We start from the raw sequence: 115343 nt of genomic DNA on the forward strand, positions 1-115343 counted from the left end.
ATGCACGCTAACTTACTCTCCATTTTTGGAAACAATACCTAATTTACCAGGGTTTGAGCCTTAACTGAACCGTATTGCCCTATAGGTTTGTAGTGAAAACTAAAGTCATCGCTACAAACCAATTTTTTAGCGATCGTTATATAAAACAGTTAGCCTCGCCGGCAATCTGCAAAATCTGCCTTAGCAGTTGTTCTACAATCAACCATTGTTAACCCAAAGATCCATCAAATCGGCGACGGTTTGCCTAGTCAATTATTGATTGGCTGTACGAGGCGGATATCAATAAAACTTAAGTCAAACTCAAACAAGTTTAACCATTCCAAATCATTCAAAGCATCAGCATTGATTATTAAATTATAAGCTCTACAAATTCTAGCAAAAAAAGGCAAAAAAAAATTAACTAGATCTTAACTTAGTGCTATGCTTTGGTATGATCTACAAGGAGTTCAACCAAAGACGTATAGCTAAATAGCAATCTACCAGTAGGTGATCGATGCAACCCGGTCTAACGAATCAGTTAAACAATGCTTTTACCCTTTTTCTCAGCTTGTTAGTAGAAGCAATACCTTTTCTGCTGCTCGGAGTTTTATTTTCAGGTTTGCTGCTGGGGTTTGTAGACGAACGCAAACTCGTATCGCGCATCCCGCGAAACCCGCTGCTGGCGGCTTTGATGGGCAGTTTGATCGGCTTTTTGTTTCCCGTGTGCGAGTGCGGTAACGTGCCCGTAGCCCGCAGGTTACTGATGCAGGGAGTGCCCGCACCAGCCGCGATCGGCTTTTTGCTTGCGGCCCCCACCATCAACCCCGTAGTAATTTGGGCTACTTGGACGGCATTTCGCGATCAGCCAGAAATTGTAGTTTTGCGGGTGGTATTTTCTCTGTCTATAGCCACAATTATCGGCTGGGTGTTCAGCGCCCAAAAAGACTTGCGGCCTCTGCTGCAAGCCTCTGTAGCCCGCGCGATTCCCCTGCCAAAACCAGAGTTTTCCGAAAAAGAACTCGTCCAAGCTAACACTCCGCTGCTGTTGCAGTCGGGAACATTTATGCTCGGTCAGCCGGGGGGGGTGGTGCCGATCGAATCTTTGCTACAAGACGACTGGAAGCCATTAAAAACAGGCAAAACAGAAAAAACATCGAAACGTTCCTCAATGTTTCACCGCGTTTCTAAAGAGCGTCTGCGCCTGCTTTTAGATACTATGGTACAGGAGTTGCGCGAATTGGGAGGAGTGTTGGTAATCGGAAGTGCGATCGCAGCCATCATTCAAGTTGGCGCCCCCCGCGAACTAATTCTCAACCTCGGCCAAGGCCCCGTTTCCTCGATTATAGCCATGCTGCTATTAGCAGCAGTCGTATCGATTTGTTCTACAGTAGATGCCTTTTTTGCCCTGTCTTTTGCCTCCACATTTACCAGCGGTTCGCTGTTAGCATTTCTCGTTTTCGGCCCGATGATTGACCTCAAAGGTATCGGTTTAATGCTGTCAATTTTTAAAGGTAGAGCCGTAGTTTACTTAATTGTATTGGCAGCTCAGTTAACCTTTTTAATGACCCTCGCTGTTAACTTGCATTTAGGTTAATAAGTTAGCTAAAACCGACAACTAATACCATTTTTGATTTGCGCTTTTCTTCACTTACCTTGCTCCTCGACACGGAAGTCACGAATATACAGATAGGTGTTTTTTCTTTGCCATCTTCCCTATTCCTTCTTCCTTCCCAATCACTCTTAAAAAATGAATTTAAAAAAAATTAGCCCCTTGCTCGACGCCCTAGCTATCTTAGGCTGGGGAATATTGCTCCTCAAATATTGGATCACCGGCCAATTAAGCATTCTCATTCACCCCAATTACTTTGGCTTGACTCTAGCAGGAGGAATCGCCTTATTGGTTATTGGCGGTTTAAAAACTTGGGAACTCTTAAAACTCGATCGCACCACAAAGCAATCGCGGACATCAACAGCAAATAACTCTCTCAGAATCACAGAAGTTGAACACGTTACTTTGTTTCCCCCCAGTATCGGCAGCACCTTAATGTTGGGCGTCGCATTAATAGGTTTACTAACAACGCCACGCACATTTACCAGCCAGACAGCATTAGAACGAGGCCTCACCGAATCCCTGCCCATCACCAGACTGCAACCCCAAGAATTTCGCAATACTACAAAACCCGAACAGCGATCGCTCGTCGAATGGGTGCGGCTGTTAAATTTCAACCCCGAACCGGATACATACAGAGGTCAAAAAGTCAAAGTTCAAGGATTTGTAATTCACCCCCCCAACATAGCAGAACAATATATGTGGATCGGGCGTTTTATCATTACTTGCTGCGCGGCAGACGCCTATCCGATAGGGTTACCAGTAAAATTACCTATCGGTCAAAGCCGCGCCACCTTTGCGCCAGACATTTGGCTAGAAATAGAAGGAGAAACGCTCGTAGAAGAACTGCAAGGCAAGCGCAAATTAATCATTCAAGCATCCTCCCTCAAACCAATTCCCCAGCCCAAAAACCCGTATGATTATTGATGTGGAGTAAGTATGAGATTAAATTGTACTTTTATTGCAAGATGGACACTCCAGGCCCTTCCTCCGTATACAAATTAAGATACTGTACAGTCAGCTATAAAAGTGGCAACACCATCCTCTAGGAGTTGCCAAAAACAAATTCAGCAACTACACTCGTCATTAAGTAAATAAATTCTGAGTATATGTCATCAGGAAAAAAATTAGCTATCAAAGGTGCAGCCTGGACGATCGTCAGCTATGGAAGCAGTCAAATTATCCGATTTGGCAGCAACTTAATTTTGACGCGCCTGCTTTTGCCAGAACTATTTGGTCTGGTAGGTCTAGCCTACGTTTTCATCATAGGGATCAACTTATTTTCAGACATAGGTCTAGGCCCAAGCATCATCCAGAATAAGCGCGGGGAAGATCCTCTATTTCTCAACACCGCGTGGACAATGCAAGTCATTCGCAGCTTTTTCGTTTGGATTTGTTTGATTATAATTACCCAGCCTGTTGCGAGTTTTTATGGAGAGCCCCGTCTCCTGTGGTTGATTCCACTAATAGGTATAAATTCTTTAATAGGAGGCTTTAAATCCACTGCCACAGCCAGCCTAGAACGCCAAATGGCAGTGAAGGAAGTAGTAATTTTTGAGTTGGGTCAACAGATTGTTTCTACAACAGTGATGATTGTCTGGGCCTGGTTCGATCCCAGCATCTGGGCGATCGTTGCAGGCGGCTTTACTGGAGCTTTAATAGAGGTAGTATGGAGCCATTTTTTGATTCCCGGCAAGTCAAACCGCTTTGCTTGGGATAAAGAAGCAGCTAAAGAAATATTTTCTTATGGCAAATGGATATTTTTGTCTACGGCTTTGTTTTTCTTGTGTTCTCAAGCCGATAGACTCATCCTTGGGAAAATCTTTACTTTAACAATGTTGGGTATTTATGGCATAGCTTTTACTCTCGGCGATATGCCGCGCCAAATAATTATCGCCATTAGCAGCAGGGTGATTTTTCCCTCGATTTCTATGCTGGCAGAGTTACCCCGGGAGGAGTTGCGTGCGAAGATACTTAAGAACCGCAAGCTAATTCTAATACCATTAGCCGTAGGTTTAGCAATTTTTGTGAGCTTCGGAGATCAGTTAATTTTAATACTTTATCCGAAAGAGTATGTGGCGGCATCTTGGATGATGCCAATCTTGGCTTTAGGTATCTGGCACACCACCCTGCACAATATGATGGGTTCTTGTCTGCTAGCCGTAGGAAAGTCTCAGTACCAAGCTATGGGCAATCTGCTGACTTTTGTGAATCTATGTATAAGTATACCGTTGGCATACCACTTAAAAGGTAATTTAGGTGCCGTGATTGCTATAGCTCTCGGCGACCTTCCTACCTATGCAGTAATTAGCTACGGTTTGTGGAAAGAAGGACTAACTTGTTTTTTGCAGGATATTCAATTAACAGGGCTGTTTGTAGGGGTGCTGCTCATTATAATTTGGGGTAGAGTGGCTTTTGGTTTGGAGCTGCCGATAGATAAAATATCACCGATGGATTTAATCCCAATTAATCAACTGTTTCAGTAAACAAAAAGGAGTATCCGCTCAATAATCCGGGGTAAATCGCTCAACGATTCACCTCAAATGACGCAAAATCGTTTTTGAGTGGGTAGTCCGCCCCGAATTAGTGAGCGGATACAAAAAGGACATTGTATGTTATGCTATCATAAAATATAATCAGCAAAGTAGGGCTATTTATTTTTTTACAAATAGGGCTATTGCGAGAAATATCTCGCGTTGCCACGAGGCATACTAAAATGATATTTTACCATAAAAGAAGTGGCATCATAAATTTATTCAAAGAAAACGAACAGCCGGAAAAAACGCCAAAAAGTTTGCTGGGCTGTAGCAGACATTACATCAGTTAAATAATCTAAAGATACAGAAAAATCCAGAGCAGAAATAGAGAGACTCAGGTACACAATCAAGGTAAACGCATCTTAACTGGAACCCAAAATATGCTACAGTTAAATCGGACTAATTTTCTATGTAGTTTGTGGTAGCTTATTGGTGCTATCAATGGCAAGAGGTTTTAGTAAAACTGTAACTTCGCAACAAAAACAAATAGATTCATTGCCTGAGCGTGAATATTGTAACTGCCAGTTTTTTAGAAAATTTTGTCACCTTGAACGACTTAAGAATAGAAAGAAGTAAAGAAGATTTGCTCAAATATATTATCGCGATTACGATTCTAGCTATCATCAGCGGTGCAGACGGATGGGTGACAATAGAAGCCTATGGTAACGCCAAAGATGAATGGTTAAAAAGCTTTCTAGAATTACCGAATGGTATACCATCTCATGACAGGTTTAGTCGAGTATTTTCTCGAATTGAACCGCCAATACTCCGGACAGTTTTTATATGGCCCAAGGGCTTATGCTCGGTTGACTTTGAGCCACTGTGGATAATTAAATCAATGTCAGCTCCACCCCTGACTTACATTTAATTCGACTTTTTTATGCTCCTGGCCCCGCGTAAGCTTGTAGTCTCGTTCCAAAAACTGTCCGGAGTATTGAAAAATCTAAAATCTAAAACAGTCCTGGACGCAACTGGCACAATGGTAGTGCGATCGACGGTCGTCAATACCTCTGTCGATCGAGCAATTTTAAGCCATTACGCACTGTACAAGCTAAAATTTAAAATCTAAAATCAGTATACTTCGTTGCAGCCCTTTCGCCTGGTAAAAAAAAACGGGTTTCTGGGGGCCGGGAGTGCATCTAGGACTGTAAAATTTAAGAGGGAAAATTTGGTAGTTAATTTTCAGCAGAAATAGGAGAGAAAGATTTGTGAGTATTTTTAACAAAAAAATTAATCCTTCACCCTTCGCTATTCTGCCATTCAAACAGCCGATCGACCGCACGGCCATCTTCCTCATGCTAGTGCTGAGCGTCTTAATCGGACTGCTGCTGCTGAGCGGCGATCGCACAGCACCCAGAGTGCGAGAATTTACCTGGGAAAATAAACAAATCGGCGCCGAAGATACCGGCTTTATCCTCACCTTCTTTCGGCCGATGAACCAGTCCACCGTCGAGGAAAACTTAAAGCTAGAACCCCCCCTCCCCGGTAAATTTAGTTGGGCTGGAAGACGCATGGCTTACACCCTCAAAGATCCAGCACCCTACGGCGTTACCTACACAGTCAAACTCGCCGGAGCAACCGACAAGTATTTCGGAGAAAACAACCAAAAAAAAGGAACGCCAATGCAACCGTTTAGCAGTTCCTTTCGCAGCCGCGATCGAGCTTTTGCTTACATCGGTGTCCAAGGCGAAACAGAAAGCAGATTAATGCTAGTCAATCTCACCAGCAGCGACTCGAAACCGATACCGCTGACTCCCAAAGATTTAGTCGTTACCGATTTTAAACCGTATCCTGACAGCGATCGCATTTTATTCTCCGCCACAGATCGATCAATCGCCCGTACTCGCGGCACTCTAAATCAAGAACTATTCACAGTCACCACCGGCCTCAACCCCCAATCGGGCTCAGGAACTCAACAAAAATACCCAGCCGGTAGAATCGACAAAATCTTAGACTCCAAAGATTACCAAAACCTCAAATTCGACCTCTCAGCCGACGGAAAAATCATAGTTGTCCAGCGCGTCAACCGCAGCAATCCCGGCGATTTCAGTCCTTGGATTGTGGAAGAAAAAGTGCCGCCCCGACCGTTGGAAAATGAACAAGGCGGAGATTTTATGATTCGCCCCGATAGCAAATCGATGGTAATATCTCAAAAACAAGGATTAGCGATCGTCCCCCTCAAACCGGAAGCAGACCCAGTAGAATTTTTGCCAAAATACGAACAAGTATTGGGTATGGCCCGCGACAACTCTGCCGCCGCCTATGTTAAATACAACAGCGACTTTACTCGATCGCTTTTCATCTTAGATAACCAAGGTGTAGAACAAGAAATATTGCGTATTCCCGGCAGCATTATGGCCGTTTATTTCGACCCCCGCAAAAACCAAGACAACCAAGTTCAGCGTCTTTACTGTTTGTTAGCCCAACGCCTCAAAACAGAAAGCTACAAAGAACAGCCTTTCATCGCCACCATCGACCTCAAAAAAGAGGGTACTCGTTTGGTAGGAACCATCAAACCGCTGCTGATTTTGCCCAACCAATTAGATACCCAAATCAGTTTATCTCCCGACGGGCTGGCATTAATTTTCGACCAATCAGTCACAGCAGCAACTCCCTCAGTAGCAGACAGTCCCCGCAACGATAGTGGACAGTCGATCGCCACCAGTCGCCTCTGGCTGCTACCCTTAGTAGAAATATCGGCAGACGGTTCTCCCGCAAAACTACAGCCAGAAGAACTTCCCTTTGCCGGCTATCACCCCCGGTGGCTCCCCTAAATCGATTTTAGATTTTAGATTTTAGATTGACCGATATTGGTAAATATCAATAGGTTAAGGTGCGCCCCTAAACACTAAGCGTTGAAATATGCGCGGTGCACAGCCTACTTTTACTAAATTGATTTGAAATTTGAAATTTGAGATTTTTGATTTGAAATTGAGTTGATACTAAGCCATACTGGTAAATATTACAAACTTTTGAAACGAACTCAGCAGCCTGCAATTTCACATCTCAAACCTCAAACCTAAAATCTAAAATTCTCATGACTCCCGAAGAAATTAGCAATACCCTTAAAGACTTATTTGGTGACAGTGTTGAGATGCCTGCTGCCACTTCTTGGCAAGTAGAAACGCCCAATTTTCGCCTGTTAGTCCTCCTTTCTGAAGACGGGAGTTGGCTGCGGATTTTGCTGCCGATCGCCGATGCCCAGGAAGCTCAACCATTTCTTGATAAACTGCTAGAAGCTAACTTTGACACCACACTCGAAACTCGCTACGCCTTACATCAAAACGTTTTGTGGGGAGTATTTCAGCACAGTTGTGCCACACTCGCGGCCGCAGATTTCTCGGCCGCCGTCGCCCGAGTGCTGGCTTTGCAAGAGCGAGGTTTGTCCGACTTTTTCGGCGGTTTAATAGAAAGCCGCATCCGTCAAATCATCAAAGCTGCGAAGGCGCAGGGACAGTCTGTGGAAACTACCCTTCAGACTTTAGACCGTTTCTACGCAGAGGGATTGATGGGTGAAATGGAACTAGGGCGAGAGTCTCGCGAAAACACTCTCGCGGCTTGGCGGTATCAGCTAGAACGCCTTTGGCCGGAGGTGGAACCCTAAGACGATTGGAGATTGCAGATTGCAAAAAACTTATGACTATCTAGGTTCGGAAGTTGCCTAAAGTTGCATTTCTTTTGACTGGTATAGGGACTGCGGCTGACGGTTAGGATGTTCTTAATTCCACAAACCCTTGCGGAACATTGCTTCTTCCTTCTCTCCTAGATAACTAAAGCCTTCCATCCGTTACATTCGGTTACATCCGAAGAAAGCGAATCGGTTGCCGAACTTTCTTTGGCCTGGGCCCTAGTCTTGACAATTGGAGGCTGCAAGCCCCTTGGACGATGGCTAATCCGAACCCTCGAACCCTCGAAGGAGGCCCGTATATTCACTTATAACCTACTCGCGGTTCTCCAATTCCCTTCTATCACTAGAACAATGGTATAATTTATCACAATAATGCGTTATAAATATTAAACATTTTACGAAAACACGCGATCGCAGGTATATCATGGTAAAAAGTTTACAGCAGAGTTCAGTAAGTTCCACAAAAGCTTCGATCGTTTAATATTGACTTAGAAACAAAATCTTTAGCAGACAATGCTACTGCGATCGGGTTTTCCCATCGGGTGCTGTTGTAATTTCACAAATTAGCAACTACCCGCTACAAATTACCCGTTACGAATTAATAGCAACTTAAGTTGTTCATGAATACAATTTTTAACAGGGGTTTCATCTATGTTTGCTGTGCGTGAGATTAGCTCGGAGTTATCAGTGTTGCATATAGCTGAAATTTGTACTTGGAACATCTCCTTAGAATCAACTCTCCTAGACCTGCCACTCTACAACTGCCAAATTGAATTAACTCAACAGGCAAAAGAAGTAGCCCAGGCTTTTGAACAAAATTCCATGCTTCCCGGCGTCATTTTGACAGAGGGGGGTAATTTTGTTGGCATAATATCCAGGCGTCTATTTTTTGAAAAAGTTAACCGCCGCTACGGATTAGAAATGTTTTTCAAGCGACCCATAGAGGTATTGTACAAGTTTTCCAAGCCAGAACCGCTGGTACTTCCCGGCAGTAAATTAATAGTAGAAGCCGCCCAGGAATCGCTTTACAGGTCAGGAGAATTAATTTACGAACCCGTAGTAGTGGAAATAGCCCCTCAGACCTACAAGCTGTTAGACGTACACCAATTAATGGTCGCTCAATCAAGAATCCACCAATTAACAAATAAGTTACTCCACAAACAAACCCAAGCCAAACTCATCCAAACAGAAAAAATGGCGAGTTTGGGGAGGATTGTAGCAGAAGTAGCCCACGAAATCAGAAATCCGCTGAACTGTATTTGGGGAAATTTAACTTTTCTGCTGTCCTATTTTGAACACTTGCTCCAGCTAATGTCGCTTTATGAAGAAGAATATTCGGCACCGTGTGCCCGAATTGATGCCCTTAAAAAAGAAATTGAATTTGATTTTTTACAAGAAGATTTGCCGATCACCTTAGAAGGGATGGAGTTGGGAGCCTCGCAATTGCTAAAAATAGTTAACGGGCTGCACCACTTCTCTCACATGGACGAGACAAAACCAGCCGAGACAGACATTCACGAATGCATGGAGATGACGCTGTTAATTTTGAAAAACCGCTTTAAAAACAGCATAGAAGTGGTTAAAAATTACGGCGAACTGCCGCTAGTTAGTGGCTACTCCGGTCAGTTGAGTCAGGTGTTTTTGAATTTGTTAGTTAATGCTCTAGACGCCCTGACAGAGTACGCAGCCGATCGAGAAATACACACCCCGTGCGGGGACAACTGGCAGCCCCAAATCGAAATTACCACTAAAGTTATAGAAACCGAACACGGCAAGAGGGCCGCAATTTGCATTGCTGATAACGGGCCCGGCATTGCCCCAGAAAATCACAAGCAGATATTTGAAACCTTTTTTACCACTAAACCAGCAGGCAAAGGCACCGGTATGGGGCTGGCTATCTGCAATCAAATCGTCACAGAAAAGCACGGCGGCCAACTGAGAATGCGATCGCAACCAGGTAAGAACACTGAATTTGAAATTCTCCTGCCTATAGTTGGCACAACATGATTAACTCAAGAATATTCTCGGTAGTTCGCTCCTGCGGTGAAATGATAGGGTAGCTTAGTAGTAGGTTCTCATTTCACTTTCCCAGCGTTTCGGCAACTAAAAGTTCCAGTGGCAAATAAATTCAGTTCCAAACTCCTTGGCCCTTCACTCTCCGAAGGCAGCCATCAAGACCTTTCCCTAGAGTCTACCCTCTGGGATTTGCCCCTGTATGACTTTCAGGTTAAATCGAGCTGCTTGGCCGTGGCTGTTGCCGAAATGTTTGAACAGCATCCCCTAGTGCCGGGAGTCGTCTTGATGGAAGCAGGAGAGTTTGCGGGCATGATATCCCGCAGGCAACTGCTGGAATATTTGCTCAAACCCCAAGGCCCCGAGCTATTTTTGCACCTGCCGCTAAAAGTTCTCTACAGTTACGCTCGCGTCGAAATATTATTAGTCCCAGAGAGTACAACCATTTTGGCAGCAGCCCCACAAGCTCTGCGTCGATCGCCCGAATTGCAGGCAGAACCGATCGTCGTCCAAATAGACTCCCAATCTTACCGACTCTTAGACCCTAACGCACTAAACATCGCGTACTGGCAAATTCGTGGCATCGAAACTCAAGTCCGCTACGAAAGAGCCCAAACTCAAATGATTCAAAGCGAAAAAATGGCTAGTTTAGGGCGTTTAGTCAACGGAGTAGCCCACGAAATTTTAGATCCGGTAGGCTTTATCTGGGGGAATTTAACCTACGTCACCGACTACAGCAAAAACTTGATGGAGTTGCTCTCAGCTTACGACGCATACTGTACTGACCCCCCACCGGAAATAGCACGGCTCAAGGAAGAGATAGACTATGACTTTTTGCAAAACGATTTCCTCCGAACTGTTGCCAGCATTAAAGCCGGAGCCGAACGGTTGAGCAAGTTGGCAAGCAGTTTGCAAAACTTCTGCCACATCGACGATATTTATCCCAAACCCACCGACTTGCACGCCAACATAGACAGCATACTTTTGCTGCTCAAAAGTCGTTTGACTAGGGAAATCCAAGTAGTAAAAAACTACGGCTACCTGCCACCAGTGCCATGCTATGCAGGACAGCTAAACCAAGTATTTATGAATATCTTGACCAATTCTATTCATACGTTAATTAACGAAGCAGTCGGTCAAGAATTGGCCAAAGAGTTTAAAGGTGGAGGACTCAAAGACTTCGATCGCCAGCCTAAAATTGAAATCACCACTCAAGTCTGCTGTCCCGAACCTGCGCCGGATTTAGACAAACTTCATGTTCGCTGGGTGTCGATTTGCATATCAGATAACGGGCCAGGAATGTCACCTAGCAAGTACAAAAAAATCATTGAATCATTCTCTACGGAAAAACGCGCCCTCAAAGAAACCAGTTTAGCAGTTAGCTATCAAATTGTGACGGGCAAACACGGCGGTGCGTTCAGAATGCGATCGGAGTTAGGCAGAGGCACTGAATTTGAAATTTTGTTACCCTTAGCTTAAAGAAGGAAGAGGGAAGTTCGGCAACGGATTCTGTAACAGATGTAACGGATGTAACGGATGTAACGGATCTCAGGAAGAAGGAAGAGGGAAGAAGTTACAGTGTATTCCTGATTTATGAAGTATAGGACACGGCAATGCCGTCTCCCTACCCATTATCTGTACTGCACTCAACAGTCAACAGTCAACAGTCAACCATTCTCTAATTGACTGCCGCACATTTTACAAAATCTAGCATTAGCATCGTGTACAGACCAACCGCAACCTTTACAAACAGCTTCTCCGTGATTAGCACTTTTAACTAAGTGTTTAATCAAATCCCCCAATTGCCAAGGAATTAGAGCAATTCCCGTCAAAATCATCAAAATAGTCAGAAAACGACCCGATTCCGAAATCGGAGTAACATCGCCAAATCCCACGGTGGTCATGGTGACAACCGAGAAATAAACAGCATCCAAAAAAGTTCCAAAACTTTCGGGATTAGCCGGATGTTCGACTTGATAAATTAAACCAGAATAAACAAAAATTATTGCCAGCAAAGTAAACAAAATCCGAGCAAAAATCACCCCATCTTCGCTGCTGATGCGGAAAATAGAAATTTTTAATTCCAGAAAGCGGATGAGTCGGAGAATTCTAAACCAGCGGAAAATTCGGATAAAACTAACGTTGACAAATCCCAGTAAAAATGGTAATATTGCCAGCAAATCAATAATTGAAAAAAAACTAAAAATAAATTTAACTCGATTTTCGGCACACCATAGTCGCAATAAATACTCAAACACAAAAACAACTAAAAGCGCTGTATCGAGAGTTTGCAAATTAATTCTAACAGTTTCCGAAATCGGGTAAGTTTCGGCGATGAAGCTGGTCGAAGATAAGAGAATTAGTCCGGTAAGAGTTAAATTGACGGTTCTGCCAATTGGGGTTTCGATGTCTTCGAGATAAAATCCAATTTGCGATCGGGTTAACATAGATGAGATAATTAATACCATTTATGAGGTAAGGGAATTATCGCATATGAGTATCGAATTAACTAAGGGTGAAAGGTTCAATCTTTCTAAAGAAACTCCTAATTTCAGTAAAATTGCGATCGCCCTGGGGTGGCAAGTCAGCCAGACAGCCCAAAACTGCGACATTGACGCATCAGTTTTTATGTTAGCGGCGGACGGTCGCATTCCCAAGGAAAAGTATTTTGTATTTTACAACAATCTGACCTCGCCGGACGGTTCGGTGCGACATTCGGGAGACAGCAGGAATGGACAAATTGAGGGAGATGATGAGACGGTTTATCTGGATTTGAGTAAAATCAATTCGGCGATTCAGGAAATTGTGTTTGTGGTGACTATTCACGACGGACAGGAAAAAAATCAAAGTTTTAGTCAAGTTGAAAATGCTTTTATCCGGCTTTACAATTCAGAGACTCTTAGCGAATTGGTTCGGTACAATTTAAATCAGATATTTTCGCAAGAAACGGCTTTAGAATTTGGACGGTTGTATAAGAAGAATGGCGAATGGAGGTTTCAGCCGGTAGGACAGGGATATAATGCCGGGTTGCAAAGTTTTGTAGATAAGTATTATGTTGAAAATGCGGTTGAGAAGGGCGCGAATGCTGGTGAGAAGGTTGATGATGCTGAGGTTTTGAGGCGGTTTAGCGATCGGGTGGATCGGTTATTGCGCGAAGAGGCGATCGAGGAGACACCGATTCCAGTATCTAGCGAAGCGGTAGAACAGCCGGCTGCTACTCCTGTGAATGCCGATACTGTGGAATCGGAGGAAGAGGCAAAAATTGATGATTCTGCACTAGAAAATCTGGAACCAGCTATCAGTGCTGAGGAATTTTTGAAACGGTATAATCAGAGAGAACGAGATTTTACTGGAGTTAATCTAGCAGGAGTAAATCTGAGCAGAAGAGTCCTGAGTCAGGTCAACTTGAGTAGGGCTAATCTAAGCGGTGCAGAACTTTCTGAAACAAACTTATACGCTTCTAACCTGAGTGAGGCAAATTTATGTGATGCAAACCTTCACCAAGCCAATCTCAGCTCAGCAAACTTAGGTAAAACACAATTACTCAATGCAAATTTAAGTGAAGTAAATCTGTCTAATTCAAACCTAAGTGAAGCTAATCTGAGTGGGGTAAATCTCAGTAAAGTTCATTTGTTATTAGGGACAAACTTCAGCAGAACCAACCTCAGTAAAGCAAACTTAACAGGGTTGAATTTAAAGGAATCAAAATTGATGAATGCTGATTTGAGTAATGCAAACCTAAATGATACTAACCTATTAATGGCCAACCTTGAAGGGGCAAACCTTGAAGGAGCAAAACTTCAGCAAGCCCTTTACAACACACAGACTGTCTTCCCCCGAGGCTTTGACCCTGTTAAAGCAGGTGCTTGCTTAATTGCTCCTAATGTTTCACTGAAAGAAGCAAACCTAGCTCGTCGTAACTTGAGTTATGTCAACCTGAGTGAAGCTAACTTGAGTGGTGCAAATCTAACTAAGGCAAATTTGCAGGGTGCAAAACTCCTGCAAGCTAATTTGAATAAAACCAACTTAAGCGAAGCAAATCTGAATAGTGCCAACTTAACGGCGGCAAACCTGATAGGAGCAAACCTGATGCAGGCAAATTTAGGATCTGCTAACCTAACTGCCGCAGACTTGAGTGGAGCGAATTTGAAAAATACAGAAACAAGTGGGGCAAATTTTAGTGGTGCTAATCTGAGCAAAGTTAATCTGGTTAGTGGAACTCTTCAATGTAATGTCAGCGGAGCAATATTAACTGAAGGAAATCTCTGTGGGGCTAACCTTCGTTATGGTAATTTTACTGAAGCCAACTTAACTTCGGCAGACTTGCGCGGGGCAGATTTGGATAATACAAACCTAGAAAAAGCCAACCTAAAGGGAGCGAACCTAAGTGGGGTGGTAAATCTGGAAAAGGCCAAACTCGCAGGTGCAATTATGCCAGATGGCACAATTCACGAATGAATTCGATCGCAAATATTAAACAGCAAGATGGACAATGTATTTGTGTCACTTTAACCGAAAGTCCGCCAGGGAATGAATTCCCTGGCTAATAGCACAAGTCCTCTGAAGAGGACTAAAGAGGACTAATAAGTTCTTCAGTCCTCTTCAGAGGACTTAAGCTATGAGGCAGGGGTTTAAACCCCTGCCGGACTGAGGGAAATAGCGTTAAATTGACACCAATGGTGTGCATCGCCCTCCATAAAAATAAAGTATGATGAGGATTAAAGATCAAATACATAGATTTTCGATGAATGAATCCGACACAGAAATCATAGAATCTACCATTAGATGGATGACGGAGTTTGTCGAGCTACCGCATCCAGTTTTCAGCGATTTACCGATTTGTCCCTTCAGTAAAAAAGCACGCTTGGCTAATCAAATTTTATTCAAAATCGAGCGGTTTTCTGCGCTGACTGAGTTCGATCGCGATTCTGCCATAATGAAATCCATTTATGAATTTTACAATTCGGAATTTGAAATCATGGTAGTAATTAATCCCGAAAAAACAGCAATTAGTGCGCCAGAAACTAAAGAATTGATAGACAAACTCAATAATCAGATTTCAGAATTGGGCTTGCTGGCTTTTCACATCCATCCCGAAGAAGATTTTAATATTGACGGGCTTCATACTAGGAGGATGCCGTATCCGGGCTTCACCGTTCAAGTAAATTCTAAGCTGAAGCCAGCTTCCGATGCTTTAGAGAAAACTGAATATTACAAAAATTGGACTGCCGAACAACTAAAATATTTCGGGATTCCGAGAAATTGACGATCGCCCGCCCTCCCCGCGCATCTCTGTGCCATTACAATAAACTCAGCAAAAAATCTTTACACATAAGAACTCATGCAGCTTAAGTCAACAACCCGCCATATTCGCATATACACCGCCATCCTCGAAGATAACGAACTCGTACCCAGCAACGACCTTTTGACCCTCGACATTGACCCAGATAACGAACTTAACTGGAACGACGAGTCAGTCAAACAGGTATATGCCAAATTCGACCAACTCGTAGACGCATACGAGGGCGAAGACTTGACCGAGTACAACCTCCGCCGTATCGGTTCGGAGTTGGAACACTTGGTACGATCGCTCTTACAAAAAGGCCAAATCAGCTATAACCTCAACAGCCGCGCTGTCAACTACAGCATGGGCTTGCCTCAAGTTGATGCCAAAATTCACCTGTAAGGGCGATCGGGCGATCGGCATTTATGTCAACTTAAGATTGAAACCCATAATAAATGTCGCTTGTAGCTGAGTTTCGATCCCTCCTACTTCTCTTAATCAGGGGAGTACGGGGGGAAAAGGGGGTTCTGTTTTGTCTCTCGCTTTGGGGATTTAGACTTGGATACAGAGGAAAGGTGGAGATGGGGAGAATTGGGAAAATCTGCTTTTATTCTTCTTCCTGCTTGTTTCTGACTCCTGACTCCTGACTCCCGGCTTCTTCCTTCTTCCGACTGCGATCGGACTTCTCCCCCGCCTCCCCAGCATCAACCGGAGAATTTGGAACGCGATCGCGTTCCAAAAACTGTTTAACTGCAAGTTGGCGGTTGGTCATAAACTGACCCCAAGCGCCGGGAAACAGCCCATCCAAGGTTTCCACCAGCGCCCAAACCTCAAGATTCATCACTTTGTAATAAAAACTGTGAGAATGTTGAATGCTAGTGAGTATTTCGTCTATTTCAACAGCAGGCGGCAGCTTCGGATCGGGCAAATTCTTGGGAAAGGCGCTGGGCTCATGTGGGGGCATGGTTAAATACTCAACAGCTTGCAGAGGCCGGTCAGTCGATTTTAGATTTTAGATTTTAGATGGACTCCACAGATGAATCTGGGGGCTTGAACTAATATCTAATTTTTTTTGCTCTCCACGACTCCTGTCGGGGGCTTGCGTCCCTCAGTAGATGTGAGATGTGAGATTGTCGATTTTATACTTTAGATGGACTCCACAGATGAATCTGCGGGCTGGAACTAATATCTAATTTTTTTTGCTGTCCACGATTCGTGTCGGGGGCTGGCATCCGTCAGTCGATTTTAGATTTTAGATTTTAGATTGACTCGACAGATGAATCTGCGGGCTTGTATCCGTCTTTGGGTAGGGTTAAATTTAACTTCTGTTGCGAAACTAGGGTGCGAGGCACAGATGACCCTTCGCGAGAAAACCGACAATTGATATTTATTTATACCTGTCGGCTCAGGTGATTTCTACCTAGCAGCATCATACCATTATAGTTAGTCTAAAATTTCAATTCCCTTGAGTGCTGCGATTTCTTCGGAAATGGCCACTATCAGGAATATGCTGAAAACAGCGTGATTTCAAGCCGAGGACTTGGGCCTCGCGCGATCGTCTAACTCTGAAAGCTCCTAGCAAAATTCATCGGCGGGTTAACAAAATGGTAGACTATTTGTGTCAGTACAAGACATTAAAACCTACCCCTGGACTGGGGGAAAGTCACGCCTAAAACATTGTCAGGAGATATCACTACGCACACAACAGTGGAAACGTGGTGAGCCCGGGAACCTGAAAAATCAGGATATTAGGACTGCGAAGTCTTAAGAATCTCCGTCTGTTGAGAAAGCGGGGGTGTCAAATAATCGCCACGTATCAACCCGTCGAGGTTCAATCGCTAAAATAGTTCAGATCAGCACGCTTGCCCAAAGGCGTCAGGAACCCTTATGCAAAACTCTGTGGCAAAACACTACTTATGGGCTTTAGGTGAAGGGATCAAAGGGTGTAAGCCAGGCGATCTGATCGCTGGTCGCTACTTGGTCAAGCGCGATCGACTTCTTGTCGATACTCAACCCGAGCACTTGCCGGAACTGCCCGATGAGATTCCGAGTGTTGTCACTCCTTATCTGAGACTGTTTGCCTATCAGTTGCACGTACCTCAAGTATACGGCCTAGTATCGTCCAAGATGAGCAAGCTATCGGGAGATATCTGGCTGCTGGAAAACGGGCCTATTTTGAAGGTGACGGAATCTTTAATGCCGGAATTGGTAGACTCCTGGAAAGGAGCTGCAGCGATGCGCCAGCTCAATTGGCTGTGGCAAATGGCCCAGTTGTGGCAGCCGTGTATCGCTCAGGGCGTGGCTTCGACGCTGCTGACTCCCGAACTGCTACGGGTGGAAGGGCAATTGGTGCGGTTTCTGGAATTGCAGCCCGATCGCAAACCGCCTCATTTGTCGCAGTTGGGCAAATTGTGGCAGCAGTGGCTCGAAGATGCTCACCCAACTATTGCCAATTTTTTGAGGCAACTTTGCCAGCAAATGGTTGCCGGCCAAGTGCGCCACGGCGAACAACTGATGGGCCAGTTGGATAAAGCTTTGGCAAAATGTGGCAAATTGTACGATCGTCACGTTGAAATTGCCACGGGCACGGATGTAGGCAGATCCCGCGCTCACAACGAAGATGCTTGCTATCCGCCCAGCGGTACGCTGTTCGCAGGAAAGCCGGGTGCGGAAGCTTGCGCGATCGTCTGCGACGGTATCGGTGGACAAGACGGCGGCGAAGTCGCTTCGGAAGAAGCAATTGGTGTGCTGCGCGACAAGTTGCAGCAAATGCCCCTACATCAAGCTAATTGGGACCCGTTGAGCCTGACTTCCAAGCTGGAACGGGCGGCTTGTGCTGCTAACGACAAGATAGCCAGTCGCAACGACAGCGAACACCGCCAAGGCCGGCAGCGGATGGGAACTACCCTAGTTATGGGTTTAGCCCACATTCACGAACTCTACGTCGCCCACGTCGGAGACAGTCGGGCTTACTGGATTACCCGCACCGGCTGCTATCAAGTTACTCTCGATGATAATGTGGCTTGCCGCGAGGTGCGTTTGGGCTACTCTCTCTACCGGGATGCTTTGGAACAAGTAGCCGCCGGAGCTCTGATTCAAGCTTTGGGCATTACTTCGTCCAACACTTTGCACCCGACTGTGCAGCGTTTTCCGGTGGATGAAGACTGCGTTTTGCTGCTGTGTTCCGACGGTTTGAGTGATAAAGACCGGGTTGAGGAATGTTGGGAAGCGGAGATTTTGCCAATTCTCGACGGTAGCATTAATTTGGGTAAGGCGCGCGATCGACTGATTGATATTGCTAATACTAGAAACGGTCACGATAACGTCACTGTTGCTTTAATTCACTGTCAAGCACATTTGAGGGAAGAAGGCAATACTTTTACAGAACTGTCTGTCGCACCTTTAGATACGCCGATCGAACTAATTTCCGACAGCGAGGATTTGCCAACGGATTTGAATGGGCCGACAAGCCATGGCGATGGGAATTCTGAAGGAAAAACGCAGTTGTTACAGCCGGAAAAAAGCAAAAGTTTATTTTCGCTGCTGCTGAAAATTTTATTTTTATTAGGATTAGGGGGTGTATTTGCTTATTTTTTCATCCCTCCGGTGGGTCGCGCGATCGATACTGCCGGGGAGTCGATTTTCGGGAAACGGGGTTTAATTAATGCTGGAAGGACGCCGGAGAAAACAGTTGAATCTGTAGCTTCTCCTGTCCAATCTTTAGAAACAGGATCGTTTATAGAGATTAAAAGTTCTGCGGCTGGGGAAGTGGGAAAAGAGGGCGATCGCTTGGATTTGCGAGGCGCAATCGGTGAGTTGACTGTCAAAGGAACAGTCCCAGCCGGCAGCGTTTTGCAGGTGACAAACAAACAGCTTACGCCTCAAGGCAATTGGCTAGAATTGAAAGTTTGTTCGCTTCCTGAAATAGTGCGATCGAACTCTCTGAAACCCGAGTCAAATAAAGATTTTTCTACAGTTTCAAAACCGACACTGAATCCATCTCCCGCTGTGGCAACTCCCTCCCCTTCCCCGGCAGTTAAGCCAACAGTTGAAGTAGAAAGCGCCAAGCTGCAACCGGGGGAAATCGGATGGATTCAAGAACAAGCTGCTGTTTCTAAAGTAGTCTCTAACCTAGCTTTTAACCCTACTAAAAAGGGGAAATGCGTTGATGCTGACTCAAATCCCAATGCTAATTAAACTGTTAATGCTAGATTTTGCCGAGGGGATTTGAGTAAGTTTGAGAAAAAGGAAGATACATCTTGCTAAAGATAGAGGAATTTAAGGCAGACAGAGACTTCAATTGAAATCGGAGTCCAGCGAGCCGAAGATTTATCAACTTCTTGATGCGAGATCGAACTATGACGAAAATCACAGACTATTTCCAAGGAGTTTATGCCGTAAATCTGCCTGAGAGGAAAGATCGACGCCAGCTCATAGTCCAGGAATTAGAAGAAGCAGGAATGCCCCTCATGCCTCATAAGGTTGAGATATTTCCCGCAATCCGCCCCGACGAAGCTGGAGGTTTCCCCAGCATTGGGGCGAGGGGATGCTTTTCCAGTCATGTAGCTATCCTCAAGCATGCAAAACAGCAGGGGTTGAGCAATATCCTGATTGTAGAAGACGACCTAGAAATTTCACCAAAGTTAAGAGCACACCAAGCTGTTATCGTCGAACAACTGTGTCAGCAAGATTGGGATTTCGTCTACTTCGGACACGTCGAAGAGGTTGAAAAAAAGTCTCCTGTCGCCCTCGTGCCCTTTTCTGAGGGCGTAATGACCACTCATTTTTACGCTGTAAATGGCAGGATTTTCGATCGCCTCCTGCGGTTTCTGGAAGAACTGCAACAGCGACCTCCGGGACATCCCGACGGCGGCCCGATGCACCTCGACGGAGCTTATTCTACTTTCCGAGCTCAAAATCCTGATGTTGTCACCTTGATTGCTTCTCCAAACCTGGGGTGGCAAAGGAGTTCTCGTAGCGACATCTCTCCTAATGCCTGGTTTGACCGTGTACCTGGGGTCTGGCAATTGGCAGGCGCAGCAAGAACAACCAAAACATGGCTGAAGCGTAGCCTTTCTACTTAATTGAGTTCGAGTTTAAAATAGTTTACTCAGCTCGAATCTGTGAGCACAATTGTCCGGAAAATAATTAATACCAAATCCGGGTTTATTACTCCTTTGATGAAGGAGGGGGTTGAAACCTTTTAACCTCAAACTATACAAATAAAGTATGCCGCAGTTTACGCGACACGACCTAGGCTCGGACAGAGTAAGAGATCCAGGAAATATTTATGCCGGATTTGGTATCAGCATACAGCACTTCCTGGTGTTATGAGGTACAATAAGAATAGATTAAAAAAATACACCAATGAAAGCATATTCAGTAGATTTGCGAAAAAAAATAGTAGCAGCCCATCAAGAGCAGAAGCTGTCGATCCGAAAAACAGCAGAAATATTTGCCGTAAGTAAAAGCTTAGTTCAAAAGCTTGTCAAGCAACAAAAAATCGAGGGAAATTTACAGCCGAAACCTAGGGGTAAACCGAGATACAGTTATTTGAATAATGCGTCAACAGAATTAAGAGAAATAGTGGCAGCCCATCCCGATGCAACCTTAGTAGAGTTGTGTGAGTTATTTGCCCATAAGACGGGAAATTGGGTGGGTAGAACCGCCATGTGTAGAGCGTTACAGAAGTTGGGATTAAATCGAAAAAAAAAACAGTCAGGAGTAGCCAAGCAGGGACAGAAAGAGTCATGAAGCTAAGGCTAGAGTATTGGGAAAAAGTCAAGAATCTCGAAGTAAAAAATCTAGTATTTTTAGATGAAACTGGAGTATTGCTAGGTTTAAGCCGAACTCATGCACGTTCCCCACTAGGAACTAGAGCCTATGCGGTTAAACCTTTTTACCGAGGCAAAAAAGTCACAGTAATTGGTGCAATTAGTCTCAAGCGAGTAGTGGCACTCATGACAATGGATAACTCGATGGATGGCAAAGCATTTGAGGTATTTATTGAAAAATGTTTAGCGCCACAATTGTGGTCGGGAGCAGTAGTAGTGATGGATAATTTACCCGCGCATAAACTAGCTTCAATTGAGCCTATGATTAAAGCTGTGGGTGCTTCTATCTTGTGTTTGTCCCCATACTCTCCTGATTTTAATCCAATTGAATTATGGTGGTCACAGCTCAAATCTTTATTGCGACAGTTTTCACCAACCACCACTAAAATGGTTGACACCATAATTGCTGTAGCTCTTGATTTAATGAATCCGAAACATCTCAAAAACTGGTTTACTAATTGCTGCTACTGTACCTCATAACACCCGGAATTGCTGTATTTGATATGATGCTTGATTGCTAACCTAATTTCTTAGATACCTCTGCAAGTTTAGTCACCATTTGTGAGACGGCTTTGTCAACTGCCGCGCTCAAAAGTGACTCTTCATTGCTGCTGCCAGAATTGCCGCTGACACCTCTGACAGAAATATTAGAATCGCTTTGATCGGCTTCTCCTACTGCTTTGGCAGTGGCAAGAATATCTCCCGAAGCTGTACCGATTAACCGCACATCTATTTGAACGGTAGCTTTGGTTTTTTGTGAACCAGCGCCGATTCCCATGAAACTGCCGCCGCCGGATTGTTTGTCGATATTAAACTTGGTAATGGTGCCGATGAGCACGGCGTCAACTCCTAATTGTTTGCCAATTTCGGCTGCTGTGCCGGCATCCATCGCACCGCTGCGGTTTTGCTGTTTGAGCACTTGTTCGAGTTTGCTGCGATCGACTACTGTATAAGTGCCGTTGTTGACGAGTTCGTTGATTAGCAGTTCGCTGATGCCTTTGGCGGCGCCGACTCCCCGGTAGGAAGTGTAATAGCTGTTGGTGGTGCCGTAGTCGAAGTCCATGACGACGAGGCGCTTTTTGGCGGTAGCTTGGGCGAGTTGGGTTGCGGGCTCGGTGGTGGCTGGCGTGGCGATCGCATTGACTGAAACGCCTGCTAGCATTAGGGTAACGAGGGAAATGCTGGTTAAGCGAGATATGGTGGTTGTTTTCATAAAGCTTACCTCACAGTTGTTTTGTGCCGACTCTAGGATACTTTACGGAACAGCCCGATGTCAGGGCTGGGGGTGAGGATGTTGAAATTGGCGGTTTTTAGTGTTTTTTGACTTTGCAACAGGCTTAATTTTTGTTAATTAACTGCAGAGGACGCAGAGAACTCAGAGAAACAGAGGAAGAGTTTAATCAAGCTTTCAATGCTTTATAGGGATTTAAGGGTTTTCCTGCCAAAAAATCTAATATCTCTGTACTCTAACGTGGGCACAAACCGCACAGCCATCCAAAATTCCAGTTACGCCCCAGATTCCATAAAACCCATCAACCAATTAGCCATCGTCGCCCTGCGAGTCTGTCTCGGCCCAAATTCCCCAATTTTATAGCCTTTAAAGCCCAATTTTTCCTTCAGCAACTGCTTGTTTTCTGGAGGGGTCGATCGAGTCAATTTCACTGTCGCGGGCCTAGAATCGATAAAATCGGGCGGTTCCGGGTACTCTTGCCGCCACTCGGCTGCAACACCTGCACTGTTCCACTTGCCAGTCTCGGCATCGCAGCGGTAGCCGAGATAGTGCCAAACTAATCGGTTGACAGCAGCATCGTCTATCTCTTCGTTGAGGATAGCCCAAATAATTTCGTTATTCAGCGGTGGTAATTCAGACATGAGCGCGATCGAATCGGAAATAAAAAAAGTTTAACTCAGATTAAATAATATTATCAGAAACGGGCAAGATGCCCGTTCCACAAAAAATCATAGGAATTTGTTTGTGGGGTGGACACGCCAGCCCGCCCAAAATGCCACACCCCAAAAAATTAATTATTCAAAATTCCGTCTTTCTCGGCCATAGACAGCATTAAGTCAATCACGCGACTAGAATAACCCCACTCGTTGTCGTACCAGGAAACCACTTTGAAAAACTTAGAATTCAGTTCAATTCCCGCACCTGCATCGAAAATGCTCGATCGCGCGTCGCCCTGAAAATCTGTCGAAACCACTGCATCCTCAGTATATCCAAGAATGTTTTTGAGTTCGCCCTCTGAAGCTTTTTTCATTGCCTCGCAAATTTCTTTATAGCTAGTTTCCTTCGCCGTTTTGAAAGTAAGGTCAACTACAGACACGTCGGGAGTTGGCACGCGCAAAGCCATTCCCGTCAATTTTCCTTTCAATTCTGGCAAAACCAAAGTAACAGCTTTTGCTGCACCGGTCGAAGATGGAATAATATTTTGAGCCGCACCGCGTCCTCCCCGCCAATCTTTTTGGCTGGGGCCGTCTACAGTTGGTTGAGTAGCTGTCATTGCATGAACTGTAGTCATTAAACCTTCTTCCAAACCGAAGTTATCGTTGATAACTTTGGCAATTGGTGCTAAACAATTTGTCGTACAGCTAGCATTAGAAACAACCGTATCTTTTGTCGGGTCAAATTTGTGGTGGTTGACGCCGACTAGAAAAGTTGGAACTTTTTCCGGGTCTTTTGTCGGTGCTGAAAGTATTACTCGTTTTGCTCCCGCCGTCAAGTGTTTTGATGCGCCTTCAAAATCTGTAAACAATCCGGTAGATTCTACAACATAATCTGCGCCGGATTTACCCCAGGGCAATTCGGCAGGATTTCTAATCGCTGTACAGGGGATAAAATTTCCGTCAACGACAATCCCGTCTGGTTTGCTTTCAACTTCGCCGTCGTAAATGCCGTGGGTGGAGTCGTATTTGAAAAGATAAGCCAGGTTTTCTGGCGAAACTAAGTCGTTAATGCCGACAAATTGGATGTTGGGGTTTTTGATGCCGGCACGCATGACTAGCCGTCCGATGCGACCAAATCCGTTGATGCCAACTTTTAATGCAGCCATGTTTAAACTCCTCTTGAAAATCTCGCTAGTCGATCGGGCGATCGCCTGTTGTGGCTTAGAATTTACCACGCTAACGGATTTTGGCAACTGATTCTTTTCTATCTCTTAAGAATTCTGAATTCTGCCCCGGCTGGGAAGGGCAATTAATCCTGAAATGACCGCTGACTAATGGCTAATGGCTGCTTTTTGTCAAATTGTAAAAGTGCTATAATAGACAGAAATTATTTTCAAAATTGCCTTTTTAAAATCAGGCTAAAGTAATAATAAAAAACTTATCCACAAGCCGAAACGGATTGGCCTTATCACCAGTGGCGATTGTCGGAACCAAAGCCTAGGATTAAAGTCGCAGATACGCGCAAGGACACGGCATTGCCGTGTCCCTAAACATATGGTGTAGAATCTATGTCTAGCTCAATTTTTCCGCATTGGTATAATCACCAATAACTAATGACTACCCGACGCACCTAGTAATTAGCAATTCCACCGCATCTGAAATAAAACACGACCCACCAAATTTATTGAGCACGGGTCTAATGTTTTCTGCAACTGCTGAAACTTGAGCTGGGGAACAAAAAGCAAGCACATAAATGTTATCCAGCGCCGTCATTGATGAATCACGGGAAACGTGATCCCTAGTGCTTTTTCCAGCGACATCACGAATCACCGAATAACCGGGTACGCCTGCTTTATCTAAACCGTCTAAAATCTTGCCGAGTTCTACTGAGTGGGCTATGATTTCTACTCTTTTGACTGACTCCATCATCTCACCTCCAAAACATATTGATTCCGTATAGATACAGGGGAATGCCTACAATGATATTAAATGGAAATGTCACTGCTAAGGCAGTTGAAATGTAAAGACTTGGATTCGCTTCGGGAACAGTTAGGCGCATGGCTGCTGGTACTGCTATATAAGAAGCACTCGCGCACAATACGGCAAACAGCAAAGTGTCTCCCTGCGGCATTCCGATTAATTTGGCTATTACCAAAGCAATTACTGCATTGACTATCGGAATTAGGATTGCAAAGCCGATCAGAAAAATTCCTGCTTCTTGCAAATCTTTAATTCTGCTAGCGGCAACCAGCCCCATGTCTAGCAAGAAAAAAGTCAGAACTCCGTAAAACAAGTCTTGAGTAAACGGACTCATAACTTCCCAACCATGTTCTCCTGTCAGTACGCCCATAATTAGGCTGCCAATCAGCAGAAAAACTGAACTGTTTAGGAATGCTTCTTGCAACACTTCGGGCCAAACTATTTCGCGTTTTCCTTCTTCCCCGCCAAATATACTGACTAGAATCAGACCAACTATAATTGCTGGGGATTCCATTAATGCTAGCGCGGCTACCATATAACCGTCAAAGTCGATCCCCTGTGCTGTGAGGAAGGAGGTTGCGGTGATAAATGTGACGGCGCTGATGGAACCGTAGGTGGCTGCGATCGCCGCGGCATTGTAAGAGTCGAGTTTGATCCTCAGTATGAAAAAAGTATAAATTGGTACTAGCATTGACATCAGCATCGCTGCCAAAATTGTCAGGGCGATTTGCTGGTCAATTCCGCTTTTGGACAGTTCGACGCCACCTTTAAATCCGATCGCAAACAGCAGGTACAGCGAAAACAGTTTGGGGATGGGCGCTGGAATTTCTAAATCAGATTTGAGAAAAATTGCCAGCATTCCCATGAAAAAAGCTAATATTGGGGGATTTAAGATATTTGACGATACTAAACTCAAATCCACGATCGGTCACTCCCTTTTCTTGCGTTTTTAATATTACTTCCCCAGTAATTGTTGCACGAGAATGGATCAATAGACCGATCGAAGTTTTGACACCGAAGCTTGATTACGCTAAATACCCCCCAATACGGCAAAGGTACACAGTACGCACCGTACAACGAGTAAGGTGTGCACTGTGCACCTGCAGGCTAATTATTGTTGTTTAACTAAGCAACTGCCAAATAAGACTCTAGGGCTTCGGAACCACCGATCAACTTGCCGTCGATAAATACTTGCGGCACAGTTGTAGCCCCAGTCATAGCCCGGAGCGATTTGGTTGTGATCTCCCGGCCCAAGACAATTTCTTCATAATCCAAGCCCTTTTGACTCAGCATTCCCTTAGCCTTAGCGCAGAAGGGACAGCCCATTTTTGTAAACAGTGAAACTAGCTTCGGCTTGGTTGCTGCGGAGTTGATGTAGTTGAGCATCGTCTCGGCATCGGACACTTTGAAAGGGTCGCCCGGTTCCTCTGGCTCAATAAACATTTTTTCAACCACGCCATCTTTTACCAGCATCGAATAACGCCAAGACCGCTTCCCAAAGCCTAAATCTGTTTTGTCTACCAGCATTCCCATGCCTTGGGTAAATTCGCCGTTACCGTCGGGAATTAACGTCAGATTGTCTGATTCTTGGTTTTTTGCCCATTCGTTCATCACAAAGGTGTCGTTGACGGAAATACAAACGATATCATCTACGCCATTTTCTTTGAAAACTTTGGCCAATTCGTTGTAACCGGGGAGGTGCGTTGACGAACAAGTGGGAGTAAAAGCTCCCGGCAGCGAGAAGACTACTACGGTTTTACCTGCAAATATATCATCCGTGGTGACATCCACCCACTCGGTGTCTTTGCGAGTGCGAAAGGTGACTTTGGGTACTCTTTGACCTTCTTGGTTCGTCAGCATGATTTTAAATTTTTGGGTACTTGGGTTCAATTCCTTTGCTTATTATAGCGTACTCATAACGAGTATGAGTTGTCAAGGGGAGGCGAGTTTTTTTCTCGGACTTGGGCGCGCGCGAGCTCAGCTCATTGTCTTTGCGACGATAGTTTGAATCATAGTCCGAATCAATCTCGCGGCGCGCGCGAGCTCAGTTCATTGTCTTTGCGACAGCTAGCAGATTTAAAACTTGCTGTTTAAGTAGGTCGGCAATTCTGTCTCCATTCCTTTGCTGCTGCTAACGGGTGAGGATTTTTTACACATTCTGTCAACATATCGATATTAATTCTCGGTAGCAATTCGCTTTGTGTGATTAATTCATAACCGCAGTTGGACACGAATTCAACCGGAATTTCTTCTTGCAAATGGTAGATAGAAAATCGGTCATTTCGCCAGAACCAAACCTCTCGCACATTCAACCTTCTATACAGTTCTAGTTTATTGATGCTGCCACTGGTAACAATCACTTCAATTACCAAATCTGGAAATTCTTTATCTGTGCCAATACAGTAAGCTTCATCCGGTTCCGTACCGCCACTTTTTTCCTCTTGTCGCAGAGTTGTAGACCCAAAAGGAAAATATTCGATTTCAGCTTCTACAAAGTAAATTTCTAGCAGATTTCCAATGCCAGTTTTGCGACTTTCATGGCGGCGAGAAGGCGACATAATTTCCAAAACTCCATCTAAATAAGTCACTCGATATCCCGCCGCATCTCCTATTCGATTTAGCAGTGTTTCGTATTGTTCCCAGTTGGCGCTATCGGTAATATAGCGATCTTCAGGATCTTGGCGTTGGAGTGCTTGTTCCTTAAGTAGCGTATCTAGCTCGCTCGTCAGCATCGGTATTACCTCCTTACAAGTTGTTCTAATCTTAGCTCAACTTTATTCCCAATCAAACTGCCTTCCCAAATAGTCCTCTAATTCCTGATTGTAAGGTCGGAAATAACCGCTCAACCTGTCGCGAACCGATTCATTTACCCGCTGATAAGAACCAGGATTAGCATTTTGGTACTCAGACAATTGATATTCCGGCAAATCTAAAAATTCTAAAACCTGCTGGACTATAGCCGCCGCACCTGCATAAAAATCTTCACTTTTCAAAATTAACAACTGTTCTCTAGGAAAGAAAGCCAGCCAGTTTTTAATAAATTCTATGTACCTACCGCGAGCTAAATAATTCCCCGGTTCCTCGCCGATGATGTATTCTGGATTTTGACTCAACCGTTCAATTTCATCGCTAATTACTCGATCGAGCGATCGCGCTTCCCAGTTTAAGTCAGTCAAGCGGTAAAATTGAGAAATCGCCCGATCGACCGGATTTCGCAAAAGTACAATCAGTTTCGCCTCGGGAAACAGGCTGTAGAGCCGTTCCGGTGCTTCCCGAGAGTCAAAATAGCTCGGACTTGCTTCGCCCGTCAAAAATTGCTCTCCTGGAGGAATTGGCGGAAAATGAGCCAAATACCAATCAATCCCTCTATCAAAGTGCCACGAGAAAAAATCCATCTCCTTTTTAATCGGAGTCAAAATTTGCGGGTGTTGGGCTAAATAAGTATAAAGAGATGTTGTGCCGCACCGCTGAGAACCAATAATTATAAAGTTAGGAAATTGGACGGGTTTTAAGTTCCAATTTTGTAGAACTGGCATCTTGCCTGTATCTGCTTGTAAAACAGGCATCTTGCCTGTTCTATAACTTATAATAGATGCAAAACTTTGTTTAAAACTGACAGTTCGATAAAAATCAATCGCCTCGGCAATTTTACCTTGCCTCGTCAAAGCTTCTCCCAAATTCAGATAAGACCAAAAAGCCTCCGGTTTAGCTGCAACAACTTCGCGGTACAAGTTCTCAACTTCATCCAGCTTGTTTTGCCTAACAAAAACTTCCCACAAATTGTAATAAAACCACCAAGGAAGATCTGGATTTATTTCTATTGCTTGAAAAAATGCCGCCGCCGCTTCCTCCCAATATTTTTGGTGGCTCAGAACAGCACCTAAATTGTAATAAGACCAGCAATCATCTGGTTTTTGGGCGACAGTTGCGCGAGATGAGGCTAATGCGCGATCCTCTTCGAGGGCTGCGCTAACGCACTTTTCTTGCTGCTGCAACAACTCCTCTAATTTCCCTGAGTTGCCTTCATGACTCGGCATTTTTGTCAATAGCAAGTTGTAAAGAATTATTGCGCTTTTTGGGCGATCGTACTTGGCTAAATTCTCTCCTAACTGCAAATAAAACCCCCAATTTTCTGGTGTAATTTGCAATTGATATTGTTCTAACACCAACTTTAAATCAGACTCTGTTTGTCCGAGAGCATATCCCAACTTCTCGTAAATTCCAGGCAAATCTCCGTCAATTTTAATAGCTTTTAAATACGTAGCGATAGCTTCATTCCACTGTTTTAGTTTAGTTAAAGCGTCACCTAAATTGCAAAAAGACCAAGCAAAATCCGAATTGAGTGCAATCTCGCAGCGGTAAGCAAAAGCAGCCTCTTCCCATCGCCGAAGTTTCAGCAAAGCATCGCCCAGATTGTGATAAGACCAAGAAAAATCGGGATTTAACTCAACAGCTTTTTTGTAAGCAGCGACAGCTTCCTCCCATTGTTCAAGTTTCAGCAAAACATCGCCCAAACTGTGATAAGACCACGAAAACATGGGATTTAATTCAATAGCTTGTTTGTAAGCAGCAACAGCCTCATCAAATCGACCGCTTTCTTGCAGAGAGTTCGCCAAATTGTGGTAGTCATGATCCATGCAAAACTCCTGCCATAGCAAGTAATTTTTCCAGCGAGTTCAAATCCAACTGCATATCTTTATGTAAAGGTTTGGTCGGAGTTCCATCATCAACCAAATCACCAATTAAATAGTAATGTTCCAAATCACACAAATTGCTAATCATCCAATAACAATGCGGAACGTAAAGGGGAGAAAAAATCTCAATTACCTTAGTTCCCGGACTGCAAAAAACTAGATTTGTTAACCCCCCTCCGTGGGGTGCGACAACTACTTTAGCAGCAGCCAAACACGATGCTTGTTCCGCTATCGACATCGTTTCCAGCTTGACACTGCGGAACCCAAATTTTTCTAAGTATTTAATTACCTCTTCATCGTTGACGATTCGCCGATAGGAAGCTTGTTGGCGGCTGATATAAATCCGCTCCGAATAGTCGGTGCTTAGTGGCTGTTGTTCCTTTAAAAAGGTCTTTCTGAGATATTCACACTTCCATTTGGAAACCGCGCCCGATCCGTCATAAGATATTGATGGAACTATTAATTTATCTGCGGTAATATGTAAATTGCAGCGACTTTCTAAAAGTTTATCTTGAGGAATTCCTAAAGTATCTAAAGTTTCTGCTTGATAGAAAGAATCTGAGGCATTGACAACAAACTTATCTATAGTTTCTATCAATCCGCTCCGCTGCAAAAGGTCAAACCGCGTAATCACATCAAACATCCAATGAAAATAAGCTGCTCCACCCCAGCGAGCAGATAAAAAAGCTACATTTCCATCGACGTGTTCAGCGGGAGGCAATTTGTCGGAAGTGATTACCAATTCAGCACAACCCATTGAAATATCAGCAACCAGTTTATTGTCTGAAGTAATCACGGCGGTAGTCACAACATCGGCCCAAGCTCGTCCGTTTGGCAATACGGCAACAAAAGCTTTTCTTGAATGAGTTTGATGTTCCCAGAATCTACGGCTGCTATCGATTGTTTTGGAATCAGATAAATTGATTTGACTCGCAGGATGGATGTCAATGCAGGTGAGGTTAGGATTGGATTCTGCTGCAACGGTCAAATCTTCTGTAAATCCACAGTATTTTTTGAGAATACTTAAGGGTAAATTTTGATTACTGCATTTTGCCCGATCGCTCTCATCGCCTTCTCCTTGTTGTTCCAGAGCATAACCTATATTATCGTAAGCTTCAAACAAATCGGGTTGAATTTGCAGGGCTTGAACTAAATTAGTGATTGCAGGTTCCCACTGCTGTTTGGCCATTAAACTCAAACCCAATCCTTCGTAACACCAACAGGATTTTGGATCGAGATTGATGCCTTTTTCATAAATGGCGATCGCCCTTTCCAATTCCCCTTGATTCCGCAGTGCATCACCCAACTTTTTGTACAGCCAACTATGCTCAGGTTCTAGCTCAATAGCACGATCAAAAGCCACTGCTGCTTCGGACCAATTTTCTTGTGATTCCAGAACTTCCCCCAAACTATTGTACAGCCAACAATCATTGGGGTTTAATTCAATAGCTTTGCGGTAAGCCCCCGCCGCTTCTTCCCAATTTTCCAGTGCAACCAAAGCCCTACCTAATCTCTCGTAGGACCAACAGAAATCGGGATTGAGTTCAACTAACTTGTGGTAAACAACAGCAGCTTCCTCACACTCAGAAAGCTCCATCAGCACATCGCCTAAATTGTTGTAAGTCCAACAAAAATCTGGATTTAACTCAATAGCTTTGCGGTAAGCAGAAGCCGCTTCCTCGTGTTGCTCAATCGCCTGCAAAGTTTCCCCCAAAAAGTGGTAAGCCCAACTAAAATGAGGGTTGAGTGCGATCGCCTGTTGGTAAGCTGCCCTAGCTTCGTCAAACAGTTTTTTACCTTGCAGAGTTTTACCCAACTTTTGGTGAGTTAAGTAGTTACCCGACTTAATTTTAATAGCTGTTTGATAGCGGGCCCTCGCCTCATCCAAATAACCGGAACTCGCCGCAATATCCCCCAACTTTTCCCAACCCAGAGACAACAAAGTTTGCTCTTCGCCCAAAATTTGATTACCCATCTTTTTGACAATCAGTTGATAGCCTTTATGTACAACTTCTAACTGACTTCCAAACATCTCCAAAAAAACATCTATCCCAATTTTAGTATCTTGCTCCGGGCTGTCGGGAAACGTAAACTCGTAATCATCAAAAATCATCAATCCCCCAACTTTCACCAACCTCCAAGATAAAATCGCATCTTGCAGAGCACTGGTAGGTTTGTGACAGCCGTCAATGTAAGCAACATCGTAATATTCCGAAGTCAAATTCACTAACAAATCTTGAGAGTAACCTTCTAATTCAATTACCCGATCTGCTGCTCCCGTTTTAACAATATTGCCCTTAAAATGTTGTTGAAAATACAAATCAATACAAGTAATCTTTGCCGTCGGATGAGTTAAAATATTATCCAGCAGCCAGCAAGCAGACATTCCCTGAAAGCTGCCGATTTCCACCACTTGAAAATCCGCAATTCCCGTAAATTCCTGTAAATGCCGTTGCCAAATAGGAATATTGTGGGTAAACCAATCTTGGGTAAATTGATAATCTTTCGCCGCACACTCAGGCCAACCCCTCAATTCGCTCGCTTTTTGGTGGCAAATAATTGCTTCTTCTAATTCCCCTAATTGCGGTAAAATATTTCCTAAATCGTTGTAAGGCTTAGAATTAGCCGGATCTATTTCTATTTGGTGGCGGTAAGTGGCAATTTGTGCGTATAACTCCTGTTGTTTTGCCCGAACATCATTTAGTTGGGCGACAACTTCCGCAGCATTGGGTTCAATTTGCAGGGCCATGCTATAAAATACGATCGCACCTTCCAACTGCTTCTGTTTTGCTAAACTATTGCCTAAATTTATATAAAATTCCGCTCCATCTAACTCAATTCCCAGCAATTTGTGGTAATTTTTCCCGCTTGCAAGTACCTCAATAGATTGACAATAAGTTGCGATTGTGCTGTCTAAACCCGATTCGCTCCGCTTCCGCAAAACATATCCCAACCGCTGATTAATTCCCGTCAAATTCGGCTCCATCTGAACCGCGTGCAGGAAAGCAGCCACAGCTTCATCCCAGGATTGTTCGCAGGTGAAGGCTATTCCCAAATTGACATAAAACCAAGGAATATTTGGATTTATTTCAATAGCTTTGCGGTAGCAACTAATAGCTTCGGGCCACAGTTGTTTTTGAGCCAAAGCGTCCCCTAAGCAATTGTATGCCCAGTAAGAATTATCATTGATTTCCAGAGTCTGACGGTAACATTTAATGGCTGCATCAAAATCCTGTTTTTGCGCGAAAACATTACCTAAACCCACGTAAGCACGAGCGTATTTGGGATTGAGTTCGAGGCTTTTGTTGTAACAGGCGATCGCCCGATCGAATTCTCCTCGCTCCGCCCAAGTTTTACCCAAACTGTGGTAAGATTCAAACGAATTTGGATTGATGGCAAGGGCTTGTCGGTAATTGGCGATCGCCTCATCCCACCGCTTCTGGCCAACCAGCATTTCTCCTAGATTGTGATAAGCGATTGCCAGCTTCGGGTTTAACTTAATTGCCCGCGAATAACACTCAATAGCACGATCGAACTTTCCCAATTCAACCAAACTATTTCCCAGAGTGACGTTTTCCTCAGCAGTTGCCCAATTCGGCTCGATATTAAAAGCTTGATACCAACAGTCTGCCGCCTCTTCTCGCTTCTCTAACTGCGTCCAAATTCTCGCCAACTGCCGATAAACAGCAGCAAAATTCGGCGCTAGCGAAATTGCTTTTTCACAATTTACGATCGCCTTTTCCCACTGTTTCCCCTGAGAATACAAAATACCGAGATTAGCATAAACTTCCGGCAAATTTGGATTGCGATCGATTGCCGATTCATACCACTGCTTAGCTTGCTCGATTTCCCCTCGCACCTGCATCACCTTTCCCAGCGTCTGGCAAGCTGTCGCCAAATTCGGTTCAATTTTCAACGCTGACTCGCAAGCAGCAACTGCCTCATTCAACTTTCCTTCGGCTAAATAAACTTCTGCTTGCCGACTCAAATCAACCGCTGCCTTTTCCATCTTCTCAATCGAGGGCATAATTAAACTTGCTCCAGACACCAACTAACCCAAACCCACCACTTCAACCATCCTTTTCAGCGAACTCAAGTTCACTAAAATATCCTCAGTCAGCGAATTCTGATACATCAACTGTCTAATAGGATAGCATTCAAAAGCCTCCCCCGCTAAAAAGTAATGTTTCAACTGCAAATATTGACTGATTCCCCAGTAATAATGGCTGATATAGTGAGGCGACACTAACTCAATTACTTTAGTTCCCTGGCGACTAAAAATCGTATTTGTCAAGCCGCTGCCGTGGGCTGCCACTATCACCTCAGCGTGGTAAAAATGAGCAATTTGCTCTGCCAAAGACATCGACTCAGGTAAAATAGAAACAAAGCCAAATTTCTCCAAAACCTCAACCACATCTTCCTCGTTCAAAACTCGTCGATATCTTGCTTTGCTGCGGCTGATATAAATGCGTTTTGGATAGCTCGAACTAGGTATAATTCCCTTGAGAAACTCGCGCCTCAAAAAATCCATCGCCCACCCAGAAGGCCAGCCCAAATATCCCGGAAAAGACGGCACAATTAACTCTGTTGCTTGTATGTGAGGCAAGCAATCGCTCTCCAATACTTTTTCTTCGGGAATGCCCAGAATTCTCAGACTTTCCCGCTGAAATTGGTGCTGACAACTATTCACCAAAAACCAATCAATTTCCGCCAAATCCCTACCGCTGTGCCGCAGCAATTCTATCCTCGGCAAAACGTCAACCATCCAGTGAAAATAGACATTTCCCGACAAACCAGAAAGCACCGCCACTCTGCCGTCAATTTGCTTGAGAGGCGGGAATAATTCTAAATTAAAAACGCTGTGTTTTCTAATATCATGCTTTTCGCATCCAGGTAAAAACCCCGGATAATCTCTCGACACATCACCCAACAAATAATTGTCAGGAGTAATTACAGCGATCGCCTTGCAAATCAGCCAATAATTTTCCTGCGGAACACTCCAAACTCGACCGTTGGGAATTGCCGCCACAAAAGTCTTGGGCGACTCCACAGGTATCGGTTGCGAGTTGGACAAACGGCAAACTCCCCAACCCAAATGCACCGGATCGAACCACTTAGAAAGTCGCTGCAAACACAGCCCGCAAGTTAACCCGGTACACTCGGAATTTGCCAATTTGGAATTGGCGAGCGCAAATTGGGAATTCGGAATATTTTCTGCACTTGCTTCTGGTGCCGATTTCCAAAATATTTCCACATAATTGTCAACATTTAACTTAGCATTAACCAGCCAATCCCAACTCGATAAATAAATACCGTGAGGAGGTTTTAGAGAATTGTGAGCAGGCGAAATAAAACTCTCTTTTTTCCACTGTTTCTGCTCCCCATATCCGTGCAATTGCAGCTCTAAAACCTTTTGATAATAATCGATCGCCCGTTCCCAGCGCCCCTGTTTTTCGAGCAGTTTTGCCAACTCAAAATAAACCTGCGGTAAAGTCGGTTGAATCTTCAAAGCCATGTGGTAAACTGCAATTGCTGCACTAAACCGCTGTTGCTGGGCTAAGGAATTTCCCACCCGCCAGTAAAGCTCTGCATTTTTGGGCTGAATTTGCAAAGCTTTTTGATAATAAACGGCTGCCGATTCGTTTCCGCCGTACTCTGTTAAAGCATTTCCCAAATGCAAGTAAATTTCGGCTAAATTATCGCAAATTTCAGCAATTGGTAATTGGGAATTGGGCATTGGTAATTGGGCATTGGGCATTGGGCATTGGGCATTGGGAATAGTTTCTTTTTCTTCCTTCTTCCCTCTTCTTTCTTCCTTCTTCCTTCCAGTTAGTGCTGTGAGAAATCGATCGCACGCAGCGATCGCCCTTGACAATTCATCATCTTCTACCGCCGCCACTCGGCGCCTGTCTCCTAAGCTGCAGTAAGCCTCAACAAAATCAGGCTTCAGAGCTATTGCCCTCTCAAAATAAGGCATGGCTTCAGCAATTTTGCCCAAAACCATCAAAGAAAACCCGGCGTCTGTATAGCCCGAAATATAGTCGGAATTTATCTCGATCGCGCGATCGAAACAAGCAAGAGCCGCCGAATGTTCCCCCTGTAATTGCCACGCTTTCCCTAGATTGTAGTGAGCCAAAACCATGTCCGGCTCCAACTCAATAGCTGTGAGGTAAGATGCGATCGCCCTTTCCGGACTTTTGTCCAGCAAGGCTTGACCCAAATTATTGTGCAGCGTCGCCCAATCCGGCTTAATCTCCATCGCCCGCTGGTAAACCTCGATCGCCTCAGCAGCTCGATCGTCCTTAAGCAAAATCACACCCAGATTGCTGTAAGCTTCCACGTAATCCGGCTTCAGAGCGATAGCCTGTCGGTAGGTATCCATTGCCGCTTCGAGCTGACTATTTTCATCTAAAACCACAGCCAGATTGTATAAAGCATCGAGATAATCCGGTTTTTGGGCGATCGCATTTCGGTAACAGTTGATCGCCCCCAACAAATTACCCTGCTTGTGAAGAACATTTCCCAAGTTATAATGAACTTCCCCCCAATCTGGTTTCAAATCCAGAGCTTGTCGGTAGTGAAAAACCGCTTCATCCAGCCACGCATAGTCGCTATAAAGTTGACCCAAATAAGCATGAGCCAGAAAAAACTGTGGCGAAATCTCCAAAGCTTGCACAAAAGCGTCTCTTGCGGCCGTCGGATCGCCTTGAGCTTCGAGAATTTCGCCTAAAGTCGTGTAAGCCGAGGGCGAAAACGGTTGAAGTTCGATCGCCTTTTTGCAAAACTCGATCGCCTCAGTTAACTTCCCCCGGTTCAAATAAATTTGGGCTTGCCGGATATATTCTTCAGTGCTCATTGCTAGCCAGCAGTTGCGGTTTCTTTACCGCTTCAGTAAAACCTAGAAATTCTAATTTAAAAACTTTGTATTTATATTTTGCCCCATCGGGCGATCGATTAATTTTATCAATAACTGTCGATCGATTTTTTTTACGGCCCCTGCTGTAGTTCCTGCATTGAATATTTCAACCTCACCCCGCTTGTAGCAGAGTGAGGTTGAAATCCTTTAAAACTACCGGCTTTGTGAGAACAGCCCCGAATCTTATCCGGTGCCGCCCCACAACAGCCAGTTGTTTTAGAACAACTCGAAGTTGTTCGAGGTAATTGTCAGGCCAGGCTGCAACTGAGCCACAGTTAGAACTCCGCTGGTGCCGTTGAAGAACAACTTACCGCTTGTTGGGTCGTAGACCAACTTGTTGCTCGTGGCTGTTCCTGGAGTAGCTTCGTTGAAATTAGAAACGACGACAAACTCGCTTGCCTCGAAGCTGCTACCCAAACCAGAGAACACACCACCCTGCTTCAAGCGGATCTTATCTTCGCCTGGGGTAAAGTCAGTGATCGTGTCTACGGGATAATCGCCACCGCTGGAGAAGAAGTAGAACGTATCGCTGCCAGCACCGCCGGTCAGGACATCAGCGCCTCTGTCGCCAGAGATAAAGTCATTGCCCGATCCGCCATTGACAGTATCGTTTTCTTTACCGCCGAACAGGCTGTCGTTGCCGTCGTCGCCGCTGACAATATCGTTGCCTCGGCCACCAAAGACTGTATCGTTGCCACCGCCACCGAGTACGGTGTCGTTGCCGTTGTCGCCAGAAACCAAGTCATTGCCATCACCGCCGTCTACGAGGTCATCCCCTTTACCAGCAAAGATCCGGTCGTCGCCGCTGCCACCAGCTACAACATCGGCGCCGCTGCCTGAAAAGATATTATCGTTGCCGCCGCCGCCGCCGATACTGTCATTTCCGCCTCCGGAAATAATCAGGTCGTCGCCACCGCCACCGGCGACCACATCTGCGCCCGCAAAAGTCAGGATGATATCGCTGCCTTCGCTGCCGTTCAACCTGTTGGCGCCGGCGATGCCGATAACTGTTGAGCCAGTGCCACCACTACCACCTGGTAGTGAACTTGCTGGCTGTGTTGGATTAGTTACCTGTGTCATTTACACTCCTCCTAAAAGATCAATCATTTTTCTACAATACACTTTTCCCTCCAAAGGGATTCAATAAATGAAACCGGACATCGGTTGAGACCCTAATTGACCCGGCTGCTATAAGCTGTCATGTAATTTAATTTGTCAGCAGCGAGCCTCGGAGCGCGAGTTGAATCCTGTATTCGTTGAGCAGCAAATCTCGGTTGTTTCCTGCTTTTGACTCTCGACTCCACCACTGCCTCCTCTAACACGAAAATATTCCACTTAAACGTTTGCGAGTTTACCATAATGACCGTCGATATGGCTAGTCATTATTAAAACAATACCCGGAAGATACACAGAGACCATTTTTAATCGGAGTATGCTCTCAAGATTGAGAAGTTGCACCGGGTCCTTGGCACTGTCGATCGCCGGAGAGTTCGATCGCCCGCAATGGGGCTGGAACTGAGCGGCGATTTCTTTTAAGTACACTGTAGTTGACCAGACTTTTGATTTTCGCCAATAGTTCCCCAGAAATCAAAATTTTTTAACTGGCTTTGAAAGCAAGCCCGCGCACGCTGGAGGCCGTATTTAATCAAAAGTGCGTCCCAACCCAGTCCCCGACGGACTTTTGAGCCTCATCACCTTGATGTTTCCAGCCCAATCCCTCACGCTCAACGCAGGATTAGGGCTAAAAAACCCAGTTTTTCAACCCTAATCCGTCATTTCAACCATGAGCCGCATCCATCCGGACAACAGACAATGCAGCGATCGTCTTTTGGTGAAGTTGGAATGAACGGTGAGCTGGTAGATTTGTGACGGTACTGTCACTAGATTTTAGATTTTAGATTTAGTCCACAGATGAATCGCAGTTATCGGTTGGCGCAATTGTAGTGATGGATAATTTACCTATTCATAATGCTGAAGCCGTCATTTTTTTGATGGTATCTATCCTCGGCTCCCAAGTAAAGTTATTACCTCCATACTCGCCGGATTTATCTCCCATCGAGTTGTAGTGGGCAAAAATCAAAGCGATTTTCCGTTCTGAAGCATATCCACCTTCAAATCTTCTTGATGAAGCGATTACTAAAGCTATTAATGCTCTTACTGATGAAAATGCTTGACGATCCTTTCATCACTCTGGTCTCTTTTGAGAACCAATTAATATAGTTAATTTTTGTGGTACATTCGATGGCTAATACCTGTGATTGAAAATATTAAGTTTTTAGCAAAGAGTTTTTTACTAATTGTGGTTAAATTCGAGCTGAGCATTAACGAGCAGCAAAATTCCAGAAATTTGGTTCGGCATTCATTCAGAGAAAATCTCTACAATTTATTCCTAGCGGTGTGCTTCTAGTTGCGCTGGTGAGGCGTTGGAATTACTATGGCTGTCGTACTTGTAGATGTGAGCGTCACTCTCGAAAATATAATTGATGGAAGTAGCTGCATAGTAGGTCAGCGCTAGCAGCGACAATAGATTAAGAACTCTATAAATTGGTTTCTCAGATACTTCGTTCATTTTGACTCCTACTTTCTATGCAAATAACGAATTTGGATACCGTGACGGCACTTTTTTTTAGAAGTTCCCAAACATCTCGTACCTCTAAAAACTTAGCTGGCTCCCGTTATACACTCCTGATGCCCGATCGCCAAAAATAAGTCGTACTTGAGATTTGAAAGAGTTTTTGTTGCCTATTTCATATTGCAGTCTCTGCCTTGAATTGTCTATCTAACTGCGGTAAGAGTTAGGCATTTTGGACGCAAACGAACTCTACAATTTCCTGTTTAGAACTACTAAGATTTGAATAAAGGGAGCTCGAAAAGCTTAAATGGCAAAGAGCCTAGCTGTTTTTCCACGCCTGGCCAGGATTTTCCCACTTTCGATGAATTGTACGCAGCGGCCAGAAGTAATGAAAATTCTTAAGTTGGTCAGCGGCAGGCGAAAATATGTCTGAAGTTATATTTTTGCAAACAACAGGCCATGTTACATTACATATTAATTTTGAGCTTGGTTGAGGTGGCAGATAATTTTTGACTAAAAAAATATTGTGGTCGCTGTCCGACAATTTCGGTCTGACAGTTTTGCCTGAACAATTTTGACTGAGCCGCACCATTAATTCACAAGGTCACCGAAGAAAATTAGGTATCACTCGATTGGATACTTCTGCGTGAGACGTTCGGCGAGCCCTGAGTAAATCTCGCTCAGTTGAACGATTTGAGATTTGAGATTTATTCAACAGAGGAATCGGAGAGCTTGAAGAAAAGCCGAAAATTAAGGGCTGCTGCCGACTGCTGTAGGAAACTTGTATCCGTTTTTGGGCGGGATCAAAAAGCAGAAGGCAGAATTTGATAGCGGTAAAAAAATACTGTTTTAGGATTCAGAATTTTTATTGGATTCTACCTTCTAGCTGCATTTTTTTTACAATTAAAAAAGATAAATTACTCGCTGCCAGGAGCGATGGACGCAGAATAATTTAGGACGAGATAAGGGACTTTGTTGAAGCTAGTTACTTCCACAATTTATTAGAATTCTTGCTCGCATTGAGCTGTTTTTACCACAGACTTTTTGCTGGTAATTTGCAAAAGGGATAGGGGCAGAACAACAGGCCAAAACAGAGGCCCCATTATTAAGGCTATCCAAGATATCACGTCTTTTTTAGATGTGGCTGTATCATTCCAAAAACTTTTGAACCAAACAAGAAAAACGATTAAGGCAATCGAAAAGTAGCTAATCATTATCATTTTTTTACCGGCCTGTCTATAGATGGGATAGAAGTATTTATAATTATTATATCTCAGGGTGTGGCTCGCCGATCGCAACTTTATGCCCTGAGCTGCAAGCTGCAAGTGTCTAAAACCCAAAGTTTCACAGCTATCCAAGTCCAGAGCCTGCGATGTAGAGCGGACTTACTCCCGCTGCGCGGCGGTATTGGGTTCTTAAAGCCTTGCGTTCAGAGCTTTTCGAGGTTTTGTCAAACCTTGAGGATACCACCCAAATTATAGCTTATGCGATCGAGATCTGTGGTTTTATGTGATTTAAATCACTTATAGTGGCCGACTTTGGTCACAAATCGAGCCGAGAACGATCACACAGCTTAGCCGACTGCAATCACCCTACTCTTTTCTCAAATGCTCGATATTATAATAGTCGAGTTCAACGAGATTTCATGCAAGCTCTGACTTTAAAATCTGATCGGGCGATCGCTGAACTGTTCTATCAAGTCACCCATTCAGGCAATCTGACTCGCACTCAAAGCCACGGATTGCGGGAACTCTGCCAAAGCGCTCTCAGCGAAGACGCCAGAGATGCAGTCAACCGCCTGCTGCACGCCATCCGCCGCGGATGGGTCAGGATTTCCGATTAGTCTCCTCACACAAGAAGTTGAGATTAGTATTTCTCCTTTCTCTCCTGTCAAGCTTTGCCAACAATAAGATTTTCGTGAGTAGGTCGCTCCATTAACCCTCTCCCAAAAAAATTGTACTGCGATCAAAAAGCTCGACCCGGTTTCTTGAAGAAGCCGGGATTTTTGATTTGAAGCAGCCAGTCGATTTGAGATTTGAGATTTGAGATTTGAGATTGACTTCACAGATGAATGTGGGAGCTTGAACTAGAGCTTAAAATTGGGGGCGGATGGCCCCTCCTGTCGGAAACTTGTATCGGTTTTTGGGCGGGTTATTAAGTATATCCACGGAACAAAGACCACACCAAGAAACTAGGTAAATCTAGGTAAAAGCGGGTTTATAAACACCGTCAAAGTTTTACGTTGAATTAAGCCAAGCGATTTAGCTAGCAGTCATTAGTAATCTATTAATAGATAAATATTAACAAATTTGTCACAGTCTCTTGACAAAAAGTAGAGATTTCGGAGTTGCCAAAAGCGAGGAATCGGGACAGAGTTGGTGTTTCAAGTAGCAGGGCTATCGAGGACATATCCAATTCCCTAGTCCGGCTGACACAAATCACTCATCAAGAGCCAATGGATCACATTTACTCCCGTAGTTGAATCACATAAAAATTGGGAAAATCAGTCAATACTGTCAAGAGTCAGTAAAAAAAAAACACACATGATGACCACCCAAACGCTTTTACCTCAATTTACTATTGCAGAGCTAGTCTTTCAGGTATATCACTCCGGTCTGCTGACTCCCACTCACCGACAACAGCTCAAGACAGCCCTGTTAAATGACTGTCTTACCGAAGAAGATCAAACAGCCATCAACCGCTTGCTCCACGCCGTTCGCCGTGGCTGGCTGAAAGTTGTAGATTAAAGTCGGTTCTAAATTTTTTGCCACTACTCTTTAAATGCACTGTCACTTAAAGGCAGAATTAAATCCCCTTAAAAAAATCAGGCATTAGCCTAAATGTAGGGTGCGCCACAGGCACCCTGCGGTTTTAACTTCTATTTTCTCAGCTTATTTAGTCAGAGATTGTGCCGTCAGGCATCATGGCCTCTCTCAGATTCGCTTCATCCAAATTTGTCCCGCGCAAAGAAGCTTGATGCAAGTTTGCTCCCCGGAGATTTGCTCCCTTAAGGGAAACTCCGCTCAAATCTGCTTTATGGAGATTTGCACAGCTCAAGTTAGCTCCGCTCAAATCGGCTCCCTTCAAATCAGCTTTTTCCAGATTTGCTTCCGTCAAATTAGCCCAACTCAAATTTGCTTGAGTTAGGTTAGCACGGCTGAGGTCAGCTTGTGTTAAGTTCGCATCCGTTAAATTTGCTTTGCTCAGGTTGATTCCGCAAAGCTTTACTTGTGTCAAGTTTGCACCTTGCAAGTTAGCGTTAACTGCATAAACTTGAATCAAAATTGCCCCCTGAAGGTTTGCATCTCTCATGTCTGCACCCCTGAGACTCGCCCCCGTTAAATCGGCCCCGCTGAAGACGACACTCCGCAAGATGGCTCCGCTCAAGTTCGCTCCCACCGCCTCGCATTCGCCAAAATTAGCGGACATGAGGTTGCCTTGGGAGAGGTTGGCTTGGCTGATATCTGCTTGATACAGATTGGCTCTGTAGAGGGTGAGACCGATCGAATTTGCACCTTTTAAATTAGCGTGACTCAGGTCAATATCGCGCAAATTTGTCCTTGACATATGGGCACCGCTCAGGTCTACTTTGTGAAAAACCCGTTCTCCGCCTGCATACCGTCTGAGAAGTTCATCTGCATCCATGTCATTTTCCCCAAAATAATTAATAATACCTTTGATATTTCAATAATATTAGGAATGAGTGACCTTTACGTTTCTTGGCCTGAGTACCATCGGAAAATTGAGGATTTGGCTGTAAAACTTGAGGAATCTCACTGGAAATTCGATCGAATTGTCTGTCTGGCCAGGGGAGGGCTGCGGGTTGGAGATACTCTGTCACGGATTTTCGACAAACCTCTGGCGATTTTAGCGGCCTCGTCCTATGGTGGGGCAGAGGGAAATGTCCGGGGTGCGATCGAGTTTGCCCGCGATTTGACAATGGTGGGCGATAATTTGGGCAGCCGCATTCTCCTGATTGACGATTTGGTGGATTCGGGAATTAGTTTAGAGCAAGGTATCGCTTGGCTCAAGAGTCGCTACGGCGAGGATATTCAGGAAATTCGGACTGCTGTGCTTTGGTACAAAGCTTGTTCTGTGGCAAAGCCGGATTATTATGTAGATTATTTGGCTGACAATCCTTGGATTCACCAACCGTTTGAAATGTACGAAAAAATGAGTGCGGCTGATTTGGTGGCGAAAGTTGGGAGTTAGTCAATAAAAGACTAAAATCAGGTCAATTTTTTATACAATTTTGCCGATATCTTGCACTTTTTGGCATAGTCCGCCATGGGTTAAAAACCCCTGTCTCATAGCTAAAGTCCTCTGAAAGAGGACTGGATATTTATCAAGGTTGGGCAGTCGGTTTCAACCGACTTTAGCTATGAGACGGGGAATTAATTCCTCGGCGGGCTTGTGGCTAAGTGCAAGTCTGCTGATACAATTAGCGAATCGAAAGAATACGATCGCCCAATTCCATACTATCTGCCAAAACTTCCTGCCGCGCCCACCTATCCGCGGCCAAAATATCGTCTAAACCAGGACTTTCACAGTTATCGGTTTGATGTTTGTCGCACGCCTTCTCAATCAGCTTCGGAATATCTAAAAACTGAATCTTCTCCTGCAAAAATAGCGCTACTGCCTGTTCGTTTGCCGCATTCAGCACCGCCGGCATCGAACCGCCCGCACGTCCAGCCGCATAAGCCAACTGCATACAAGGATACTTTTCGTGGTCTGGTTCTCGGAAAGTCAAATCCCCAGCTTTTACCAAATCCAGCCGTTCCCAATCTGTATGAATTCGCTCCGGCCAAGACAAAGCGTAAAGCAGCGGCAAGCGCATATCCGGCCATCCCAATTGCGCCAAAACTGAGGTATCTTGCAGCTCAATTAACGAGTGAATTATGCTCTGGGGATGAATGACAATATCAATGTCGTCATAATCCATTCCGAATAAGTAATGAGCCTCAATGACTTCTAATCCTTTATTCATCAAAGTAGCAGAATCGATCGTGATTTTCTGCCCCATAGACCAATTCGGATGTTTCAAGGCATCGGCTACTGTTACTGCGGCTAATTTGTCGATCGGCAAATCTCGAAAAGAACCGCCCGAAGCAGTGAGAATAATTCGCCGCAACCCGCCAACCATAACACCTTGCAGGCATTGAAAAATTGCTGAATGTTCCGAGTCAGCAGGCAATATTTTAACACCGTATTTTTCGATTAAGGGGTTGACAACGGGGCCCCCTGCGATTAATGTTTCTTTATTTGCTAAGGCGATATCTTTGCCTGCTTTGATAGCCGCAATTGTTGGCAGCAAACCGGCACAGCCAACTATGCCCGTGACGACGGCTTGAGCGTCACCGTATTGGGCAACTTCGACAACGCCTGACTCGCCAGCAAGTAAAATAGGTTGAGGGTCGAGATCTGCGATCGCCTCCTTCAATTCCAGTAATTTATCTTCGTCGCAAATCGCGACAATTTCCGGTCGAAATTCGCGAATTTGCTGGGCCAGCAACGTTACATTTCGTCCCGCGGTTAACCCGACAATCCGAAATTGATCGGGGTATTGAGCTACAATATCCAGAGTCTGAGTGCCGATGGAGCCTGTGGAACCGAGAAGAGTTATTGCTTTCACAATTTTTTAATGTTTTGTGGATTATTCTAATATTACGATTGCGGGGATAAAAATTAGTGGTTAACTATTGCGTGGAAAGCACATTCGATGGAATCATATTTTGAGTGACCACCTAGTGCCAGATTTCATGCAGAATAGGGAAAATTTTGCTGATGACCGTGAGGACATCAGTGTCTCGATCGCCGAAAATATAGAGGAAGGTCGATCGCAGCTACCGTCGAGTTTGGTTTGGGCGATCGCTACTGCTGCGACAATTTTCTTTTTGTGTAGCAGTTTACGGCACGCTTTATTCCAATCAACTGCTTTCGATTTGGGAATTTTTGACCAAGCAATTTACTTGATCAGCCAAAACCAAACGCCTTTTTCTTCTTTAATGAGGATGCATATTTTGGGCGATCACGCAGCGGTAATCTATTATCCGCTAGCTTGGCTGTACAAAATTTACCCGGATGTGCATTGGCTGCTGTTGGTACAAGCAGTTGCATTATCCCTGGGGGCTTGGCCTACGTGGAGTTTAGCGCGTTTGGCAGGTTTAAATCAAGAACAATCGCGTGCGATCGCATTGATTTATTTGCTCTATCCGGTGGTATTTAACATCAATTTATTTGATTTTCACCCGGAAGTAATCGCTTTACCCGCACTTTTGGCAGCAATTTTGGCAGCGCGTTTAAATAAAATTGTGTGGTTTTGTACCGCTATTGTGTTAGTTCTCAGTTGCAAGGCGGTTTTGTCCCTAACCGTTGTTGCTATGGGTTTCTGGCTGTTTTTTTGCGAAAAAAAGCAACGGTACGGGGCGATCGCACTTTTGCTAGGTGCAGCTTGGTTTTTGATAGCTTCCCAGAAAATCATCCCCTTCTTTAGCGGTAGCGAAGTCGCTGGAGTCGCGCGCTACAGCTATTTAGGCAAATCCGTAGTAGAAATTATCATCAATCTCATATTAAAACCACAGTTAGTATTAGGAAAAATCTTTTCATTCGATACATTCAAATATTTATTTCTCCTCACCTTACCTGTGATTTGGCTGCTATTGCCATTTTCCGGCAAACTACGCCTAAAATATTTAACCGCCCTAATTCCTGCCATCCCTACCCTGCTGATAAATATCCTCTCTGACTTGTCATTTCAACGCAGCTTAGCCTATCAGTATTCAGTCCCTGTAATTCCATTTTTATTTTTAGCAGTAATCGCGAAGGAAGAAACAAGGAACAGGGAAGAAATAAAAGGCAACCAGGAAGAGGATAAAGCAAATAAGCAACATTTTTTAACATGGGTCAATCTGCCACAATTTAAAAACTTCCGAATTTCTCAACTTTGGCAGGGAATTCAACTGCCGAGAATCATGATAATTTGGTCATTACTAATTTTCCTATGTGTGGGCGAATATAAAGATTTTTATCTGTACATAAATCGACTGGATACCTGGCAAGCTACACGCGAAGCAGTCGCACAAGTTCAACCGCAAAGCAGTATTTTAACAGATAATAGACTTGCCCCTCACTTTACCCACCGCCCCATAGTAAAATTGCTGTCACAAATTTCGCCCCAAACAAATTTAGCTGAATTTCAATACATATTATTAAATCTGCGCCATCCCTGGCCTGATACTGAAAAACTTGGTGCTACGTTAGCAAATAAACTTAAAACTTCTCCCGATTTTAAATTAACTTATCAAAAAAACGAAGTCCTGCTATTTAAACGAAGGGCTGATTAAACCAATAAAATGCTAACTTTCAAATCCCTAAAATCTCATCCAGTATTTTTAATGATTGTCGTGACAACGATAGTCTTATTTGCCGCCAGCAGCGCGCGGCACGCTTTGTTTCAGTCAACTGCATTCGACTTAGCAATTTTCGACCAAGCAATTTATTTAATCTCCCAAAATCAAACGCCATTTTCCTCTTTAATGGCAATAAATATTTGGGGGGATCACGCTGCTTTTATTTTCTATCCCCTAGCTTTACTTTACAAAATATATCCAGATGTTCACTGGCTTTTTTTAGTGCAAGCTGTTGCCATAGCTTTAGGCGCTTGGCCGAGTTGGAGTTTGGCACGTCAAGCCGGATTAAATAATAGCATATCTTGGGCGCTCGCCTGTACTTACCTCCTCTATCCATTAGTATTTAATGTCAATCTCTTCGACTTCCACCCAGAAGTCATTGCTTTACCAGCACTGCTAGCAGCAATCTTAGCCGCGAGGCTCAATCAAACCTTGTGGTTTTGTGCTGCTATTGTATTAGTTTTGAGCTGCAAAGCCGTCCTATCTTTAACTGTGGCTGCGATGGGTTTGTGGCTGTTGTGTTTTGACAAAAAACGTAATTGTGGGTTCATAGCTCTCTTTCTAGGCGCGGGTTGGTTCCTAGTAGTTACTCAGGCAGTTATACCGTATTTTAATCAGGGAAGAGAACACGCGGCAATTGGGCGATATCAATATTTGGGCAACTCAGTTTTGGAAATTGCTATTAATTTAATAGTGAAACCCAATCTAGTTTTAGGGCGTTTATTTTCTTTAGAAACTTTGGAATATTTAGCCTTATTGCTATTACCAGTAGTTTGGTGGCTGTCCCCGCGCCATCTGTCATCTTTAATTAGTGCTGTGCCGATGTTGGCGATGAATATTCTTTCCGATCGCCCCGCTCAACGGGATTTAGTTCATCAATATTCTGTGCCGATATTGCCGTTTTTGTTGGTTGCCGTAATTTCCAGTTTAGCAGCTAGCAATCAGCAAAAGGGAAAGACAATATTTGATAGATTGCCAATTCCTAATTATCCATTGCCTAGAGTCATTGTAATTTGGTCGTTGATTGCTTTCTTAGCTTTAGCGAAATACGGCTATTTTTGGACTATTTATTTAAATGGGTTCGACACTTTACCAGCTACCAGAGAGGCAATTTCTCTTGTTGAAACCAAAGGCAGTGTTTTAACAAATGTTCAGATTGCTCCGCATTTAGCGCACCGCCCTGTAGTAAGATTAACTCAGGCTAACGCGCCGCCTGCAAATCTCGCAGAATTTGATTATGTATTGCTGAACCTCAGATATCCTGGCTGGATGAGCGATCGAGCTTTTGTGGAAAACCTCATAACTCAACTAAAAAACAACCCTCAATTTCAACTAAAATATCAGCGAGACGACATATACCTATTTACTAAGAGTCATTAGTCAGCAGTCATCAGTCAGTAGTCATTAGTCAACAGTCAACTGTCAACAGTCAACAAATTCCCGCTAATCCTCCACTTTCAAAGCCCTTCTTGCCAACTTCACGTAAGTTTTCACAGTTTCATAAGGCATTTCCAAATCAGCAGCAATATCAAACAAAGATTCCCCCAATTCCCGGCGCCCCAAAATCGTCGCCCAAGTTTCCGCAATTTCAGCAGCGCGACTTCCCCCTTTACGCTTTCTGTGCGCCATAAACTTCTGTGTCAATTCATCTATTCGCGCGGCCAATACGCTTTGTATCGACACTTCAGGTAGCGCTTCCGTCAACCATTGCGATCGCGTTTGTCCCAATCCAAAAGTTGTTTTGTGGCCAGTGCCGCAGTAAGGCGCTAACCGCCCCAAAGCATAAAATAATTGTACAAAATCAGGACGATTGTGAGCGGATGGCCCTAGCCCAAATTCCACAGCCCCAGTGAACCCAGTTACCATGCCTTTTTTGCCCGCCGCTACCTTTTGCGACTCCAAGTTGTGGCGGCTAATAATTGCATTTTCATCAATCCAATTCAAAAATTCTGTTTGGTCAAATTTTACCCCCGAAAAATTATTCCAGTTACGCAAATAGCTGTGAAAAACATTTTCGGGAACTGGCAGAGGGAAGTGATGGCCTTTGCTACGAAAGCTTGTAGGAGTCACAAAACTAAGTTTGATGGTTGGGAAAAATGGGGGTTCTGCTGTTAATAATTGCTCATAAGTTGTGGGTGCAAAAGCAATATCCCAAGAGCGAATTAGCAGCGGAGCATTTCGCAAATCTATCTCTTTGGGCAAATTTTGCAGCCACTGACTCAGCCACTGCACTACGGGCTTTGAAAGTCCTGTTACGTACCAGCGATAAATGCGATCGCCCAAAAGCTGAAATTCTTTGCCACCAGGGAGCAAATCACCTTCCAATCCCGAAATAGTAAAGGCTTTTTCGGACTGTTCATCGTGCAAAAGTTGCGATAAATCCGCGTCAGTTTGCTGTACTTGACCTAAAAACCAAGCGTGCAAACCTATAGCATACTGCGCGTACAGATAGCTAGCAGTGCGGGGAGTCAATTCAAACACTAATCCGACTAACTCAGTGTCAGCCGGCCAAATCAGCCCAGAAGGAGGAGATTTTTTGCTGTGGGTGCGGTTCGGGGAAGTTGCCATCAGATGCCGTGCCTATAGCCGTCACAGAAAGAGCGCCGTGCTATCTTATCCGATTTTAATCCCCTTTGGGGGATGATAGTTGAGGGCGATCGATCGCCCAAATCTTTTGGCCGCTCCAAAAACCAGGTCTGCCGCAAGTTTGCCGCACCCTCCGGGATAGACAAAAACCACTAAAAAACCAACAACCTAAAACTCAATCTTTGTCAAGGTTTTCTTCCTTGTAACTAAACAGAAATATACCAGTGTTTAAAATCACATTCTGCGCTACAATTGTCAAAAGCTCGTAGCATCCTCAACTCCGATCCTAAACTATGAACACAACAGAAAAATCTAAACTCTCCAACGAAAAAACTTTGGAGGCGATGAAGAATTTCTCCGAAACCTACGCCAAGCGCACGGGAACTTACTTTTGTTCTGAACCTTCCGTCACTGCTGTCGTGATAGAAGGACTAGCAAAACACAAGGATGAACTAGGCGCTCCCTTATGCCCTTGTCGCCATTACGAAGATAAAGAAGCCGAAGTAAAAGCAGCCTACTGGAACTGTCCCTGCATTCCCATGCGCGAGCGCAAAGAGTGTCACTGTATGTTATTTTTGACGCCAGATAACGATTTCGCTGGAACTAATCAGGAAATTGGAATGGATCAAATTCAAGCTGTGAGAGATACTATGTAATCGGTTAAGTAGGCGGTCGTGAAATGGCAGTAGTTTTGAAAATAAGTCGGAATTTTTCCTGTTTTTAAGACTTAGCTATTAAAAAACAATCGATCGCCGCCTACTCAAACACACATCCGCCATCGAAAATACCCAATCTCCAATCGAATGACAGAGGAAATGCCGAGCGAGTTTTGGCAAGGTATCGAACAGTTTAATAGTCAAGACTTTTATGCTTGTCACGACACACTAGAGGCTTTGTGGATGGAAGCTGGCGACCCAGAAAAAAGATTTTATCAGGGAATATTACAAATTGCCGTCGCGCTTTATCACTTAGGAAATCACAACTGGCGCGGTGCAGTAATCTTGCTGGGAGAAGGAATAAATCGGCTCAGTTATTATCAGCCTAGTTATGCTGGAATTGCTGTTGAAGACTTGCTCGGACAAAGTGCTAAACTTTTGAGCGCTTTGCAACAAGCTGGCCCGGAAGAAGTAGCTAAATTTCAACAGTTATTCGCAGGTACAGAAATTGCTGGCTTGCAATTGCCGCGAATTATCAAAGTACCAAAAAGTTAAATCAATGTTTGTATTAGGGTTCAGTATACTTGGCCTCTACACAGAGGCGGGCTGGCTGCCCAAGCAGATTAATTGACTGTGGAACGAGTATCTTGCCGGTTTCTGGGTAAGACAGTTGCAGCCACTCAGTAAAATAGCCAATTAAATTCGCTGTTGTCTTGCTACGATAATTGGTTGAGACTATCGGCTCAATCGATCGACCTCACGGGAATCTTTCTGGCCGTTAAGATAAAATATCTAACTGGATATAATCCCCTTCAGCAATTTCACAAATATTGAGGCTCCAAGCTTATGATGCCCTCCGCTAAACTACTCAATTCCAGACTATTCAAAGGATTATCGCTGCTTTTGCCCCTGACTCTGGCAGGCGCGATCGCCTCTCCCACCTACCCGCAAGCCGGGCCACCCCGCACTCTCAGTGTGCGATCGGACATTCAAGAAGCCGACTCCAAAACCGGCATCGTGACAGCCCGCGGCAACGTCCAAATCAACTATCCAGCCCGCCAAATACAAGCAACTGCGGCTCAAGCTCAATATTTCAGCCGCGAGCGCCGGATCATTCTGAGCGGAGATGTTTACGTATTGCAGCAGGGCAACAGCCTGCGCGGCGAAACCATAACATACCTGATCGACGAAGGGCGATTTATTGCCCTCCCAGACAACCCAGGACAGGTAGAATCTGTTTATCTGGTTGCCCCCGAACAAGATGCGGCAGCCCAAAATGCAGTGGGCTCCCCACGTCCAACTACAGCCCCCCGGTAACAGTGGCTCGCAGCAGCGAAATTTCGCCTCAGCCAAAACACACTACTTGGGATAGATGCGAAATTTCGTCTTTATAAAACTCACAAACTTGAAAATGTAAAATTTAAATTAGAGACTCGATCGCACAAAGCCGCAGTCTGAAATTTAGCTTGTAGAGGTTGCCGGGAGCGAAAATGAAAATTGTACTCGAAAATATTCACAAATCCTACGGAAAACGCAATGTAGTTAGTCGCGTCAACCTTTCGGTAGCCCAAGGAGAAATCGTAGGATTGCTCGGCCCCAACGGTGCCGGCAAAACCACAACATTTTACATAGCAACCGGATTAGAAAAACCCAATCAAGGCACCGTTTGGCTAAACGATTTAGACATCACTAAATTGGCGATGCACCAGCGAGCACATTTGGGAATTGGCTATCTCGCTCAAGAAGCAAGCATTTTCCGAAACATGAGCGTGCGGGACAACATTTTGTTAGTTTTAGAACAAACTCAAGTGCCGCGCTGGGAATGGCGCGAGCGAGTCGATTTCCTATTGCAAGAATTTCGCTTAGAAAAAATAGCATCTAGTTTGGGAATTCAAATATCCGGGGGAGAAAGACGGCGGACTGAACTAGCCAGAGCATTAGCTGCAGGGCGAGACGGGCCCATGTTCCTATTTTTAGACGAACCGTTTGCAGGCGTCGATCCAATCGCCGTAGACGAAATTCAAACCATTATTGCTAAACTGCGCGATCGTAAAATCGGCATCCTCATCACCGATCACAACGTCAGAGAAACCCTCGAAATTACCGATCGAGCATACATCATGCGAGACGGCCAAATTTTAGCCTCCGGGGCTGAAGAAGAACTCTACAGCAACCCTTTAGTGCGACAGTATTACTTAGGTGACAACTTCGTGCGATAGTCTTTTGAAGGAATTCCGCATCCGCCATAATTTTAGATTTGAGATGTTAGATTGAGGAGCCAACTGCAAAAATCCCCAAGTATGAAAATAGCAATATCCAATTCTTTGAATCCCATCAACTGGCTGCCGAGAATTTCAGTAATGGACTGGTACATTACCAAAGAATTAATCGGCCCCTTTTTATTTGGCGTCGGACTCTTTACATCCGTCGCCGTCACAGTTGGAGCTTTATTTGAATTAGTCCGCAGAGTAGCAGAATCCGGCCTCCCCTACGGCGCAGCCATAGAAATTTTTCTCCTGCAAATTCCCTACTTCGTAGTATTGGCTTTCCCCATGTCAATGCTGCTAGCAACCTTAATGGCCTACAGCCGAATGTCAAGCGACAGCGAACTCATCGCCCTCCGCAGTTGCGGAGTTAGCGTTTACCGATTGATACTGCCTGCAGTGGTTATGAGTTTAATTGTTGCCGGCTTCACCTTTGGTTTGCAAGAGTTAGTTGTACCCGCCGCTAGCTACAGAGCTACTCTGACTTTAGACAGAGCCCTGAAGCGAGAAAAACCCACATTTCAAGATAGAAATATTATCTACACAGAATTTCGCAAACCAGAAAAAGGCGGCGACGAAATCCTCGCCCGCTTTTTTTATGCAGAACAATTTGACGGCCAGCAAATGAAAGGTTTAACAATTATCGATCGCTCCACCCCAGGCCTCAATCAAATCGTTTCTTCAGAATCCGCTACTTGGAATCCCTCAGAAAATACCTGGGATTTTTTCAACGGAACCGCTTATATAGTAGCTCCTGATGGCTCTTACCGCAATATAGTTAGGTTTCAACACCAGCAATTGCAACTCCCCCGCACGCCCTTAGATTTAGCTGCCAGAGCGCGGGATTTTAAGGAAATGAACATTGCCCAAGCTTTAGAGCGTTTGGATATCCTTAAAAACAGTGGCGACGAACCGCAAATTCGCAAATTAAAGGTGCGAATTCAAGAAAAATATGCTTTTCCTTTCGTGTGCATGGTATTTGGTTTAGTGGGAGCAGCTTTGGGAACTCAACCGCGCCGATCCGGCCGAGGAACGAGTTTTGGTATTAGCGTAGTTGTGATTTTTACTTACTACGTATTTTCTTTCATCACCAGTTCTATGGGCGTGAAAGCTGTTTTGACTCCGATTCTGTCGGCTTGGCTGCCGATCATGTTTGGCTTGGGAATCGGAGGATTGTTGTTGGTGCGGGCCGCCGCTAGGTAAGTTTTACCACTACACTAACATTGGGAATGGCGAATTCGGAACTTGTACTGCAATTCGACTGCCTTCGGCTCCCTTCCCTCCGACTATGCTGAGGAAAACCCAAGTCGAAGCCCAGGAACAGCGTAGCCTAAGTATTGGGAATTGATAATATCGTTTTCATGACCGAACTTCCTTCATTTAAGGATTAGAAAAAGTATTGATTTCGCCACCGCCAATGTAGCGTCCCGGAGCCAGGGAGCGGGGTGTAGCAAAAGTTTGAGGTTGAATGGGCTGCACGCCCTGATTTGTATTTTGGGGAACAACTCCAAAGTTAGGTGGCTCCGGCAAATTAAGCTGACTCGGTGGAGGTGTTTGAAATTGAGAATTAGCTGAATTAGGAGAGAATTGAGGGCTAATTATCTTGCTTCCGCCAATCCCATTCGGAAAGGGAGATGGACCGACATTTGGAAGTAGAGGTGTTGGCGAAGGTATGGTTACTGGAGGTACCACAGGTTGAACTTCAGGTGCGAAGCCGGAGCCAGATAAATTAGTTTGGTAGGGATTTTTCGGCAAAGCCACCGTTGCAGCCCCTGCATTAATTTCGGGAAGGCTGGGTACTCGGGAAGTTAACCCAGCCAATGATTCAGGGACTGTAGGTGTCGGTTGTAAGAATTCTTGAGATTCCTTGCTCACAGTATTTGTCGGAGCCACAAGTGGGGGAAGTGCTGCGGGAACATTCACAGGATTTGCTCCACTTTGAGCTGTAGCGGTTGTTGGGAGTAAATTTGTCGCATTTCCTGCGGCCGGATCGGAAGCCGGTCGATCGAGCAATTTAGCCGAGTCTGCTGTTTTCTCAGCCGAAGCCGCCGTTGCCGAAGTGTTAGCAACGACGTATTTTTTCATAGCTGCTTGCAGCGGACTCAAAGGCAGAGAATTTTCGTTTTGTTTACCTGAATTAGCATCACTCGACGCCTGGGATAAAGTGGCTGTCGCTGTACCCCCAGACTCAGGCTTGATCGTTTTTATCCCGGAAGTTAGTCTCCCACTGCCAGATAAACTCAACGCTGATGTGGCGTTTGAACTTGGCAAGCTGGAATTTTGGGGGTTATTGTTTCCGCCCTCGACAGCAGGATCTGCTAAATTTGGCAAGGATAAAAATCCACTGCTTCCTACCCGCTTGGGGGCTGAAGATGGCTGAGGAGTTTCTAAGTCCCGATCTCGAAGTTCGTCGAATAAACCTTTGCTTTTTACTACTGATGAATTTAACAAGTTTAGTTCAGAAGCAGTAGAGCCATTAAACTGATTGACTAGCACTGGTAAGCTGTCGATTTCAGCCGCAATGGCGGTATCTTCAGCAGATAGCCCTGATAGCGAAGCTGGAGTGTTTAAGGCTGGTTCTTCTTCGCCATCTATGCTCAACCTTTCTGGATTTACCGAGACCTCCCAGATAAATAACCCCCCCGCACACAGCACGGCTAAGGGAGCCCAAACTGCGGGTTGCGTCCAGTGGCGCAACCGCGCTATTAGATAGCGGACAGATGTAGGAAATCGCTTAAAAATTGACATAGTTTTGCTTCCATCCGATCGTGCGGATTTAAAACTATTTTTCCTAGTCTACCATATCAATCTTGATTATTTTTGCTATGCCGGGATAAGTGCGATCGGGAGCATCTCGGTTTGGCTTTTACTGTCGGTGTGCGATCGTCCGGCTCGCTATATTTATAGACTTTGCTGTGCGGGACGGATCGGACTCCCAAAAAACGCTTTTTACTTTCTGCAGAGATGCTCCGAGTACGATCAAACTTTTGATTGAAAGTTGCGAAAGCTCAATGCAACCGATGAAAATCAATAAAGCACTGGTAGAAATATGTCTTGCTTTCCTTAAATCAAGGGGCATAAGATGATAAAATATTATGGGGTGCTGTGCCCGGTCTGCCGGGTCTGTCAGCAGATCGACCTCAAACCAAAATGTCAAGGTAAAATTGGCAATTGCTGAGAATAACACCCAAGGAAAGTGGAGAGGAAATTAATGAAAAAAGTAGTTGAAGTATTAGCAAATCGGGAACAACTAATAGATCGATCGCTGGAGATTGTGCTGTCGAAAATCTCCGAAGCCATAGCCGAACGCGGACTTTGTACGATCGCCGCAGCGGGCGGAAGCACACCGGAACCGCTCTACACAGCGCTCGTAGCCCAAGACCTGCCTTGGGAGAAAATTCACGTTTTCTGGGGCGACGAACGCTACGTTCCCCCAGAACACCCAGACAGCAATCAAAAAATGGCGCGCCTCGCGTGGCTCGATCGAGTGAATATCCCCGCCAGCAACATCCACCCCATGCCCACAGGCGCCGGCGACCCCGCAGCAGACGCGGCGGCGCACCAAACCGAATTGCAGCAGTTCTTCAAAGTATCCGAGGGCGAGTTTCCTGCCTTCGACATCATTTTATTGGGCATAGGAGACGACGCCCACACAGCCTCTCTATTTCCCGGCACAGAAGCCTTGGAAGTCCGCGATGCCCTAGTAACTGTCGGCAACAAAGACGGTCAACCGCGCATTACCTTTACAGTCCCCTTAATCAACCGGGCCCGGTGCGTCATCTTCATGGTCGCAGGAGCCAGCAAACAACCCGCCCTTGCTCAAATTTTTGCCCCCGCAGCCGACGACATGACTTATCCAGCCAGACTCGTTCAACCAGAAGGCGAGCTTTGGTGGCTGCTCGATGCGGCGGCTGGCGAAGCAGTAAAATAGCCGACAGAGCCGCAAGCGTGCCAACACAGTCAGCATTATCACTAACTCCATCTTGCCCATCACAGCTAACGTCACGGCGTCAGCTCAGTTGCTACTATTAGCGAAGCAATATAAGAATTGTGGCTGTTAAAGTTAAAATTTGACCATATACACGAGTATTTTTATGAGGCTGATTTGAAAATCTGGCCGATAGCAAGGAGAAATCGATGATTGTCTGTCCCAATTGCAATCACCAGAACCCCGACGGGGCCAGCCAGTGTGAGGCTTGCTACACGCCTTTACCTGTTACCGCAAGTTGCTCGAACTGCGGTGCAGCAGTTCAGACAGATGCAGCATTTTGCGGCCAGTGTGGCTTTAACTTGCGTCCGGGTTCCATAGTTCCAGAAGTTGAGGTGACAGTACCGTCCCCCTCACCTGTAGGCCCGACAGTGGTATCGTCACCGGCGCCGGATTTAGTCCCACCCGATCCCCTGATGGCGGAACCTCTAGTTACCCTGAATAAGGGCCTTAACTTGGAAAAAACTCCCGCCAGCATTCCGACGATTCCCGATCCCCCGCCATCGCCCTCGGTTCCTGTTACAACTGAATCGGTGGCAACACCAGTAAATATCTCTCCTACGGTTCCGGGCCCACAGCCAGCAGGTGTAGCTAAAACTCAACTGCAACAGCAGTCGGCCCGCCTGCTACACGTTCAGACAAATACGCCGATGGAATTGCCTCACAGTCTGTCTGTGGTTCACATAGGCAAGCCAAATGACTTAGTACCGCCGGATATTGATGTTTCGGGATTTGCTAATTCTGAGATAGTTTCTCGGGTACACGCAAATCTCCGGGTGGAGGGAGATGCTTGCTACCTAGAAGATGTAGGCAGTTCCAACGGCACTTACGTCAACAATACTCCGCTACCCAAGGGAAACCGCCACCGGTTGCGACCGGGAGACCGCATCTCTCTGGGCAAAGGAGACCTGGTTACGTTTTTATTTCAAATCTCTTAGAGCGAGTTTGGATTGGGCGATCGAAAGTCTAAAATCTAAAATCGCATATTAAGGCGCTCTACCAAAACTCAATGCTGCCAATGTGATTAAGCTGACCTTGCTACATCCACTCCAGTCTATACCCGTCCGCAGTTGGATCTTTGAAGACGAGCAGGTCGTCCGGATCGGGCGCTCGACCGAAAACCACGTCGTTCTTTTTAGCGCTGTGGTTTCTCGTCGCCACATCGAATTGCGGCGCAGCGGCATAACTTGGGAACTGATCAATTTAGGTACCAACGGCACTTACCTCGATGGTAAGCCGATCGCTAAGGTTCCCATTGTGGACGGTCTGATCGTTCACTTGGCTCGCTCAGGGCCGAAAATTCAAATCAACGTAGGTCCGAATCAGTCCTCAGTCCAGTTAGGACAAATTAGCGTCAAGCCCAGGGAGGCTAAGGAAATTAACGCTCCCTCGGGCGGCGTGCACATTAGCACGATTCCTGTTCCCGACCAAAAAGAAGTTGGCACTTCCAGGGAAGAGGAGGAGTTAACCGAGGCAGATAATAATCGCCATTATTCGGAAGAAGAATATTAAATCGGCTTCTTTGGACGATCGACATTTTTCAAAGGCGGCACTCAGGAGTTTATTTATGAGTACATCACCACAGATTGTTAGGCGCAGCGAACTGCTCAACCGACGCACGATCGACCGCAGAACGGCGGAAGAGGTCGGCAGGGTAGATCGAGTTTGGCTCGATGCTCACTCCCAGCGCGCGATCGGCTTTACTTGCAAGTCGGGACTTTTGGGCAGCAAAAAAACTTGGTTCGCTTGGGCGCAAGTTGATACGGTGGGGGAAAATGTTTTTGTCACCATTAACCCGGAACTGCCGGAATTGCATCAGCCGGAACAAGCTGTTTGTCCGATCGGCCTTGAGGTGCTCACGGACGCTGGGAATAAGGCAGGTGCAGTGGTTGACTACCTATTTGATGTCCGCACGGGTTCAGTCACCCACTACCTATTTAAATCGAGCGGCTGGCGCGGTGTTTTAGACGACATTTACTTGTTACCTGTGGCAGCTATTTCGACTATCGGCAGCAAGCGGGCGATAGTCTCTGAAGCTGCTGTATCGGAGCCAGTGCAGTACGCGGAGGGACTGCACAAAAAAGTCGGTCTGGTAGCAGAGTTTTTACAGGAAGATTTCGACAGAACTCTCAAAAATGTGGCAGGTGTGAAGCGGGGCGCTCAAAGTCTGGCGGAAAAATTCCAAGATAAAGCTCTCGAAGTCAGGGATGTAGCTCAAGAAAAAGTTGCAGAGTTGAAGCGGCAAAGGCAAGAATCTGTCCGACCAGAGCCGAACCCGGAGCCGCCCGACTTAGATTTGAGCTGAAGTTTGGCCTTCCCGCTCGCCGGGGGACTAATTGCCGATCACATTTGGGTATCGCGCGCGCGAGGAAGGTCGATCGGTATTTTCGCTATGAGAGATTGATGCGTTGTCGCTCAAAATTCCAGTGCTGCTCAAAGCATTGTATTTTAAATGTATCGCATCAATAAGGAAAATGTTAGCAACTCAAAAAGACCTATGCTGTTGGATACAATCAACAAGTATTTTATCTAGAGACCCCAGGATTAATAATGGGTTAACTTCTTGCTTTATAAACAGCGAGTCGTTGAGCAGTGACTGTCGCCCGAGCGAGAACTTGAATCAGCGGTGCAACCCGCACCGGTCTGAGTTAAATTCTCGGGTTCATCAGCGGGAAAAGGATTCTTTAGCCGATCGAATTGAGCGGCTCACCCATCGGCACAATCGCGTCCTCACAGACCAAATTAATCAAGCGGTTTTAACCACTGTCCATCACTGGGAAGTTCACCCGATTAATAACATCGTGTGTGGTTGTTACCGAGGACAGCAAAAATTTGTGCCTGCCCCAAAAGCTAACCCTCAAAAGTTGGTTGAAATGCCTCAAGCCGCCAAAAGTTCGACTTTTACGGCAGATAGAGGGAATAGTTGCGCACTGACGACGCCTTTAAAAAGCAAATTTTTTGCAGTTTTCTCCCAAAAAATCTCTCTGGAAGTATCCCCGTTTCTGTCTGGCGGTGGAGTGTCAAAACATCAGTGATTACCTTAACTCTTTTACATCCTATCCAGTCTGTCCCAGTTCAAAGTTGGTGTTTTGAATCAGAACCGGTGGTTCGGATCGGTCGATCGAACGACAATGATGTAATTATTTACAGCGCTGTAGTTTCCCGCCACCACGTAGAGCTGTGGAATCACGCCCAGGGCTGGGAAATTATTAATTTTGGTGCTAACGGCACTTATGTAGATGATAGACCGATCGCTCAGGTGTCCGTTGTGGACGGGATGACAATTCGCTTGGGCAATTCCGGGCCAAAAATCAGGATTCGGGTGGCCGCCACGAATCAACCGGGCAAAATAATCAAGCCACCACAGCGCGAACTCCGGCAAAACGACGAAGTTTCAAAAGACAGGTCAACAGCTTGGCCTGGGGGCGTGGGAATCATCGAAGACGATGAACATGGGGGGCTGACTCACATCGATCTTGACTGACCAGCAGCTATCTCTCCCTGCTGGCTAGCTCCAACAAAGCGACCGAGGTCCAATTCGAGCGTCTAACTAATATTGTGGTAAGTGGCCTGATTTGTGCCTAAATATCCCTATACATTAATTAACAGGTTCTGTAGTAGAATGTCAGCCTTCTAAAGATAAGATTGGGGGGAGAGCGATCGATATTAGCTCACTTTCGCTGTTTGCCCAGCGGCGGTAATCTAAGAGCAACTGGTACATCAACCGCTGTTTCACGCTCAGCAGTACGCTCTTGAGCAAAGCATTCCCCGTTGCTTCTAAAATGGGTTTGGGCGTCAGCCAAAACGGCGGCGGTAATTCTACTTGCACTTCCAAATCCGCTTTTCCCTTCAAGTATGCTACCCCGCTGCTTTGGTGTACACAAAGCTTTCCTTTGAGATTGAGAGCAAAGCGATCGTTTATATAACCTACGCCACGAATGTCGCAGGCGACGGACTCCAAATTGATTGTGCCATCCGACTCAGCCCACACCCTCATGTCTACTGTGGGTTGAATGCTCAGCATCATAAATTGTAACGGTCGCATTTTTAGGCGGAAACAGTCATCGCTTAGCTGTTCTGTGCGACTTTGATCGACAAGGGCGTTCACCAGTCGCCTTGGCTGGCGCAGATAATGTTGAATGGGAACTCGTTCCTCTGGTACGGCGATCTCAACGGATTGGGAAGAATTAAAGCGGATATACATGAGAAAATATCAAAATAAAGGATTCCTAAGCATATCTTAATAAAGTATCACCTTTTTTAAGGTGACATAAGTCGCGCACTAAGTCGCGAACCCAGCAATGTCATCCGATAAATCACTGATAAAACCTTTCGCGACATCGCTAATTTTTCATCATACTTCCTAGCTGATGAGAGTAAAGCAAACATTTGTAACCTAAAATTTCCTCTAAATGAAAATTTCTATCGCACATCTCGGCCCTGTTGGTACAAATGCAGAAACAGCGGCTCTAGCTTATGTCAATTGGTTGAGCTTGGAAACTAACTTGGAATGCACCCTATGTCCTTATTCCACCATTTCCCAAGCGCTAGAGGCATCTGCCGTAGGGCAGGTTGACTATTCAGTTGTACCCGTCGAAAATTCGATCGAAGGCAGCGTGACTGTCACCTTAGATACACTGTGGCGACTCGATCAACTCCGCATTCAACACGCCTTAGTTTTGCCAATTTCCCACGCCCTGGTGTCTAATGCTAAAAATTTTAACGAGATTCACAAAGTTTACTCTCACCCGCAAGCGCTAGCTCAGTGTCAGGTATGGTTGGGGCAGTTTATTCCCTCAGCTCAATTAATTCCGGCCAATTCAACCACGGAAGCATTGCAATATCTGGAAGATAGAAATGTAGCAGCGATTTCTTCGCCAAGAGCGGCTGAACTTTACAATTTGCCAGTGTTAGCTCACCCCATTAATGATTATCCCGATAATTACACTCGCTTTTGGGTACTCAGCAGGAGTGGTGGAGAAATTGGAAACGTAGAATCAGGGGCTCGCTCATCCATTAAATCCATTACACAATCTGCTCCTGAGTTGATCCTCGATGCTTCACCGTCTAATTGCACCCATACCTCACTAGCTTTTAGCGTACCTGCCAATATGCCGGGAGCACTGGTAAAACCTTTGCAAGTATTTGCCAGTCGGGGTATTAATTTAAGTCGGATTGAATCTAGACCGACTAAAAGATCGCTCGGAGAATATATTTTCTTTATGGACGTTGAGGCTAACGCCTGCCAAGCATTTGTTCGCTCTGCACTCGAAGAATTAAAAAATCACACAGAAACTTTAAAAATCTTTGGTTGCTACAATGTACTGTCAGTAGTATAATTTTCTTTTATGTAGTATACTTTTTAAGTCAAGCTTAGGAGGCTGGTGAGATGAATGCTGATGAACTTCTCAAACGATACGCAGCCGGAGAAAGAAATTTTCATGAAACAAACTTGAAAGAGGCTTCTTTGCGAGAAGCTTTCCTAACTCATATTAATCTAGCCTGCGCGAATCTCAAAGAAATAAATTTTGCTTTGGCAAACTTAAGGGGGGCAAACTTAATAGCTGCCAAGCTCAAGAATGCTTGCCTGGTGATGACAAAACTCAATGGAGCTAACCTGAGCCGAGCCGATCTAAGTTTCGCACGATTAACAGGAGCCGACATGATTGAGGCAAACTTGGACAACGCCAACTTGAGCGACACCAAAATGATTGGTGTTAATTTGAGCGGAGCATCCTTGTACGCCGCAAACCTGATGGAAGCGAATCTCCTAGATGCTTGCTTGGACAATACCAACCTCGAAAAAGCCAATCTAAGCGAGGCTAAACTGCGGGGAGCGAGTCTGATAAAAGCCAACTTGAGAAATGCTTTCTTGTGTGAAAGTAACCTTGAGGGCGCAGATTTGAGAGAAGCTGATTTGAGCGGTGCTAATTTGAGCGGCGCATTTTTATGCGGTGCTAATTTTGAGGGAGCTAAGCTAGATGAGGCAATTTTAAGTGGGGCAATACATTTTTGCGTCAGACAAGTTTGATATCACGCAATAATATATAACCGGAGAATCCGACAACTAAGGACTAAAAAATATACTATTGACTTGGCTGAAAGTGAAGTCAATTTGCTGCTGTACCTTAGCAAAATGAAGCTGCATCTTGAGGATCTCTTTCTTGGAATTAGCTTGAGCAATCTTACTTTCCAAAGCCAGCAAGTTGCGGTTGAGATTTTCTACTCGCACAGTTTGGTAGTCTAAGTCAATTTTTAGTTCTGCTGCCTGATCGAATTGAACCTGCTTGCGAACCACGGCGAGGCGGACTGAATTTTCATCCTGTGTCTGAAGAGCTAGCAAAGCTCGCTGCTGCCACTGGTTGGCTTGAGATTCAGCTTGATTGTACAGCCACTGAATCCGCAGTTGGGCGGAAATCGCAATGCCAACAGCCTGACGCAGTTCTTTGAGAGGTTCCTGAATTTCTAAGATTAATAGTTCCCAAAGATTCATCAATTCAGTGGTAAATTCTTCGCGTGCTACAGAGGCTACCAGTGCTTCTAATAGCAACAAATTTGGTTGCATCTGCTGCGAAATTGTCTCAAATATTAACTGTGCTTCGGACATTTGCCGATCGTAATTTTTTTCTGAGACTGCACCGGATGAGTGCTTTAATATTTTTTCCGTGCTGTCTAACTCTGCTTCTGAATCTGAACTTGAAGCTACAAAAGCCTGTAATTTTTCGCGGGCGATCGAATTCAGCCTTTGTCGAAGCAAATCGCAGGCCGCCCGCTGCACTGGCCCTGTTTCGCTTTGACAAATCTTGATGACTATTTTTAAGCCGGCATCGCCGTAATTCAAGGTTTCTCTCAGGGCGGCAATTCGATGTTCGTTGACAGAACTAGACAGCCGATGTTTAACTCCTGCTAGTCCGCCGAGCACTACACCGCCCACAGGAGGTGGCAGTTGACCGCCTCTAACTGCATCGTATGGTTTCGGTTTGTCGTGATTGTCTAACACAAGCATTTACTGCTATAAGGAACCTATCCGAACCTGTTTGAAGTTAAGAATTAAACAGATACCAGTTCCAAAAAAGAATGGAACTGTAGGCCATCTCCAAACCCTTAGTTCATAACTCATTCCCAATCGAAAATTGAAAATCGAAAATGGTATGATTTGTGTGTAATTCTTTCTTCAATGCAAGTCAAACCGATCGTACTTTTTTCCTGCGCCCATTGGCTACTTGAGCGTATCTTTAAGTACAGTCCTCGCTGCCAAGTGATTGCGAGTAGAAGTCAAAATTTCGGTTTCGCGTTCCAATCTCGCAGCAGTATCTTGCAATTCTAAAAGAGTTTGCTGTTCTGTCGCTGCGCCGTAAAGGTAGCTGGCTACCCAGTAGGACAATTCTGTAGGCAAACTGGGAATGTCTTCGGGCAGGTCGATCGGCTGATCCATCAATTTGCTGGAGAGGCGAACTACATCTCTCAGCAGTTGTTCGACATCTTTTCCCAAAGGTCTGAGGTCTTTTTGCGGCGGTTCGTCTTCAATCCATTCTACTAGACCGACTAAATAAGGTTTTTCCCGAACGGCGTCGAGCACTCGGAACCGCTGCTGCCCGAGAGTCATAATTTTCATGCGATCGTCGGGCAGGCGTTGGCAGTGAATCACTTCGGCGCAACAGCCAACGGCAGAGACTTTGTTTTGGTTGGGGTCCCACATGAGCACACCGAAACGCCTATCGCCCTCCAGAATCGTATTCATCATGATTCGATAGCGAAACTCGAAGATTTGCAGCGGTAGCGGTCTACCTGGAAATAGAACCACTTCCGGCAACGGAAATAAGGGGAGTTCGCGAACTGCTACAGAGGAAGAGGATGCCATTGTCGCTCAAAAGTGACGGTACTTGCGCTTATTTTTCTTACTTTAACTGATTAAAGGCAATTCCGGGGCAGGAGCGATCGGGCTTTTTCGCTCGCAACGGGAGCCACGGCGAGCTATCTCCGGTGCTGGCAGCTTGACAAAGGCGTTATTTCGTCAAAATGTTAAATATACCTTTTTGGTAAACTAAGTGAGTCCCAAGGCGATGATAGCGACTGCTAAAGGAGCATTTTTGTAGTGATCGCGCCTTAATTAAGAATAATTATTTAAGTTCGTGTCGGAGCAGAAATTTTTGCTGATTATTAACTAATAACTAATGACTAGGAAAATTTCAACAAAAAGAAGGAACAATTTATTTAATCTTTGTTCCTTCTTTCCGAGTTTTCGATAACTCAATCTACAGTTTGACTTCGATATCTACGCCGGCTGGCAAATCCAGTTTCATCAAAGCGTCAATTGTTTTGGCCGATGGCTGGTGAATGTCGATAATCCGGCGGTGCGTGCGGGTTTCAAAGTGTTCGCGAGAATCTTTGTCTACGTGGGGCGATCGCAGCAAGCAGTAAATCCGCCGTTTTGTCGGTAGGGGAATCGGACCGATTGCTGTGGCTGCTGTCCGATTTGCTGTATCTACAATCTTTTCGCAGGATGCGTCTAGAATTCGGCGATCGAAAGCTTTGAGGCGAATGCGAATTTTTTGCTGTTGAATTGTTGCCATTTTTGTTTCTTGAATTTTCGAGGTTCAGTTTGTTGTTTGTTGTCTGTCGTCTATTTGCAGTTGTTTTTGGGCTAACTGCTAACAGCAGACTCCTGAGTAATAACTAATCACTAAATAGCAGAAAAGCCTGATTAAATTTGGTGGCTTTTCTGCTATTTAAGCTGTTATCGGATTCCTACTTAAGGATTTTGGAAACAACGCCGGCGCCGACGGTGCGGCCGCCTTCGCGGATAGCGAAGCGCATTCCTTGTTCGATGGCGATCGGGTGAATCAACTCAACAGTCATTTTGATCCGGTCACCGGGCATCACCATTTCTGCTTCACTACCGTCATCAGCGGTGAATTGTGCGATCGTGCCGGTCACGTCAGTGGTACGGACGTAGAATTGAGGCCGATATCCAGAGAAAAAGGGCGTGTGCCGACCGCCTTCTTCCTTCTTGAGGATGTACACTTCAGATTCAAACTGAGTGTGAGGCATGATGCTTTTCGGCTTGGCAATCACCATTCCGCGTTCAATATCCGCCTTTAAAATCCCCCGTAGCAGTAGACCCACGTTGTCGCCGGCCAAACCTTCATCCAACTGCTTGGTGAACATTTCCACACCAGTCACCGTAGTGCTCCGAGTGTCCTTAAGACCCACCAATTCGACTGTTTCGCCGACTTTGATTGTGCCGCGCTCAATCCGACCAGTAGCAACAGTACCCCGACCCGTAATCGAGAATACATCTTCTACAGCCATCAAGAAAGGCTTGTCAATTTCGCGCTCTGGCGTGGGGATGTAAGCATCTACTTCTTCCATCAGCTTGTAGATTTTGTCAACCCACTCATTTTCGCCCTTGACAGTCTTGGGATTAGCAAGCATCGCTTCGAGTGCTTTCAATCCCGAACCTGTGACGATGGGGATGTCATCGCCCGGAAAATCGTAAGAGCTCAAAAGTTCGCGAACTTCCAGTTCTACCAATTCCAACAGTTCAGCATCATCCACCATGTCTTCTTTGTTCAAGAACACAACCAAGCTGGGAACGCCAACTTGCTTAGCTAGCAGGATGTGTTCGCGAGTTTGAGGCATGGGGCCGTCTGCGGCTGACACTACTAGGATGCCGCCGTCCATTTGAGCAGCACCGGTGATCATGTTTTTCACATAGTCAGCGTGTCCGGGGCAATCTACGTGGGCATAGTGCCGACCTGTGGTTTCGTATTCCACGTGAGCAGTATTAATCGTAATACCCCGTGCTTTTTCTTCTGGCGCAGCGTCGATGTCGGCGTAGTTCTTAGCCTTTGCTTGACCTAGTGCAGAGAGAGTCATCGTAATCGCGGCGGTCAAAGTTGTTTTGCCGTGGTCAACGTGACCGATCGTGCCGATGTTTACGTGGGGTTTATTCCGTTCAAATTTTGCGCGTGCCATTCTTGATCTGTTCCTTGTTTCTTTTAGCGATTTTAGACTTTAGATTTTAGATTCTAGACTTTGGATTTAATCCAAAATCCAAAATCTAAAATCTAAAATCATTAGTTTCCTTTGTTCTTAGCGATAATGGCTTCAGCCACGTTTCGCGGCACTTCTTCGTAATGGCTGAATTCCATTGTGAAGATGCCTCGACCTTGGGTTTTCGAGCGGATGTCGGTGGCGTAACCAAACATTTCTGCTAGTGGAACTTTTACAGAAACTTTGGCTATCCCCTGATCTGTCTCTTGACCTTCGATCTGACCCCGACGCGAGTTGAGGTCTCCGATGACGTTCCCGATGTAATCTTCGGGAACTTCAACCTCTACTTTCATCATAGGCTCTAGCAGCACTGGCGACGCCTTCATGACGGCTTCTTTGATCGCCATTGAACCGGCGATCTTAAATGCCATTTCTGAGGAGTCTACGTCGTGGAAAGACCCGTCTACCATAGTAGCTTTGAGGTCAATCACGGGATACCCTGCTACAATACCTGATTCGCAGGCTTCTTTCATCCCTTGTTCTGCCGGGCCGATGTACTCTTTGGGTACAGTGCCACCAACAATTTTGGAGACAAATTCAAAGCCGCTTCCGACTTCGGTGGGTTCTAGTTCGATCACAACGTGACCGTACTGACCTTTACCGCCACTTTGGCGGATAAATTTACCTTCGGCGCGGACGGATTTGCGAATGGTTTCACGGTAGGCTACTTGTGGCTGACCCACGTTGGCTTCTACTTTGAATTCCCGCAGCATCCTGTCTACCAGGATTTCCAGGTGCAGTTCGCCCATGCCGGCGATGACTGTCTGGTTGGTTTCTGGGTCAACGTTGACTCGGAAGGTGGGGTCTTCTTCCGAGAGTGACTGGAGGGCTTTGGATAGCTTCTCCATGTCTTGTTTGGTTTTGGGTTCGACAGCCACCGAGATGACTGGCTCTGGAATAAACAGAGATTCCAGAATCACTGGCGCTCCTTCTTCGCAGAGGGTGTCGCCGGTGAAGGTGTCTTTCAAACCCAAGGCTGCTCCCAAGTCTCCTGCCCGCAGTTCCTCAACTTCTATCCGATCGTCCGCTTTGAGTACAATTAGGCGAGAAACCCGCTCTTTTTTGTCTTTGGTGGAGTTCAGGACGTAGGTTCCTTTTTTGAGGATACCGGAGTAGACGCGAACAAAGGTCAGCCGACCGTAGGGGTCAGCCATGATTTTGAATGCCAAGGCTGACAGGGGCGCGCCGTCGTCTGCAAATCGTTCTGCGGTGTCGCCGTTGGGCAGGAGTCCTTGAATTGGGGGAACTTCCAAGGGCGACGGCAGATAGTCGATGACTGCATCCAACAACAACTGAACGCCTTTGTTTTTGAATGCCGAACCGCACAACATGGGGACGATCGTACCTTCGACAGTGCCGTGACGCAGGGCCAAGCGGATTTCGTCTTCCGTTAACTCTTCGCCTTCGAGGTATTTCTCGGTGAGGGCGTCGTTGGTTTCTGCTACCGACTCGATCAGCTTGGTGCGGTATTCTACGGCTAGATCCTTTACTTCATCGGGGATTTCTACTTCCTCGATGTCGGTTCCCGTGTCGTTGTTGTAGATATAGGCTTTCATGTGCACTAAGTCTACAATTCCCCGGAAGTTTTCTTCACTGCCGATCGGGATTTGGATGGGTACGGCGTTCGCTCTCATTCGATCGCGAATTTGGCCGTAGACTTTGTAGAAGTTTGCCCCCATCCGATCCATTTTGTTGACGAACACGATCCTCGGTACTTTGTACCTATCGGCCTGTCGCCAAACTGTTTCGGATTGCGGCTGCACTCCCCCTACCGAGCAGAACACTGCGATCACTCCGTCGAGCACTCGCATCGAGCGTTCGACTTCGATCGTGAAGTCTACGTGTCCGGGAGTGTCGATGATGTTGATTTTGTAATCTTTCCAACTGGTGGTGATAGCAGCGGCAGTAATCGTAATTCCCCGCTCCCGCTCTTGCTCCATCCAGTCAGTGACTGCTGTTCCCTCGTGCACTTCACCCATTTTGTGAACCATGCCTGAATAGAACAGAATTCTTTCAGTTGTTGTTGTTTTGCCCGCGTCTATGTGGGCTGCGATGCCGATGTTGCGAGTTTTTTCTAGCGGGACGGTACGTGCCACAGCTACCTCCTTAATCTTGTGTTGCTGTTATAATACTATTATACTACACAGTAACCCTATTTTGCACTCCCCAGTGACTTACAAAAGTCTCTGGAGCTTATTGTTACATTTTAATATTTTTTGCAAGATTTGTTTACAAAAATATTAAGGATGCGACATGGAGGATTCAGAGAGTGCATAAATTTTGAGTGCATGAATTTTGATTTTGAGAGTTTTGAGTTTGCTTCACGAATCGCAAGTGCGCCAAGAGAAGCAATCTCAACACTCAAAACTTACACTTTCCAATTTCTCACCCGATGCTTTTATACCGCACGATCGCGCTCTTCTCCATGCCCGGTGTTGCAGTTAGTAGCGGTAGTGAGCAAAAGCCTTGTTAGCTTCAGCCATGCGGTGAGTTTCTTCGCGCTTGCGAATAGCACTCCCTGTTTCGTTAGCTGCATCCATCAGTTCGTTGGCTAGCTTGGCTGCCATCGAGCGGCCAGTGCGGGCGCGGGCAAATCTGATCAGCCAGCGGAGGGCGAGGGTGGTACCGCGATCGGAACGCACTTCCATTGGAACTTGGTAGGTGGCGCCACCTACCCGGCGGGCTTTGACTTCTACCAGAGGTGTCGCGTTTTTGACTGCTTTTTCAAACAAGTCTAACGGTTCAGCCCCTGTGCGTTCTTGGATGGTTTTGAGGGCGTCGTAGACGATGCTGGAGGCAACGGATTTTTTGCCGTGCTGCATGATCCGTCTCACCATCATGCTTACCAACCGGCTGTTGTAGGTTGGATCTGGTGGAACTGGACGTTTTTGAATAACTGTGCGGCGAGACATAGTTCTATTTGGGATTTTTGATTTTGAATGATTGAGTTTGGGGTTTTGGGCTCACATCTCGATTTTTGACGATCGAGCGTGCAATTGAGCGGCGCGATCGGATTTATTTTTGCTTCCCAACCCCGACGATCGGGCGAGTTCCGTGTTATTTTTTCTCTTTAGGACGCTTGGCCCCGTATTTGGAACGACCCTGCTTGCGGTCTTTCACCCCAGCGGTGTCTAATGTACCCCGAATGATGTGGTATCTAACTCCGGGCAAATCTTTTACCCGACCGCCCCGGATCATTACTACCGAGTGTTCTTGCAAGTTGTGACCGATCCCAGGGATGTAGGCGGTGACTTCAAAACCAGAGGTCAGCCGTACCCGAGCCACCTTCCGCAGCGCCGAGTTGGGTTTTTTCGGGGTGGTCGTGTACACTCTGGTGCAAACTCCGCGGCGCTGGGGGCAACTCTTGAGAGCTGGCGATTTGGTTTTTTTCTGCGTTTGTTCCCGTGCTGAACGGATGAGTTGCTGAATAGTGGGCATGAGTTACGGCATTTCTAGCTTTTTGCTGAATATAGTGATTTGGCTGTATCCGCACTGAAAGTCCCTTCCCCTCTGGGGGGACGGGATGAATGAAAATAATTATGGGTAAGTGAGGATACCAGACTCTGTATTGTACACGACGCGAGTTTCTTTGGCAAGAAATTTGCGCGACCCGCGATCAAACTTCCTTCCTTGCTGCAAGTTGTCCAGGGGCGAGCGCAACGGGAGAATGGTATGTGACATCTTATAATTTAGGCGCAACTATGATGATTTTCAGAGCCGTCAGCAAAATTTATGACGATCGCAATATCGCGCTTTTTCGATCAAATTACGATTGTGAGGAGAAGTGCATTAACTCCTGCCTGGGATCGCATCACAGTCTATAGCCGATCTACATCACATAAAATTATCTAAAACTGCCGGACAATAAGAAATATACATTGAGTTGACTGCAGATGACAACCAAAGCTTATATTCCTGAATATAAAATTTCCGAACTTTACTTGAATATTTGGAAATCCGGTAAGATCGATCGGACTGTGTTCCAGCAAATTCAATACGCAATTAATTCTCACAGTTTAAAAAGTTCAGAGGATAGAAAAATTGTCAGCAGGCTGCTGTATGCAGTACGGCGGGGATGGGTGTCAGTGATGGACTGAGTTACTTGGGAATTTTGACTCAGGGCGCGAGATTGCTTGGTAACTCCCCGGGCCTAGCTGCGTCAATGAGTTTTGAGATTGCCACCCACCTGCCACCCACAGAGCATAACGCACAGGGGGTGCATGAGTTGTGAGCTAAAATCTCCTCCATAAAATTAGAGGACTCCCAAATAGATGCACCGCTCTTAAAAGAAAATATTAAGGTAAAAGGACAGGGTATGTTTAATTCTACAGAACTGCTGATCGAGGCTTTCATCGAACAACTTCAGAACGGCTACAGCCGCACTTACGGAGGCTACAAATCAGACTATGCTGACATTATTGCCTGGGTGGGGGCAATGGCGTTAGAAAACATCGCCAACAGCGACGCTCTTTATCACAATGTAGAACACGCCATTTGCATTAGCTTAGTCGGTCAAGAAATCTTGCGGGGAAAACACATTCGCAAGGGCGGAGTTTCCTGCGAAGATTGGCTGCACTTCATCATTTCTTTGCTGTGCCAAGACATCGGATATGTCAAAGGAGTTTGCCGGCAAGACCAAGAATCAGAAGGATTGTATGCTACTGGAAAAGATGGCATGAGAATTGCACTTGCTCCCGGTGCAACAGCGGCTAGCTTAGCTCCTTACCGAGTTGACAGAGCTAAATTGTTCATTGACGAGCGCTTCGGCAACCACAAGCTAATTAATGCTGAGATAATTAAGCAGAACATAGAACAGACTCGTTTCTCGGTGCTTGACGGCAATACTGACGAGGATGCAGGTAATTATTCTAGTTTAGTGCGCGGTGCTGACTTGATAGGTCAGCTCAGCAACCCGCAATATTTGCAGAAAATTGGCGCGCTGTTTTACGAGTTGGAAGAAAGCGGTGCTACTAAAGTTTTGGGCTATCGACATCCGGGCGACCTGCTCCAAAGCTACTCTAAGTTTTACTGGAGCGGCATTTATCCTCACATCAGTGAATCTCTCGGTTACTTGCAGTTGACGCAGGAAGGCAAACAGATTGTTGCTAGTTTGTACGCTAACATATTTCGGATGGAACACCAACGTTGCGATTCTTCTGAGGTTGCTTGATTCCAAAAGTGAATTCACCCGTCAACAGTTAGCAGTCAGTTGTCAGTTGTGATTGGGTATTTATAGGTGCTAATAACTAACAGCTCATAACGAATAACAAAGCACAAATTACCAATGACCCCCAATTCCCTATTGCCGAAGTGTATTTCATCCCAATCAACTAATTTCTTCCTCGATTTCCGAATGATATCTGGGACACAACCAATTGCTGGGTACCAAAGAAGGCCATCCCTCCCGTAGCGCTTCCAAACAAACAGCTCGCACAGTTAATTGACAGTCAAGCAGTTCTACCCCAGCTTTTTCAACTTGCTTTTTACCAATTCTTAAAATAGATTCATCGCTAAATTCAAAGGTTTTGTGACACTGAATGCAAACCAGGTGGTGGTGGTGGTGCAATTCGGGAAAATTCAGTTCGTAATGTTTGTGTCCTTCTGCTAATTCTAGTTCACGCAAAATTCCTATCCTTGCTAATAAATGCAGCGTTCTGTAGACAGTAGACAAGCCTATTCGTTCTCCTTGATTCTGCAAAGTCTTGTATAATTCTTCCGCACTTAAATGATTGCCTTGTGGCAGATTTTGAAAAACACTCAAAATAGTTTCTCGCTGGGGAGTCAGGCGGCAGCCTCTTTGGTTGAGTTCGACCTTGAGTGAGTTAGCACTGTATAAATTCATGTCGGAAAAAATAAATAAGTTGAGCGAGGATTGTCATGGATTATCTGTTATTTATTCGTGCTATTTTTTAGATGCTCCTAAAGTATATTTTCCGTGATAATCCATATAAATCTAGACTCCCCCTTTAGTCCAGGGTAAGCTGCTAGCCACCTATCCCCCTTGCTAAAAGTGGAATTAAAAAAGTTGTTTTCGGTATTTCTTCGTAATTTTTGTGAAGTTGAGAGCAATGTTGCGGATAAGCATTGGTAAAACAAGTCTTAGGTTCAAAGTCAGTGCAACCGATCGCATCTTCAGTACAAGCAACGCACGGGCGCACTGTAAATGTGAGGCGGTAGTCCTTAGTAAAAAAATCCCAATAACAAGGAAAAGGAATTGGATACAAGCGCTTGATTTGATGGACTCCTTCTGGCAATGTTACGGACAGACTCCACAAAAATAATCAAAGTGGCAATACATAACTATTAGAAAAAGACAGTCATAAACTACCCAAATACATAGCTTTGGCCACCAACAAGAAGGTAGCGACACCCAGCAAAACTAGGCGGATGCCCAAGATGGTGGTCATTTTGTCTGCGTCTTCCCATGTGTAGCCACAAAAATAAGTTCTTGCTTCGAGGGTTGCTGGCGCTTTGAGCGAGTGAAAGATGTCGCCGAAGCAGAGAAAGGCTGAGCTGATTAGGTGAATCGCCCTAACGGCGAAGTACGGATCAGTATCGCCAATTTTGCCTCCCGCACCGCCGCCCCAGCCGAGTCTGGCTAGGTTTGGCAACAGGATTAAGCCTTGTTCGTACATGGGCAATTCAGGGTTAAAGCGGGAAAGCTCTAATAGGGTATAGGCTCCCGCCCAGAAGACGATGAGGCCGGCGTGGGCGACGTGGGTACCTAGCAAACGGCCGGAAGGTTGATTAAGCGGGCGTTGCCGACCCACGAGGGAAATGATTTTCCTTCGGCTGGGAAGGATTTTTTTGCCATGCTGGTCACGGCGATTTACCTCTTGAGAAAGATGCCAGGGGAGTTTTAAGCGATCGCAGGTTATTGATATAGATAATCAACAATTTTAGTAGTTTCGTCAAGGGGTATTTGAGAAAAATTTTCACTGATTTGAGTTCAGGTATGTAAATCAGTAGGAAAAAAGCTCGTTATATCACGGTTATAAATGTTTTTGGCGCTTGAGCGGAGTTTGGCTTCTAGTTAGCAAAAATAGCAGATCAAGGAATATCTCAAAATTTATTGATAAATAATATTATTAAAGAGTATTATGGCTAGAGTATTGTTTAAGTAGGTATCCCATCCTCTCGGAAAAGACAAGGTGGAAAAAGAAATCCGGTACTTTCCTATGGACAAGCTTCTCTAAAAGTATGGTTAGAGGGGGGCGCGGGATTGTTTTTTTCCGAATCAAGAGAGTTAATGCCTACTTGTTGACATATTCATCTCAAACTCCAAACAACCAAGCCTGAGAGCATTTGCTCTCAGGCTTTTCTAGCGGGATTTTAACTGCTTGTTGCATTTGGCGCGCTAGCTCACGCAGAGGATTTGGTTTCTTCAGCTACTTGCTCGTTGTTGGGCAACTCCAGGCAATAACCAGCCCCGTATACGGTTTTGATGTACCGAGGATGTCGGGGATCGGGTTCCATCTTGGTTCTCAGGTGTCTGATGTGTACACGAATAGTTTCGATGTCGTCGTCGGGGTCGTAACCCCACACTTCTTTGAGAATTTCGCTGGGAGAGACTGTCTGACCGTGGCGCTGAAGCAAGCAGTGCAGCAACTCAAACTCTAGGTGGGTCAGTTTTACGGTCATATCGTACCAAACAGCTTCAAACCTTTCGGGGACAAGGGTCAGCGGGCCGTAATTCAGGATTTCGGAGTGTTTGGCAGCTTGGGGGATGCGGTCTGTGCGCCTTAGTAGAGCTCGCACTCGGGCTAGCATCTCTTCTAGTTCAAAGGGTTTGGTCAGGTAGTCATCGGCGCCGGAGTTGAAGCCTTCTACTTTGTCTTGAGTTTGACTTAAGGCGGTCAACATCAAGACGGGAATGTCTGAGGTGCGCTCGTCACGCCGCAAACGCTGACATACGGTGAATCCGTCTACTCTAGGCAGCATGAGGTCTAGCATGATCAGGTCGGGGAGCAGTTGTATTGCTAGTGCCTGACCTTTGATGCCGTCTTCTGCCTGGGTGACTTCGTAGCCAGCCATTTCTAGGTTGACTGCTACAAGTTCGGCGATCGCCGCGTCATCATCAATAACAAGTATCCGAGGCATCATTATTTATCTCACCGCTAACCGAATGGCAGATCCTACAGCCTTCTGGGGGTTCCAGGTAACTTTAACGAACAATTTTTTAATTTTAAGCTTCATTAAGGATGATAAGGTTGATTAAGAACTCTCGGGGCTCTGTAAATATTCTTGTACTTATTATAAGCCCTAAGAGCGCATATCAGAAAACTGTTTGTCCCAAATCTTGCTGGGGGCAGATTCTTGGTCGGGAAGAACAGCCTTAACTTTTGCAGCCTGCGCCTAGGGCTTCACAGGATCGCCCTAACGGTAGTCCGCGTTTTCCATAACCCTGTTAACCGTTAACTGTAATTTTTTTAAGTTAGTTAATTTTGCTGATAAAATTTTGGTATTTTTTGAGGGTGTATGGCTTGCTTTGTTGGGGAATTGACGGTATTATTAAATAATATCAATACAAATATTTATAAAAAACTAAACTAGATTAACATCTTTAAATCATATGAGATAAAAGTCAAATAATCAATCCCGCAACCTGACAATTTTTGGGCAATTTTTTGCCCGGTGGGCTAATTTTTTTCTCGGCGTGGAATCAGCAAAACAACCGATAACAACTGCTTGCATACCTACTGAGGGCGAGTTTCCGATCGAGCTGGCTGAGTATTTTGCTTGGGAAGAGTGGCCTTAGAGCCTAATTTTTGGAAATAAAGACTGCCGATGGTGGCTAAAAATATTGTGTAAGCGGCTGCTTGGACGAGATAAAGTCGATCTCTGTATCCAAAAAGTGCTTTGAGAAGCACTCCTGGAAATTGTCGATCGGGCAAAATTTCCGCTGCATTCCACACCATAGGCCCTAAAATACAAGAGTGGAGTGGTGCCAGGCGATCGTAATAAACACAAATTGCTGCATATTTGCTATTCATCTGTGACAAAATGCCAGCGGCTTGGTCAAAATGTTTGAGTGCAGATACTGCCAAACCTGCCACGATTAACAGCAACAAAATCCCCATAAACTTGAAAAACAGGCGGATGTCAATTGTTACGCCCCACTTGAACAGTAGGGCGCCAATGATTGCCGCCCCAGTCAAACCGCCCAAAGCACCCAAAGCAGGAGTGAAACCTTGTTGAAATTGAGCGGTGACAAATATAACTGTTTCAAAACCTTCGCGCAGTACCGCAATAAAAATTAAGCCAAATACGCCCCAGCCGGCATTGCTATTTTCTGTTAAAGCTGCTGTAACCGCTCCTTCAACTTCTGCTTTGAGAAAGCGAGCTTGCTGAGTCATCCAAATTAGCATCCAGCTTAGCATTGCGATCGCCACAATGCCCAACAAGCCCTCTAATAGCTGTTTAATTACTGGTGCGTAAGGCTGCTCGGATGTTGATAGTGCTGCGAGCAATCCATTGAATAAAATACCCACAAAACCGCTAGCACCAATGCCGGCTGCAACACCTGCATAAACCCAAGAATTGAGGTGACTTTGCTCGGCTTTTTTGAGGCAAGCTAGTACAATTCCGATGACTAAGGCGGCTTCTACGCCTTCGCGCAGGGTAATTACAAAAGTTGGTATGGCTTCACTAAAATTCATTTTTTATAATCATGGCGCATGGGTATGTGGGATTGGTCATTGGTGATTGGAAATAACCAATAACCAATAACCCATAACAATTAACTAATGATTAAATCAACTATAATCCCGCAGCATTTTTTTCAGTTCTACTTGGTGCAATTCTTCCTGTCCAATTAGATTGCGGGCATATTCTTCCAAATAAACGCTGGAGTTGGTCACGACTTCAAGTAAACATTTATACTTTTTGAGGGCTTTTTTCTCGTGATTTAAACTTTCTTCTAACAAGTCTTTCACCGAGTGTTTGTAGGTTTCTTCGATGGGAGCAATTTTCTGACTGGGATGCCCCTCTAAACCGGTGAGAATTTCTCCTGCTTGTTGGGCGTGGAGTAGAGATTCCGTGGCTTGTGCTTTAAAAAACTGCACGATGGGAATCCGGTTGGGCCCTGTCACCATTAGTGAATAGTGGGTATAGCGCACGACACCTGCAAGTTCCCATTCCATGATGGTGCATAGCAGTTCCTGGGTTTTTTTCTCGTCAAGTTCTTTCATTTGTTGTTTTAGAGGTAGAATGCCTTAGAGGGCGCTGTTTATAATATCACATTTAAGTTAAAAATGAAAAGTAAGGTGCGGATGGCGCACCTTGCCGGATATAGATGTTATATGTGAGTTAGGGGTTAACTTCTAAGGTTCCAGTAGGAGCAAACACTACAGTAAACTTAGCGACTGGTGCTGCATTGTTGCTGCTAGTTTCGGGAGATTGGAGGAGATTTGGCAAAGGAGTTTCTTGGGTGTAATCCTTGGCTGGTTGATTGAGTGGCTCGAAATTGCCGATCGCCCCATCTTGACTTGTACTGACTCGATAGACTAAATTTTGATTGAACGTAGGGCTAGTTTGCCAACTTCGATCGATGCGATCGTAGACTTTTAGAGCTAACTCATCTAGTTTTACGGCAGCCGTAATTTCTGCTTTCTGATTTGTTCCATCTACCGCCTAAACTTTCTGCTGGGCTGCTGATACAGGTACAGCTTGGACAGTCTTATCTGTAGGGCTACTCGCAATAGCCGTTTCAGTAGACGTATTAGTGAAACGTACAACGTATGGACACTTGTCAGGCAAATTTTTGGGGTTGTCAACAGCTAAACTAGAATTATTTGCAGCCGGAAGCGGACTGTTAGTCGCAATAGCTGGTTAGGCCACCCCCTTAGCAACAGCATTAGCGGGATTTTGCTCCTCGATTGTCAAAGACTTGACAGGAAAACCGCGAAACTTTTCTTTTTGGCTAACGCGCCGCAGCATCTCACTTTTGCAGCCAAGCTAAAAATTGGAGTTTTGATGCAGGAGGCAGGAGGGAGGATGCAGGAGGGAAGAGGAAGAAGAAAGGAGCCAGAAGAAGTGTTTTTACAAATATGATATGCTCCCTAACGCGCCACATTGCGATGGAAAAAGTCAATCGATTTTTGATTTTTGATTTTTGATTTTTGATTATAGCATTGACCCCACGGATAAATTCTGGGGGCAAGTTTCATGGGATACAGGTTTTTTATTTCTCCACGAATGAATCCGGGGGCTTGTATCCTGGATGCTTTCGGTCACAAATTTAATGTAAGTTATTCTCAAGAGTGGGAATAAAAGCAATTAGGGATTTTCAGTTTTTTCTTGATATTTTTTTTAAATTCTTGCTTGAGCTTGGTGGTAAATACATTTGGCAGATGAATCTGTAAACAAACATTGATCGTTCTTATCAAAAAGCTTGAATGTGGGGGTGTTCGGTAAAATATCCGAATAATTCTTCAGGATTATTTAATGTTGCATTTTTCATCCTCAAAACTTTGGCTGTGAAGCCCGAATCTATGTCAAATCAGCGATCGCCCGCCGCAAATCCCCCGATCGCTCGATCGCATTAATGCCCCCAGAGGGGGTTTTAAATTTTTGTAAAAAATAGTTGACTAAAGAGTTGGAAGTTCTCTCGTTTGGGATAGATCGATGCACATACCTGATGGTTTCCTTTCACCGCCAGTAGCCATTGCCACCGGCATAGCAAGTGCAGCAGTAATTGCAGTTGCCCTAAATCGAACCCGCGCCAGTCTTGGACTTCGACAAGCCCCAATCATGGGCTTAACCACAGCTTTCGTGTTTGCAGCTCAGATGATCAACTTTCCCGTAGCCGGGGGCACCAGCGGCCACTTGTTGGGAGGAGCGCTCGCATCCGTCGTTTTGGGGAACCCTTGGGCGGCAACTTTAGCGATGAGCACAGTTTTTATAATTCAGAGCGTCTTGTTTGCCGACGGGGGCATCACCGCCTTGGGAGCCAATATTTTTAACATGGGGCTAGTTGGCATTTGGGTTGGCTGGTGGCTGTTGCAGCCATTGCAGCAACTTTTGGGAGGTTCCAGAAATCGTTTGCCCCTAGCCGCGGGCATCGCCGCTGGCCTCAGCGTCGTGGCTGCTTCGATTAGTGTAGCGATCCAATTGGCAATTTCTGGTACAGTAGGGCTCAATATCGCATTGCCAGCAATGGTAGGCGTACATATTTTAATTGGGATTGGCGAAGGGGTAATTACAGGCGGCGTTTTAACTTATCTCGTCAAAGTGCGGCCGGATTTACTGCCGGGACAACAGCCACAATTGCAGAAATGGGTAGTGCCAGTAATCGGAGTTTTATTAATTTCCGGGGTGCTTTCACTGTTCGCTTCAAGTTGGCCTGACGGGTTAGAAGCGGTAGCCGAAAAATACGGATTTAAAGATAAAGAAGCTGTGGCGATCGAAAATCCAACTCCTTTAGCAGATTACACAGTTAAAGGATTAGAAGAACAGCCTATTGGTACTAGCATTGCTGGACTTTTAGGGTCTGCTTTCAGCTTCGGCGCGGCTTTTGGGATTGCTCAGTTGGTGGTAAAACCTAAAGATGTCTAAACTCTCCATACCTTTTCGATTGCGAGTGTCTCTCACAATTGTGATTGGCATGGGTTTTCTGAAGACAGGCGCTTGGCTGTGGCTGGGAATTTATGGGGCGATCGCACTTTTTTGGTCGTTTTGGCTCCGGGCTCCGGTGCGAACCCTAGCGCAACTGTTGGGAGCAGAATTGCTTTTTCTCTCCTTATTAGTGCTGCCCCAAGGTTGGGAACGCGCCAGTTTTTTGTTGCTGCGTTCCCTAATTTGCCTGCTAATTATGAACAGTTTTCTGCTAACTTTGCCACCCCACAGTTTCGGAATCGCCCTCAAAGGATTACCCCTACCAGCAGGTTTGCAAGAGATTGTACTTTTAACAGGACAATACTTAGAAATCCTGCTGGCCGAAGTCAACCGCATGAAAATATCTGCCCAACTCCGGGGCTTGTCCGGTACGGGAGGATGGCTGCGTTACGCCAGTGCTTCCATGATCGGAGCGCTTTATTTGCGAAGTCTCGATCGGGCCGAAAGAGTACACGCAGCCATGCTAATTCGCGGCTATAAAGGAAGTTTGCCCTCCGACTCAAAATCGACACCAAAAGAGCGACTCTGGCTGACATTAGCAATTTTAATAGCAGCCGGATTAACAATAGCTTCTTACGGTTATTCGTAATTGGGCCTTGGGCATTTAACTGGTTCCCGGCTCGGCCTGGGAATCGATATCCAGAGGCTCTGCCTCGCTTCTTGCGGAGGAAAAATGGAGGCAGAGCCGACCGATCTGCGTTACCAGGCAGAGCCTGGTAACGAGTTAAAATTATTCAATCTAAAATCTAACATCTAACATCTAAAATCGGATGACTAATCTCAAATCCGCACCAACAATCGAAGTGCAAGACTTAGTATTTGGCTATCCCGATCAAAAGCCAGTATTGCGGGGAATTTCTTTTAGTTTGCAACCGGGAGAAAGAGTTGCTCTACTCGGTCTGACCGGTGCTGGTAAAAGCACTTTGCTCGAAAACTTGATCGGATTAAAAATGCCTCAATCAGGCGAGATTAGAGTGCAGGGAAAAAAGTTGGAAGAGGCGACTCTATCGCAGGCGCGCAGGCAGATTGGATTTTGCTTTCAAGATGCTAACGACCAGCTATTTATGCCGACTATTTTAGAGGATGTCATGTTCGGGCCGCGCAATTACGGAGTGCCGCCGGGAGTTGCGCGCGATCGAGCTTTAGCCCTATTAGACGAATTTGGTTTAGTAGAATTTGCCAACCGTTCGGCCCACGAACTTTCGGGAGGTCAAAGAAGATTAGCAGCCTTGGCAGCAATTTTAGCATTAGAGCCGACAATTTTAATCTTAGACGAGCCGACGAACGGACTCGATCCCTCGTGGCGGCGTCATTTGGCTAAGGTTTTGTCCCAATTGCCGATCGAGGTAATTTTGATCGCTTCTCACAATTTGAATTGGATCGGGAAAACAACTCAGAGGGCTTTAGTTTTGGCGGATGGTGAGATTAAAATTGACAGAAAAACCAAAGATTTGCTGGCAGATAAATCAACTCTCGAATATTACAATTTGCCACCAGATTGGTAATTAACTATTGACCCTTACTCATTACATAAAGCAATCATTACTAATTACAAGCGATGGTAACGATGCGGTGGCAATCACAGGCAATGTATATCTGTAATTAAAGCTCGAATTTACGGACTGCTTCATTGTACAAATGAATAGCCAAATCGCGCAAAATTTGCTCATCTTGGAACTCACTTCCTAACTTCTGTTTTGCCATTTGAACACACATTTTCATCAATTCTGACGAACTTTCGATGTGAAGTGCGATCGCACTTTGGTTTTGTTGAAACCCGACCTCGATTTCCGCCAGCATTTTGATTGATTGATAATTAGCAGATTGTTGTAAATTTGCCGCCATTTTTTCCTGCTTTTTTCTTTGGACTTCCTCGGAAAAACCCGCAGCAATGAGCCCCGCAGGTAACGCAAAAATTCCGATTCCCAAAAATGCTAATATTGCGCCTAAAAATTTACCTAAAGGAGTGATTGGATAAATATCACCGTAACCGACAGTAGTTAATGTCACCACTCCCCACCACATTGCATCGAGGATGCTCGCAAAAGTTTCTGGATGCGCCTCGTTTTCAACAAAATACATGACGCTAGAGGCAAATATTAACAGAATAAAAACTGCAAATGCAGTGGCAATTAACTCCTCTTTTTTAGCGTACAATACTGCTCCCAGAGTTCTGAGCGATTCTGAATAACGGCTCATTTTTAGCAACCGCAATAAGCGCAGTAGGCGAATCAAATTAACGAAGCTTAAATTAGGAAATAACAGCAATGAGTAAAAGGGTAGGATTGAAATTAAATCGATCAGACTTAGCGGTGTAAGACCGTATCTCAATCTTCCCCAAAGCGCGTGGCTGTATCTGCTATCGACTGTACAAACCCACAGCCTCAAAAGATATTCAAGTGTAAATACTAAGGATGAAACAATTTCGATATTTTCCAAGATTAACTTTTGTTCTAGCGACAAGGTGGGCGAAGTAGAAGCAATAAAAGCTGCGACGTTAATCACAATTAAACAAGTTATAAAAATATCGTCTACTAAACTGTATAAATTGCCCACTTCGGATTTTTCTAAGATTTCATAAATTTGAGTTTTAATTTTTTTTTGCATCTAATTTTTCCCTAAAAAGTAGCAAGTAACCCTCGATCGTTACTACAGTATAAGCAATTATATTCAAAACAATAAGCAAGACTTGCCTTACGGCTAAAAATCTGGTTTCTTGAGAGAGGCCTCGTTGCGAAACTCAATATTGATCGTGGAAACTGGGTTGTTTGGGGCAACGGCGTTCTACTAAAATTTAGAGTTAATCTGAAAATAATTTCCAACTATTACTGGGTTTGCAGGCAAAAATCATGAAGGTAGCCGTATTCAGCACCAAATCCTACGATCGCACATTCCTGGAAGCAGCGAATGTCGGCGGCAAACACGATTTAGTTTTTTTTGAACCGCGTCTGAACCTGGAAACCAGCGTTTTGGCTGCGGGATTTCCGGCAGTCTGCGCGTTCGTGAACGACTCCTTGGACGCGAAAACGCTGCTTAGCATTGCCGAAAAAGGCGTCCGCTTGCTGGCCCTGAGATCCGCCGGATTCAATCACGTCGATTTAGCAGCAGCGAAGGATTTAAATCTAACTCTCCTCCGAGTTCCTGCTTATTCTCCCTACGCCGTCGCCGAACACGCAGTCGCTCTGATTTTGTCCCTCAACCGCAGAATCCATCGGGCCTACAACCGCGTCCGCGAAGGCAATTTCGCCCTAGACGGCCTCTTGGGTTTTGATCTCCACGGCAAAACGGTGGGAATCGTCGGAACAGGCAGAATTGGCGCAATTACTGCCCAAATTCTGCACGGATTCGGGTGTCGCCTGCTGGCATACGATGTTTACCAAAACCCAGATTGCCTCGCCCTAGGCATGGAATACGTCGCACTCCCGGAACTATTCGCCGCCTCTGATATTGTCAGCCTCCACTGTCCGCTGATACCGGAAACTTACCATTTAATCGGTGCAGAGGCGATCGAGCAAATGAAACCGGGAATGATGCTGATCAATACCAGCCGCGGTCAGTTGATTGACACTAAAGCTGTCACCAAAGCACTGAAGTCTGGTATAATTGGCTACCTCGGCTTAGATGTTTACGAACAAGAGACTGATCTGTTTTTTGAGGATTTGTCAAATCACGTTATTCAAGACGACGTTTTTCAGCGTTTGCTGACTTTTCCAAACGTCCTGATTACCGGACACCAAGCTTTTTTCACCGAGGAAGCTTTGAAAAATATCGCCGAAACCACGATCGGCAACATCACCGACTTTGAACAAGGACGCCCTTGCCCGAATCAAATCGACCTCGATCAAGTGAAAAAATGAGTCAAAAGACCGATTTGGCAGCGAAGGCAATTGTTTAAAATCAAGTCATATCGTTATTTTTGCTTGCAATTTGTGAAACTCTGCCTTAGTCTCATCAATTAGTCCCTGCAGCGCGGATGCTGTGCTAATTGCCGGAGAATTATACTGGCAGCAATTCACAGCCTGCAATTTTACCTGACAACGGAGGAAGTATTCAATGACACAAGCTAACTTTTCGGACGAGACACAAACAATCACTGAAGTCGTGACAGTAGATCTGGTTGAGGACAAACCGGGGGTCATGACTACAGTGACAACCACAGAAACAACGGCCAGCCAGTTCCAAGATATTAAAGACCAAGTTATTACAATTTTGTCGGAACTTCCAGCCTATCTCTCTAATTTTTTTGCTGACTACCAAAAGCCCCTCATAACAGTTGGTTTAATCCTGGCAGGCGGTATTAGTATTAAGGTAATGCTGGGAGTTTTAGGTGCTCTTAATGATGTCCCGTTGGTAGCTCCAATTTTTGAGTTGATTGGCATGGGATATACGGGTTGGTTTGTTTACCGCTATCTGCTCAAGGCTTCTAACCGCCAAGAGTTGTTAACGGAAATTGATTCTTTAAAAGAACAAGTTGTAGGTAAAGATCCTTAAAGAGATGTTGAAGGAAGAGGGAAGTTCGGCAACGGATTCGCTCGACGGATGTAACGGATGTCAGGAAAAAGGAAGAAAGAGGGTTTTTCCCACTCTCTCATCTCCTTCCTAATCTCCACTCCTCCCTCTCCTCCCTCTCCGTCTCTCCAACTCTCCCGCTCTCAAGTTGGATGGCAAACTTGTTGTAAAGTGGCGGTAAAGTCGGGGTAGGAAATGGCAGCAGCTTCAGCCCGGTGAATGTTAGTAATACCTGTGGCGTTGAGGGCTGCGATCGCCAAACTCATCGCTATTCTGTGGTCGGTGTAGCTGTCAACATCCGCGCCGGTCAAAGGAGTTCCCCCGGTAATTTCTAAACCGTCGGGTAACTCGGAAATTTGGGCTCCCATGCGGTTGAGTTCCGCAGCAGTCACCGCCAGTCGATCGCTCTCTTTGACCCGCAACTCGGCCGCATCTCGAATTATTGTAGTACCCGACGCAAAGATCGCCGCTACTGCCAAAATCGGGATTTCGTCAATCAGTCGGGGAATTAAGTCGCCCGCAATGGTGCATCCCCGCAATTGGCCGGAACTACGAACCAAAATATCGGCTACAGGTTCTCCGGCGGCCTCTCGCTGATTTTGCAGTTCAATGTCGGCCCCCATCATTTCCAAAGCTTCCAAAATGCCTGTACGAGTTGGGTTGACGCCGACATTTTCGACTACGAGCTCCGAACCCGGGACGATCGCCCCAGCAACTAGCCAAAATGCGGCCGAACTAATATCTCCCGGTACAATCACATTCTGCCCTTGCAGTTGTGTCGGCCCAGTGACTGTCACGCTACAAGTTTCTGGATCGACGCTCAATTGGGCTCCAAACGCTCGCAGCATCCGCTCACTGTGATCCCGCGACAGAACGGGTTCTGTGACTGTAGTTTCTCCACTTGCCATCAAACCGGCGAGCAAAATGCAAGATTTAACTTGAGCCGAGGCGATCGGAGAATGGTAGTGAATCGGTTTTAACTGCTGTCCTAGTATCGCTAAGGGAGCTAAAGAATTACTTTTTCGGCCCCAAATTTGCGCTCCCATTTGTTGCAGCGGTTTAATGACGCGCGACATGGGGCGCGATCGCAAAGAACTGTCACCCGTTACTGCATAAAAACGCCCCGGATGAGAAGCTAAAATTCCCAACATCAGCCGCATCGTCGTGCCGGAATTGCCAGCGTCCAAGACTTCTACAGGCTCCTCTAACTCGCCAATTCCGACGCCCCTGACTGTCACCCGTTCCGCGTTGAGTTCAGAAACTTTGGCTCCCAGGAGCGAGAAACATTTAGCCGTGCTGCGGGGGTCTTCCCCTAGGAGTAGTCCCTCAATAGTAGTTTCACCTTGGGCGATCGCACCCAACATCAAAGCTCGGTGAGAAATCGACTTATCGCCGGGAACTCGAATCCTCCCCACCAGTGATAAGCCCGAAGCAGGTTTTTGAATGCTTAAAGTTTGGCTTTTGTCAAGAAGCGTAGTAGTTATAATGTCAGCTTGCATTGAGATAAACTAGGATTGGATGGCGTTAGCTATCCTACCTTTTTCCCAGCCCTAAGTCAGTCGTCTTTTGTACGGCCTGCGGGTTTTTTCCCAATGTGTCCGGTTAACTTAAAAGCTGATAAAACTCGCCCGGAGACTCCGCTGTCAGTTCTCGATGACACGGAAGTACGGACGCAACGGCACGGATTTTACATTAATTTCACCAATATTATCCGTGTATCTGCTTAGATTTCATTTCCAGCTCTGAGTTATCGACCAGATGATTGAATTGTGACTAAACAATTTTAGATTTTCGATTGCGAGTTGTAGATTTTTCATTTTGTTAAGCAAAAGCTCCGGAATTTGGAACCCAGCCAATCTAAAGTCTAAAGTCTAAAATCTCAAATCTCAAACTGCCCGATCCACAACAACTCCTAAACTTTTATTTATGCTGACCCATCACCGCAAGCCTGTAAGTTTATCCCTGGTATCCACAGATTTACCTTTGTGGTCAGTTGTTGAAACCGCTGCTACGCTTTATCAAAAAGACCGGGAGCGTTTTCACTTGTTGTTGCACGAACCAGCAATAATCGATCGCGAATTTTCCGACGGTTCCGACAAATCTGCCGAGCAAGTTACAATCTTACCCCCAACTACAAAACCCCGGTTGCTCTGGCTAGAAGTTTCGCCTTATCGAGTCATTATGACGATGCAAGGAAACGGCAAATACAGTTACCGCCACTGCTGGGAACGAGGAATGTACGGGCTGAGCCGTTATTGGCTTCAGGGCGAATCGCTGGCGACTCCCGAACAGTTGCGACTCCGTAACTTCACTCGCAACTTGACGCTGACAGGAAAGCCGGAACCGGATCACCTGCGGTTAGAATACGAGTTGTGGTCGGAGAAAGTACAACTCGGTCGCTATATTTTGAATCTAGAAATTCATCACTAAATTAGGTAATTGCAAAGGTGTACATAGTAGGTGAAGGCGACGCATTCCTCCAATTCATTCACCCCCCGTGGGTTGTTGGAGTTCGCGTGGCCATCTCATAACTCAAAATTATTAGCCTTTAGCGATCGCTCTTACAATAATTAATCAGTTTGCTAGTCAAAGCGTCTTGATTTGCGGCTGCTTGATTTGCCTGTTGGCCGGCTCTAATAATATCTGCTTGAGCTGTTTGGATTTGCTCTCGACCTTCTATACTTGAAGAAGCGAGATTGCCAGCCTGAAGGCTTTTGCTTATGTCGCCGAGTGCTTGACTAATTTCCTGGAAGGATTTAACCGATGGCTGCTGAATTTCTTTGAGGGTTGGATCTGTTATTCGCAGAGCCTCAAGTTCATTCGCTATCAGGTTCAAATTTTTAGCTAAATGCTCGGTCGTTGCAGCATCGTTGCGGTCTTTATCAACATCAATGAGAGCGTTGCCTTTGTTGACAATTTCAGTAAATTTAGTACACTGGACAGCTCGGCTATTGCTGCAACTAATCGTCAGCGTACAGCAAGCAACAACTATCAGCAGGATGGCAATCTGTTTGCGAAAAAAGTACATGAACCCTCGGTTGCAAAAAAAAGTAGATTCTGGGATGGTGTAGTAGAGTGCGTCAGCGATCGGCCGATATATCGACTGTCGAACAACTTTCGCGACATTCAGACACGCTCTACTAAGCTAAACTACGTACCTGTTTAGGAACTATGGTCAAAAACAGCAATAACCTAAAGAAGGGAAGCATTTGGGGATATCTTACCCTGCTTTTGCCTATTTCCTTAACGGCGGTTGCCAGTTTCGAGTCGGGAACGATGTTTTGGGCGATCGCCACCACAGCGGGCATTGCTTGGGCTTGGAGGCTGTACCAGCAGCAACAAAAACACAAACTCGCTCATTTAGACTCGGTTTTCTACAAGTTAATCAAGGAAAATCAAGGGCGAGTTACGGCTTTGGATTTGGCGATGAATGCAAAACTCCCCGGAGAAAAGGTTCAAGAGTATCTCGACGAACGAGCCTCTGAGTTTGCAGCGGATTTTGAAGTGACAGAACAAGGCGGAATTTTGTATTATTTTCAAATAGCTCCACCTGTCAATCAAAGCGAAACAGCTAATGCGGGAATAGCTGTTCAAGAGCCTCCCACAAATCGGGAAAAAGCACAAGATAAAAAACCAAATTTATTCCCCATTGCTCAAACCAAGACTCCTGAAAAACCCAAAATCTCTTTTACCCAGACGGAACTCTCCCGCAGGTTCAAAGTTCACGCAACTACGATCGGCAAGTGGAAACTTAAGCCGGAGTTTGCTCAGTGGAGCCGCGAAAAAGACCCGGAGGCGATCGCCTGGGAATATTCTACAGAAAACAAGCGATTTTATCCCAAAGATTGAGTGCCTCCGGTATAAGCCAAAATATATCAATAAACCCCGTTTATACGACGCTCTGCGGTTGCTAACGAAGAATTTGGGAAGAAACCGGGTTTCTGAGACTTGAGCGCGTCCAGCACTGACTTTACTGCCGTTGACCGATCGACCTGTGTAGGTTATTTTAAGTAAAATCCTCTATAGTTGAGTTTGCCAAATAAAAATCGGTAAATTCGATCGTCCTATCTGTGACTTTTTTTTCCTATGTCCAAAACAACCTTGCGAGTAGTCGCCCGCCTCGCTGCCTTTCCCGACAAAGTAGCAGAACTTAAATCTCTGCTGCTGAGCATTATGGAGCCCACTCGCAAAGAAAAAGGCTGCATCAAATACGAACTCCTGCAAAATCAAGCCGATCCCACAGATTTTACCTTCGTTGAAGAGTGGGAAAGTGCAGATTTGCTGGAACTACATCTCGGTTCAACTCACATTCAAGACGCTGTGCAGAAATTAGACGGTTTGGTCGTTGGGCCTCCAGATATCCGCCGCTATGAATTGCTAGCTTAATCCGGTTTTTAGAGCAATTTTATTAAGGGTTGGTGAAATAGCTTCTACCCCCCTAGCCCCCCTTAGTAAGGGGGGATAAGATTGAGATTTAAAAGTGTAGTAACTTCCTCAAATTTATGATGTCTGCAACAATAAAACAGTTATTTATTTATCCAATTAAAGGGCTGACACCGCAAGAAATGTCGGAGTTTGCTTTAACAGCAGGACACGGAATTAAGGGCGATCGAGCTTTTGCCTTAATGTTTGCAGATAATCTGGAAGCTGCAAAAATGCCGGCAGACAATGTGCCTTGGATGAGCAAAAAAAATTTTGCTGTCCAAAACGATTGGCCTCTGTTAGCAGCTTTGGAATGTGATTATCAACCGGAAACGACGGTTGTAACAGTCAAGCGTCAAGGATTTGAAGTGTTATCCGCAGAAACGAACACAGCAGCAGGACGCGATCGCATCGGCGCTTTTTTCACCGAATATCTGGCGGCAATTGAACCCACAAAAGAAGCGAGACACCCGCAGTTTGCACCTTTGCACTTAGTCGGCGACAGCAGCGGCGAAACTCGTTATCCCGATCGAGAACCCGTACACATCTCTTTACTCAGTCAAGCCACATTAGACCAATTAACAGAAATCGCTCTTCAAAACATTGACGTGGGCCGATTTCGCCCGAACATTGTGCTAGAAGGTATGGCAGCTTGGTCAGAATTTGAGTTGATCGGAAAACAGTTTCAATTAGGCACGGCGCGCATAGAAGTTACAGCACGAATCGGTCGCTGTGTCAATATAGAAGTGAATCCAGAAACGGGCGATCGGGATATTTCCCTACTCAGTTTACTCCAAAAGGAATTCGGTCACGCACAAACTGGAGTTTTAGCCAAAATTATCAACAGCGGCACAGTTAAAATCGGCGATGTTGTGACTTCTTATTAATAAAAACCAACATTAAGATTGTGAATGCTGCCTAACTTCCTCTACTGATAAACCGAGTGCTTCTGCCACTTGCTGTGTATTCAATCCCATTGCCAACAACCGAGGGATGGCATCCCGCCGTGCTTGGGCTTCTGCACTCAAAGCCTGCTCTGCTAAGGAAGCTCGTTCTGTACCTGTCAGCAGCAAATTGCCCTCGCTGTCCCACCACCGCAGCCACAGCATTGTCTGGTTTTGATAACTGCCTTGCCACAGTCCTAATTCTACGCCCATTGGCGCGATCGGATAATGACCGCGATCGTTCGGAAGCAACTGCTGGTAAAACCCGTTGTTCAGGTTGTAAACCTCCAGCCTGCCACTATTGATCTCATAGATGCCATAAAACGGAATCCGCATGATCCGCTCATATACCCAAAACTTCCCAGGTCTTTGCGCCGCTCCAACTTCCGAGTACGATAGTGGGGTTGTGTCCCGCTCTTCTGAACCATCTCCTGATGCGAACTCCAAAGCAATCATCGGAGCCATGAATTCCCGCCACAGCACGTAAGAGCGACGGATCTGATTTCCTAATGTTGGTGGCACATTCGGCACGTAGAACCAGTCTGGAGCTTCTGCTCCCTTTTCAAGCGGGTCAGTTTCTCGCCAGTAGATGCCGCAGTCTTGCCCTATAGCATATTGCCCATCGGGATGAAGCTCTTGCAATACCGACCCGATAGAATCAGTCAAAATAATGCTCTGAGGATGCTCCTGAAAATTCTTCACAAAAGTGCCGTCTTCGTCTGGCAGTTGAGTGTGGTCGGGGAAAGGAGAGGGAAGGACAATTTTTTCGGTTGCCGGGGTCATGCGACCTCTCAAGTATTGCAGCTTACCTGAATATCTTAACTTATCCTGCTTCCGGCACCCTTACCTTATTACCAATCAAGTTCAGAAAACTCGTGCCAAAATGTTGAATCTCCAAAAAATTAGCATAAGCAGGAGTTGATTTGTAAACTCTAAAAGTCCGCATAATTCCCAAAGTCGCGGCACTTTCCAGCGGGCCGATAAAGCTAGTATCCCTGTCCAAAAAATGAGACTGCTTAGCCCAGTGTGCCATCTGTTCCGCATTCAAAAAATAGCAGCCGGAATGAGGATTCAACGCCCGCTCAAAAGCGACTGTTTGTTCCATTATTTTTCCCATTAACTGCCGCTGCTCCTCTACATTTTGAAACGGAGAAGTCGCTGAGTCGGCTAAATCACCATCAACATATGCTTTAAAAACCGCGCCTTTAGGCGCTATTTCATAGCGATTAGGTTGCAGTAAATTCCCATTTCCTCCGTGATGCGTAAACCACTTTAATTTACTAAAAAACCACGGATCGTGCAGAACTAAATCATCTTCCAAATAACAGAAATAATCGTATTTGTTAAGACACGCTCGCAAAACTGCTTGACACTCAAACCCCAAAAGCAGCGGTTCGCATTTGGTAGCGTGGTGCATAAAACATCTGGGCTGCACGGGCAGTTGAGGCAACAGATGATAACCTTGAGTAGTGCAAATAACAATGTCAATTTCGTGCTGTTGAGATTGATTTGCTGGGATAGTTGCACATTCGCTAATGTCAATCATGGACTGAGATTTGCCGTACAAAGCTTGCAGCGCTGTCACGCAAGCGGTTAAAGCATTCAGTCGCGGTTGCGGATCATTTCGCTGGGAAGCGTGTTTCCCCTCGCCACTGGGATTGTAAAAGTGAGCAATAGTGAATAGAATTCGCATTGGTGTGGAGTAACAATTAGAAATTAAACAATAAAACAGTAAGATCGCACAATAACCCTATAAATCTTACCGCACTTAGTCACCAAATAACTCCGGCAGGCGATCGCGCAACTCAGCATTTAAACGTGGCAACTCGTCTCGCATCTGTAAGTACCAATCTCGCCGCTGTCGGTAGTGCCCGCACAGCAAGCGGTTGGATCGCACCCATTCGTAAGCATTCGCGGCTATTTCCCGACGCCGAGAAGTGTCTGAAATCAGCGAATTTAGTTTGGTTTCAAACTCTTTTTCATATCTATAAATCAATCCTGTTTCACCTTCGACAATCGAATGTTCGTACACGGTGGGACTTGCCAGCACCGCTACTCCCCGCGCTGCACATTCAATAAATTTTAAGTCGGATTTCGTTTCGTTAACCGGGTTGGAAACAAGCGGCAGCAAAGCTATATCGCAACTATACATGATTTCTTGATACCGTTCGTAACTGCAAAAGGGTTCAAATTCTTTTTGCTGTATTTTCAATGATTCAAAAAATTTTCTGTCGTGGATTACTTTAACTCGAATCCGGTGCTTGTGTGCGACTAAAACTCGATTTAGTGCTGCCATAATCGGCTGCCAATCTTTTTCGCGGTTGAGTGCACCAAAAAAAATTGTGACTGTATCTTCTGTCGGATAAATTCGCGGCGGAGGTAGATAAGCTAAGTGATTGGGAAATACAGCCACATTGGGATTGTATTGGCGCAAAATTTTTGCGAGGGGTTCTGTAGAAGTTTGCACGCAGTGACAGCCGCGATAGCTGAGGTAATTATTATCTGCATATTCGCGGCGGCGGATGGGATTGTCGTCAATTTCAGCTACTATTAAATAGCCTTGTTGCAACAGTTCTTTGAGCTGGGGAATATAGCCGGGATATTGCATAATTGTCCGCTGCCAAATGAAGACTTTTTCTTCTTCCGGCAGAGGGGAAATTAATCCTGCTGTTTTCACGCCGGATACGGTGCGGACACCGGGAATTGTGGCGCTAAATTTGTCCGGTTCCAAAACTCGCACGCGATCGCACCCTGTAGGAGCCATAATGATAGTCTGAATCAGCAGCCTGCGCGCAGGTACGGTCGATTTGGTCGATCGCACGATATAATGTTCAGCACCTGTTTCCGTAGCAAAGCTGCTCGATGTTAGCTCTAAAGCCTTTACCATTGGATGCAGTAATTCCTGAAAGTGGACAAAATTTTCGGTTTTGTGTCCCTTCCCTTGAAATTCATAAACCTGCAATCCGGCTTGAGCAAATAGTGATTTAATACTTTCTAGGGTAAACCAGTGCTGCATCTTACTGTCGGGATTCTCCCACTGTCCCCGCAGCAGATTGACAATCCGCCGCCAGTATTGAACATTAGGGATTCTGGCGAGAATTTGCCCCTCTGGATTCAGCAAAGCACTGTACTGCTTGAGGACTTCCCAGGGATTTTTCAGATAGGGTAGCAAGTCGCCGAAAATTAAGCAATCGACAGTTCCTGGAGCGATGTCGAGACTTTCGATGGCAATTTCTTCAATATCGGCTACTGTCACCCAGTTTAGCCGATCGACTGCAATTTTAGCTTTTTCTCGATCGCATTCAATGCCAATATACTGACAATGGGGATTGATCAGCTTGTACTGTTCGCCCGTCGATCCCGTACCGCAGCCAATTTCAACAATGACTTTAGCATCCGGCGGGAGCAGCTTCAAGAAGTCGTGGTTGACGCGATCGATCACTTTGTCTAAAATTCCTGATTAGTTTATCGTAAAATAAAACAGAGCAACCCATGCCGACAGACAACCAGCCGAAGGTTAGCATTGCGATGCCAGTATACAATGGCGATCGCTATCTTTGTCAAGCACTAGATTCTCAGTTGCGAGCTTTTTTTCTTTTCTATTCTCTTGGTCTGCGTTAAGAGCGTTTCCTGTAAATCTTATTCACCAATCCTCCAGGATTGCTATATGTTAGCAAATATTCGGCAAAATTATAATTTCTTCTCTACCCTACCCTTTTTTAGCGCAATTGAGCCGATTAATTAATTCTGCTTTTCCTCAAAAAATCCACACTACACTGTGCTAAATACATTAGAAACTATGAACCCTAATCTAGGAATGAACATCGCCGGCTACATCAACGGCGAATTTGGCATAGGAGAAGGTGTCAGAGCAAACATCAGGGCTGCAGAAGCCGCCAACATTCCTTTCGTCATCAACAATTTTACCCGCAGTCCCCACCGCAAGAAAGACACCACCTATCAAAATTTTAGCGAAGATAATCCCTATCCCGTAAACTTAATTCAAGTCAACGCAGATGAAGTTGCAACCTTTATCAAACATATAGGTTCCAGTTATTTTGACAAAAAATACAACCTCGGCTTTTGGGCCTGGGAACTTCCAGCCTTTCCCCCGGAATGGCAGCCCGCATTTAATCACTTTCACGAAATATGGACTTACAGCAACTATTGCGCCGAAGCAATTGCCGCAGTAGCGCCAATTCCGGTTATCAAAATCATGCCTAGTATTGCTCTCCCCGCACCTTCCCTGAGCAGAGAAGCACTGAATTTACCGAAAAATAAATTTATTTTCTTGTTTGTATTCGACTTTTCTAGCCGCATCGAGCGCAAAAATACTTTGGCGACAATTCAAGCATTTAAACAAGCTTTTGGGGAAGATAACAGCGTATTATTGGTCATCAAATCTTCTAACTCCAACAAATTTTCAGCGGCGCAAGCATCCTTAAACTCAGCGATAGCAAATAATTCAAATATCAAACATCTAGACGGATATTTGTCCAAAAATAAACTTAACGGATTGCTCTATAATTGCGACTGTTATGTATCGCTGCACCGCTGCGAAGGATTCGGCTTAACAATGGCTGAAGCCATGTTTTACGGCAAACCCGTAATTGCCACCGGCTATTCATCAAATACAGAATTTATGAATGTCGGCAACAGCTATTTAGTCAAGTATAAGTTAATCCCAATTGAGAAAGATTTCGGACCTTACAAAAAAGGCAATGTTTGGGCCCAAGCCGATGTCGAACACGCTGCTGATTTAATGCGTCATGTCTTCAACAATTACCGGGAAGCTCAGCAAGTTGGAAGAATAGCTGCTGATGAAATTAAGACTTTACTGAATCCGTCAAATGTCGGGAGAAAAATTCAAAACCGTCTCGAATATATTGCCGGAATTACAGATAATTTCAAAAGCTTGGAGGGCGGAATACGGAAAAAGTCCTCTCAGGGGGCGACAGTAAAAAATGCACGACCTTTAGTTAGTATTTGTATTCCGACATACAACGGAGCAGCATTTATTGGCGAAGCGATTCAAAGTGCTTTGACCCAAACTTACCCTAACATAGAGCTGATTATATCCGACGACGGTTCCACAGACGAAACAGTTGCGATCGCCCAATCCTTCCAATCCCAAACCTCAGTCGATTTCCGCATCGTACTGCACCGCAACTACGGCTTATCACAAAACTGGAACTTTTGCATATCCCAAGCAAAAGGTCAATACATTAAGTTTTTGTTTCAAGACGACTTGCTCGTACCCGAATGTATTGAAAAAATGGTCGCCGTCGCCCAACCAAACCCAGAAATAGGTATGGTTTTCTCCCCGCGCGGCATCACCATAGCTGAAAATGAATCTAACCCGATTTTGCGGAAAGCTTCCCAATCAATTAAAGATTTGCATAAAAGTTGGTCGAATTTAAAATATATTCAGCCCGGAAAAGAATTACTGGCAGATACTAACTGCTTGAGCAACCCCATAAACAAAATTGGCGAACCGAGTACAGTCTTAATTGCCGCCAGAGTCTTTGAAGAAATAGGATTATTTGATTCGGGATTATCTCAGTATGTAGACTTAGATATGTGGTGGCGAATCATGGGGAACTATCACATCGGATTTGTAGATGAAAAACTGTCCTCACTGCGGATTCATCCCGAACAACAAACTTGGAAAAACTTCGCGGCTGGGGAAAATCATAAGGATGTAGTAAGATTTTACAAAAAACTACTAAATAGTCCTGATTACAGTTTCCTCGATCAACAAATCAAACAGACAATCCGCCAAAAGTTGGCATTGAGAACCCAGCCGAGTTTATCGGAATTGTCAGCAATGCTTGATCAATACAATAAATTCCCCTCAAAACAACCTCTTCTCGCGCTGCGCCAATACCGTCAACAGCTAGCTGAATATTGGCTGAATTTGCCCGCAAAAAAATTAGAAAGTGCTTACTCGCAAGACATGGGGAAAGCTCATAAATTGCTACTAGATAGCGCCCTCAAAAATGAAACTTTAACTGAGCAAGAACAAAGTTTGGTCCAGCAGTTATCCTCCAAACTTGCTGAAGTAGGGGAAATTGCTGATAAGATTCAATATCTCCTCGCAGCGATGCTGTACCGCGACGCTTATCAGTTGCCACTTGAGTATAAAAATGCAGCAATTCCCCAGTGGTTTTTTGACGACTTTTTGAAATTTATCTTTCAGTCTCCCGGTTATTTTAAACAAAACTGGGAAATAGAAAGGTACTCTGAATATTTCCAGCAGTTAATCAAGTACGTCGCTGGAAATATCGCCCGTTTTTCAGATTCAGAAGTGTGGCGTTATTTGGCGGCATTTATGGCGAAAAATGTTAGCTTCCAAGCTTTGTATTTGAGCGAGGACAATCTGCTCAATATATTGAGTAAACGAACTGAGATTCTGGAATTTTATTTGAAAAATATCGGCTGTCAAATAGAATGGGATTTTCCTCAAAGAGAACCAGAAATAACTAAAATTCGAGTTGGCTTTTTGCTTGATAAAATTAGTGATGAATCCGAGACTCGTGCTGCAATTCCGAGTTTTGAATATTTAAACAGAAGCAAATTTGAAATTATTGTGTACCATTTCCAGGTACAAGACGAGCGACTGAGGAAATATTGCGAAAGTTGCGCCGACAAACTGGTGCAACTGTCAGAAGATTTGCCCCAGCAAGTCCGAGAAATGCGATCGCACGATTTAGATATTCTGCTAATCTGCACCAATACTACCAACACTTCTCAACCAAGCGCGCTGCTGTGCCTGCACCGACTAGCCCGGGTGCAAATAGCTACCGGTGCGTCAACCCCCGCCACCACGGGCGCCCGAAATATCGATTATTTCCTGACCGGAGATTTGACATTGCCTGCAGGTGCAGCAGCAGAGTATCGCGAAAAATTAATTAGTTTAGAAGGGTCGGGAGTTTGTTTAAGCTATACTGTAGGATCGGCACCTGCCACAGTTGAACCGACTCGCAGCAGTTGGGGAGCCACCGACGAATCTGTAGTGTTCATGTCCGGCGCTCAAGCTTTTACAATTATCCCAGAATTGAGAGAAACTTGGGCAAAAATTATTGCTGCCGTACCAAATTCTATTTTAGTTTTGTATCCCTTTAGTTCCCGCTCAGAAAACTATCCGACGGTGCCTTTTTACAACCAAATTCGATCGCTCTTTGCCGAATTTGGGGTTGACAAAAAGCGCTTAGTTGTGATTAAAGCGCTGCCATCTCGCGCCGATTACATAAAATGTCTGGAATTGGCTGATATATATTTAGACTCCTATCCATACAGCAGTGCCTGCTATGCTGCAGAAGCGCTGTTGGTGGGGTTGCCTGTAGTTGTAAGAAAAGGGCAAACAACTCGATCGCGACAATCAGCCGCCCTGCTCGAAGAACTGCTAATTCCGGAACTGGTAGCAAACAGCGAGAACTCTTATTTAGAGCTCAGCACAGCACTGGGAACGAACCCTGAACTGCGCCAGCACTACCGCGATCAAATTCAGCAAAAAATGGCGGCAAACCCCCAATATCTCGACAGTCGGGCTTGCTCGACCCAACTGGGAGCACTCTTTGAAAGACTATTCCCAGAGTGAAGGAAGAAGGAAGTTCAGCAACTAAGGAGTGTACGGGATTTAACGGATGGATGTTGAGGGAAGAAGGAAGATGGCAGAAGTAAAGATTTTTCCACTCTCCCACTCTCGCATTCCTCTACCATTCTGAGACCCGCGGGGAACCCCTCGCTAGGCAGAGCGTCAAGAAATAGACAGCAATAGCGCTAGCCCACTGACGGTCTGCTATCATCGGGGAATCTAGGGGTTAGTGGTTGTCGCTCTTTTCCTGCCACAGCTAAATTAAAAGGGGAAGCGCAAGTCAGTTGGAGATAAAAAAATGACAGGACTTTTTCAAATAGGCGATAAATTACTGCAAGCTCAGGATATGCCATCGCTCCTGAAGCGGTATCAGTTGATGCCGCAATTCTTGCGGGGTGTAATAGTAGACCAAGCGATCGCATCCTTTAGTTGCAGCGACGAAGAACGCCAATCCGCCGTCGAGAACTTTCTGGCACAACACCAACTGACAGCCCCGGAAGCCAAAGAAGCTTGGCTGCGCGGCCAAAATATGACGGAAGAAGAACTTCAAGAGATGGCCGTTAGGCCCTTGCTGATCGAAAAATTTAAGCAAGCCACTTGGAGACCTAAAGTAGATAATTATTTTTTAACCCGCAAAGCCAGCCTAGACCACGTAGTCTATTCCCTGGTACGCACCAAAAATCCAGCACTGGCAAACGAACTTTACTTTCGCATCCTGGAAGGGGAACAAACCTTTGCTGAAGTGGCCCGCGACTATTCCGAAGGGCCCGAGTCCAAGTCAGGCGGCTTGTTGGGCCCAGTACCCCTCAGCCAGCCCCACCCGGCAATCAGCAAACTTTTGTCGGTCAGCCAGCCAAATCAACTCTGGACGCCGCGTCCTCTGGCAGAATGGATGGTAATTATTCGACTAGAAAAGTTCATGCCGGCCCAGCTCGATGAATCGATGCGGCTGCACTTGATTAACGAACTCTTTGAAAGCTGGCTCGCCGAACAGATATCGCAAATAGGCCCGCTACAGCCCCTCTCCTCCGTGTCTTCAATATCATGACAGTCAAGCATTTTGGTCAGGGGCCCCCGGATTTATCCGTGGAGACTTTAAAAAGCGTAGCATCCTGACAAAAACCCCCTGGATTCATCTGTGGATTCAATCTAAAATCTAAAATCTAAAATCTAAAATTGGATGACTTCTTCCGCTGTTTCCCTCTCCCAAATTCAGGATTTCCTAGCTCAAACACCTCCCTTTGACCGACTGTCAGAGACGGCTCTGACAGCCTTGGTGGCTAAATGCCAACTCCTTGGCTACCGGACGGGGCAACCCCTGTTTGAACGGGAAAAAATGCCGACTCAGGTGGCAATTATCTATCAAGGCCAGGCCCGGCTGCTGGGCTTTGACCAGCGCTCGCAGCGCCACGTAAGTTTACGCTTGGTGCAGTCGAAGGAAATCCTGGGCTGGGCTGGGTTGCTCAGGGGAGTTCCCTGCGAAACGGCAATTGCCTCTACAGATGTGATCGCGATCGTCCTACCTGCCGAAGATTTCCTGAGCGTACTGGAAAAACAGCCGACCTTTGGAGAAGCCTTTCGCGAACACTGTTCCTTGAGCGAAGTATTTGAACTGTTGAGTCTGGAGTTGCAGCGCCAAGCGGACGGCACTTCCAATGTCAAGGAACTCACCCTGCAAGCTTGGCAAGACGCTACAGTTGTCAACGTGCCAAACGGCAACAAAAAAACTCAAGACATCGCCAAAGAGCTAGATGCCGATCGAGTTTGGCTCGTCAGCAGCGGCGTCTTGGGCGACTTTCCCACCGGCAGCCGCTTCTCTGTGGAAAACGCAGCCAAATCCTTAAAAGTAGAAGGTCGCCTCGGCGCCCGTTTGGTCGGCTTCCGGGAACCCCCAGAACCCCAACCCGAAACAGAGTCATTCGATGGCACGACAGAGACAGCAGGCCCTGGGCAGAATCCGCCCGGAAAATTGCTCGACATCAAGAGCGCCCCAGAGCGTCCCCCAGAACCAACAAGCGACCAACCAAAGGATTCGGCGAGATACCCAGTTTTCCGCGCCAAAGGGCAGATTGACAGCCCGCTAGCTTGCTTCCAAATGTTGAGCAAGTATTTCGGCCTCAAATTTCGTCGAGATATCATCCGCAAAGTTCTAGAAAATCAGTTAAAAACCGCTGGTTCTATCAGTATGCAAGCCTGCGGGGCGATCGCCCAAAGCATCGGCCTCACGCCCCAATTGGCGCAAGTGCCAGCAGAAGCCATCAACCGCATTAAAGCCCCCGTAATGATTAAATGGCAAGATACCTTTGCCATTATTTACAGCATCACCGAGCAAGAATTGGTGATCGCCACGCCCGAACAGGGGCTGATGCGGAAGCGGATACCTCAGTTTAAAGAAATCTGGGGCGAATCAGGAGAAGTCCTGCTGCTGCAAGCTCCGCAAGTCGAACAAAAAGAGCAGTTCAGCTTCTGGTGGTTTGTACCGGCCCTCATGGAACACAAGACAGTGTTTTTTGAGGTGTTGCTTGCTTCGTTTTTTGTACAGTTATTTGGTCTTGCCAACCCATTAATCAGCCAAATAATTATTGATAAAGTCTTAGGTCAGCGCAGCATTGACACCTTGGATATTTTGGGAGCATTTCTGTTAGGTGTTGCCCTGTTTGAAGGACTGCTCAACGGTTTGCGTACCTTTTTGTTTATAGACACCTCAAACCGCATCGATGTCAAATTGAGTGCTGAGGTAATCGACCACTTGCTGCGGCTGCCCCAGAATTACTTTGACAATCGGCGCGTGGGAGATCTGGTTTACAAATTCAGCATGATGGGCCAGATTCGGGAATTCATGACGAGTACAGCTCTGACAGTGGTTCTCGATGCGGTATTTTCGGTGGTTTACGTCGCCGTTATGCTCTCTTACAGTGTGCAGCTAACGTTTGTATCTTTGGCAGTGGTACCGATACTGGGGCTGATGATTATTCTAATCAATCCGCTGGTGCTGCGCCTGATAAAACAGAGAAATATGCGTTTTTCTGACTCTCAATCTTATTTAGTGGAAGTAGTCGGCGGGATTCAAACTGTTAAGGCTCAAAATATAGAATTGAAATCCCGGTGGGAGTGGTCGAGCCGCTACGCAAAATACATTACAGCCAGTTTTAAAACAATTATCACGGGGACTGCGGCGGGTACGATTAGCGGCTTTTTAAACCAGGTGGGTAACTTAGCTCAGTTGTGGGTGGGAGCTTATTTGGTACTGGGAAATGAGATTACTTTGGGTCAGTTGATTGCTTTCCGAATTATTTCCGGGAACGTGACTGGTTCGCTGCTGCGTTTTGTGAGCGTCTGGCAGAGTTTCCAAGAAGTCTCGATGTCGATCGATATGCTTAAGGATGTGGTGGATACGCCGACGGAAACCAGCGATGAAGACCGGAACAATATCCCGCTGCCGGCAATTCAAGGGCAGGTTACCTATGAGGAGGTTTCCTTCCGATTTCTGGAGAGCGGCCCACTGCAATTGGCTAATGTGAATTTGGAATTTCCCGCTGGCAGTTTTGTGGGAATTGTGGGTGGAAGCGGTTCCGGTAAAAGTACGGCGATGAAGCTGTTACAGCGTCTTTATCCGCCGCTGTCGGGCCGGATTTTTATTGACGGGTATGACATTTCTAAGGTGGAACTGTACTCGCTCCGCAGCCAACTTGGGGTGGTGTTGCAAGATACTTTGCTGTTTAACTGTACTGTGCAGGAAAATATTGCTCTGAGTAATCCCGATGCGAGTACGGATGAGATTGTGCGAGCTGCAAAATTAGCGGTAGCTCACGATTTTATTATGGGCTTGCCTGCTGGCTACAATACGATAGTCGGAGAGCGGGGTGCGTCGCTTTCTGGGGGTCAAAGGCAGCGTTTGGCGATCGCCCGCACGATTTTGCAAAACCCGAAACTGCTGATTTTGGACGAAGCTACAAGCGCCCTCGACTACCATTCCGAACGCCAAGTTTGCAATAACTTAGCAGAAGCTTTCGCCGGCCGCACGGTGTTTTTCATTACTCACCGCCTGACTACAATCCAAAACGCTGATGTAATTATTATGATGGATCAAGGTTCTGTAGTCGAGCGGGGAACTCATAAAGAATTAATGGCTCTTAAAGGGCGTTACTACTGCCTCTTCCAACAACAAGAGTCATCGAATACCTGATATCTAACAACTCACAACTGATCACTAACGCTTAACAACTGAGAACTAACAAATGGCAATGAAATCGTTAATACTTTCTGAGCAACCAGTCATTCTCGAAAAACCAGCGATTTGGTCGCACTTGTTTTTGTGGATGATCATGCTGATGACCACTTCTGCTGTAGTTTGGGCTTATTTTGCTAGCGTAGAGCAAGCTGTCCCCGCTGTGGGCCAATTAGAGCTCAAAGATGGTGCTAGAGACATCCAAGCACCTGCTACGGGCGCTGTGGTGAGACTTCACGTTGAAAATGGCGATCGTGTGGAAAAGAACCAGCCTCTGCTCACTTTCAACCCCCTTGCACCCAGTGCTGATTTAACATCGATACAGAAAACTAAAGAAGCTCTGGAAAAGGAAAATAAATTTTACGAAGATGTTGTCAACGGCAAAATTCAAGGCGCTGTTCCTTCTAACCTAGAATCAACAATCAAGGACAGACAGAGCCTCACGGCACAAAATCAAGTGCTGCAAGCTTTGATTGACGAACTGTACCTCAATCGGGGAGCTAGCGGAAATTTTGATGCAGCCCAGCAAGGACTTTATGTTAATTATCGATCGGAATTTCTGTCTCGCGTCGCTGCTGCTCAAGGCCAAGTTCAGGAGTTAGAAAAACAACTGAAGCAAGCTCAGGATGCTGAGAAAGCAGCCGGCGATCAAATGACAGTGGCACAGCAACAATTGGGTTTTGCCCAGAACCAATTAAATTATGCTCAGCAGCAGTTAGCTTCTTCGCAAGAGCAAGTAAAATCAGCCCTGGCTCAGAGAGATTTGGCCCAAGAACAGTTAGCGAAATCCCAACAAGTATTGAAGTCGAACCAAAACATTCTAGGCAGACTCGCCCCCCTTGTGGAGGAAGGAGCTATCGCTGAACTGCAAAAAGAACGTCAAGAACAAGATGTTTTCAGGGGTCAAAGCGACGTTCTCAAACAGCAAGATCAAATCAAGCAGCGCGAAGGTGAAATCAACTCTCGCAAAGGCGAAATTAACACACGCCTCGGTGAAATCAATACGCGCCGAGGCGAAATTAACGCGCGTCAAGGTGACATCCAAAAAATTAGTGCTGACATACAGCGCCAGCAAGGAGAGCAAGCACGCATTCAGGAGTCCATCGCCCGCGCCCAAGAACAGTTAAAAAACACCAAGGATTCCTGGGCAAAAGAACTTTACAGCAAAATTGCTGAAAACGAGAAACAAATTGCCAGCAGCGATTCTCAGCTAAGTCGCTTCAAAGTGGAAAACCTGAAAAAGCTGTCTGAGGTGAACGCTCAGCTAGAAAAGGCTCAACAAAACCGCGACACTCAAGTGATGAAAGCTCCCGTATCGGGTGTAATCTTTGATTTGAAGCCTTCTACCAAGGAGAAAGCTAAGTTGGATATGGCGAAAGATCCGATATGCCAATCCATTATTAATACGGTGCTGAAACCGGGCGAACCGCGCCCAGCACGCTGCGAAGAAGCTTATTACGAAGCGCAGCAAACTGAAAAGCTGCTCAAAGTTTTGGATGACGAAAACGGTCTGGAAGCAGTGGTTTACCTCGAAAACAGCAATGTGGCTCTGGTATTGGATGCTTTGAGACAGAAGCGGGCAAAATTGGAGGCGTATCACGGCAAGCAATTAGATGGAGAAAAAATTGACTGTGAAACAGGTAAAAGTTGCGTTTGTCCAGAGAAGGAAGTTAACAGAGAGAAACTGGGTTTGACGAAATACCAATGCGTGCCTGTGGAAGTGAATGTAGAAGCTTTCCCGGCGATGGAGTTTGGTACTGCAGAGGGTGAGGTGATAGAGATTAGCAGCGATGCTGAGCCTCCTACTGAACTGCGGAAATACTACGCTTTCAAAACCAAAATAAAGCTCAAAAATCAGAAGTTTGTTTTGAACAAGGGCAAGGCAAATGAAGTGGAGGTTAACTTGCAGTCGGGAATGTCCGTGAGCTCTAATATCAATATCGGCAAGCGGACTGTTTTGCAGATGTTTATCAACCGATTTACTGGCAAAATGGATACGTTCAAGACTATTAAGTAGCGAACAGTTGACGGTTGACTCTTGACTGTTGACAGCCGGTGACTGTTGAGAGTTGAGAGTTGATTGTCAGTCGAAAAGCTGATGATATCATGTCCGGTCGAGCGACCGGGATTTTTGTAGGGGCGGGTTCACCCACAGTACCTGCGAATAATTCACCCTCTCAAAAACCCGCCCCGACCGGGATATTATGGTTAATCGATCGGGCATGATATGACTAGATTTTACAATTCCGATGCTACCGGATTGGATATTAATGAAAAAAATCATATTATTTACTTTATATCTAATTCCTGTCCTCTTATTAATCGGATTTGTAGCGAATTTTAGCGTTAACGTTCCCGTTGATGACGAGTGGAGGTTAGCTAGCCTTTTTGAAAAATTAGCTGCGGGAAATGTAACTTTTAAGGATTTTTGGGGTTTGCACAGCAACCACCGCATACTTTTCCCTAAAATAATTATTGCGGTGCTGGCTTTTGCTTCGCGATGGAATATTAATTATCAGTTGTGCGTCAGCATAGGTTTGGCTGGGATAACTTTTATCGCTATGTACAAGTTCTCCTCAATGCAAGTTAAGAATGTCGCGGATGATTTGTGGCATTTAGCTAATATTTTAACTTGTATTTTGCTTTTCTCTCTAGTTCAGCACGAAAACTGGCTTTGGGGATTTCAATTAGCGTGGTTTTTTGTAAATTTATGTTTTGTAGCTGCGGTTTATGCGCTGGTTTCAAATCACAAATTATTGCCTAATATTAGAATCTCTATTGCTGCTGTATTCTGCTTTATTGCTAGTTTTTCGCTGGCTCAAGGCTTGCTGTCTTGGTTGGCTGCGATTCCGGCTGTGGCGGCTTTAGAAGGAAATGCAGCGCAGAAACGAAAAAGAGCGATCGCATGGATGCTGCTGTTTGCGACAACTTGTGCTGTTTACTCAATTGATTATAATCCTAGTCGCAAAGCAAGTATTATTTCATTGTTGAATAAGCCGTTTGTGGTGATTGATTACTTTTTAAGTTTGCTGGGTTCGCCAATTGTGCGCTCGCCGGGAATTTCGGCCTTTGTAGGATTGGTAATTTTGGGAAATTTTATATTTTTTGTAGTTTATTTTGGAAAAAAGATTGTATCAAGTTCGATAGCTTCATCTGTGAGCGATCACTCTGAAAAGCCACCTCAAGTCCCGGCGATTGCTTCCTCCCTCGCAATGACAGATAGGAATGACATTGCTGAGAATTATGAGGCTTTACCTTGGCTGTCAATAGGTTTATTTTCGGTTTTATCCGCTCTGTTTATTACGGCTGGTAGGGCGGAATTTGGGGCAATTCAGGCGATTGGATCGTCGAGATATACGACTAATTCGATTTTACTATTAATTGCTTGGGTTCAGCTAGGGCAATTGTTTGTCCGAGGTAATTATAAAGAAACAAAAGCAACGTTAAAGCTTAATTATAAATTTATTTATCGGGTAGTGGCAGGGCTGTTAATTGCTACAATAATTGTTAACTCTGAACAGGCGATCGCCCAATCTCGCTCAGCACTTCTTTACAAAGAAGGCGCTCAAGATTGTTTGCAGTTAATTAACTATCTCGACCCCTCTGATTTTTTCAATAATTCGCCGGAAAGCTGTTTGAGGGTGCTGAGCAAAAAAACTGGGCTGGTGAGAGAAGGCGCTGCAATAATGGAGAAAATAGGTTGGAGAAAGTTCGCGAAAAATGTAGAGTTTATTTCTAATACCGAGAAAGTTTACGGCTATTTAGACAAACCTCAAACTAGCGATAAATCCTTGACTGTTAAGCCAAATGATGCTGTCAAGGCTGCTGGTTGGGCGGTTTGGCCAGAAAAATTGCAACAGCCGAATATTGTACTGCTATCTGTCGGTGATAAACAATCTTTTTTTGCTAACGCCTATGTAAATTTGGACAGTCCCGACATTGCTGAGAGTTTAAAATCTGAGTTATACAATAATGCAAGGTGGGCGGTTGATTTGTCTGGTAATAATTTGCCGATCGCCCAAACTGAAATTAAGGCTTGGGTGTATAATCCTGTTGACAACCAGTTTGTCCAGTTGCGCGGAGGATGAGGAGTGAAAATTTCTGTGATAATACCAGCTCACAATGAGGAGGGCTGTTTGTACGGTACTGTGCGGGCGATCGCCCAGACGCTCGATTTAGAAGGCATTCCGCACGAAATTTTGATTGTGAATGACAACAGTGTCGATCGAACGCTTGATATTTGCCAGGAGTTGTCAGAGACTTTTCCCACAGTTAGATACATCAACAATCAACCTCCGAATGGTTTCGGATTTGCCGTGCGCCGGGGTTTGGCGGAATTTGACGGAGATGCTGCAGCAATTGTGATGGCGGATGCTTCCGACGATCCGATAGATTTGGTAGCAGGATACCGCAAGCTGCAAGAAGGATATGATTGCGTTTTTGGTTCCCGCTTTATCAAAGGCGGATTTGTGGTTGATTATCCAATTCACAAGTTAGCAATTAACCGCTTAGCAAACTGGTTTGTCAAAAGTATTTTCGGCTTGCGGTACAGCGATGTCACCAATGCTTTTAAAATTTACCGCCGAGAAGTAATTGAAGGCGTACAACCGATTTTGAGCCATCATTTTAATTTGACAGTCGAACTGCCTTTAAAAGCAATTGTTAGGGGTTTTTCCTATACGGTAATTCCTCTGAGGTGGTACAATCGGACTGCTGGAATTTCTAAGCTGAAAATCAAAGAGATGGGCAGTCGATATTTGTTTATTGTCTTATATGTCTGGCTGGAAAAACATCTGTCTCGCGGCGACTACCACCGGACTAGAAAGATAGCAAAGTTGAAAGTGAATGCCTGAGAGAATTTTAATTGTTGGTGGTGCCGGTTTCATCGGCAGTTGTTTGGCAATTGGCCTGAAGAAACTGCACCCAGAATGGCAAATAATTTGTTTAGATAACCTGCGTCGCCGGGGCTCGGAATTGAATCTGCCTCGGCTTAAAAGTTGCGGGATTCAGTTTGTTTACGGGGATATTCGCACCGCGGCAGATTTAGATCCAGTTGCACTCAATGCTGACTGCATTATAGATTGTGCTGCGGAGCCTTCTGTGCTGGCTGGTTTTAGTTCGCCTCAGTACGTTTTGCAGACGAATTTACTGGGCACTGTGAATGTTTTGGAGTTGGCGAGACAAACGGGTGCGAGTTTGCTGTTTTTGTCTACGAGTCGGGTTTATCCGATCGCCAGTGTCAAGTCTGTTAAACTGTTAGAGTTGCCAAATAGATTTGCGATCGCCCCCGAGCAAACTTTACCCGGTATATCCGAGTTGGGCATATCAGAAGACTTCCCTTTAAAAGGACACCGTTCGCTTTATGGAGCAACTAAATTAGCTTCAGAATTGCTGATTGAGGAGTACAGGGAAGCATACAATGTGCCGGCAATTATTAACCGCTGCGGGTTGATTACCGGGGCTTGGCAAATGGGTAAAGTCGATCAGGGAGTTTGCGGTTTGTGGGTGGCGGCTCACTATTTTCAAAAGTCGCTGAGTTATATCGGTTTTGGTGGCAGCGGCAAGCAGGTTAGGGATTTACTGCACGTTGAAGATTTGTTGAGGTTAGTTAATTATCAGTTAGAAAACTTTTCCAAATTAGATGGTGAAGTTTTTAATGTTGGCGGCGGTTTGAGCAACAGTCTTTCTTTGGTTGAGACAACTGATTTGTGCCAAAAGATTACGGGTAAATCGATTCCGATTCCTCCTGTTTTGGAGGAACGCGCGGGGGATATTCCGATTTTTATTACTGATTCTTCTAGGGTGATGGAGAAAACTGGATGGCAGCCTGTGATTGGGTCGGAAGCGGCTTTGCAGGATATTTATGATTGGATTGCTGCTAATGAGGCGGTTTTAAGTTCGATTTTGTAGGGATTTTTTAACCGCAGATGCAGTCGGATAAACGCGGATAAACGCAGATGTATCGCTTTGCGTGGAGCTGACTGCATCTGCGAGTCATGAGTCTCTACCTCTCGGGTTTTGTTTCGATGCTTTAACAAACATTTGACCTCCCAAAAATCGCCACAAAAAAGGCAATTTTAAGTAAACTTTTAAAAGCCAGGGCGAGGCAGGTCTGCCTTTTGTTGAAAATGGTAAAAATCTGGGTATAATTAGGTCTATTTCAAAACCGACGGTTTGTAAAAGTTCTTGCAGCGATAAGTGGGTAATGGGTAATTGATGATCGATAAAATCGTAGTATTCTTTAAAAGAATATTTAAAATTTGGTTGGACAACCAAGAGAGAACCCCCAGGCTTAAGCGCCTCAAAGCAAAATGAAATAATTTGTATGAGTTCTTCCTTATTGCGGAGATGTTCAAAAAAATTAGAGATAAATATCCGGTCAAATTGTTCTCTAAGAGCTGGTTTATCGTCAAAAGTTAAAACATCTATGTTCAACACTTTAACATCAGGATGAGCCAATAACTTGGAATCTGGATTGAGATCAATTAAATATTTTTTTTTAGCCTGAATTTGATTTATAAACTCGCAGTAACCGCCACCAATATCTAAAACAGTTGATTCGGGAGGAACATACTCTTGTAAAAACTCGTCAATTAAAACTTTCCATAGTGCCACCTTGGCTTGCAGTTGTCGGGAATCAAATCGATTGGCGTACAATTTTTTGAGATATGCGTCGGCTTTCATAGTAAAATAGCAGAGACTGAGTATGAGTTTATCACTTTCACAGCTAACTATGAATGTTATATCTACCGAAATACCGGAAGTTCTGATCATTGAGCCGAAAATTTTCGGAGACGATCGCGGTTTCTTTTTTGAGAGTTTCAATCACAAAGCTTTTCTCGATAAAACAGGCGTGACGGTCGAATTTGTTCAAGACAATCATTCCAAATCTTCTAAAAATGTGTTGCGCGGTTTGCACTACCAACTGCAGCAGCCTCAAGGCAAATTGCTGCGGGTAGTTGCTGGCGAAATCTTTGATGTAGCGGTGGATATTAGAAAAAGTTCGCCGACTTTTGGGCAGTGGGTTGGGTGTTTGCTGAGTGCAGGAAATAAACGGCAACTTTGGGTGCCGGCGGGATTTGCTCACGGTTTTTTAGTGGTTTCGGAGACGGCTGAAGTTTTGTATAAAACTACAGATTATTACGCACCGGCACACGAGCGGTGTATCCTGTGGAATGACCCCGATTTGGCGATCGACTGGCCGCTAGATGGTGCCCAACCAATCTTATCAGCTAAAGACCAAGCGGGACAAACCTTCAAAAAAGCTCAAGTTTTTTAACAATGAAAATTTTACTCGCAGGTGGCAGCGGACAGCTAGCTCAAGAATTGCAGCCGATTTTATTATCTTCGGGAGAGGTAATTGCGGTCGATCGCACTCGCCTCGACTTATCCCGACCCGAAAGCATCCGTCAAGCAATGGCTGAAATTCAACCGGATTTAGTCGTCAATGCGGGTGCTTACACTGCGGTAGACAAAGCAGAAAGCGAACCGGAATTAGCAAACGCAGTCAACGGCATTGCACCCGGAATTCTCGCAGAAGAATGCGAAAAACTGGGAGCAAGTTTGATTCACTTTTCTACTGATTATGTATTTGACGGCAGCCACGGTTCGGCTTATCAGGAAACAAATTCTACGAACCCGCTGGGGACTTACGGAAAGTCGAAATTAGCAGGCGAGGAAGCAATTCGTAAAGCGGGAAACCGACATATTATTATTAGAACCGCATGGGTTTACGGCAACGGCGGCAAAGGTAATTTTGTCAAAACCATGCTGAGGTTGGGAAAGGAAAAAGAAGAAATTAGAGTAGTAGCAGATCAGATCGGAAGTCCTACTTGGACTCGGGATTTAGCCGAGGCAATTTCGCAAATTATTCCTCTCCTTGGATCAGAAACTTTTGGGACTTACCAGTACACTAATAGCGGTGTTTGTAGTTGGTACGATTTTGCGATCGCCATTTTTGAGGAAGCAGCAAAACTCGGCTTTCCCCTAAAAGTTCAGCGCGTAATTCCCATCACCACCTCCGAATATCCGACACCCGCAAAACGTCCGGCTTTTTCTGTCCTCTCTACGGTAAAAATATCAGCACTTCTAGGCACGCATCCTCCCCACTGGCGACAAGGGCTCAGACAAATGCTGACAAGAGAAGTGAAATAAAAAATTGAGGAAAACTCAAAACGTGAGGGCGGGTTTTGCTGAGAAACCATCTGTTAGATGCAAAGTTTCTAGGCTAAACCCGCTCCTACCCATTAAAAATCTCCCGATGTCTGAATCCATGAAAATCAAGCAACAAGATGTCTTAATTGCCGCCTCAGTTCTCGGCATTCTCATACCAGCGTCATATATTTTGTACTTGATATCCCAAGCGGGAGACTTGTCTAATTTTGATTATTGGTGGATGACCTGGAATTTTTATTCAGTAGACGGTTTCTCTACAAATCCTTTTAATTGGATATTTCGGGCGAACGAGCATTTTGTCTTGATTCCGGCAATTATTTATGGCTTGAATATAGTTGTCACCCAAGGTTCAAATATTGGTTTGTGTTTAGTTGCCTGGTTCTTGGCTTGGATTCAGTGCCACGTATTAATTGCTCTGCTGCCATTCAATTTGAGGCGTTTTCCGCTGCAATTTATCTCGCTCCTCCTTTGCATTTCTATTTTTGATTTTACTCCAGCGGCGGCTCACAATTGGATGCGAGGATTCAGCGGCGTTCACTGGATAATTGCTAATTTATTTGTGATTTGTTCGCTATTTTGTTTGCAATCTTATGTGACGCTTTTGTCAAGAAAGAGGGAGGCGGAGCCTCTGGATATTCATTCCCAGGCAGAGCCTGGTAACGAAGGAGGGAAACAAAATAAGTGGGTAATTGGCAGCATTGTTTTTGGCGTTTTAGGCTGTATTAGTTACAGCACTCCTTTAGCTTTGTGGCCGATATTGTGTGCGGCGGCTGTTGTGCTGCGGTTTCCTCGGCGAATAACTTATTTGTATTTCATTGCTTCGATAGCAGTGATTGGGATTTATTTTTTAACTTATAAAACTCCCTCTCATCACCCTTCTTTAACTAAAACTAACCCGATCAAAACTCTCGAATATATTCCGACTTATCTCGGCGGAATTTTTAGTGAAAATATTATTGTGGCTTCAATTATTGGTATAATTGGTTTGATGGCGGCGACTGGTTTTTTGGGTTATTGGCTATTTGTAAAAAAGGTCGATCGCCCGGATTGGCTGCCTTGGCTATCAATCCAACTTTACACGCTGCAAACGGCGTTAATGGCCGCGGTTAGTCGATCGGGATTTGGCGTCGAACAGGCCACCGCTTCCCGCTACGCCACACTCCCAGCTTTGTTTTGGATGAGCACAATTGTGCTGACAGTATTGTGGGTGCGCGAGTTGCAGCCAACACCAAGAATTCAAGGGCGTTGGCTGACACCGCTGTTTGCAGTCGCGACAGTTGCGATTATTTTAATGTACGGGGTGGGAGGCGAAACTGCAATGGCGATCGCCCGCAGAGCCACCTATCAACCCTTAGTAGCATTATCACTGCAATTAGGCATCACCGACGTAACGTTAATTAAAGACCGCGTAGGCAACAAACCCGCCGCTTTTATCGGGTTAATCGACGCATTAAAAACTAACAACTTAGTGCCATTTAACCGAGACATCAAAAAACACAATTTCTGTGCAGCATTAGACACCAAAATAGACGCAAATTTACTGTCAGCGCCCAAAGACGGAGTACCCGGATATTTTGATACAGCCACCAAACTTGCACCAACAGCCTCCAGAGTAATTGGCTGGGTAGGAGACCCCGAAAACAATGTAAAATGTATTGCCATTCTCAACCAAGAAAATGTCGTTCGAGGTTTCGCCATGTCAGGATTTCCGCGCCCAGATTTAGTTAAATTGTTTGGCCCTTCCTACGAATTCGCCGCTTGGAGAGGATACATTCACACATCACCAACAGATAAATTATTGACAGCCTATGCCTCCTTTAAAAACCGCGAAGGTTGGGTAGCTTTGCGGAATTCCCAAGTTATCAATAAAAACTAAAAAACCTCTCTTTCTCCTCCTCTGCGCCCTCTGCGCCCTCTGCGGTTAATAAAAAAATCTTCTTGACAACACAAATGAAATAGAATAGCCCTATGCCAAAACATCTCAGCTTCGTAATCCCCGTTCACAACGAAGAAGCCACCCTCAAATTGCTGTTTGAAAAAATCCAACTTGTCATGTTTCAAACAGAAATTGACAGTTACGAAGTCATTTTCATAGATGACGGTAGCCGCGATTATTCCTGGCAAGAAATCACAGATTTAGCCAGCAAACATCCCAAACTAATTAAAGCGATTAAAATGCGCCGCAACTTTGGCAAATCCGCCGCACTTTCAGCAGGATTTCGCAATGCCGCAGGGATAATTATCTTTACTCTTGATGCTGACCTTCAGGATGACCCCGCTGAAATTCCCAAATTTTTACATCATTTAGAATCGGGATTTGATTTAGTTTCCGGTTGGCGAAAACAGCGGAACGACCCCCTTTCTAAAACTTTACCTTCCAAGCTGTTTAATGCCGTTGCGTGTTTGCTGACTGGGGTGCAAATGCACGATATGAATTGCGGTTTTAAAGCTTACCGTAGGGAAGTTTTGCAGTCGATTAAATTGTACGGGGAATTGCACCGCTACATTCCAGCTTTAGCAAACAATTTAGGGTTTAAAATTGGAGAAGTAGTGGTGGAACATCATCCGCGAAAGCACGGAAAATCAAATTACGGCTGGGAACGTTATGCGCGGGGATTTATTGATTTGTTGACGGTGTTAGCCACGACGCAGTATTTGCACAAACCGGGTCATTTGTTTGGAGGTTTGGGATTGTGTTTTGGCTTGGTTGGAACTGTTTCGCTGAGTTATTTGATAGTTATTTGGTTTCTGAATTTGGCGGGGATGAATTTTGGGCCGATCGGGAATCGACCTTTGTTATTTTTTGGGATTTTGTGTACAATTCTGTCGGTGCAGTTAATTTCTTTGGGGATTTTAGCTGAGTTGATGGCGCGGAATGTGGATGCTGATTATGTGGACAAGCAAATTAGCGAAATTATTGATGATTCGGGTTTTGATATTTAACCGCATATCTGATTCGGCGGTTGAAACCGCTTCTATACAAACAAAGTCGGCGCAACGCCAGACTGAATAAATCTCTCATGTTTTCAAGAATAGTATTATCTAATTTTAAACAGTATCCATTTGCCCTCTTGCTCTACTATTTCTCCGTCAATATTTGGATGCCAATCGCTGCGAGTCAGGATATAATCGGCATGATAGTTTCGGGCTACTTTGACTAAATCCGCACTGCTGCGGCGGATAAAAAAGTTATTTCCTCCCCAAATCATTTGCGGGTTTAAGGGAACCCCTAAAACAGCTTCCATGCGGTTTTGCCATTCTTTAATGCCTTTTTCGGTAAAGGGAAAGTTCTTGAAGTTGACGACAATCGCTCTGTCGGAGAAAAACTGGAAGCTGGTAACTGAGGGTGGAACTAATACGAGTACATCGCGGCTGCTAATTTGCGAAAAACGCACAGCTAATCTGCTTAAGTCGTCCCTGGGAACGGCATTGATATTAACTCTTGTTTGAAATACATTTAATATAGGTTTGGGCAGAATTCCTGCTACTCCAAAAACTAAGGTGGCGGTAGTTATTAAGGCTAATGTGTGAGTTATAGCCTGTTTGATAGATGTAGCTAGGGAGGTTTCTTCTAAAATGAATGGGAAGGCGAGGATTGAGAAGAGGACGGGGATACTAATTATTCGATCGCCTATTATTTCCCATGAATCAGCCAGCGGATATATGAAGCTGAAAATTACCGTTCCTGCTGCTAAAATCCACAACAATATATTATATCGTTTGGGAAATACGTAATTTTTTGTTTGCCAAACTGATAATACTAGGAAAATGATACCCCGAAAAGGCAAAGTTAGTACAGCTAACAGCAACAAGCTAACAGCTATTTGTTTGTCTCTGTAAAGTCTATCTACCGTCAAAGCCACAGCAATAAATATAATTAATTGAGCAAAAGGGACGGTTCTAGCTAACTGTAGTTTGGCGATAAAAGCCAAAGGGTAAACTTCGACAAATATGTAATTTAGAAACAGCCCAAAAATGGATGTACCAACAATTATATAAAAATTAACCTTGTCTTCTTTTGGCAATAAATCGGAATTTTTGATGCACAGCAAGCCACCCATTATGAAACATATAAAGTTGAACCAATTCCCGACATCCCAATTTGACGGGAGGATGTGGTGGGGGTTGCGGACTTTCGCATGAATGTAGACAAACTCGGCGTTGTCGATAGTGTGAGTGCTGGTAGTACCTGTTAATAACATCGGTACGTAAACGATACTTGCCATTGCTGCTAAAAGTGCGATCGCCAAAATCAGTGTTTTAAACTTTCGCTGTCTTACAGATTCAATAAATAAAACGGGAACCATCATCAATCCTGGCAACAAACCAACTAAAAATTGCAGCAAACAGCCCAGTCCAAAAAATAAATATCCGGTCAGCCATTTCTGGCGCAAACTAAAGTAAATTCCCCAAATTGCGAAACCCATTGCGAAGGTACTGGGTACTGATTTAGTGGAAAATATCAGGGTGTTACCAACATCTGTAAATGAGGCCGCTATACATAAAAAAGCCATCGCTGCGGCAGGCAGTTTGGAATTAGTATAGATATTGATAATTGCGTAGCAAGCTAGGATAAATGAACCGAAGGCGAGGAATTGATAAATAAAGTGCGCTAGGGGAATGCTTGTTCCTAAGTTGGCGAGCAAATAAATAATATAATAATAGTAATATCTCGGATTAAACTTAACCATTTCCTGAACGTAATAGTCATTTTTGTAGAGTTCAGGATTTAACATAAATTGAATTGGCGGCACTTCGGGAAAGTTGCCTCCTATCGGGAAAATATACCCAGTGGCCATCAGGGAGCCGATGATGACAAAAGTATACAGAGATAGATTAAAATACCAGTGGGATTTTTGATGTTTTTGCATTGACGGTTCAACTTACCTACTGACAGCCAAATTGTTAATCTCCAGTCGGCATTGGTTTGTTAAATCCTGTTGGCTGCTACTCAATACCTCAAGCAGCAGATAAATGGGATTTTTGCCCTCAACTAATAGATTTAAGTCGCTCGCACTTTTTTGACTATAAGCCATCTCTGCTGAGTCTATTAATTTACCTTGCTTGTCCCACAAAGTCAAGCGCAGGGCAACTCCCGGACATTGCTTGTTAAGTAAATTGAGTTGGCCGGTAACTTTTACTTTGTCTGAAATGGAACCTAAATACAGGAAAGATGTATCGAGTTTCTTGCTGTTTTTAATTGGATGAGTTACAATATTATATAGGTTATCGGATTCTTGACTGACTGAATAATTTGCACTTGTGTAGATTGATTGATGCAAACTAATCCAATCTAACTGCGTGCCTGGTCGATCGACTATTTGCCGCTGCATCGCCTCCAGAGTCCTAACTGCCGTTGCTGTATCAGTCGGCCTCACCCTCCGGTAAACGCTGACAGTCACGCCGTTTTCTAGCTTAAACTGTTCGGGTAGCAATTGGAAATCGCGGGCAATTTCCCAGTTTTGAGTAAAGGCATCGTACACAAATTTAACAACATCTTGTTCGTGCGATCGCAAAACTTGCTCGTCAGTCGGTAACACCTGCTGAAAAGGCACAGCAACCACCGCATATTTTGACTGCAACAACTCCGGTAGCGGGTAAGTATCGCGCGAGTCAATTTGCGGCCTCCCGATGGTATTTAATTTCCACCAACCCTCCGGCGGGTTTAATTTGCGGTTGGCTTGTCTGAGGATATTAGCATTAAAACTGTTAGAAGCACTGGCAATATAAATCGGTTCTTCATTCGGTGCTAATTTTCGCAGAAACTCTACTAATTTTACAACTTCGTCGTAGTCCGATCGCACTAACGGCGGAAAATTACCCACAAACAGTCTTGGCAAATCAATTTTGAGAGGAATTAACCCGACTGCGGCATTCAAAACCAGGTACAAACCCGCCGCGCCCAGCATCAAATACCGGACTTTTCCCTTGAGTGTCAGCCAAGTTGTCCAGAAAAATGTGGATAGTCCTAAAAGTGCGATCGGTGTAATATGAATTGTATAGTGCAAGTAGCCGTAACGCAACACTAACAGCCATTCAATCAGCGACAAAACCCCAAACAACGAAACAAAAATAGCCGCCGCTGGAACCAGCTTTCGGGTGAGAATTCCCGCCGAAAAACCAATCAGTACCAGCAGCCAAGTTCCCAAACCGTAAAAATCCGCATAACGAGTTAAAATATCATTTATCGGCAAACTCCAAGCGACATACAAATTGCGGTAGTCAACCGTCAGAGCACTGCGAGTAAAATCTCCCGCTACCAACATTAAAATAGTCAAGCTAGTTGCAGCTATCAATCCCAATTTGACAGCGGATTCAAACAAGCATCTGTAGGCAAACGGCACTGTTGCGTCCTTGTCTTTTGGAGACGACAACGACGTTTTTTTACGGTATATTAGTACAATAAACTCGATGAAAGCCTGTAAAGTCGCTGCACCCAAAAATGCGATCGCACTATAAGCAAAATGGCGTCTCAACAGAATCGCCGCCGCCAGCAAAAACCCCATCAACGGGATTTTCCACCAAGATTTCAGCTTAACATCCTGCAAATAAACCCAAATTGCCAAGGCTAGAAACACACAGCCACCAGTATCCAGATATCCCCGCAGAGTCGGTATCCAACTCATCGGAATTAATAAACTCAGCAGCACCGTTGACCAAAACACCCGGCGGGGGTAAACTGGAATTAGCTTGGCAGAAATTGCCCCCAGCAACAGGCGAAACGGCAGCACATAAATCAGGGATACGCTGAGAACGTAACTCAGCCGAGACTCGCCAAATAAGAGAATAAACGGCACTAAGGGCAGACAAATCAACAGGTTTTTTTCCTTAGATAGCGATTCTATAACTCCCCGCCATGCTTTATCTGGCGAGTCTCGAAATAAATTTGCCGTATTGAGTGTAGCAGTGTTGTAGCCCGCGTAATCCCACCAATAAAAAGTATGTTCGCTGGATACATAGA

The 115343-nt window shown here is 45.2% G+C and carries 100 protein-coding genes (1 of these 100 running past the window's edge); 57 read left to right on the forward strand and 43 right to left on the reverse strand.

The window, feature by feature from the left end:
- Positions 1-493: 493 nt before the first annotated feature.
- From QUA57_RS01040 to QUA57_RS01075, 8 genes are all read left to right on the forward strand, one after another.
- Positions 494-1573, forward strand: a complete 1080-nt coding sequence (locus QUA57_RS01040) for a permease (protein WP_333059081.1) — start codon at positions 494-496, stop codon at positions 1571-1573.
- A 153-nt stretch (positions 1574-1726) separates the two neighbouring features.
- Positions 1727-2515, forward strand: a complete 789-nt coding sequence (locus QUA57_RS01045; protein WP_333059080.1) for a TIGR03943 family putative permease subunit — start codon at positions 1727-1729, stop codon at positions 2513-2515.
- A 182-nt stretch (positions 2516-2697) separates the two neighbouring features.
- The gene (locus QUA57_RS01050) at positions 2698-4074 is read left to right on the forward strand and encodes an oligosaccharide flippase family protein (protein WP_333034722.1); all 1377 of its coding nucleotides are present in this window, start codon (positions 2698-2700) and stop codon (positions 4072-4074) included.
- Positions 4075-4630: 556 nt separating this feature from the next.
- On the forward strand, positions 4631-4993 hold the full coding sequence (locus tag QUA57_RS01055) for a transposase family protein (RefSeq protein ID WP_333059079.1): 363 nt from the start codon (positions 4631-4633) through the stop codon (positions 4991-4993).
- A 340-nt stretch (positions 4994-5333) separates the two neighbouring features.
- Complete coding sequence (locus tag QUA57_RS01060) at positions 5334-6899, forward strand: hypothetical protein (protein WP_333059078.1); 1566 nt, start codon at positions 5334-5336, stop codon at positions 6897-6899.
- Between the two features lie 263 nt (positions 6900-7162).
- Positions 7163-7729, forward strand: coding sequence for a hypothetical protein (locus QUA57_RS01065; RefSeq protein WP_333059077.1), 567 nt, complete (start codon positions 7163-7165; stop codon positions 7727-7729).
- A gap of 675 nt (positions 7730-8404) precedes the next feature.
- Entirely contained in the window at positions 8405-9760 is a 1356-nt protein-coding gene (locus QUA57_RS01070; RefSeq protein WP_333059076.1) for an ATP-binding protein, read from the forward strand.
- 108 nt (positions 9761-9868) lie between these two features.
- The gene (locus QUA57_RS01075) at positions 9869-11245 is read left to right on the forward strand and encodes an ATP-binding protein (RefSeq protein ID WP_333059075.1); all 1377 of its coding nucleotides are present in this window, start codon (positions 9869-9871) and stop codon (positions 11243-11245) included.
- 188 nt (positions 11246-11433) lie between these two features.
- Here the strand turns inward: QUA57_RS01075 and QUA57_RS01080 are convergent, their stop codons facing one another.
- Positions 11434-12234, reverse strand: coding sequence for an ion transporter (locus QUA57_RS01080; protein ID WP_333034732.1), 801 nt, complete (start codon positions 12232-12234; stop codon positions 11434-11436).
- Positions 12235-12259: 25 nt separating this feature from the next.
- Here QUA57_RS01080 and QUA57_RS01085 point away from each other — a divergent pair, with 25 nt between their 5' ends.
- The 3 genes from QUA57_RS01085 (at position 12260) to QUA57_RS01095 (ending at position 15452) form a co-directional block, all read left to right on the forward strand.
- Positions 12260-14224, forward strand: a complete 1965-nt coding sequence (locus QUA57_RS01085) for a pentapeptide repeat-containing protein (protein WP_333059074.1) — start codon at positions 12260-12262, stop codon at positions 14222-14224.
- Positions 14225-14510: 286 nt separating this feature from the next.
- A complete protein-coding gene (locus QUA57_RS01090; protein ID WP_333059073.1) occupies positions 14511-15032 on the forward strand; it encodes a hypothetical protein in 522 nt (173 codons plus the stop codon).
- A gap of 75 nt (positions 15033-15107) precedes the next feature.
- Positions 15108-15452 (forward strand): NAD(P)H-quinone oxidoreductase subunit M, encoded by a 345-nt coding sequence (locus QUA57_RS01095; protein WP_333034736.1) that lies wholly within the window; start codon positions 15108-15110, stop codon positions 15450-15452.
- Positions 15453-15657: 205 nt separating this feature from the next.
- Here the strand turns inward: QUA57_RS01095 and QUA57_RS01100 are convergent, their stop codons facing one another.
- Positions 15658-16014 carry a hypothetical protein gene (locus QUA57_RS01100; protein WP_333059072.1) on the reverse strand — a complete coding sequence of 119 codons (357 nt, stop codon included), beginning with the start codon at positions 16012-16014 and terminating at the stop codon, positions 15658-15660.
- A 923-nt stretch (positions 16015-16937) separates the two neighbouring features.
- On the opposite strand from QUA57_RS01100, the gene QUA57_RS01105 reads away from it, so the two are divergent.
- The 4 genes from QUA57_RS01105 (at position 16938) to QUA57_RS01120 (ending at position 21364) form a co-directional block, all read left to right on the forward strand.
- On the forward strand, positions 16938-19247 hold the full coding sequence (locus QUA57_RS01105) for a protein phosphatase 2C domain-containing protein (protein WP_333059071.1): 2310 nt from the start codon (positions 16938-16940) through the stop codon (positions 19245-19247).
- A gap of 161 nt (positions 19248-19408) precedes the next feature.
- Positions 19409-20134 carry a glycosyltransferase family 25 protein gene (locus tag QUA57_RS01110; RefSeq protein WP_333059070.1) on the forward strand — a complete coding sequence of 242 codons (726 nt, stop codon included), beginning with the start codon at positions 19409-19411 and terminating at the stop codon, positions 20132-20134.
- 283 nt (positions 20135-20417) lie between these two features.
- The gene (locus QUA57_RS01115) at positions 20418-20804 is read left to right on the forward strand and encodes an IS630 transposase-related protein (RefSeq protein WP_333059068.1); all 387 of its coding nucleotides are present in this window, start codon (positions 20418-20420) and stop codon (positions 20802-20804) included.
- Positions 20747-21364, forward strand: coding sequence for an IS630 family transposase (locus QUA57_RS01120; protein WP_333059085.1), 618 nt, complete (start codon positions 20747-20749; stop codon positions 21362-21364). Before QUA57_RS01115 ends, QUA57_RS01120 begins: the two co-directional genes overlap by 58 nt.
- 37 nt (positions 21365-21401) lie before the next feature.
- Here the strand turns inward: QUA57_RS01120 and QUA57_RS01125 are convergent, their stop codons facing one another.
- The 11 genes from QUA57_RS01125 to QUA57_RS01175 all read right to left on the reverse strand — a co-directional run bounded on the left by QUA57_RS01125 (position 21402) and on the right by QUA57_RS01175 (position 37441).
- Positions 21402-22097, reverse strand: a complete 696-nt coding sequence (locus QUA57_RS01125) for an LPS assembly lipoprotein LptE (RefSeq protein ID WP_333059066.1) — start codon at positions 22095-22097, stop codon at positions 21402-21404.
- A gap of 293 nt (positions 22098-22390) precedes the next feature.
- A complete protein-coding gene (locus QUA57_RS01130) occupies positions 22391-22756 on the reverse strand; it encodes a DUF1823 family protein (RefSeq protein ID WP_333059065.1) in 366 nt (121 codons plus the stop codon).
- Between the two features lie 149 nt (positions 22757-22905).
- Positions 22906-23937, reverse strand: coding sequence for a type I glyceraldehyde-3-phosphate dehydrogenase (gene gap / locus QUA57_RS01135; protein ID WP_333059064.1), 1032 nt, complete (start codon positions 23935-23937; stop codon positions 22906-22908).
- Positions 23938-24388: 451 nt separating this feature from the next.
- Positions 24389-24700, reverse strand: a complete 312-nt coding sequence (locus QUA57_RS01140; RefSeq protein WP_223300725.1) for a P-II family nitrogen regulator — start codon at positions 24698-24700, stop codon at positions 24389-24391.
- 1 nt (position 24701) lies between these two features.
- A complete protein-coding gene (locus tag QUA57_RS01145) occupies positions 24702-25673 on the reverse strand; it encodes a sodium-dependent bicarbonate transport family permease (RefSeq protein WP_333034751.1) in 972 nt (323 codons plus the stop codon).
- A gap of 203 nt (positions 25674-25876) precedes the next feature.
- Positions 25877-26611 (reverse strand): glutathione peroxidase, encoded by a 735-nt coding sequence (locus tag QUA57_RS01150; protein WP_333059063.1) that lies wholly within the window; start codon positions 26609-26611, stop codon positions 25877-25879.
- A gap of 230 nt (positions 26612-26841) precedes the next feature.
- Positions 26842-27483: a Uma2 family endonuclease gene (locus QUA57_RS01155; RefSeq protein ID WP_333059062.1), complete on the reverse strand. Its 642-nt coding sequence runs from the start codon at positions 27481-27483 to the stop codon at positions 26842-26844.
- A gap of 42 nt (positions 27484-27525) precedes the next feature.
- On the reverse strand, positions 27526-29388 hold the full coding sequence (locus QUA57_RS01160) for a tetratricopeptide repeat protein (protein ID WP_333059061.1): 1863 nt from the start codon (positions 29386-29388) through the stop codon (positions 27526-27528).
- Entirely contained in the window at positions 29378-33472 is a 4095-nt protein-coding gene (locus tag QUA57_RS01165) for a tetratricopeptide repeat protein (RefSeq protein ID WP_333059059.1), read from the reverse strand. Before QUA57_RS01165 ends, QUA57_RS01160 begins: the two co-directional genes overlap by 11 nt.
- Positions 33473-33496: 24 nt before the next feature.
- Positions 33497-36301: a tetratricopeptide repeat protein gene (locus tag QUA57_RS01170; protein WP_333059058.1), complete on the reverse strand. Its 2805-nt coding sequence runs from the start codon at positions 36299-36301 to the stop codon at positions 33497-33499.
- Positions 36302-36577: 276 nt separating this feature from the next.
- On the reverse strand, positions 36578-37441 hold the full coding sequence (locus QUA57_RS01175; protein ID WP_333059057.1) for a calcium-binding protein: 864 nt from the start codon (positions 37439-37441) through the stop codon (positions 36578-36580).
- Between the two features lie 857 nt (positions 37442-38298).
- Here QUA57_RS01175 and QUA57_RS28595 point away from each other — a divergent pair.
- The gene (locus tag QUA57_RS28595; protein WP_445304449.1) at positions 38299-38427 is read left to right on the forward strand and encodes a transposase; all 129 of its coding nucleotides are present in this window, start codon (positions 38299-38301) and stop codon (positions 38425-38427) included.
- Between the two features lie 323 nt (positions 38428-38750).
- Here the strand turns inward: QUA57_RS28595 and QUA57_RS01180 are convergent, their stop codons facing one another.
- The gene (locus QUA57_RS01180) at positions 38751-38930 is read right to left on the reverse strand and encodes a hypothetical protein (protein ID WP_333034761.1); all 180 of its coding nucleotides are present in this window, start codon (positions 38928-38930) and stop codon (positions 38751-38753) included.
- A gap of 1648 nt (positions 38931-40578) precedes the next feature.
- On the opposite strand from QUA57_RS01180, the gene QUA57_RS01185 reads away from it, so the two are divergent.
- Together QUA57_RS01185 and QUA57_RS01190 are read left to right on the forward strand one after the other, a co-directional pair.
- Positions 40579-40776, forward strand: a complete 198-nt coding sequence (locus tag QUA57_RS01185; RefSeq protein ID WP_242724634.1) for a hypothetical protein — start codon at positions 40579-40581, stop codon at positions 40774-40776.
- 703 nt (positions 40777-41479) lie between these two features.
- Positions 41480-41680 carry a hypothetical protein gene (locus QUA57_RS01190; RefSeq protein WP_333056545.1) on the forward strand — a complete coding sequence of 67 codons (201 nt, stop codon included), beginning with the start codon at positions 41480-41482 and terminating at the stop codon, positions 41678-41680.
- A gap of 148 nt (positions 41681-41828) precedes the next feature.
- On the opposite strand, the gene QUA57_RS01195 is transcribed toward QUA57_RS01190, so the two are convergent.
- On the reverse strand, positions 41829-42578 hold the full coding sequence (locus tag QUA57_RS01195) for a pentapeptide repeat-containing protein (RefSeq protein WP_333059056.1): 750 nt from the start codon (positions 42576-42578) through the stop codon (positions 41829-41831).
- Between the two features lie 54 nt (positions 42579-42632).
- Here QUA57_RS01195 and QUA57_RS01200 point away from each other — a divergent pair, with 54 nt between their 5' ends.
- Positions 42633-43145, forward strand: a complete 513-nt coding sequence (locus tag QUA57_RS01200) for a phosphoribosyltransferase family protein (RefSeq protein ID WP_333059055.1) — start codon at positions 42633-42635, stop codon at positions 43143-43145.
- 229 nt (positions 43146-43374) lie between these two features.
- Here the strand turns inward: QUA57_RS01200 and dxr are convergent, their stop codons facing one another.
- Positions 43375-44565: a 1-deoxy-D-xylulose-5-phosphate reductoisomerase gene (gene dxr / locus QUA57_RS01205; RefSeq protein ID WP_333059054.1), complete on the reverse strand. Its 1191-nt coding sequence runs from the start codon at positions 44563-44565 to the stop codon at positions 43375-43377.
- Positions 44566-44692: 127 nt separating this feature from the next.
- Between dxr and QUA57_RS01210 the strand changes: the two genes are divergently transcribed.
- Positions 44693-46276, forward strand: coding sequence for a DUF2079 domain-containing protein (locus QUA57_RS01210; protein ID WP_333059084.1), 1584 nt, complete (start codon positions 44693-44695; stop codon positions 46274-46276).
- Positions 46277-46285: 9 nt separating this feature from the next.
- Positions 46286-47722 (forward strand): DUF2079 domain-containing protein, encoded by a 1437-nt coding sequence (locus QUA57_RS01215; RefSeq protein WP_333059053.1) that lies wholly within the window; start codon positions 46286-46288, stop codon positions 47720-47722.
- Positions 47723-47785: 63 nt separating this feature from the next.
- Here QUA57_RS01215 and cas6 read toward each other — a convergent pair whose 3' ends face one another.
- On the reverse strand, positions 47786-48910 hold the full coding sequence (gene cas6, locus QUA57_RS01220) for a CRISPR-associated endoribonuclease Cas6 (protein ID WP_333059052.1): 1125 nt from the start codon (positions 48908-48910) through the stop codon (positions 47786-47788).
- Positions 48911-49221: 311 nt separating this feature from the next.
- Here cas6 and QUA57_RS01225 point away from each other — a divergent pair, with 311 nt between their 5' ends.
- The 5 genes from QUA57_RS01225 (at position 49222) to QUA57_RS01245 (ending at position 53051) form a co-directional block, all read left to right on the forward strand.
- Positions 49222-49584 (forward strand): ferredoxin-thioredoxin reductase catalytic domain-containing protein, encoded by a 363-nt coding sequence (locus QUA57_RS01225; RefSeq protein ID WP_172186333.1) that lies wholly within the window; start codon positions 49222-49224, stop codon positions 49582-49584.
- A 147-nt stretch (positions 49585-49731) separates the two neighbouring features.
- Positions 49732-50139, forward strand: coding sequence for a DUF309 domain-containing protein (locus QUA57_RS01230; protein WP_333059051.1), 408 nt, complete (start codon positions 49732-49734; stop codon positions 50137-50139).
- Positions 50140-50430: 291 nt separating this feature from the next.
- Entirely contained in the window at positions 50431-50901 is a 471-nt protein-coding gene (locus QUA57_RS01235; protein WP_333034780.1) for an LptA/OstA family protein, read from the forward strand.
- 173 nt (positions 50902-51074) lie between these two features.
- A complete protein-coding gene (lptB, locus tag QUA57_RS01240) occupies positions 51075-51803 on the forward strand; it encodes an LPS export ABC transporter ATP-binding protein (protein WP_333034782.1) in 729 nt (242 codons plus the stop codon).
- A gap of 81 nt (positions 51804-51884) precedes the next feature.
- A complete protein-coding gene (locus QUA57_RS01245; protein WP_333059050.1) occupies positions 51885-53051 on the forward strand; it encodes an LptF/LptG family permease in 1167 nt (388 codons plus the stop codon).
- Positions 53052-53228: 177 nt separating this feature from the next.
- Here QUA57_RS01245 and QUA57_RS01250 read toward each other — a convergent pair whose 3' ends face one another.
- Positions 53229-54596: a hypothetical protein gene (locus QUA57_RS01250; protein WP_333059048.1), complete on the reverse strand. Its 1368-nt coding sequence runs from the start codon at positions 54594-54596 to the stop codon at positions 53229-53231.
- Positions 54597-55059: 463 nt separating this feature from the next.
- Between QUA57_RS01250 and pgl the strand changes: the two genes are divergently transcribed.
- The 6 genes from pgl to QUA57_RS01280 all read left to right on the forward strand — a co-directional run bounded on the left by pgl (position 55060) and on the right by QUA57_RS01280 (position 59320).
- The gene (pgl, locus tag QUA57_RS01255) at positions 55060-55779 is read left to right on the forward strand and encodes a 6-phosphogluconolactonase (protein ID WP_333059047.1); all 720 of its coding nucleotides are present in this window, start codon (positions 55060-55062) and stop codon (positions 55777-55779) included.
- Positions 55780-55985: 206 nt separating this feature from the next.
- Positions 55986-56774 carry an FHA domain-containing protein gene (locus tag QUA57_RS01260; RefSeq protein WP_333034786.1) on the forward strand — a complete coding sequence of 263 codons (789 nt, stop codon included), beginning with the start codon at positions 55986-55988 and terminating at the stop codon, positions 56772-56774.
- Positions 56775-56856: 82 nt separating this feature from the next.
- Positions 56857-57348 (forward strand): FHA domain-containing protein, encoded by a 492-nt coding sequence (locus QUA57_RS01265; RefSeq protein ID WP_333034787.1) that lies wholly within the window; start codon positions 56857-56859, stop codon positions 57346-57348.
- Positions 57349-57403: 55 nt separating this feature from the next.
- The gene (locus QUA57_RS01270; protein ID WP_333059046.1) at positions 57404-58141 is read left to right on the forward strand and encodes a PRC-barrel domain-containing protein; all 738 of its coding nucleotides are present in this window, start codon (positions 57404-57406) and stop codon (positions 58139-58141) included.
- 310 nt (positions 58142-58451) lie between these two features.
- Entirely contained in the window at positions 58452-58871 is a 420-nt protein-coding gene (locus QUA57_RS01275) for a hypothetical protein (RefSeq protein ID WP_333059045.1), read from the forward strand.
- The gene (locus tag QUA57_RS01280; RefSeq protein WP_333059044.1) at positions 58868-59320 is read left to right on the forward strand and encodes an FHA domain-containing protein; all 453 of its coding nucleotides are present in this window, start codon (positions 58868-58870) and stop codon (positions 59318-59320) included. Before QUA57_RS01275 ends, QUA57_RS01280 begins: the two co-directional genes overlap by 4 nt.
- Positions 59321-59461: 141 nt before the next feature.
- Here the strand turns inward: QUA57_RS01280 and QUA57_RS01285 are convergent, their stop codons facing one another.
- Positions 59462-60040, reverse strand: a complete 579-nt coding sequence (locus QUA57_RS01285) for a DUF1997 domain-containing protein (protein WP_333059043.1) — start codon at positions 60038-60040, stop codon at positions 59462-59464.
- Positions 60041-60248: 208 nt separating this feature from the next.
- Between QUA57_RS01285 and pheA the strand changes: the two genes are divergently transcribed.
- Both pheA and QUA57_RS01295 read left to right on the forward strand, forming a co-directional pair.
- The gene (gene pheA / locus QUA57_RS01290; protein WP_333059042.1) at positions 60249-61175 is read left to right on the forward strand and encodes a prephenate dehydratase; all 927 of its coding nucleotides are present in this window, start codon (positions 60249-60251) and stop codon (positions 61173-61175) included.
- 50 nt (positions 61176-61225) lie between these two features.
- Positions 61226-61867 (forward strand): pentapeptide repeat-containing protein, encoded by a 642-nt coding sequence (locus QUA57_RS01295; RefSeq protein ID WP_333059040.1) that lies wholly within the window; start codon positions 61226-61228, stop codon positions 61865-61867.
- Between the two features lie 36 nt (positions 61868-61903).
- Here the strand turns inward: QUA57_RS01295 and QUA57_RS01300 are convergent, their stop codons facing one another.
- From QUA57_RS01300 to QUA57_RS01335, 8 genes are all read right to left on the reverse strand, one after another.
- On the reverse strand, positions 61904-62842 hold the full coding sequence (locus tag QUA57_RS01300; RefSeq protein ID WP_333059038.1) for a PspA/IM30 family protein: 939 nt from the start codon (positions 62840-62842) through the stop codon (positions 61904-61906).
- A gap of 213 nt (positions 62843-63055) precedes the next feature.
- Positions 63056-63697, reverse strand: a complete 642-nt coding sequence (locus QUA57_RS01305) for an LON peptidase substrate-binding domain-containing protein (protein WP_006632192.1) — start codon at positions 63695-63697, stop codon at positions 63056-63058.
- A 394-nt stretch (positions 63698-64091) separates the two neighbouring features.
- Positions 64092-64409: a 30S ribosomal protein S10 gene (rpsJ, locus tag QUA57_RS01310; RefSeq protein WP_006632193.1), complete on the reverse strand. Its 318-nt coding sequence runs from the start codon at positions 64407-64409 to the stop codon at positions 64092-64094.
- 175 nt (positions 64410-64584) lie between these two features.
- Positions 64585-65814, reverse strand: a complete 1230-nt coding sequence (gene tuf, locus QUA57_RS01315) for an elongation factor Tu (protein ID WP_333034796.1) — start codon at positions 65812-65814, stop codon at positions 64585-64587.
- 101 nt (positions 65815-65915) lie between these two features.
- A complete protein-coding gene (gene fusA, locus QUA57_RS01320) occupies positions 65916-67988 on the reverse strand; it encodes an elongation factor G (protein WP_333059036.1) in 2073 nt (690 codons plus the stop codon).
- A gap of 345 nt (positions 67989-68333) precedes the next feature.
- The gene (rpsG, locus tag QUA57_RS01325) at positions 68334-68804 is read right to left on the reverse strand and encodes a 30S ribosomal protein S7 (protein ID WP_006632196.1); all 471 of its coding nucleotides are present in this window, start codon (positions 68802-68804) and stop codon (positions 68334-68336) included.
- A gap of 145 nt (positions 68805-68949) precedes the next feature.
- Positions 68950-69330: a 30S ribosomal protein S12 gene (gene rpsL, locus QUA57_RS01330; RefSeq protein WP_006632197.1), complete on the reverse strand. Its 381-nt coding sequence runs from the start codon at positions 69328-69330 to the stop codon at positions 68950-68952.
- 99 nt (positions 69331-69429) lie between these two features.
- Positions 69430-69573 (reverse strand): hypothetical protein, encoded by a 144-nt coding sequence (locus tag QUA57_RS01335; RefSeq protein WP_333059035.1) that lies wholly within the window; start codon positions 69571-69573, stop codon positions 69430-69432.
- 212 nt (positions 69574-69785) lie between these two features.
- On the opposite strand from QUA57_RS01335, the gene QUA57_RS01340 reads away from it, so the two are divergent.
- Together QUA57_RS01340 and QUA57_RS01345 are read left to right on the forward strand one after the other, a co-directional pair.
- Positions 69786-69989 carry a hypothetical protein gene (locus QUA57_RS01340; protein ID WP_333034800.1) on the forward strand — a complete coding sequence of 68 codons (204 nt, stop codon included), beginning with the start codon at positions 69786-69788 and terminating at the stop codon, positions 69987-69989.
- A 218-nt stretch (positions 69990-70207) separates the two neighbouring features.
- Positions 70208-71062, forward strand: a complete 855-nt coding sequence (locus QUA57_RS01345) for an Npun_R2479 family HD domain-containing metalloprotein (RefSeq protein WP_333059034.1) — start codon at positions 70208-70210, stop codon at positions 71060-71062.
- Between the two features lie 156 nt (positions 71063-71218).
- Here QUA57_RS01345 and QUA57_RS01350 read toward each other — a convergent pair whose 3' ends face one another.
- From QUA57_RS01350 to QUA57_RS01380, 7 genes are all read right to left on the reverse strand, one after another.
- A complete protein-coding gene (locus QUA57_RS01350) occupies positions 71219-71734 on the reverse strand; it encodes a transcriptional repressor (protein WP_333059032.1) in 516 nt (171 codons plus the stop codon).
- A gap of 142 nt (positions 71735-71876) precedes the next feature.
- Complete coding sequence (locus tag QUA57_RS01355) at positions 71877-72167, reverse strand: hypothetical protein (protein ID WP_333059031.1); 291 nt, start codon at positions 72165-72167, stop codon at positions 71877-71879.
- Between the two features lie 42 nt (positions 72168-72209).
- The gene (locus QUA57_RS01360; protein WP_445304448.1) at positions 72210-72662 is read right to left on the reverse strand and encodes a hypothetical protein; all 453 of its coding nucleotides are present in this window, start codon (positions 72660-72662) and stop codon (positions 72210-72212) included.
- Positions 72663-73254: 592 nt separating this feature from the next.
- On the reverse strand, positions 73255-73992 hold the full coding sequence (locus QUA57_RS01365; RefSeq protein ID WP_333034951.1) for a response regulator transcription factor: 738 nt from the start codon (positions 73990-73992) through the stop codon (positions 73255-73257).
- 596 nt (positions 73993-74588) lie between these two features.
- Positions 74589-75551 carry an FTR1 family protein gene (locus QUA57_RS01370; protein ID WP_333059030.1) on the reverse strand — a complete coding sequence of 321 codons (963 nt, stop codon included), beginning with the start codon at positions 75549-75551 and terminating at the stop codon, positions 74589-74591.
- Positions 75552-75647: 96 nt separating this feature from the next.
- On the reverse strand, positions 75648-76082 hold the full coding sequence (locus tag QUA57_RS01375) for a ferritin-like domain-containing protein (protein WP_333059029.1): 435 nt from the start codon (positions 76080-76082) through the stop codon (positions 75648-75650).
- Positions 76083-77382: 1300 nt separating this feature from the next.
- Positions 77383-77523 carry a hypothetical protein gene (locus tag QUA57_RS01380; RefSeq protein ID WP_333134327.1) on the reverse strand — a complete coding sequence of 47 codons (141 nt, stop codon included), beginning with the start codon at positions 77521-77523 and terminating at the stop codon, positions 77383-77385.
- Between QUA57_RS01380 and QUA57_RS01385 the strand changes: the two genes are divergently transcribed.
- The 3 genes from QUA57_RS01385 to QUA57_RS01395 all read left to right on the forward strand — a co-directional run bounded on the left by QUA57_RS01385 (position 77518) and on the right by QUA57_RS01395 (position 80012).
- Complete coding sequence (locus tag QUA57_RS01385) at positions 77518-78447, forward strand: energy-coupling factor ABC transporter permease (RefSeq protein ID WP_333034810.1); 930 nt, start codon at positions 77518-77520, stop codon at positions 78445-78447. The two genes, QUA57_RS01380 and QUA57_RS01385, sit on opposite strands and share 6 nt — an antisense overlap.
- A complete protein-coding gene (locus QUA57_RS01390; RefSeq protein ID WP_333059027.1) occupies positions 78440-79096 on the forward strand; it encodes an energy-coupling factor transporter transmembrane component T in 657 nt (218 codons plus the stop codon). Before QUA57_RS01385 ends, QUA57_RS01390 begins: the two co-directional genes overlap by 8 nt.
- A 181-nt stretch (positions 79097-79277) precedes the next feature.
- Positions 79278-80012, forward strand: a complete 735-nt coding sequence (locus tag QUA57_RS01395) for an ABC transporter ATP-binding protein (RefSeq protein ID WP_333059026.1) — start codon at positions 79278-79280, stop codon at positions 80010-80012.
- 97 nt (positions 80013-80109) lie between these two features.
- On the opposite strand, the gene QUA57_RS01400 is transcribed toward QUA57_RS01395, so the two are convergent.
- A complete protein-coding gene (locus tag QUA57_RS01400; RefSeq protein ID WP_333059025.1) occupies positions 80110-81114 on the reverse strand; it encodes an ion transporter in 1005 nt (334 codons plus the stop codon).
- Positions 81115-81356: 242 nt separating this feature from the next.
- Between QUA57_RS01400 and QUA57_RS01405 the strand changes: the two genes are divergently transcribed.
- Both QUA57_RS01405 and QUA57_RS01410 read left to right on the forward strand, forming a co-directional pair.
- Positions 81357-82364 carry a 2-hydroxyacid dehydrogenase gene (locus QUA57_RS01405; RefSeq protein WP_333059024.1) on the forward strand — a complete coding sequence of 336 codons (1008 nt, stop codon included), beginning with the start codon at positions 81357-81359 and terminating at the stop codon, positions 82362-82364.
- Between the two features lie 196 nt (positions 82365-82560).
- Positions 82561-82998 carry a CAAD domain-containing protein gene (locus QUA57_RS01410; protein WP_333059023.1) on the forward strand — a complete coding sequence of 146 codons (438 nt, stop codon included), beginning with the start codon at positions 82561-82563 and terminating at the stop codon, positions 82996-82998.
- Between the two features lie 161 nt (positions 82999-83159).
- Here QUA57_RS01410 and aroA read toward each other — a convergent pair whose 3' ends face one another.
- On the reverse strand, positions 83160-84515 hold the full coding sequence (aroA, locus tag QUA57_RS01415) for a 3-phosphoshikimate 1-carboxyvinyltransferase (protein WP_333059022.1): 1356 nt from the start codon (positions 84513-84515) through the stop codon (positions 83160-83162).
- 427 nt (positions 84516-84942) lie between these two features.
- Between aroA and QUA57_RS01420 the strand changes: the two genes are divergently transcribed.
- Complete coding sequence (locus QUA57_RS01420; protein ID WP_333034823.1) at positions 84943-85446, forward strand: hypothetical protein; 504 nt, start codon at positions 84943-84945, stop codon at positions 85444-85446.
- Between the two features lie 118 nt (positions 85447-85564).
- Here QUA57_RS01420 and QUA57_RS01425 read toward each other — a convergent pair whose 3' ends face one another.
- A complete protein-coding gene (locus tag QUA57_RS01425; protein WP_333059021.1) occupies positions 85565-86044 on the reverse strand; it encodes a hypothetical protein in 480 nt (159 codons plus the stop codon).
- A 143-nt stretch (positions 86045-86187) separates the two neighbouring features.
- On the opposite strand from QUA57_RS01425, the gene QUA57_RS01430 reads away from it, so the two are divergent.
- The 3 genes from QUA57_RS01430 to QUA57_RS01440 all read left to right on the forward strand — a co-directional run bounded on the left by QUA57_RS01430 (position 86188) and on the right by QUA57_RS01440 (position 88325).
- Entirely contained in the window at positions 86188-86865 is a 678-nt protein-coding gene (locus QUA57_RS01430; protein WP_333059019.1) for a hypothetical protein, read from the forward strand.
- Positions 86866-87102: 237 nt separating this feature from the next.
- Positions 87103-87402: a putative quinol monooxygenase gene (locus tag QUA57_RS01435; protein ID WP_333059017.1), complete on the forward strand. Its 300-nt coding sequence runs from the start codon at positions 87103-87105 to the stop codon at positions 87400-87402.
- 116 nt (positions 87403-87518) lie between these two features.
- The gene (locus QUA57_RS01440) at positions 87519-88325 is read left to right on the forward strand and encodes an MOSC domain-containing protein (RefSeq protein ID WP_333059016.1); all 807 of its coding nucleotides are present in this window, start codon (positions 87519-87521) and stop codon (positions 88323-88325) included.
- 12 nt (positions 88326-88337) lie between these two features.
- Here the strand turns inward: QUA57_RS01440 and QUA57_RS01445 are convergent, their stop codons facing one another.
- From QUA57_RS01445 to QUA57_RS01455, 3 genes are all read right to left on the reverse strand, one after another.
- Positions 88338-89165 (reverse strand): Uma2 family endonuclease, encoded by an 828-nt coding sequence (locus tag QUA57_RS01445; protein WP_333059015.1) that lies wholly within the window; start codon positions 89163-89165, stop codon positions 88338-88340.
- Between the two features lie 40 nt (positions 89166-89205).
- Positions 89206-90075, reverse strand: coding sequence for a calcium-binding protein (locus QUA57_RS01450; protein WP_333034836.1), 870 nt, complete (start codon positions 90073-90075; stop codon positions 89206-89208).
- A 75-nt stretch (positions 90076-90150) separates the two neighbouring features.
- On the reverse strand, positions 90151-91824 hold the full coding sequence (locus QUA57_RS01455; RefSeq protein ID WP_333059014.1) for a methyltransferase domain-containing protein: 1674 nt from the start codon (positions 91822-91824) through the stop codon (positions 90151-90153).
- 50 nt (positions 91825-91874) lie between these two features.
- On the opposite strand from QUA57_RS01455, the gene QUA57_RS01460 reads away from it, so the two are divergent.
- The 8 genes from QUA57_RS01460 to QUA57_RS01495 all read left to right on the forward strand — a co-directional run bounded on the left by QUA57_RS01460 (position 91875) and on the right by QUA57_RS01495 (position 106117).
- A complete protein-coding gene (locus tag QUA57_RS01460) occupies positions 91875-92003 on the forward strand; it encodes a hypothetical protein (RefSeq protein WP_333059012.1) in 129 nt (42 codons plus the stop codon).
- A 178-nt stretch (positions 92004-92181) separates the two neighbouring features.
- Positions 92182-95982: a glycosyltransferase gene (locus QUA57_RS01465; RefSeq protein ID WP_333059010.1), complete on the forward strand. Its 3801-nt coding sequence runs from the start codon at positions 92182-92184 to the stop codon at positions 95980-95982.
- 295 nt (positions 95983-96277) lie between these two features.
- Positions 96278-97027, forward strand: a complete 750-nt coding sequence (locus tag QUA57_RS01470; protein ID WP_333034840.1) for a peptidylprolyl isomerase — start codon at positions 96278-96280, stop codon at positions 97025-97027.
- A 132-nt stretch (positions 97028-97159) separates the two neighbouring features.
- Entirely contained in the window at positions 97160-100165 is a 3006-nt protein-coding gene (locus QUA57_RS01475; protein WP_333059009.1) for a peptidase domain-containing ABC transporter, read from the forward strand.
- Positions 100166-100223: 58 nt separating this feature from the next.
- Complete coding sequence (locus tag QUA57_RS01480) at positions 100224-102224, forward strand: chromosome partitioning protein ParA (RefSeq protein ID WP_333250906.1); 2001 nt, start codon at positions 100224-100226, stop codon at positions 102222-102224.
- Positions 102225-102477: 253 nt separating this feature from the next.
- Positions 102478-104295 (forward strand): hypothetical protein, encoded by a 1818-nt coding sequence (locus QUA57_RS01485; protein WP_333059007.1) that lies wholly within the window; start codon positions 102478-102480, stop codon positions 104293-104295.
- A 3-nt stretch (positions 104296-104298) separates the two neighbouring features.
- Entirely contained in the window at positions 104299-105060 is a 762-nt protein-coding gene (locus tag QUA57_RS01490; RefSeq protein ID WP_333059006.1) for a glycosyltransferase family 2 protein, read from the forward strand.
- Positions 105053-106117, forward strand: a complete 1065-nt coding sequence (locus QUA57_RS01495) for an NAD-dependent epimerase/dehydratase family protein (RefSeq protein WP_333034848.1) — start codon at positions 105053-105055, stop codon at positions 106115-106117. The genes QUA57_RS01490 and QUA57_RS01495 overlap by 8 nt, the downstream gene beginning before the upstream one ends.
- 84 nt (positions 106118-106201) lie before the next feature.
- Here QUA57_RS01495 and QUA57_RS01500 read toward each other — a convergent pair whose 3' ends face one another.
- On the reverse strand, positions 106202-106822 hold the full coding sequence (locus QUA57_RS01500; RefSeq protein WP_333059005.1) for a methyltransferase domain-containing protein: 621 nt from the start codon (positions 106820-106822) through the stop codon (positions 106202-106204).
- Positions 106823-106940: 118 nt separating this feature from the next.
- Between QUA57_RS01500 and rfbC the strand changes: the two genes are divergently transcribed.
- From rfbC to QUA57_RS01520, 4 genes are all read left to right on the forward strand, one after another.
- Entirely contained in the window at positions 106941-107486 is a 546-nt protein-coding gene (rfbC, locus tag QUA57_RS01505) for a dTDP-4-dehydrorhamnose 3,5-epimerase (RefSeq protein WP_333059004.1), read from the forward strand.
- 2 nt (positions 107487-107488) lie between these two features.
- A complete protein-coding gene (rfbD, locus tag QUA57_RS01510) occupies positions 107489-108361 on the forward strand; it encodes a dTDP-4-dehydrorhamnose reductase (protein WP_333059003.1) in 873 nt (290 codons plus the stop codon).
- A gap of 106 nt (positions 108362-108467) precedes the next feature.
- Entirely contained in the window at positions 108468-110258 is a 1791-nt protein-coding gene (locus QUA57_RS01515; protein ID WP_333059001.1) for a hypothetical protein, read from the forward strand.
- Between the two features lie 92 nt (positions 110259-110350).
- Entirely contained in the window at positions 110351-111325 is a 975-nt protein-coding gene (locus QUA57_RS01520; protein WP_333059000.1) for a glycosyltransferase family 2 protein, read from the forward strand.
- A gap of 95 nt (positions 111326-111420) precedes the next feature.
- Here the strand turns inward: QUA57_RS01520 and QUA57_RS01525 are convergent, their stop codons facing one another.
- Both QUA57_RS01525 and QUA57_RS01530 read right to left on the reverse strand, forming a co-directional pair.
- Positions 111421-113253, reverse strand: coding sequence for a DUF6798 domain-containing protein (locus QUA57_RS01525; protein WP_333058999.1), 1833 nt, complete (start codon positions 113251-113253; stop codon positions 111421-111423).
- A gap of 12 nt (positions 113254-113265) precedes the next feature.
- Positions 113266-115343: the 3' portion of a hypothetical protein gene (locus QUA57_RS01530; RefSeq protein ID WP_333058998.1), read on the reverse strand. Its footprint extends 103 nt past the window's final position; the window shows 2078 of its 2181 coding nt (coding positions 104-2181); its start codon lies beyond the right edge, outside the window; it ends in the stop codon at positions 113266-113268.

The sequence above is a fragment of the Microcoleus sp. Pol7_B2 genome (assembly GCF_036701035.1).
Classification (GTDB): Bacteria; Cyanobacteriota; Cyanobacteriia; order Cyanobacteriales; family Microcoleaceae; genus Microcoleus.

What these genes read in the sequence shown, in the direction of transcription:
- QUA57_RS01040 (WP_333059081.1), top strand. Translation starts at nt 494, where the DNA reads ATGCAACCCGGTCTAACGAATCAGTTAAACAATGCTTTTACCCTTTTT.
- QUA57_RS01045 (WP_333059080.1), top strand. Translation starts at nt 1,727, where the DNA reads ATGAATTTAAAAAAAATTAGCCCCTTGCTCGACGCCCTAGCTATCTTA.
- QUA57_RS01050 (WP_333034722.1), top strand. Translation starts at nt 2,698, where the DNA reads ATGTCATCAGGAAAAAAATTAGCTATCAAAGGTGCAGCCTGGACGATC.
- QUA57_RS01065 (WP_333059077.1), top strand. Translation starts at nt 7,163, where the DNA reads ATGACTCCCGAAGAAATTAGCAATACCCTTAAAGACTTATTTGGTGAC.
- QUA57_RS01070 (WP_333059076.1), top strand. Translation starts at nt 8,405, where the DNA reads ATGTTTGCTGTGCGTGAGATTAGCTCGGAGTTATCAGTGTTGCATATA.
- QUA57_RS01080 (WP_333034732.1), bottom strand. Translation starts at nt 12,234, where the DNA reads ATGGTATTAATTATCTCATCTATGTTAACCCGATCGCAAATTGGATTT.
- QUA57_RS01085 (WP_333059074.1), top strand. Translation starts at nt 12,260, where the DNA reads ATGAGTATCGAATTAACTAAGGGTGAAAGGTTCAATCTTTCTAAAGAA.
- QUA57_RS01090 (WP_333059073.1), top strand. Translation starts at nt 14,511, where the DNA reads ATGAATGAATCCGACACAGAAATCATAGAATCTACCATTAGATGGATG.
- QUA57_RS01095 (WP_333034736.1), top strand. Translation starts at nt 15,108, where the DNA reads ATGCAGCTTAAGTCAACAACCCGCCATATTCGCATATACACCGCCATC.
- QUA57_RS01100 (WP_333059072.1), bottom strand. Translation starts at nt 16,014, where the DNA reads ATGCCCCCACATGAGCCCAGCGCCTTTCCCAAGAATTTGCCCGATCCG.
- QUA57_RS01105 (WP_333059071.1), top strand. Translation starts at nt 16,938, where the DNA reads ATGCAAAACTCTGTGGCAAAACACTACTTATGGGCTTTAGGTGAAGGG.
- QUA57_RS01110 (WP_333059070.1), top strand. Translation starts at nt 19,409, where the DNA reads ATGACGAAAATCACAGACTATTTCCAAGGAGTTTATGCCGTAAATCTG.
- QUA57_RS01115 (WP_333059068.1), top strand. Translation starts at nt 20,418, where the DNA reads ATGAAAGCATATTCAGTAGATTTGCGAAAAAAAATAGTAGCAGCCCAT.
- QUA57_RS01125 (WP_333059066.1), bottom strand. Translation starts at nt 22,097, where the DNA reads ATGAAAACAACCACCATATCTCGCTTAACCAGCATTTCCCTCGTTACC.
- QUA57_RS01130 (WP_333059065.1), bottom strand. Translation starts at nt 22,756, where the DNA reads ATGTCTGAATTACCACCGCTGAATAACGAAATTATTTGGGCTATCCTC.
- gap (WP_333059064.1), bottom strand. Translation starts at nt 23,937, where the DNA reads ATGGCTGCATTAAAAGTTGGCATCAACGGATTTGGTCGCATCGGACGG.
- QUA57_RS01140 (WP_223300725.1), bottom strand. Translation starts at nt 24,700, where the DNA reads ATGATGGAGTCAGTCAAAAGAGTAGAAATCATAGCCCACTCAGTAGAA.
- QUA57_RS01150 (WP_333059063.1), bottom strand. Translation starts at nt 26,611, where the DNA reads ATGCTGACGAACCAAGAAGGTCAAAGAGTACCCAAAGTCACCTTTCGC.
- QUA57_RS01155 (WP_333059062.1), bottom strand. Translation starts at nt 27,483, where the DNA reads ATGCTGACGAGCGAGCTAGATACGCTACTTAAGGAACAAGCACTCCAA.
- QUA57_RS01160 (WP_333059061.1), bottom strand. Translation starts at nt 29,388, where the DNA reads ATGGATCATGACTACCACAATTTGGCGAACTCTCTGCAAGAAAGCGGT.
- QUA57_RS01165 (WP_333059059.1), bottom strand. Translation starts at nt 33,472, where the DNA reads ATGCCCTCGATTGAGAAGATGGAAAAGGCAGCGGTTGATTTGAGTCGG.
- QUA57_RS01170 (WP_333059058.1), bottom strand. Translation starts at nt 36,301, where the DNA reads ATGAGCACTGAAGAATATATCCGGCAAGCCCAAATTTATTTGAACCGG.
- QUA57_RS01175 (WP_333059057.1), bottom strand. Translation starts at nt 37,441, where the DNA reads ATGACACAGGTAACTAATCCAACACAGCCAGCAAGTTCACTACCAGGT.
- QUA57_RS01180 (WP_333034761.1), bottom strand. Translation starts at nt 38,930, where the DNA reads ATGAACGAAGTATCTGAGAAACCAATTTATAGAGTTCTTAATCTATTG.
- QUA57_RS01185 (WP_242724634.1), top strand. Translation starts at nt 40,579, where the DNA reads ATGCAAGCTCTGACTTTAAAATCTGATCGGGCGATCGCTGAACTGTTC.
- QUA57_RS01190 (WP_333056545.1), top strand. Translation starts at nt 41,480, where the DNA reads ATGACCACCCAAACGCTTTTACCTCAATTTACTATTGCAGAGCTAGTC.
- QUA57_RS01195 (WP_333059056.1), bottom strand. Translation starts at nt 42,578, where the DNA reads ATGGATGCAGATGAACTTCTCAGACGGTATGCAGGCGGAGAACGGGTT.
- QUA57_RS01200 (WP_333059055.1), top strand. Translation starts at nt 42,633, where the DNA reads ATGAGTGACCTTTACGTTTCTTGGCCTGAGTACCATCGGAAAATTGAG.
- QUA57_RS01210 (WP_333059084.1), top strand. Translation starts at nt 44,693, where the DNA reads ATGCAGAATAGGGAAAATTTTGCTGATGACCGTGAGGACATCAGTGTC.
- QUA57_RS01215 (WP_333059053.1), top strand. Translation starts at nt 46,286, where the DNA reads ATGCTAACTTTCAAATCCCTAAAATCTCATCCAGTATTTTTAATGATT.
- cas6 (WP_333059052.1), bottom strand. Translation starts at nt 48,910, where the DNA reads ATGGCAACTTCCCCGAACCGCACCCACAGCAAAAAATCTCCTCCTTCT.
- QUA57_RS01225 (WP_172186333.1), top strand. Translation starts at nt 49,222, where the DNA reads ATGAACACAACAGAAAAATCTAAACTCTCCAACGAAAAAACTTTGGAG.
- QUA57_RS01230 (WP_333059051.1), top strand. Translation starts at nt 49,732, where the DNA reads ATGACAGAGGAAATGCCGAGCGAGTTTTGGCAAGGTATCGAACAGTTT.
- QUA57_RS01235 (WP_333034780.1), top strand. Translation starts at nt 50,431, where the DNA reads ATGATGCCCTCCGCTAAACTACTCAATTCCAGACTATTCAAAGGATTA.
- lptB (WP_333034782.1), top strand. Translation starts at nt 51,075, where the DNA reads ATGAAAATTGTACTCGAAAATATTCACAAATCCTACGGAAAACGCAAT.
- QUA57_RS01245 (WP_333059050.1), top strand. Translation starts at nt 51,885, where the DNA reads ATGAAAATAGCAATATCCAATTCTTTGAATCCCATCAACTGGCTGCCG.
- QUA57_RS01250 (WP_333059048.1), bottom strand. Translation starts at nt 54,596, where the DNA reads ATGTCAATTTTTAAGCGATTTCCTACATCTGTCCGCTATCTAATAGCG.
- pgl (WP_333059047.1), top strand. Translation starts at nt 55,060, where the DNA reads ATGAAAAAAGTAGTTGAAGTATTAGCAAATCGGGAACAACTAATAGAT.
- QUA57_RS01260 (WP_333034786.1), top strand. Translation starts at nt 55,986, where the DNA reads ATGATTGTCTGTCCCAATTGCAATCACCAGAACCCCGACGGGGCCAGC.
- QUA57_RS01270 (WP_333059046.1), top strand. Translation starts at nt 57,404, where the DNA reads ATGAGTACATCACCACAGATTGTTAGGCGCAGCGAACTGCTCAACCGA.
- QUA57_RS01285 (WP_333059043.1), bottom strand. Translation starts at nt 60,040, where the DNA reads ATGTATATCCGCTTTAATTCTTCCCAATCCGTTGAGATCGCCGTACCA.
- pheA (WP_333059042.1), top strand. Translation starts at nt 60,249, where the DNA reads ATGAAAATTTCTATCGCACATCTCGGCCCTGTTGGTACAAATGCAGAA.
- QUA57_RS01295 (WP_333059040.1), top strand. Translation starts at nt 61,226, where the DNA reads ATGAATGCTGATGAACTTCTCAAACGATACGCAGCCGGAGAAAGAAAT.
- QUA57_RS01300 (WP_333059038.1), bottom strand. Translation starts at nt 62,842, where the DNA reads ATGCTTGTGTTAGACAATCACGACAAACCGAAACCATACGATGCAGTT.
- QUA57_RS01305 (WP_006632192.1), bottom strand. Translation starts at nt 63,697, where the DNA reads ATGGCATCCTCTTCCTCTGTAGCAGTTCGCGAACTCCCCTTATTTCCG.
- rpsJ (WP_006632193.1), bottom strand. Translation starts at nt 64,409, where the DNA reads ATGGCAACAATTCAACAGCAAAAAATTCGCATTCGCCTCAAAGCTTTC.
- tuf (WP_333034796.1), bottom strand. Translation starts at nt 65,814, where the DNA reads ATGGCACGCGCAAAATTTGAACGGAATAAACCCCACGTAAACATCGGC.
- rpsG (WP_006632196.1), bottom strand. Translation starts at nt 68,804, where the DNA reads ATGTCTCGCCGCACAGTTATTCAAAAACGTCCAGTTCCACCAGATCCA.
- rpsL (WP_006632197.1), bottom strand. Translation starts at nt 69,330, where the DNA reads ATGCCCACTATTCAGCAACTCATCCGTTCAGCACGGGAACAAACGCAG.
- QUA57_RS01335 (WP_333059035.1), bottom strand. Translation starts at nt 69,573, where the DNA reads ATGTCACATACCATTCTCCCGTTGCGCTCGCCCCTGGACAACTTGCAG.
- QUA57_RS01340 (WP_333034800.1), top strand. Translation starts at nt 69,786, where the DNA reads ATGACAACCAAAGCTTATATTCCTGAATATAAAATTTCCGAACTTTAC.
- QUA57_RS01345 (WP_333059034.1), top strand. Translation starts at nt 70,208, where the DNA reads ATGTTTAATTCTACAGAACTGCTGATCGAGGCTTTCATCGAACAACTT.
- QUA57_RS01350 (WP_333059032.1), bottom strand. Translation starts at nt 71,734, where the DNA reads ATGAATTTATACAGTGCTAACTCACTCAAGGTCGAACTCAACCAAAGA.
- QUA57_RS01365 (WP_333034951.1), bottom strand. Translation starts at nt 73,992, where the DNA reads ATGCCTCGGATACTTGTTATTGATGATGACGCGGCGATCGCCGAACTT.
- QUA57_RS01370 (WP_333059030.1), bottom strand. Translation starts at nt 75,551, where the DNA reads ATGAATTTTAGTGAAGCCATACCAACTTTTGTAATTACCCTGCGCGAA.
- QUA57_RS01375 (WP_333059029.1), bottom strand. Translation starts at nt 76,082, where the DNA reads ATGAAAGAACTTGACGAGAAAAAAACCCAGGAACTGCTATGCACCATC.
- QUA57_RS01385 (WP_333034810.1), top strand. Translation starts at nt 77,518, where the DNA reads ATGCACATACCTGATGGTTTCCTTTCACCGCCAGTAGCCATTGCCACC.
- QUA57_RS01390 (WP_333059027.1), top strand. Translation starts at nt 78,440, where the DNA reads ATGTCTAAACTCTCCATACCTTTTCGATTGCGAGTGTCTCTCACAATT.
- QUA57_RS01395 (WP_333059026.1), top strand. Translation starts at nt 79,278, where the DNA reads ATGACTAATCTCAAATCCGCACCAACAATCGAAGTGCAAGACTTAGTA.
- QUA57_RS01400 (WP_333059025.1), bottom strand. Translation starts at nt 81,114, where the DNA reads ATGCAAAAAAAAATTAAAACTCAAATTTATGAAATCTTAGAAAAATCC.
- QUA57_RS01405 (WP_333059024.1), top strand. Translation starts at nt 81,357, where the DNA reads ATGAAGGTAGCCGTATTCAGCACCAAATCCTACGATCGCACATTCCTG.
- QUA57_RS01410 (WP_333059023.1), top strand. Translation starts at nt 82,561, where the DNA reads ATGACACAAGCTAACTTTTCGGACGAGACACAAACAATCACTGAAGTC.
- aroA (WP_333059022.1), bottom strand. Translation starts at nt 84,515, where the DNA reads ATGCAAGCTGACATTATAACTACTACGCTTCTTGACAAAAGCCAAACT.
- QUA57_RS01420 (WP_333034823.1), top strand. Translation starts at nt 84,943, where the DNA reads ATGCTGACCCATCACCGCAAGCCTGTAAGTTTATCCCTGGTATCCACA.
- QUA57_RS01425 (WP_333059021.1), bottom strand. Translation starts at nt 86,044, where the DNA reads ATGTACTTTTTTCGCAAACAGATTGCCATCCTGCTGATAGTTGTTGCT.
- QUA57_RS01430 (WP_333059019.1), top strand. Translation starts at nt 86,188, where the DNA reads ATGGTCAAAAACAGCAATAACCTAAAGAAGGGAAGCATTTGGGGATAT.
- QUA57_RS01435 (WP_333059017.1), top strand. Translation starts at nt 87,103, where the DNA reads ATGTCCAAAACAACCTTGCGAGTAGTCGCCCGCCTCGCTGCCTTTCCC.
- QUA57_RS01440 (WP_333059016.1), top strand. Translation starts at nt 87,519, where the DNA reads ATGATGTCTGCAACAATAAAACAGTTATTTATTTATCCAATTAAAGGG.
- QUA57_RS01445 (WP_333059015.1), bottom strand. Translation starts at nt 89,165, where the DNA reads ATGACCCCGGCAACCGAAAAAATTGTCCTTCCCTCTCCTTTCCCCGAC.
- QUA57_RS01450 (WP_333034836.1), bottom strand. Translation starts at nt 90,075, where the DNA reads ATGCGAATTCTATTCACTATTGCTCACTTTTACAATCCCAGTGGCGAG.
- QUA57_RS01460 (WP_333059012.1), top strand. Translation starts at nt 91,875, where the DNA reads ATGCCGACAGACAACCAGCCGAAGGTTAGCATTGCGATGCCAGTATAC.
- QUA57_RS01465 (WP_333059010.1), top strand. Translation starts at nt 92,182, where the DNA reads ATGAACCCTAATCTAGGAATGAACATCGCCGGCTACATCAACGGCGAA.
- QUA57_RS01470 (WP_333034840.1), top strand. Translation starts at nt 96,278, where the DNA reads ATGACAGGACTTTTTCAAATAGGCGATAAATTACTGCAAGCTCAGGAT.
- QUA57_RS01475 (WP_333059009.1), top strand. Translation starts at nt 97,160, where the DNA reads ATGACTTCTTCCGCTGTTTCCCTCTCCCAAATTCAGGATTTCCTAGCT.
- QUA57_RS01480 (WP_333250906.1), top strand. Translation starts at nt 100,224, where the DNA reads ATGAAATCGTTAATACTTTCTGAGCAACCAGTCATTCTCGAAAAACCA.
- QUA57_RS01485 (WP_333059007.1), top strand. Translation starts at nt 102,478, where the DNA reads ATGAAAAAAATCATATTATTTACTTTATATCTAATTCCTGTCCTCTTA.
- QUA57_RS01495 (WP_333034848.1), top strand. Translation starts at nt 105,053, where the DNA reads ATGCCTGAGAGAATTTTAATTGTTGGTGGTGCCGGTTTCATCGGCAGT.
- rfbC (WP_333059004.1), top strand. Translation starts at nt 106,941, where the DNA reads ATGAATGTTATATCTACCGAAATACCGGAAGTTCTGATCATTGAGCCG.
- rfbD (WP_333059003.1), top strand. Translation starts at nt 107,489, where the DNA reads ATGAAAATTTTACTCGCAGGTGGCAGCGGACAGCTAGCTCAAGAATTG.
- QUA57_RS01515 (WP_333059001.1), top strand. Translation starts at nt 108,468, where the DNA reads ATGTCTGAATCCATGAAAATCAAGCAACAAGATGTCTTAATTGCCGCC.
- QUA57_RS01520 (WP_333059000.1), top strand. Translation starts at nt 110,351, where the DNA reads ATGCCAAAACATCTCAGCTTCGTAATCCCCGTTCACAACGAAGAAGCC.
- QUA57_RS01525 (WP_333058999.1), bottom strand. Translation starts at nt 113,253, where the DNA reads ATGCAAAAACATCAAAAATCCCACTGGTATTTTAATCTATCTCTGTAT.